The 115,343-nt window shown below is 63.9% G+C and carries 90 protein-coding genes (2 of these 90 cut by a window edge); 36 read left to right on the forward strand and 54 right to left on the reverse strand.

Features of this window, described 5'->3' with window-relative positions:
• Positions 1-1,707 carry the 3' portion of a CocE/NonD family hydrolase gene (locus G513_RS0118075; protein WP_022978274.1) on the forward strand. Its footprint begins 561 nt before the window's first position, so only the last 1,707 of its 2,268 coding nucleotides appear in the window; the start codon falls outside the window, past its left edge; the stop codon is at positions 1,705-1,707.
• Positions 1,708-1,737: 30 nt separating this feature from the next.
• Here G513_RS0118075 and G513_RS25170 read toward each other — a convergent pair whose 3' ends face one another.
• The 14 genes from G513_RS25170 to G513_RS0118140 form a co-directional block, all read right to left on the reverse strand.
• A complete protein-coding gene (locus tag G513_RS25170) occupies positions 1,738-2,760 on the reverse strand; it encodes a LysR family transcriptional regulator (protein WP_022978275.1) in 1,023 nt (340 codons plus the stop codon).
• Between the two features lie 82 nt (positions 2,761-2,842).
• On the reverse strand, positions 2,843-3,157 hold the full coding sequence (locus G513_RS0118085) for a non-heme iron oxygenase ferredoxin subunit (RefSeq protein ID WP_028475724.1): 315 nt from the start codon (positions 3,155-3,157) through the stop codon (positions 2,843-2,845).
• 34 nt (positions 3,158-3,191) lie between these two features.
• The gene (gene hcaB / locus G513_RS0118090; RefSeq protein WP_022978277.1) at positions 3,192-4,007 is read right to left on the reverse strand and encodes a 3-(cis-5,6-dihydroxycyclohexa-1,3-dien-1-yl)propanoate dehydrogenase; all 816 of its coding nucleotides are present in this window, start codon (positions 4,005-4,007) and stop codon (positions 3,192-3,194) included.
• 11 nt (positions 4,008-4,018) lie between these two features.
• Positions 4,019-4,615 (reverse strand): aromatic-ring-hydroxylating dioxygenase subunit beta, encoded by a 597-nt coding sequence (locus G513_RS23960; RefSeq protein ID WP_022978278.1) that lies wholly within the window; start codon positions 4,613-4,615, stop codon positions 4,019-4,021.
• A 13-nt stretch (positions 4,616-4,628) separates the two neighbouring features.
• The gene (locus G513_RS0118100) at positions 4,629-5,987 is read right to left on the reverse strand and encodes an aromatic ring-hydroxylating oxygenase subunit alpha (protein ID WP_022978279.1); all 1,359 of its coding nucleotides are present in this window, start codon (positions 5,985-5,987) and stop codon (positions 4,629-4,631) included.
• A complete protein-coding gene (locus G513_RS0118105) occupies positions 5,984-6,610 on the reverse strand; it encodes a 2-hydroxychromene-2-carboxylate isomerase (RefSeq protein ID WP_022978280.1) in 627 nt (208 codons plus the stop codon). Before G513_RS0118105 ends, G513_RS0118100 begins: the two co-directional genes overlap by 4 nt.
• A 2-nt stretch (positions 6,611-6,612) precedes the next feature.
• Entirely contained in the window at positions 6,613-7,443 is an 831-nt protein-coding gene (locus tag G513_RS0118110) for a DODA-type extradiol aromatic ring-opening family dioxygenase (RefSeq protein ID WP_022978281.1), read from the reverse strand.
• A gap of 25 nt (positions 7,444-7,468) precedes the next feature.
• Positions 7,469-7,726 carry a hypothetical protein gene (locus G513_RS25985; RefSeq protein WP_022978282.1) on the reverse strand — a complete coding sequence of 86 codons (258 nt, stop codon included), beginning with the start codon at positions 7,724-7,726 and terminating at the stop codon, positions 7,469-7,471.
• Between the two features lie 47 nt (positions 7,727-7,773).
• Positions 7,774-8,709 (reverse strand): dihydrodipicolinate synthase family protein, encoded by a 936-nt coding sequence (locus G513_RS0118120; RefSeq protein ID WP_084711626.1) that lies wholly within the window; start codon positions 8,707-8,709, stop codon positions 7,774-7,776.
• Positions 8,710-8,809: 100 nt separating this feature from the next.
• Positions 8,810-10,261 carry an aldehyde dehydrogenase gene (locus G513_RS0118125; RefSeq protein WP_022978284.1) on the reverse strand — a complete coding sequence of 484 codons (1,452 nt, stop codon included), beginning with the start codon at positions 10,259-10,261 and terminating at the stop codon, positions 8,810-8,812.
• 340 nt (positions 10,262-10,601) lie between these two features.
• Positions 10,602-11,105, reverse strand: a complete 504-nt coding sequence (locus G513_RS25560) for a DUF2199 domain-containing protein (protein WP_211219709.1) — start codon at positions 11,103-11,105, stop codon at positions 10,602-10,604.
• A 471-nt stretch (positions 11,106-11,576) separates the two neighbouring features.
• Positions 11,577-11,843, reverse strand: coding sequence for a cupin domain-containing protein (locus tag G513_RS0118130; protein WP_022978285.1), 267 nt, complete (start codon positions 11,841-11,843; stop codon positions 11,577-11,579).
• Between the two features lie 107 nt (positions 11,844-11,950).
• Positions 11,951-13,720 (reverse strand): acyclic terpene utilization AtuA family protein, encoded by a 1,770-nt coding sequence (locus tag G513_RS0118135; RefSeq protein ID WP_022978286.1) that lies wholly within the window; start codon positions 13,718-13,720, stop codon positions 11,951-11,953.
• Positions 13,721-13,722: 2 nt separating this feature from the next.
• Complete coding sequence (locus G513_RS0118140) at positions 13,723-14,505, reverse strand: enoyl-CoA hydratase-related protein (RefSeq protein ID WP_022978287.1); 783 nt, start codon at positions 14,503-14,505, stop codon at positions 13,723-13,725.
• A 249-nt stretch (positions 14,506-14,754) separates the two neighbouring features.
• On the opposite strand from G513_RS0118140, the gene G513_RS0118145 reads away from it, so the two are divergent.
• Positions 14,755-15,609, forward strand: coding sequence for an SDR family oxidoreductase (locus G513_RS0118145; RefSeq protein ID WP_022978288.1), 855 nt, complete (start codon positions 14,755-14,757; stop codon positions 15,607-15,609).
• 80 nt (positions 15,610-15,689) lie between these two features.
• On the forward strand, positions 15,690-17,342 hold the full coding sequence (locus G513_RS0118150) for a class I adenylate-forming enzyme family protein (protein ID WP_022978289.1): 1,653 nt from the start codon (positions 15,690-15,692) through the stop codon (positions 17,340-17,342).
• 44 nt (positions 17,343-17,386) lie between these two features.
• On the opposite strand, the gene G513_RS0118155 is transcribed toward G513_RS0118150, so the two are convergent.
• The gene (locus G513_RS0118155; protein ID WP_022978290.1) at positions 17,387-18,142 is read right to left on the reverse strand and encodes an enoyl-CoA hydratase/isomerase family protein; all 756 of its coding nucleotides are present in this window, start codon (positions 18,140-18,142) and stop codon (positions 17,387-17,389) included.
• Between the two features lie 125 nt (positions 18,143-18,267).
• Between G513_RS0118155 and G513_RS0118160 the strand changes: the two genes are divergently transcribed.
• A complete protein-coding gene (locus G513_RS0118160; protein WP_022978291.1) occupies positions 18,268-18,741 on the forward strand; it encodes a carbon-nitrogen hydrolase family protein in 474 nt (157 codons plus the stop codon).
• 324 nt (positions 18,742-19,065) lie between these two features.
• On the opposite strand, the gene G513_RS0118170 is transcribed toward G513_RS0118160, so the two are convergent.
• The 3 genes from G513_RS0118170 to G513_RS0118185 form a co-directional block, all read right to left on the reverse strand.
• Positions 19,066-19,410, reverse strand: coding sequence for a hypothetical protein (locus tag G513_RS0118170; RefSeq protein ID WP_022978293.1), 345 nt, complete (start codon positions 19,408-19,410; stop codon positions 19,066-19,068).
• Complete coding sequence (locus tag G513_RS0118175) at positions 19,398-26,537, reverse strand: FG-GAP-like repeat-containing protein (RefSeq protein ID WP_084711616.1); 7,140 nt, start codon at positions 26,535-26,537, stop codon at positions 19,398-19,400. The genes G513_RS0118170 and G513_RS0118175 overlap by 13 nt, the downstream gene beginning before the upstream one ends.
• A 266-nt stretch (positions 26,538-26,803) precedes the next feature.
• Positions 26,804-27,130 carry a hypothetical protein gene (locus G513_RS0118185; RefSeq protein WP_156891796.1) on the reverse strand — a complete coding sequence of 109 codons (327 nt, stop codon included), beginning with the start codon at positions 27,128-27,130 and terminating at the stop codon, positions 26,804-26,806.
• Between the two features lie 3,089 nt (positions 27,131-30,219).
• Between G513_RS0118185 and G513_RS25175 the strand changes: the two genes are divergently transcribed.
• Entirely contained in the window at positions 30,220-30,588 is a 369-nt protein-coding gene (locus G513_RS25175; protein ID WP_051144495.1) for a hypothetical protein, read from the forward strand.
• Positions 30,589-31,372: 784 nt separating this feature from the next.
• Here the strand turns inward: G513_RS25175 and G513_RS0118200 are convergent.
• The 3 genes from G513_RS0118200 to G513_RS0118210 all read right to left on the reverse strand — a co-directional run bounded on the left by G513_RS0118200 (position 31,373) and on the right by G513_RS0118210 (position 35,520).
• Entirely contained in the window at positions 31,373-31,711 is a 339-nt protein-coding gene (locus tag G513_RS0118200; protein ID WP_022978297.1) for a hypothetical protein, read from the reverse strand.
• 23 nt (positions 31,712-31,734) lie between these two features.
• Positions 31,735-34,293, reverse strand: a complete 2,559-nt coding sequence (locus G513_RS0118205; RefSeq protein ID WP_169560693.1) for an MBL fold metallo-hydrolase — start codon at positions 34,291-34,293, stop codon at positions 31,735-31,737.
• A gap of 669 nt (positions 34,294-34,962) precedes the next feature.
• Positions 34,963-35,520, reverse strand: coding sequence for an HNH endonuclease (locus G513_RS0118210; protein ID WP_022978299.1), 558 nt, complete (start codon positions 35,518-35,520; stop codon positions 34,963-34,965).
• Between the two features lie 279 nt (positions 35,521-35,799).
• Here G513_RS0118210 and gloA point away from each other — a divergent pair, with 279 nt between their 5' ends.
• From gloA to G513_RS0118230, 4 genes are all read left to right on the forward strand, one after another.
• Positions 35,800-36,240, forward strand: a complete 441-nt coding sequence (gene gloA, locus G513_RS0118215; RefSeq protein ID WP_022978300.1) for a lactoylglutathione lyase — start codon at positions 35,800-35,802, stop codon at positions 36,238-36,240.
• 169 nt (positions 36,241-36,409) lie between these two features.
• Entirely contained in the window at positions 36,410-37,039 is a 630-nt protein-coding gene (gene msrA / locus G513_RS0118220; RefSeq protein ID WP_022978301.1) for a peptide-methionine (S)-S-oxide reductase MsrA, read from the forward strand.
• A 19-nt stretch (positions 37,040-37,058) separates the two neighbouring features.
• On the forward strand, positions 37,059-37,550 hold the full coding sequence (msrB, locus tag G513_RS0118225; protein WP_022978302.1) for a peptide-methionine (R)-S-oxide reductase MsrB: 492 nt from the start codon (positions 37,059-37,061) through the stop codon (positions 37,548-37,550).
• A 40-nt stretch (positions 37,551-37,590) separates the two neighbouring features.
• Positions 37,591-38,190, forward strand: coding sequence for a cysteine hydrolase family protein (locus G513_RS0118230; protein ID WP_022978303.1), 600 nt, complete (start codon positions 37,591-37,593; stop codon positions 38,188-38,190).
• Positions 38,191-38,257: 67 nt separating this feature from the next.
• Here G513_RS0118230 and G513_RS0118235 read toward each other — a convergent pair whose 3' ends face one another.
• The 6 genes from G513_RS0118235 to G513_RS23975 all read right to left on the reverse strand — a co-directional run bounded on the left by G513_RS0118235 (position 38,258) and on the right by G513_RS23975 (position 47,349).
• Entirely contained in the window at positions 38,258-39,010 is a 753-nt protein-coding gene (locus G513_RS0118235) for a 2OG-Fe dioxygenase family protein (protein WP_022978304.1), read from the reverse strand.
• A gap of 62 nt (positions 39,011-39,072) precedes the next feature.
• Complete coding sequence (locus G513_RS0118240) at positions 39,073-41,487, reverse strand: efflux RND transporter permease subunit (RefSeq protein WP_022978305.1); 2,415 nt, start codon at positions 41,485-41,487, stop codon at positions 39,073-39,075.
• Positions 41,484-42,482 (reverse strand): WD40/YVTN/BNR-like repeat-containing protein, encoded by a 999-nt coding sequence (locus G513_RS23970; protein WP_022978306.1) that lies wholly within the window; start codon positions 42,480-42,482, stop codon positions 41,484-41,486. The genes G513_RS0118240 and G513_RS23970 overlap by 4 nt, the downstream gene beginning before the upstream one ends.
• A 99-nt stretch (positions 42,483-42,581) precedes the next feature.
• On the reverse strand, positions 42,582-43,913 hold the full coding sequence (locus G513_RS0118250; protein ID WP_022978307.1) for a DUF1329 domain-containing protein: 1,332 nt from the start codon (positions 43,911-43,913) through the stop codon (positions 42,582-42,584).
• Between the two features lie 29 nt (positions 43,914-43,942).
• The gene (locus G513_RS0118255) at positions 43,943-45,814 is read right to left on the reverse strand and encodes a DUF1302 domain-containing protein (protein ID WP_051144496.1); all 1,872 of its coding nucleotides are present in this window, start codon (positions 45,812-45,814) and stop codon (positions 43,943-43,945) included.
• A 377-nt stretch (positions 45,815-46,191) separates the two neighbouring features.
• Positions 46,192-47,349: an SMP-30/gluconolactonase/LRE family protein gene (locus G513_RS23975; protein ID WP_022978309.1), complete on the reverse strand. Its 1,158-nt coding sequence runs from the start codon at positions 47,347-47,349 to the stop codon at positions 46,192-46,194.
• A 171-nt stretch (positions 47,350-47,520) separates the two neighbouring features.
• Here G513_RS23975 and G513_RS0118265 point away from each other — a divergent pair, with 171 nt between their 5' ends.
• A complete protein-coding gene (locus G513_RS0118265; RefSeq protein WP_022978310.1) occupies positions 47,521-49,179 on the forward strand; it encodes an AMP-binding protein in 1,659 nt (552 codons plus the stop codon).
• Positions 49,180-49,236: 57 nt separating this feature from the next.
• Here the strand turns inward: G513_RS0118265 and G513_RS0118270 are convergent, their stop codons facing one another.
• The 6 genes from G513_RS0118270 to G513_RS0118295 all read right to left on the reverse strand — a co-directional run bounded on the left by G513_RS0118270 (position 49,237) and on the right by G513_RS0118295 (position 54,708).
• Positions 49,237-49,710, reverse strand: coding sequence for a DUF4442 domain-containing protein (locus tag G513_RS0118270; protein WP_028475735.1), 474 nt, complete (start codon positions 49,708-49,710; stop codon positions 49,237-49,239).
• A 44-nt stretch (positions 49,711-49,754) separates the two neighbouring features.
• Positions 49,755-50,621 (reverse strand): formyltetrahydrofolate deformylase, encoded by an 867-nt coding sequence (purU, locus tag G513_RS0118275; RefSeq protein WP_022978312.1) that lies wholly within the window; start codon positions 50,619-50,621, stop codon positions 49,755-49,757.
• 71 nt (positions 50,622-50,692) lie between these two features.
• Positions 50,693-51,982 (reverse strand): thioredoxin fold domain-containing protein, encoded by a 1,290-nt coding sequence (locus tag G513_RS0118280; protein WP_022978313.1) that lies wholly within the window; start codon positions 51,980-51,982, stop codon positions 50,693-50,695.
• A 16-nt stretch (positions 51,983-51,998) separates the two neighbouring features.
• The gene (locus tag G513_RS0118285; protein ID WP_022978314.1) at positions 51,999-52,742 is read right to left on the reverse strand and encodes a hypothetical protein; all 744 of its coding nucleotides are present in this window, start codon (positions 52,740-52,742) and stop codon (positions 51,999-52,001) included.
• 82 nt (positions 52,743-52,824) lie between these two features.
• A complete protein-coding gene (locus G513_RS0118290) occupies positions 52,825-53,886 on the reverse strand; it encodes an SAM-dependent methyltransferase (protein ID WP_022978315.1) in 1,062 nt (353 codons plus the stop codon).
• Positions 53,887-53,931: 45 nt separating this feature from the next.
• Entirely contained in the window at positions 53,932-54,708 is a 777-nt protein-coding gene (locus tag G513_RS0118295; RefSeq protein WP_022978316.1) for a DUF1295 domain-containing protein, read from the reverse strand.
• A 119-nt stretch (positions 54,709-54,827) separates the two neighbouring features.
• Between G513_RS0118295 and G513_RS0118300 the strand changes: the two genes are divergently transcribed.
• Together G513_RS0118300 and G513_RS0118305 are read left to right on the forward strand one after the other, a co-directional pair.
• Positions 54,828-55,223 carry a DUF4398 domain-containing protein gene (locus G513_RS0118300; RefSeq protein WP_084711619.1) on the forward strand — a complete coding sequence of 132 codons (396 nt, stop codon included), beginning with the start codon at positions 54,828-54,830 and terminating at the stop codon, positions 55,221-55,223.
• Positions 55,220-55,633, forward strand: coding sequence for a DUF4398 domain-containing protein (locus G513_RS0118305; RefSeq protein ID WP_022978318.1), 414 nt, complete (start codon positions 55,220-55,222; stop codon positions 55,631-55,633). Before G513_RS0118300 ends, G513_RS0118305 begins: the two co-directional genes overlap by 4 nt.
• A gap of 64 nt (positions 55,634-55,697) precedes the next feature.
• On the opposite strand, the gene G513_RS25180 is transcribed toward G513_RS0118305, so the two are convergent.
• Complete coding sequence (locus tag G513_RS25180; protein WP_022978319.1) at positions 55,698-58,478, reverse strand: protein kinase domain-containing protein; 2,781 nt, start codon at positions 58,476-58,478, stop codon at positions 55,698-55,700.
• Between the two features lie 248 nt (positions 58,479-58,726).
• Here G513_RS25180 and G513_RS25185 point away from each other — a divergent pair, with 248 nt between their 5' ends.
• Together G513_RS25185 and G513_RS23990 are read left to right on the forward strand one after the other, a co-directional pair.
• Positions 58,727-61,975: a S8 family serine peptidase gene (locus G513_RS25185; RefSeq protein ID WP_022978320.1), complete on the forward strand. Its 3,249-nt coding sequence runs from the start codon at positions 58,727-58,729 to the stop codon at positions 61,973-61,975.
• A 340-nt stretch (positions 61,976-62,315) separates the two neighbouring features.
• Positions 62,316-65,717 carry a choice-of-anchor D domain-containing protein gene (locus tag G513_RS23990; protein ID WP_084711620.1) on the forward strand — a complete coding sequence of 1,134 codons (3,402 nt, stop codon included), beginning with the start codon at positions 62,316-62,318 and terminating at the stop codon, positions 65,715-65,717.
• Between the two features lie 168 nt (positions 65,718-65,885).
• On the opposite strand, the gene G513_RS0118325 is transcribed toward G513_RS23990, so the two are convergent.
• A complete protein-coding gene (locus tag G513_RS0118325) occupies positions 65,886-68,639 on the reverse strand; it encodes a protein kinase domain-containing protein (protein WP_022978322.1) in 2,754 nt (917 codons plus the stop codon).
• Between the two features lie 182 nt (positions 68,640-68,821).
• On the opposite strand from G513_RS0118325, the gene G513_RS25190 reads away from it, so the two are divergent.
• Positions 68,822-72,478: a beta strand repeat-containing protein gene (locus G513_RS25190; protein WP_156891797.1), complete on the forward strand. Its 3,657-nt coding sequence runs from the start codon at positions 68,822-68,824 to the stop codon at positions 72,476-72,478.
• 362 nt (positions 72,479-72,840) lie between these two features.
• Here G513_RS25190 and G513_RS0118335 read toward each other — a convergent pair whose 3' ends face one another.
• The 5 genes from G513_RS0118335 to gatC all read right to left on the reverse strand — a co-directional run bounded on the left by G513_RS0118335 (position 72,841) and on the right by gatC (position 77,486).
• Positions 72,841-73,308, reverse strand: coding sequence for an SET domain-containing protein-lysine N-methyltransferase (locus G513_RS0118335; protein WP_022978324.1), 468 nt, complete (start codon positions 73,306-73,308; stop codon positions 72,841-72,843).
• Positions 73,308-74,186, reverse strand: coding sequence for an Hsp33 family molecular chaperone HslO (hslO, locus tag G513_RS0118340; RefSeq protein WP_022978325.1), 879 nt, complete (start codon positions 74,184-74,186; stop codon positions 73,308-73,310). The genes G513_RS0118335 and hslO overlap by 1 nt, the downstream gene beginning before the upstream one ends.
• A 1-nt stretch (position 74,187) precedes the next feature.
• A complete protein-coding gene (gene gatB / locus G513_RS0118345) occupies positions 74,188-75,636 on the reverse strand; it encodes an Asp-tRNA(Asn)/Glu-tRNA(Gln) amidotransferase subunit GatB (protein WP_022978326.1) in 1,449 nt (482 codons plus the stop codon).
• Positions 75,633-77,093: an Asp-tRNA(Asn)/Glu-tRNA(Gln) amidotransferase subunit GatA gene (gatA, locus tag G513_RS0118350; protein ID WP_022978327.1), complete on the reverse strand. Its 1,461-nt coding sequence runs from the start codon at positions 77,091-77,093 to the stop codon at positions 75,633-75,635. Before gatA ends, gatB begins: the two co-directional genes overlap by 4 nt.
• A 105-nt stretch (positions 77,094-77,198) precedes the next feature.
• Complete coding sequence (gene gatC, locus G513_RS0118355) at positions 77,199-77,486, reverse strand: Asp-tRNA(Asn)/Glu-tRNA(Gln) amidotransferase subunit GatC (RefSeq protein WP_022978328.1); 288 nt, start codon at positions 77,484-77,486, stop codon at positions 77,199-77,201.
• A 333-nt stretch (positions 77,487-77,819) separates the two neighbouring features.
• On the opposite strand from gatC, the gene G513_RS0118360 reads away from it, so the two are divergent.
• The 16 genes from G513_RS0118360 (at position 77,820) to G513_RS24040 (ending at position 92,452) form a co-directional block, all read left to right on the forward strand.
• Complete coding sequence (locus tag G513_RS0118360) at positions 77,820-78,857, forward strand: rod shape-determining protein (protein WP_022978329.1); 1,038 nt, start codon at positions 77,820-77,822, stop codon at positions 78,855-78,857.
• A 255-nt stretch (positions 78,858-79,112) separates the two neighbouring features.
• Positions 79,113-80,003, forward strand: a complete 891-nt coding sequence (gene mreC / locus G513_RS24485) for a rod shape-determining protein MreC (protein ID WP_022978330.1) — start codon at positions 79,113-79,115, stop codon at positions 80,001-80,003.
• Entirely contained in the window at positions 80,000-80,491 is a 492-nt protein-coding gene (mreD, locus tag G513_RS24005) for a rod shape-determining protein MreD (protein WP_022978331.1), read from the forward strand. Before mreC ends, mreD begins: the two co-directional genes overlap by 4 nt.
• A gap of 10 nt (positions 80,492-80,501) precedes the next feature.
• The gene (gene mrdA, locus G513_RS24010; protein ID WP_022978332.1) at positions 80,502-82,514 is read left to right on the forward strand and encodes a penicillin-binding protein 2; all 2,013 of its coding nucleotides are present in this window, start codon (positions 80,502-80,504) and stop codon (positions 82,512-82,514) included.
• On the forward strand, positions 82,511-83,641 hold the full coding sequence (rodA, locus tag G513_RS0118380) for a rod shape-determining protein RodA (RefSeq protein ID WP_022978333.1): 1,131 nt from the start codon (positions 82,511-82,513) through the stop codon (positions 83,639-83,641). The genes mrdA and rodA overlap by 4 nt, the downstream gene beginning before the upstream one ends.
• 279 nt (positions 83,642-83,920) lie before the next feature.
• Positions 83,921-84,979 carry a lytic murein transglycosylase B gene (gene mltB, locus G513_RS24015; protein ID WP_022978334.1) on the forward strand — a complete coding sequence of 353 codons (1,059 nt, stop codon included), beginning with the start codon at positions 83,921-83,923 and terminating at the stop codon, positions 84,977-84,979.
• A 208-nt stretch (positions 84,980-85,187) separates the two neighbouring features.
• Positions 85,188-86,186: a septal ring lytic transglycosylase RlpA family protein gene (locus G513_RS24020; RefSeq protein WP_022978335.1), complete on the forward strand. Its 999-nt coding sequence runs from the start codon at positions 85,188-85,190 to the stop codon at positions 86,184-86,186.
• A gap of 121 nt (positions 86,187-86,307) precedes the next feature.
• Positions 86,308-87,477 (forward strand): D-alanyl-D-alanine carboxypeptidase family protein, encoded by a 1,170-nt coding sequence (locus G513_RS0118395; protein WP_022978336.1) that lies wholly within the window; start codon positions 86,308-86,310, stop codon positions 87,475-87,477.
• A 32-nt stretch (positions 87,478-87,509) separates the two neighbouring features.
• Positions 87,510-87,791, forward strand: coding sequence for a YbeD family protein (locus G513_RS24025; RefSeq protein WP_022978337.1), 282 nt, complete (start codon positions 87,510-87,512; stop codon positions 87,789-87,791).
• Entirely contained in the window at positions 87,788-88,429 is a 642-nt protein-coding gene (gene lipB, locus G513_RS24030; protein ID WP_022978338.1) for a lipoyl(octanoyl) transferase LipB, read from the forward strand. The genes G513_RS24025 and lipB overlap by 4 nt, the downstream gene beginning before the upstream one ends.
• A 122-nt stretch (positions 88,430-88,551) precedes the next feature.
• Positions 88,552-89,370, forward strand: a complete 819-nt coding sequence (locus G513_RS0118410; RefSeq protein ID WP_022978339.1) for an ABC transporter ATP-binding protein — start codon at positions 88,552-88,554, stop codon at positions 89,368-89,370.
• Positions 89,367-90,131: a lipid asymmetry maintenance ABC transporter permease subunit MlaE gene (gene mlaE, locus G513_RS0118415; RefSeq protein ID WP_022978340.1), complete on the forward strand. Its 765-nt coding sequence runs from the start codon at positions 89,367-89,369 to the stop codon at positions 90,129-90,131. The genes G513_RS0118410 and mlaE overlap by 4 nt, the downstream gene beginning before the upstream one ends.
• Before the next feature lie 29 nt (positions 90,132-90,160).
• On the forward strand, positions 90,161-90,691 hold the full coding sequence (gene mlaD, locus G513_RS24035) for an outer membrane lipid asymmetry maintenance protein MlaD (RefSeq protein WP_022978341.1): 531 nt from the start codon (positions 90,161-90,163) through the stop codon (positions 90,689-90,691).
• A gap of 31 nt (positions 90,692-90,722) precedes the next feature.
• Positions 90,723-91,358, forward strand: a complete 636-nt coding sequence (locus G513_RS0118425; protein WP_022978342.1) for an MlaC/ttg2D family ABC transporter substrate-binding protein — start codon at positions 90,723-90,725, stop codon at positions 91,356-91,358.
• Positions 91,359-91,365: 7 nt separating this feature from the next.
• Complete coding sequence (locus tag G513_RS0118430; RefSeq protein WP_022978343.1) at positions 91,366-91,635, forward strand: STAS domain-containing protein; 270 nt, start codon at positions 91,366-91,368, stop codon at positions 91,633-91,635.
• A gap of 25 nt (positions 91,636-91,660) precedes the next feature.
• On the forward strand, positions 91,661-92,452 hold the full coding sequence (locus G513_RS24040; RefSeq protein WP_022978344.1) for an MlaA family lipoprotein: 792 nt from the start codon (positions 91,661-91,663) through the stop codon (positions 92,450-92,452).
• Between the two features lie 103 nt (positions 92,453-92,555).
• Here G513_RS24040 and purL read toward each other — a convergent pair whose 3' ends face one another.
• From purL to G513_RS0118485, 10 genes are all read right to left on the reverse strand, one after another.
• Positions 92,556-96,419 (reverse strand): phosphoribosylformylglycinamidine synthase, encoded by a 3,864-nt coding sequence (gene purL, locus G513_RS0118440; protein ID WP_022978345.1) that lies wholly within the window; start codon positions 96,417-96,419, stop codon positions 92,556-92,558.
• Between the two features lie 17 nt (positions 96,420-96,436).
• The gene (locus G513_RS0118445) at positions 96,437-97,198 is read right to left on the reverse strand and encodes an MBL fold metallo-hydrolase (protein ID WP_022978346.1); all 762 of its coding nucleotides are present in this window, start codon (positions 97,196-97,198) and stop codon (positions 96,437-96,439) included.
• 24 nt (positions 97,199-97,222) lie between these two features.
• On the reverse strand, positions 97,223-97,558 hold the full coding sequence (locus G513_RS0118450; protein WP_022978347.1) for a DUF1820 family protein: 336 nt from the start codon (positions 97,556-97,558) through the stop codon (positions 97,223-97,225).
• Positions 97,559-97,659: 101 nt separating this feature from the next.
• Entirely contained in the window at positions 97,660-98,820 is a 1,161-nt protein-coding gene (locus G513_RS0118455; RefSeq protein ID WP_436197945.1) for an epoxide hydrolase family protein, read from the reverse strand.
• A gap of 3 nt (positions 98,821-98,823) precedes the next feature.
• Complete coding sequence (locus tag G513_RS0118460; protein ID WP_022978349.1) at positions 98,824-99,981, reverse strand: Fic family protein; 1,158 nt, start codon at positions 99,979-99,981, stop codon at positions 98,824-98,826.
• A 108-nt stretch (positions 99,982-100,089) separates the two neighbouring features.
• Entirely contained in the window at positions 100,090-102,012 is a 1,923-nt protein-coding gene (gene thiC, locus G513_RS0118465; protein ID WP_022978350.1) for a phosphomethylpyrimidine synthase ThiC, read from the reverse strand.
• A gap of 234 nt (positions 102,013-102,246) precedes the next feature.
• A complete protein-coding gene (locus G513_RS0118470; protein ID WP_022978351.1) occupies positions 102,247-102,663 on the reverse strand; it encodes a glycine zipper family protein in 417 nt (138 codons plus the stop codon).
• A 55-nt stretch (positions 102,664-102,718) separates the two neighbouring features.
• Positions 102,719-103,243, reverse strand: a complete 525-nt coding sequence (locus G513_RS0118475) for an NUDIX hydrolase (RefSeq protein WP_022978352.1) — start codon at positions 103,241-103,243, stop codon at positions 102,719-102,721.
• Between the two features lie 34 nt (positions 103,244-103,277).
• Positions 103,278-104,318, reverse strand: coding sequence for a CE1 family esterase (locus tag G513_RS0118480; protein WP_022978353.1), 1,041 nt, complete (start codon positions 104,316-104,318; stop codon positions 103,278-103,280).
• 60 nt (positions 104,319-104,378) lie between these two features.
• Positions 104,379-105,593 (reverse strand): iron-containing alcohol dehydrogenase, encoded by a 1,215-nt coding sequence (locus G513_RS0118485; RefSeq protein WP_022978354.1) that lies wholly within the window; start codon positions 105,591-105,593, stop codon positions 104,379-104,381.
• Positions 105,594-105,854: 261 nt separating this feature from the next.
• Here G513_RS0118485 and G513_RS0118490 point away from each other — a divergent pair, with 261 nt between their 5' ends.
• Positions 105,855-108,317: an esterase-like activity of phytase family protein gene (locus G513_RS0118490; protein WP_051144504.1), complete on the forward strand. Its 2,463-nt coding sequence runs from the start codon at positions 105,855-105,857 to the stop codon at positions 108,315-108,317.
• A gap of 243 nt (positions 108,318-108,560) precedes the next feature.
• Here G513_RS0118490 and G513_RS0118495 read toward each other — a convergent pair whose 3' ends face one another.
• Positions 108,561-109,313, reverse strand: coding sequence for an alpha/beta fold hydrolase (locus G513_RS0118495; RefSeq protein ID WP_022978356.1), 753 nt, complete (start codon positions 109,311-109,313; stop codon positions 108,561-108,563).
• Complete coding sequence (locus G513_RS24045; RefSeq protein WP_022978357.1) at positions 109,310-110,335, reverse strand: M14 family zinc carboxypeptidase; 1,026 nt, start codon at positions 110,333-110,335, stop codon at positions 109,310-109,312. Before G513_RS24045 ends, G513_RS0118495 begins: the two co-directional genes overlap by 4 nt.
• Positions 110,336-110,434: 99 nt before the next feature.
• Between G513_RS24045 and G513_RS25990 the strand changes: the two genes are divergently transcribed.
• The 3 genes from G513_RS25990 to G513_RS0118515 are packed head-to-tail and all read left to right on the forward strand — an operon-like array spanning position 110,435 to position 113,115.
• Positions 110,435-110,677 carry a hypothetical protein gene (locus G513_RS25990; RefSeq protein ID WP_022978358.1) on the forward strand — a complete coding sequence of 81 codons (243 nt, stop codon included), beginning with the start codon at positions 110,435-110,437 and terminating at the stop codon, positions 110,675-110,677.
• A 60-nt stretch (positions 110,678-110,737) separates the two neighbouring features.
• Positions 110,738-111,262: an NYN domain-containing protein gene (locus G513_RS0118510; protein ID WP_022978359.1), complete on the forward strand. Its 525-nt coding sequence runs from the start codon at positions 110,738-110,740 to the stop codon at positions 111,260-111,262.
• Between the two features lie 20 nt (positions 111,263-111,282).
• Positions 111,283-113,115, forward strand: a complete 1,833-nt coding sequence (locus G513_RS0118515) for a phage tail sheath subtilisin-like domain-containing protein (RefSeq protein ID WP_022978360.1) — start codon at positions 111,283-111,285, stop codon at positions 113,113-113,115.
• A gap of 12 nt (positions 113,116-113,127) precedes the next feature.
• On the opposite strand, the gene G513_RS0118520 is transcribed toward G513_RS0118515, so the two are convergent.
• Positions 113,128-114,111 carry a DMT family transporter gene (locus G513_RS0118520; RefSeq protein WP_022978361.1) on the reverse strand — a complete coding sequence of 328 codons (984 nt, stop codon included), beginning with the start codon at positions 114,109-114,111 and terminating at the stop codon, positions 113,128-113,130.
• 262 nt (positions 114,112-114,373) lie between these two features.
• Here G513_RS0118520 and G513_RS0118525 point away from each other — a divergent pair, with 262 nt between their 5' ends.
• Positions 114,374-114,793: a DUF1801 domain-containing protein gene (locus tag G513_RS0118525; protein WP_022978362.1), complete on the forward strand. Its 420-nt coding sequence runs from the start codon at positions 114,374-114,376 to the stop codon at positions 114,791-114,793.
• Between the two features lie 27 nt (positions 114,794-114,820).
• On the opposite strand, the gene G513_RS0118530 is transcribed toward G513_RS0118525, so the two are convergent.
• A protein-coding gene (locus G513_RS0118530) for an AMP-binding protein (RefSeq protein ID WP_022978363.1) crosses the window boundary here: on the reverse strand, positions 114,821-115,343 show its final stretch. 1,130 nt of this gene lie beyond the right edge of the window; 523 of the gene's 1,653 nt are visible here — the last part of the coding sequence; its start codon lies off the right edge, out of view — the gene reads right to left on this strand; the stop codon is at positions 114,821-114,823.

Below are 115,343 nucleotides of genomic sequence, written 5' to 3' on the forward strand. Positions count from 1 at the left end.
TATCTGTCCTTCGACGCCTATCGCAGCTTCAGCCCGCTGATCGAAGCGCTCGACAGTGAAGACGGTGGCCGCCGCTACATCGCCGACGAGCAGGTGACCATCAAGACCTCAGGCGGGCGGAAGATCCAGGCGGTGGTGATCCGCCCCAAGGACACCTCGATTCCGCTGCCGACGCTGCTCGAGTTCACCATTCACGTCAATCAGGATTCGGTGCGCGAAGCGGCGGCCCATGGCTATGTCGGCGTGGTGGCGTACACGCGCGGCAAGCGAAGCAACAACCCGAATGCCGTCACCCCGTTCACCCACGACGGCGAAGATGCGCGCGCGGTGATCAACTGGATCACCAGGCAAAGCTGGAGCGACGGCAGAGTCGGCATGGTCGGCAGCACCGATAGCGGCTCGGCCGCCTGGGCCGTCGCCAAGCGTCCGCCGAAGGCACTCAAGGCCATCGCCACCAGCTTCGCGTCCGCGCCGGGCATCGACTTCCCGATGAGCGGCAACATCGTCCGCAACTCGGCGTATCGCTGGGCGCAGTTCAATACCTCGCCACCACTGAAACCCGGCGTCGCGCCGCCGAGCACGGACGACATGGTCTGGCGGCTGCTCGATCAGACCTGGTTCACCAGCGGCAAGCGCTACCGCGATCTGGATCGCCGTTTCGCACCGCCGAACCGCGCCTTCGACGAATGGCTGGATCACCCGAGCTACGATGGCTACTGGCAGAAACTGATCCCGTTCCGCAAGCAGTTCGCCCGAGTCGACATCCCGGTGTTGACCCTGGCCGGCTACTACGGCGGCGATGCTGGCGCGCTCTACTATTTCAGCGAACACACGCGCTACAACGCCAAGGCCAATCACACTTTGCTGATCGGCCCCTACGACGACAACGTCGCCCGGGACGCACCGGCGCCGGAGTTGAACGGCTACGCGCTGGATGCCGTCGCGCGGACCAATCTGCGGGAACTGCGCTATCAATGGCTCGATTCCATTTTCAGAAACGCGCCCAAGCCGGCGCTGCTGAAAGACCGGGTCAACTATCAGGTGATGGGCGCCAACCAGTGGAGTCACGCGCCCTCGATCGCCGCGATGGCCAATGCTTCGCAGCGATATTTTCTGGATGCCGGTGCGCCCAACGAGCCCAGAAGGCTGGCTGCGCAAGCTAAGTCGGCGGACAGCTACGCCGAACAGACCGTCGACTTCACCGAGCGCAAGGAACTGACGATTCCGTCGTCGGACGTGATGAGCAAGTCCCTGGCGACACCGAACGCCGTGGTCTACTCCAGCGAACCGCTGCAGCAGCCGCTGGAAATCAGCGGCCAGCTGACCGGCAAGCTGGATCTGCTGATCAACAAGCAGGACGTCGATCTGAAGATCGCGGTCTACGAACTGATGGCCAGCGGCACTTACGTGCAGCTGTTCGATCCCTACGAGTTCCGCGCCAGTTATGCGAAGGATCGCACCCGCCGCCGTCTGCTGGTCGCCGGCAAACGCCAGCAGCTGCCGTTCACCATCGAACGCCTGACCAGCCGCAAGCTCGCGGCCGGCAGCCGGATCGTGCTGGTGCTCGGCGTCAACAAGCGGCCGGACCAGCAGTTCAATCTCGGCTCTGGCAAGGACGTCAAGGAAGAGAGCGTTCGCGATGCCAGGAAGCCGTTGATGATTCGCTGGTATAGCGGCAGCAGCATTGATCTGCCGGTTCGGAAATAGCGCTGACAGTTGCCTGGACCCGCGCGGCGCTCAGATCGGCACTTTCCGTTTCACCGGGATGTCGGCGCGCGTCGACGCAGACTCTGCAGCGCGAACCTCGGTGGGGTCGCTCATCAGGTCCCTGAGGATAGCTCTCAACCAGCTCAGGTCCTGATGATCGGATCGGTTCTTGTGCCAGATCATGGCGACATCCATCGGCGGGATGTAATACGGAATCTCGAAGATCTCGATGTCGAACCAGGCCTGATGATGCTCGGCAAGGCGTCTGGGCACGACCCCCAGCAGATTGGAGCCCTGGACGATTTCCGGAATCAGCGTGAAGTACGGAATGAAGTACTTGGTCTTCTGTGTCAGCCGGTGCTGCGCGAGGGCCTCTTGCTCGATGGTCTGAGTGCCGTCCGTTCGGCAATACATCACATGCGAGCAGGAAAGATACTCCTCGAGTCCGATCGTGCCCTTGGCCGATCGCCCGCCACTCTGTCGCGCCCGGATGCCGACCAGATGATCCTGCATCAGCGGCTCGAAGCAGAATTCGGGATCCAGCTGATCGATTCCGCAAGCCAGCAGGTTGGCTTGCCGGGTGGGACAGATGATGAGGTCGACGGACCCGGAACGCAGTTCCTTCCCCGACGCCCCGGGCGTGGGCAGCATCGAGACGCTCACGGAAGGTGCGAGCCGCGATAGTTTTCTCGACAGCTTGTTGGCCACCATTGCGGCGATGTAGTCCGCTGTCGCGATCCGGAACTGGTTCTCGGCCTTGTGCGGATCGAAGGCATTGCCACTGACCATCTGATCCGTGAGCCTGACGATCTGCGCCACCTCTGCAGTCAGCCGATGGGCTTTCTCGGTCAGCACCATCGTCCGGCCATCGCGGACGAGGAGCTCATCATTGAACAGGACGCGCAGTTGCCGCAGCGATCCGCTGACGGCGGATTGCGTCAGGTGCAGCCGCCGCGCGGCCTCCGACACGCTCGCGCAATGAAGGAGCTCGTAGAGGATCGGGATCAGGTTCAGATTCAGCGAGCGCAGCGTCTGCAAGGCATCTGCCGTCATCGGTCACACCGTTCTTGAGGGTCGCTCCCGTCTCGTGGGCATCCGTATCCTAGAACAGCTGATCGGCAGCCTCCCGCTCAAGTCATTCGACTTCGATGTACAGATCCTCACCGATCGCCGTGACGGGATAGGTCCTGATGGGTGTTTCGCAAGGGAAATTCAGCGCAGCGCCGGTGCGAACGCTGAAGCAGCCACCGTGCAGAGGGCACTCGATCTCATCACCGTCCAGGAAGCCGTCGGTGAGCAGGGCGAAATTGTGCGTGCACAGATTGCTGGTGCAGTAGACCTCGTCTTCCACGTTGAAAGCGGCCAGCGGCGGCAGGCCGGGGATATCGAGCCTCAGCATCTGGCCGGGTCTCACTTCACCTTTTCCACACAAGCGGACGCGTCTGCTCATCGGAGGAACTCCAGGACTCGGCAGAGGAAGGACGTCAAAGCCCTTCTCCGCCGCGGATATTGACGATTCCGCGCACGCCAAGGCCGCCGTCCGTGTGAATGATGGCGCCGGTGATCGGGCCTGCATCGGCAGCGGAGGCCAGCAGCACATACGGCCCGCAATAGTCGGCAGGCACAGGGGCGATCTGCAGCGGCGTGATGTCGCGCAGCATCTGGTCGAGGCCTTCGATGCCGGCCAGTGATTGCGCTGCCGTGCCGGTCGATTGCAGGCCGCTCAGATTGGTTTTCATGCCACCCGGCGCAACCCCGTTGACCCGCACCTTGGGTGCCAGTTCGTGCGCGAGCTGCTTCACCACGCCGACCAGGGCGTGCTTGGACGCGGTGTAGATCGGACCGCCGCCACCGGGATAGAAGGCCGCGTTGGAGAGCGTGAAGATGATGCTGCCGCGACTCTTCACGAGCTCGGGGAGCGCAGCACGGGCACCGAGCACGCCGCCCTTGACGTTGACCGCGAACAGTTCGTCGAAGGCCTCGTCCAGCCGCTCGCCCTCGTACTGGGCCAGGGGCTGGAAGAAGTCGAAGATGCCCGCGTTGGCGATGAACGTATCCAGGCGTCCGAAGCGGGCCACGGTTCGCTCGACCGCACGAGCGTTGTCCGCATAGACCGAGACATCACCGACGATCACTTCAACCGCCTGGCTGAAGTCGGCGCGCAGGGCCTCGGCTCGCGATTCGCTGGATTCGAGAACCGCGACGCTTGCGCCTTCCCGCAGAAAGCGCTCGACCAGCGCACGGCCCAGGCCGGAACCGCCACCGGTGATCAGGACCACGGCATCCTTCGATCCGTTCATCGTTCGCGCCTTCAGAGGAACAACAACAGGTTGCGACCCGCGATCGACCGCTCGTCGAAATCGATGCGCCGCTGTACCAGGCGCAAGCCACCCGCAGGGCCTCGGCGCACGAGGTCTTCGCGGCAGCAGATGAACTGGTCCACTTCGTAGGCGCGGCGGCTGCGCTGCGCGAGCACGTTGGAGCGCACCACGCGTTCGCCATCTGTTCCGGTGAGAAAAACCTCGACGTTGCTCACCAGCCGGCGATAGCGTTCCGGCGGATCGGTACGCCACTGCATGCCGGAATTGAACTGGTCGACTCTTGCCTTCAGGAACGTGAGGTCGTCGTTGAACAGGAACATCTCGGTCGGCGCGTCGTAGCGACGTTCCTTGCGATAGCGCAGTTCCCGGCTGATCACGACATAGCGGATGCCTGGATCCAGAACCTGTTCCATCCATTCGGAGAACTGCTCGGTATCGAGCAGGCGCGCCTCGAGATGCAGCAGGCGCTCTACTTCACGGCAGCTCGAATCATCGACACAGCGTTCGAGCCGGTTGAAATCGAAAGGCGCTGGAACGTTGCGCGCGGTGGGCGCAGGTAGCGTCGATGCAGCGATGTGCTTGCCCATGTGGTGGCCCTCCTCAGGCGACGGTGGCTTCGGCAGGCAGCCCGGAGCCGGCCTTGGTCAGTTCCTGCTTCCAGGTGCTGTCGCCGGGATCCATGTCGGCCCAGGTCGCGGCATTCATCGTCTCCTGGTAGAAGCGGAAATAGCCGCGGTAAGACGTCTCGCCGATCGCCGATTCGCCGACCACGCCCGGCAGCTCCGGATCCTCGCGGTCACCACCGATGCCCATCTGGGCGTTCATGAAGCCCTGCCGGGTCATGTAGCCGCGCGACAGTTGCGACTCGGATTCCATGTTGTCGTTGTCATCGGCCTCCCAGTAGCCTGCGACTCCAAAGGTGCGGTGCATGGAGTCTGCGATGCGTTGCTTGAGATCCTGCGGCATGTCCTTTTCGACGATCGCCCAGGTGAAGCATTCGGTGCGATCGGGGCCGTGCGGTTGCCAGACCTTGAACAGATTGGAGCCCCAGAGATAGGTGTTGTTCGGAAACACCGAGCCGTTGATGTGAGAGCCGTAGTAGCGGGCTCGCAAGGCACCGTAGGCTTTCTCGATCGCGGGCCGCTTCTTCGCCTGCCAGGCGACGATGTCCTGCGCCAGCGGCATGTCGTGCGAGCCGGGGTTGGTGTCGTAGAGAACGCCGAGTCCGTGGCCATAGCGCGTGGTCACCTGGACACCGGCGCCTTCGGGCGGCAGACCCGCGTTGCCGGACATCGGGGCCAGGAAGCCGCCACCGGCCTTGAGGGCCGCCGCATGCGTCCATCCCACATGGTAGGCATCGCCGACGAAATTCTCGCTCGGCGCTTTCCAGTTGCAATGCACCATCGAACGACTCGGCGGGCCGATCAGTTCGACGCCGCCGTTGGCCTCCATCCAGATGTCCAGATACCAGCGCGACTCGCCGAGATAATCGGTCAGGCTCGGCGCGGCGGCGTCGAAACAGCCATAGACGAAGCCGTGATACGAGGACACGCCTGCGACCTCGCGCAGTCCGTGCGCCGACTTGTCGAGCCTGCCCTTGTACAGCTCCTTCTCGAACGGGACCGAGTTCAGTGCGCCGTCGGCGCCATAGGACCAGCCGTGATAGTTGCAGACGAAGCTGCGGGCATTGCCGGCCTCGACCGGGCAGACCCGCGCGCCGCGGTGGCGACAGGCGTTCAGGAACGCCTTGATGCTGCGGTCCTTCTGACGCACCACGATCACTTCATCCTGGCCCATGCGCGCAGTGACGAAGTCACCGGGATTGGGGATGGCGCTCTCGTGGGTGAGGAACAGCCAGCAGCGGGCAAAGATGCGCTCCATCTCGGTCTCGAACACGTCGCGGTCGTGATAGATGCGTGCGCTTTGCAAACCACGTTGAACGTCGATCAGCGGTTTCATCGTTCTCCTCCATCTTGCCTGGTTGCCGCCAGGTGTTCCTCAAGGAACCCCAGCCGGTCATTGCCCCACCACATCTCCTCGCCGATCATCATCGTCGGCGCGCCGAAGACTCCGCGTGCCTGCGAGTCGCGGTTATCGAGTGCATAGCGTTCGCGCGCTTCCGGCGACGCTGTGAATTGAAGAAACTCGGCAGCGTCCCAGCCCATCGACTGCGCAACCTCGGAGATCAGCCCCTCGCTGCCCATGTCACCGCCCTGGCCCCAGGTCGGCAACCAGGCGGCGCGCAGGTAGTCCTCCGCGCGTCCGCGATCCGCGGCGAAGTACAGACCCAGATTGAGCCGCTCGGAATTCAGGGTCTTCGGAAATGCGAGCGGAACACCGTAGCGGCGCGCCCAGCGCTGCATGTCGGCCACCAGATAACGCAGCTTCACCGGAATGCTCACGTTCGGCGGTGCGGTGTTGCCAGCGGCCCGCTTGGCCGCCGGCAGATCGATGGCGTGGTAGGCGATCCGGAAATCGTATCGGCTCGCCAATGCCGGCAGCTGCGTGTGCGCGAGATACGCAAACGGGCTCATGAAGTCGAAGTAGAAATCGATGACATCCGGCAATGGCGCGCGCTCCATGGTCAGTGCGTCCGCTTGAGTTCCATGAAGCCGAGCCCGCTGACCCACTCAGGGACCGCCTCGTAGGCGATCGTCTCGCCCCGGACATCTCGCATCGCACCGATGGCGCAGAGAAAATTCTTGATCTCGAGGCCTCCGTTGCCACCGTCGCGGAGAATGTCCTCGTCGCTGAGGGCAAGAAGCGCGTCGACATCGCCGCTTTCGACGAGCCCCATCACCATCCGGTCCCAGTCTTCGTTGATCCTTCCCATCTGCGCCGTCCCCGGCCAGTGGCTGATGCCGCCGGTGCCATAGATCGCGACCCGTTCGCTGCCCGGCCATGCCGCTACCGCGTCGCCGATGAGACGGCCGATGTCGTACGCGCGGCGACTGGGAATGACCGGGTCCATGCCGGAGTTGATGTAGACCGGAATGGTCCTGAGGCCTTCGACCGGCCGTACCGCGTAATGGACGGGAATCATGATCGAGTGATCAGCCAGCAGCGTCTTCGACACGCTCCAGTCGACGCCGCCCTTGAGTCCGAAGTCCAGGATGTGCCGCGCCAGCGCCTCGTTGTTTTCGACCCTGGCTCTCGGCATGCCGAGCCAGGTCTCCTTGGGGCCGACGATGTCGCCGACCGCGATCATCGCGGTGGGCATGCAGGACGGTCCGTTGACGGTCGCGTGGTCGTCGCCGATCACGATCACGGTATCGACCTCGGCGGCACGAATTCTCCGGGTGATCTCCTCGAACGCACCGAGGCAGGCGTCCCGTTTCGACGGCGGCGCGGCCATCGTGATCGCACTGATCAGGGGATCGTGCGGCATCAGGAATCCACAGACGAGTTCAGCCATGACTACTCCTTGATCGTGGAAGTTTCTAAACGCTTGCCGGGGGTGGCGTGTTCATCCGCCGCATGTATTCGCCCACCTGGTCGAAGCCGCTCAGGGCGATCCAGCTGGTGAAGAGCAGCATCTGGTCCGCGCCCAGGTCCGCCATCGCCCGAACATCGAGCGCCTTCACCAGCTCAAGCTCCCGGGGCGTCAGCGGATAGTCCTTCAGCAGCTGGTCCGGATCGCTGTGAAAGCGTTCGACGCGCGCCGGATCGTGGTGCATGTCCCACAAGGCGCTTTCCATTGCGTGAGTGCTCATCGGGTTCGCGCTCCTTCGAAGTTCGGAATGGCTCAGGACTGCTTGCTGTACTTCACATGAAGGTCTGCCCAAGCCTGTCCCGAAACCACGGCGCCTTCCAGATAGGCGGGCGGCATCAGATGGTAGGGAGGACGGCAAGGACCGGCGCGCAGCCATCCCGCGTGATTCATACGCGCCTTTTCGATGCCGATGTTGTACTTCGAGAACTCGGAGAAATCCCCACGCGGAAAGAGCGTCGAATCGGCGCGACGCATGTCGTCGGAAATCCGCTTGGCCAGCGACCAGTCGCCGGAGCGCTTCGCGGCCGACACGGCATCGCGCAGCGCGAGCGGCGTTGCCGGCCCGCACATGGCGCCGCTCGACCAGAACGCGGTCATCCGCTCCGGCGCGATCCGCGCGGCGGCGTAGTAGTCGTCTTCGTGCGGCAGGAAGCGGATCGATGGCGCGAGCGCCAGATCCAGATCGAGCATGCCGATGCCGAGATATTTCGCCGTCACCACCTGCGGGATCTGACACACCTGGGCCCAGAAAGGACGCGGGAAGTCGAACTTGAATGCCTCGGGATTGGCGTACACCGCGATCGCGACGTCAGGGCAGGCTTCGGCGACGTCCTTGTAGAACTGCACGGCGCCGGGTGTCTCCATGCGGCACCACATGGGCACGCCGAGCATGGTTCCCGAGACGCCGATGTCGGCAGCCACCCGGGTCTGCCGGACGACCTCGCGGGTGTTCAGCGCCGTGGTGCCGCAGAAGTAAGGCACACGGCCTCTGGCGACCTCGACGATGGTCGCGATGAAGGCACGCTTCTCCTCCCAGGTCAGCGTGGCGCATTCGCCGAAGGTGCCGTTGCTGAGAATGCCGTTGACGCCGGCCTGAATCAGGTTCTCGACGATACGCGCGGTCTCGTCGAGATCGACCGTGCTCTGGACGCGCCAGTCATGGGCATCGGATGTGGCGGGGGTTGGCATGATCACCCATGCGCCCTGGATGTCGTCGGCCTGGATTCGGGTTTTCAAGTGGATTCGTCCGAGGAAAGGGAACTGCTGCGGGACCTGCGGTGCGCGTGATCTAGAACGGATACGGCTGGTTCGAGGGTTCGATCGTCAGCCACTTCAACTCGGTGAACTCGTCGATCACCGCCCGCCCGTCGAAGCGGCCGTAGCCGCTGTCCTTCACGCCGCCGAACGGCGCCTGCGCCTCGTTCTGCACGGTGGCGCCATTGATGTGGCAACTGCCGCTTTGCAGTTGCATCGCCACGGCGATGGCGCCGGACAGGTCGCGGCTGAACACCGACGCCGCCAGGCCATAGGCCGTGTCGTTGGCGATCCGGACCGCGTCGGCGGTATCGCCTGCCCGAATCATCACGGTGATCGGGCCGAAGGTCTCGGCATCGTAGATCGCCATTTCGGAGGTCACGTGATCGAGCACGGTCGCCGGCATCGTCGCGCCCTCGGCGCGCCCGCCCACAAGCAGCGTGGCGCCTTTGCCAAGGGCGTCTTCGATCAGCGCGTTGATGCGCGCGCCGCTCTCGCGGAAGGCCATCGGGCCGATGACGCAGGATGGGTTCTCGGTCGGATCGCCGGCCGGCAGCGTCCGCACCTGATCGGCGATCTTGCTTGCTACCTGATCCGCCACCGAGGCATCGACGATCAGGCGTTCCGTCGACATGCAGATCTGCCCCTGGTAGAGAAACGATCCGAACACGGCGGCACGAACGGCGTCGTCGATATTGGCGTCCTTCAGGATGATCAGCGGCGACTTGCCGCCGAGTTCCAGCAGACAGCGCTTCAAGTGGGACGCAGCCTTCTGGGCAATGATTCGTCCGACCCGCGTCGAGCCGGTGAAGTTGATCCGTCGAACGGCAGGGTGGGCGATCAGCTCATCGATGACGGCGGGTGCATCGGCCGGCGCCGTGGTGAGCAGATTCAGTGCGCCTGCCGGCAGACCGGCCGCATGCAGAATCTCGACCAGCAGCGCGTGAGTCCGCGGACTGGTCTCGGAAGCTCGGAACACCACCGTGTTCCCGCACACCAGCGGATAGGCAAGCGCGCGAGCCGCCAGTACTACCGGCCCGTTCCACGGCGCGATGCTGAGAATGACGCCGACCGGCTGGCGGATGGTCATCGACAGCGTGCCGGGCTTGTCGGTGGGAATGGTCTCGCCCTGAATCTGCGTCGCCAGGCTCGCGGCTTCCCGGAACAGGCTCGCCGTCAGGCCGACGTTGAAACGCGACCAGAGTTCGGACGCACCGACCTCCAGCGCCATCGTGGTCACGAACTCGTCGACCTTCTCCTCGACCAGATCCGCCGCCCGAAGCAGGACGCGCCGACGCTCGGTGGGCCCGGTCTGAGACCACGTCGCATAGGCACGGCCGGCAGACTCGGCAGCCACTCGGGCATCAGCGATGGACGCCGCCGCCACGGTGGTGATCAGCCGATCATCCGTCGGGTGGCGTCTTGCGAAGGTCTTGCCTTCAGCCGCAGCCCGCGGCGTGTTGTCGATGAGTAGAGAAGTTTCCACGAGCGCGTCTCGGAGCAAGGGCCGGTCTGTGCTGGATCATATTCATGCCGGACTCGCACGAATAACAGTTCCTTCTGATAGCACCCATCGGCGACAGCAATACACCGCGATGTGCTCTGCAACCTGCGGCTGATCTTGCTCTACGGCATCGAAGCTACCGACACGATGATTGGCACGTTGCAGCAGCGCCTTCGCGGCCCAGAGGCATCGTCGGAATCGCTCTCTCGATCAGTGATCGCGACGCTAGGAAGCAGTTGATGATTCGCAGGTATAGCGGCAGCAGATTCATTTACTGGTTCGTAGGTAGCGCGGCTTGGAGGCTTCCAAGCGTTGATCAAGCCTAGAAGTAGTTGCTGTATTCATTCGCACGATGGGATGAGATGCCCAGGCACTGCTCGCGATGCAACGGATGTTCGCTCTCAGGAAGTAGAACGTCGGGACGACTCTTCGGCCCCGTCAGTTTGAGCACAGCGGGAAGGCCGATTGTCGAAGGAAAAGACGGAATGTCATTAGCGAGTGTTGCTGCGAAAGCAGGCTCCTGATCTTGGTCTTCGGCGTCCCATAGAACTCGAACTCGATCAAAAGCGGTGCGGTTCACTTCAACCCACACACCAATGCGGTAAGGCGCGTTCCATTCCAAAACCTGAAAAGGCATCACGCCTCGAATGAAGAAGCGATCTGGCCAAATAGCGCAAAGATCATCGGTCTCTTTAGCGCCAGATTTTCTCTGTTCCTCCGTAAGTGCAACGACGGCATCCGGCCTCTTGAACGAAAGCTCCATCGCAGAACGAGGATGCCGCTTGCCGCAGCAAGGGCATTCAACTTCCTCAGTCATCAGAGTCATTTCCGTAAACTCCAACGCCGAAGCCCAGCTGCGGATTTTCCGTAGCAAAGCGGGGCAAATTCGTCGGCTGGAGCCTGTTGTTAGATGACGAGCGAATTTTCATGGATGGTCTGGATAGGTTAAAAGACAATAGGCTGGCGGCGCGTTCAAGTCTCTAAGAAAACCGCAACCGCGCTTTATCTCCGAAACGATTAATTCACAGGAATTTTGTGAATTGCACGGAGGATGCGTGGCCGAACTGGCATCAATGCACCACGCAACCAGTTTTTTGGATTCCTCCTCCCCTACCTGCTCTACGCACGTCTTTTCCCTAGCGCTGGCGGCCAAAGTGCTGAAGGACATGACCGCACCTAGCAGTGCGTGACGAAACGTAAGTCCCTCAGACATTGCTTTCCCTTTAAGCCAAACACCAATTAGGCCTCACCGCGCGACCCAACATCAACCGAGGTAGGGAGTATTTGTGCCGGCAATCTACCGACTGCCATACAGATAGCTGCAACCCTCAACGCCCACTTCCTCGCGATGCGTTTCGCCAAGATGCATGACGAAGACATCGCCCGGGCCGCAACGCTGAATCTGGCCGCCGCCGGAAATGGTCATCGCGCCCGAGAGCACGAGCCCGCGCACTTCGAAGGGATGCGTGTGTTCCAGGTTGATTAGTCCCGGGGCGTATTCGCCAGCGGTGGCTGAGGTGAAGCCGTCGCGCTCGAGCGCGATCTGGAATTGCTGTGCGTCCATTAGGTCTCCTCCTGCGCCGGGCGTTGAGCCGTGCTTCCTATGCGATCGTGATCCCAGCTTAGATCAGCGGTGCCATCGGCAAAAGCTGAACCGGGCCACACCTCGTTTCACGCGTGCGATTCGAGCAGGGCTTCGGGAACTTCGAGGGGGAAGTCCATCAGAATCTGCGCAAACATCTTTCCCTGCGGATCGTGGCGCAGCGAGGCGATGCCACCGCCACCGAGCGCGCCTTGCATCAGGAAGTTGAAGCCCTGCAGGCCGGGCCACTCGTAGCGCTCGACGGGCCCGACGACGAAATGGGCGAACCAGTCCTTCACCGCTGCGGCGGTCAACTGCTCGCGCAGGACCGGGACGAACTCGGGCCGGCGCGCGAGCACGCCGATGTTGGCGGCGTCGCCCTTGTCGCCGGAACGGCCGTAGGCGAGGTCGATCAGGCGGACTCTCCGCACAGGGCCTGTCGGCATCGGCTCGTTCATCACGGGCGCGGCTTGCACGGGCAGATCGTTGGCGACTTCGATGGGTGGCGACGACCAGGGCTGAGCATCGATCTGGATCGGCACCGCCACCTTCGGCACGAGGCAGGACCAGAGGCGCACCAGCGGTGACGGCGTCGGGCGTCCGCCGGCGAAGCCGGTCAGGCCCTGGGCCATCGCGGTTGCCGCAGGGATGCACTCGCGGCTGAAGATTTCCAGCGCGCGCTTGTCCGCATGCTGCACGGCGATCTTGAGGATCACTTCGCGCGTGTCGCTGCGGCGCGCATGGGCGCCCCAATTGGACTCGGCGCCCAGTACCTCGATGTTGGTGCGCCGGTAGTCGCCCAGGTTCTGCGCCGCGAACATCCGCCGCGTGCGCGCCAGCACGGCGCCGCCGACCGCCTCTGCCTTCCGCACCGCATCCAGACCGCCGACCATCATCGTCGTGGCGCAGCGGAAGCCTTCCTGCGCGGTGACGGAGCACTTGTAGTACGGCGACGGTGCTCGTCCGCGCGCGCCCGATACCCGCACCCGATCCGGGCCAGCGGCTTCGACCCGCAGGTCGCGCCAGTCGCAGCTGACATCGGGCAGCAGATAAGCGGCCGGATCGCCGACCTCGTAGACGATCTGTTCGGCGACGGTCTCCGGCACCACGCGTCCGCCGGTGCCCGCCGGCTTGGTCAGCACGAAGCTGCCATCGGGCTCGCAGATGGCGATCGGGAAGCCCATGCGGTCCCAGTCCGCCACCACGGCCTCCCAGTCCGTGGCGATCCCGCCGGTGGCCTGCACGCCACACTCGATGACATGGCCGGCCAGGCTGCCGGCGGAAAGGCGGTCGTAATCGGTCGGCTTCCAGCCGAAGGCGTGGATCAGCGGGCCCAGCGCCAGGGCGCTGTCGACGCAGCGGCCGGTGATCACGATGTCGGCACCGTCGCCGAGCGCCGCAGCAATCGGGAAGGCACCGAGATAGGCGTTGAAGCTCCACGGGCTGGCCGGCAGCGGCTCGCCGCTGAACATCTCGCGCAGCTGCGCGAACTCCGCTGCGCGCGGCAGCAGGTCGTCGCCGGTGACGATGGCGATCTTCAGCACGATGCCTTGGGCGGCGAGCTTTTCCTCCAGCGCGGCCTTGCAGGCCTGCGGGTTGACGCCGCCGGCGTTGGTGACCACGCGGATGCCACGCGCCTTGAGGTCTTCGGCCAGCGCGGCCAGCACGCCGGGCAGATCGGTGGCATAGCCTGCCGCGGGGTCCTTGGCTCGGGCCCGTGCCAGCAGGGACATGGTGATCTCCGCCAGGTAGTCGAGCACCAGCACGTCGATCTCGCCGGAGCGCACCAGCTGGCGCGGACCTTCCGCGGAATCGCCCCAGAAACCGGCTCCGCAGCCGATGCGCAGACGAGGCCTCACGTTCAGCGACCGGTGTAGTGCGGCGCGCGCTTGTCGACGAACGAAGCGCGTCCTTCCTGCGCGTCCGCCGTCGACGCCATCGCCGCGAACATGGCCTGCGAGTACTCCAGCGCATCGCGCAGGCTCAGGTCGCGGATGGCGTTGAAGGTCTGCTTGCCCAGGCGCACCGCGGTCGGCGAAGCGCTGGTCACGCGGGCGAGCAGCCAGTCCAGTTTCTCGTCGAGCTGCGCACGCGGAACGATGTAGTTGACGATGCCCCAGTCCAGCGCTTCCTGGGCGGTGAACTGTTCGCCGGTGATGCAGATTTCCTGCAGGCGCCGCGCCGGGATCACCCGCAGCATGTGCGGCAGGATGGTCATCGGTGTCATGCCGATCCGGGACTCCGGCGCGCCGATGCGGATGTCGTCCGCGGCCACCGCCATGTCGCAGGCGCACAGCAGTCCGAAGCCGCCGGCCAGGGCATGGCCGTTGACACGCGCGATGATCGGCAGCGTGCAATCCTGGATGCGCTTGAACAACTCCACCATGTAGTGCTGCGGGCGCGAATAGTCGACGCCGAAGGGATTGCCGTCCGCGTTCTTCTGCAGATCGCCACCCGCGCAGAACGCCTTGTCGCCGGCACCGGTGAGCACGATGGCGCGGCAGGCGCGGTCGGCCACGGCGTTACCGATGCCCTCGCCGAGCAGCCGGATGACTTCCTCGTTGATGGCGTTGCGTCGCTCGGCGCGATTGAGGGTGATCCACTGCACGCTGTCACGGCGTTCGACGAGAACGAGGGAGGTCATCGGGGCTCCGGATAAGGCGGCCGCCGGGATGGCGCGTCCGCAGACGGGATGCATTACTCATTGGAAAACTTCTTGTTGTCAATGCTTTGGCAACGATCCAGCGCCATCGATACTGAAAAGAATGGAGCTTGATGTTCCTCGTCGTTCCTGCGAGATTTCCCTTGGTGAGTTCAACTCAATTTCGAGGACGATGGCGATGCCCGAGGGTTTCTGCAGCTGCTTCATCCTGGCCTGCACCGGGCGGCAGTCATGAGTGATGCCGACCTGCTGCTCGATGAGCTCTGGCAGCACCCGAGCGCCTTTCGGGCGGACCTGTTCGCCGGCCAGGTGGCGCTGGTCTGCGGCGGTGGCAGCGGCATCGGTCGCGCCGTGGCGCTGCTCATGGCACGCCTGGGTGCCACGGTGGTGGTCACCGGCCGCAAGCAGGACAAGCTCGACCGGGTGGTCGACTACGCCCGGGCGCAGGGCGCGAAGATGCACGGCTACGCCGCGCAGCTGCGCGAGCACGACCAGGTGCTGGCGCTGTACGAGCGCATCGAAACCGAGGTCGGCATGCCGGACGTGGTGATCAACAGCGCCGGCGGCCAGTTCCCGCAGAACGCCATCGACATCAGCCCCGGCGGCTGGAACGCGGTGATCACCAACAATCTCAACAACACCTGGTTCGTGATGCAGCGCGCGGCGCAGCGCTGGCGCGACCTGAAGCGCGGTGGTTCGATCGTCAACGTGATCGTGGTGCTGGAGCGCGGCATGCCGGGCGTGGCGCACACGCAGGCCGCACGTGCGGGCATCGTCGGCGCCATGCGCACGGTGGCGGTGGAATGGGCGCCGCTGGGCATCCGCGTCAACTGCGTGGCGCCAGGGCTCACCGCGAGCGAAGGTCTGGACGTCTATCCGGCCGAGGCAGTGGCCGAGTTTCCGCTGGCCAATCCGCTCAAGCGTCCGGGTTCGACGATGGAGATCGCCGAGTCCTGCGTGTTCCTGTCCTCGCCCAGCGCCAGCTTCATCACCGGCGAGACGCTGACCGTCGACGGCGGCGGCAAGCTATGGGGCGAACTGTGGCTGGCCGGACGTCCCGCGTGGTACCGGTCGCCGGCTTGCTAGGCACTGGCTCTTTTCCAGCGAACGCAGGTGGCCGCTACGCACTCACGCCGGTCCAAGTAAAAATCCTTGGGAGAGCATCGATGAAGCTGGATGTGGAGAACCTGTACGACCGCCGCGCGGACCACCGCTGGGAGCGCGTCTGCGTTGGCGACATCTTCGAGCGCATGACCTGGAGTCGGCCGGACAAGCTGGCGCTGGTGGCGGCGCCCTGCGCGGTGCGCGATCCGCGATTCACGCGGGTCACCTACCGGCAGGCGGACGAGGCAGCAAACGCGATCGCCCACGGTCTGCTGGCGCACGGCCTGGTGCGCGGCGCGCGCGTGGCACTGTTCTGCGACAACTCCATCGAAGCCTTCCTGACCAAGATCGCCTGCGCCAAGGCCGGCCTGGTGGCGATGCCGCTCAACACCATGATGGCCGCCGACATGCTCGAGCACTCGCTGCGGCAGGTGGGCGCGGCGGCCGCGATCATCGATGCCGAAGCCTGGCCCCGGGCGAAAGGCCCGCTGACGGCAGTCGGCCTTCCGGTTCTTGCGGCGATCGTCACCCGAGACGGCGACAGCGCCGGGCTGCCATCTCTGGCGCAGCTGATGCACGGCCAGCCGGTGACCGAGCCCGAGGTCCGCATCCACGGCGACGACATCTGGGAAATCCTGATGACTTCAGGCACCACCGCGATGCCGAAGGCGGTGATGATCTCCCACACCTGCACCTATCTCGCAGGCCTCAACCAGGCCTCGGCATATTCGCGCGGCGTGCCGTTCGAGTCCGACTACCGCATCTGCTCGTTCCTGCCGATGATCTATCACGTCGGCGACCAGATCTTTCCGATGTCGGCCCTGCTCTCTGGCGGCAGCGTGGTGCTGGGTCGCACGCCGACGCCGGCCAATCTCTGCGCCGCCATCGAACGCGAACGCCCGTCGACCTATTTCGTCGGATCGCCACAGTTCCTGGCCGACCTGGTCCGCACCGCCGAGGCCTCCGATCCGGTGCCGGATCTGAGCAGCCTGCGCATCGTGGTCTACGGCTGGGGCGCGGTTGATCCGGCCGTACGCGAGCGGCTCAGGCGGCTGAGCCCGCAGGCCAACCTCGTCGGCATCTTCGGCCAGACCGAATGCATCGCGCTGCACCGCTTTCCGGTCGAGCAGTATTCCGAGGTGTATCAGCAGACCGCGCCGGCAACCAACGTCGTCGGCCTGCCGACGCCACTGCTCGCATCGACGGTGATGGACGAAGACGGCCACTCGCTGCACGACCAGCCCGGGGTGCGCGGCGAGGTGGTGTATCGCTCGCCGGTCATCACCGCAGGCTACTTCCGCGACGAGCCGGCGACGCGCGCCGCCTTTCGTCACGGCTGGTTCCATAGCGGTGACCTGTGCGAATTCCGTGACGATGGACTGCGGGTGATGGTGGATCGCTACAAGGACGTGGTGAAGTCCGGAGGCGAGAACGTGTCCAGCCTCCGAGTGGAATCCATCGTCGCGCAGTTTCCCGGCGTCGCCCGCGTCGCCGTTGTCGGCCTGCCGGACCCGCGCTGGGGCGAGACGGTCACCGCGGTCGTCGTGCCGCGGCCGAACGAAGCGATCGATGAAACGGCGCTGATCGCGTTCTGTCGTGCACGTCTTGCCGGCTTCGAAACACCCAAGCGCGTGGTGCTGATGGACGATCTGCCGGCGACCGTCGGCGGCAAGGTGCTCAAGTACAAGCTGCGCGAAATGCTCACGCCACGCTGAGCCCTCGTTGTGTTCCGGGGCGCGCTTTGTCAGCCCGCCTGCTTCTACTTCGCCGGCTTGAACGTCTTCTCGACGTAGGCCCGAATGCCTGCGGCCGTATCGGGGCTCGCCCAGTGCGCCAGTGCCTGCTGGTCGTAGGCCGGACCCTCGGCACGAATCCGGGCGATTGATGCCGCGCGCAGCGCCTGCTTGGTCAGGGCAAAGGCTTGCAAGGGAACCGTGGCCAGCGATTCCGCCAGCGCGATGGCGCGTTCGAGCACCTGCCCGGATGCCAGCACTTCATCGGCCAGTCCCCGTTGCAAGGCGTCCTCGCCGGCAAAGGTGTCGGCGCCGTACAACACGCTCTGCAGATACCGGTGGGTGACTGCGAAACGCATGATCTCCAGAGCGCTCATGGGCAGCGGAACACCGACCTTGAGTTCGGGCACGCCCGTTCGTGCGCCTTCGGCGAGCACCCGCTGATCGGCCGCGCAGGCCAGCACGCAACCACCCGCGATGGCCGCGCCATTGATCGCTGCGACCACCGGCTTCGGGCATTCGAACACCGCGTTGAACATCTCGCTGAGTGCTGGCAGGAAGCGTTCGACATAGGCCATCCCGCCGTCGACGATGCGCAGCAGGTCCACCCCGGCCGAGAAGATGCGGCCCTGGCCGACCATGACGACCGCCCGGCATGGGTCCGACGCCAAGGCGCGGAACTGGTCGGCCAGCGCCGCACAGAACTCCACATCCATGGTGTTGGCCTTGCCATGGCTCAGGGTCAGCACCGCAATGTCGTTCTTGCGAGCGATCTCGAACACTGCGTTTCTCCTCAAGGATTTAGCGGGTCGCGAAGCAGGCGCAGCGCCCCATCGGTACTAGCAGACGTGGACTTGCTCAACGCTCAATTTCCAGCCTAAACAAAATGTAGTTACGCAATTAAGTTTTGAACCGTCGGATCAGCGAAAACAACACGTTATTCGCTCAAATTCATTTTGAAGAATTGAACTGTGCGTTTCGCCCATTTTGCGCCTCCTACCTCACATACGACGCACTGGCGACGTGCGCGGTGGTGTCGCCGGAGATGCATGCTGCGTTGTGCACGGATGATCTGCAGCGCCAGCTGCTGAAGCCCGGTGGCGGTTACGCACGGATCTATGGCCCCGATGACGGTGAACTCGACGCGGCGCTGGCGCCCGATGAAGAGCGCCAGGTTGTCGCCGACCTCGACCTCAGAATGATCTCGCTGGACAAGCAAACCGCCGACCCGGTAAACAATTACACGCGGCCCGACGTTACCCGCCTGCTACTCAACCGCAGGCCGGGTGACCGCGTGGTGTCCTGGGGTGCGGGCGAACGGGGCAGCGATGCCGAAGAAAATCTGTATCTGACCCTAATTACCCATAGTTACCTCTCATAAAGAGGGCCAGGTTGTCGCCGGCATCGACCTCGGAATGACCTCACTGGCCAAGCATACCGCCGACCCGGTGAGCCATTACGGGCAGCCCGACGTTACCCGCCTTCTGCTCAACCGGACGCCGGACGACCGCGTGGTGTCCTGGGCTGCGGGCAAGCGGAGCAGCGATGCCGAAGAGAAACTTGTATCCGACCCTAATTACCCCTAATTTCCCGCGTCGCCGATTAACTCGCCAGCGTTTAGAGCGACGAAAAAGCGCGCTAGGCAAGGGCCGCGCTCGCGCGCTACCAGCAGAGTGTCAGAAAGGCGGCGTAGTCTCTGCTCGGTCTATGTCTTCCGCTCTATTGCCATGTAGCGGTTGTCGAAGATAACGAACCCCTCTTTGCTATCGGGGCCAGCGGACTTAGCAACTCGATAAACAAGGAAGTCCTTCCGCGAATAGACTCCGCGTACCTCGTATCGTTCGCCCGGCAGAAGCTGCCCTTGTGGAGCCCCGTCCGAACCATCGATGCTCTCGGGCGCGAACGAGTACAGCGGGGCGCCGCCGTTCGTCACAACGAGGTCCTCCTTCCGCCCGCACCCGCTGAACAACAGCATGACCAAGGTCGCCCCTGCGAACTTCGAAAGAAACTGTCGAGCCGTCTCGGCCTTTTCCACATTCATCGTGTCCATGGCGCGTTATCGGATGGGTAGTACCACGGCGAAGTCTTCTGTGTCGTCGCGGGATAAACGTTCGTACGACTCACAAGGCCTGAATTCAGCAGCGTGTTGCCCAAGTTGACCGGCAAGATGTTGACTCCGATCGGATGACCGATCGACGCCAGTCCGATCGTCAGTGGCGCCCCGCAGTTCTGGATGTAGTTGTAGCTGTCGCTGTACGAAGATACGTAGCTCTCAAGGCGAGACGCCTCACCGGCCGACAAACTAAGTTCGCTGCCGACAGTTGAGCGGAAGCTGTTCTTCGCCATGTATTCATCAAAGGGCAATTCATGCATCCCGCCCGGCCCCAAGGTGTAAACGGTATCGCCGATCCGGGTAGCCACATGGCCGAACGACGATGCTCCCCATCCCGTCGGCTCGTGAATGAGCGCTTCTACACGCCTCGCCTGCATCTCTTGCGACGCCTGATTCAACGCATAGCTAAACGCCGAGGTCACGGCCCCGTTGGCAAACTTCCCTCCGCCGATTTCGGAGACGGTTCCGCCGAGTGCGGCCGATAGTATCGTTCCAGTTGCGTTGTTCGAAGCGAATTCTGCGATACCGGGAGCGAAAAAGGCACTCACCCCGGTGCTGGCGAAGCCCGTTCCAAACTTTCCGCCCTGCGCGACGCTGACGGTACCTCCGACAAGGCCATGCGCCACGGCTTTCTCCAGCATGCGATCCCATTGCCCCCATGCCACATCCTTGCCTAGTGTCTGGCCGATGCCTGCGAACGCGGCACCCACCACAGCACCAACCAAAGCAGCCTTCAGGTCGCCTCCGCTAGTGATGAGCCCCCCTGTAAACCCGCCGATGGCTCCTGCGATCGCTGCCTGTCCGGCAGTGAGTGCTGCGGCGGATCCTAGACCAAGGTAGGCAGCAGCCGCATAGGGAGCGGCGACCGCAATGGCAATCGCGGTCAGCGTCTTCCAGTTGTCACCAATGAAATTCCCGATGCTTTTGAAGATACTGCCGATCGAGAAATAGCCGGTCGGGTCGGTTGCCGATAAGGGGTTGTTCCAGGCGTAGCTATAGCGGTTGTAGGACTGGAGATTGTTGGGGTCCTGGATGAACGGGTCGGGGGACAGGAAGCGGCCGATCTCGGGATCGTAGACCCGGCCGCCCATGTGGATCAGGTTCACCGTGTCGAGCATCTCGTGCCCGGTGTAGCCCTTGGCGATCGGAAACTTGAGGCTCGACGGGTTGCCGTAACCGTCGTCATCGCGCCGTTTGCCCCAGCGGTCGTAGCCGAAGCCCGGGCTGCTGCTCATCAGCGCCAGATTCTGCCCCGTCGGGTTGGTCATTGCCTCGATGCTGCCCAGCCGGTCACTGTGCACATACAGCAGGTTGCGCGCGCCACTGCTCGGATAGCTGCTGAGCTGGGCGACAATCCCGCTGGGGGCGACGATCAGCTCCCGGTAATAACTGCCTTCGCTCGAAGTGCTGTGCAGTTCGGAGATCGCACTCAGATACAGGATCGTGCGGCTCACCTGGCCCGGCGCGCTGGCCACTTGGCGTCGCTTTTCCCGGTCCGGTCCATACATGAATTGCGACTTGGCCGTGCCCTGGGTGACCTGCGTCGGCAGGTTGTAGCTGGCCCAGGTGTAGCTGCGTCGTCCGTTGGCGGCGTCGCCAAAGGCCATGTTGCCGTTGGCGTCGTAATCGTAGGATTTGCCGCTGGTGCCGGTGACCGCGTGGGGCCGTCCCGACGCGTAGTCATAGGTGCCTGTGTCGTTCTGCGACTGGATATTGGCGAGCCGGTCGTAACGGGTATTGCTTGTCACGGTGGCCTCGGCGGCGGCGACCGTGTTGTCGTACAGGCGGTTCAGGACGTCGTAGCTCGTGGTCTCGGTGTAAGCCAGTGCCGAGACGAAGTTCTGACGCTTCGTGGAATTGCCGTTGGCGTCCCACTCGTAGCGCCAGTTCTGCAACGTGGCCGAGCCGCCAGGGCCGCTCTGGATCATCTCGGTCTGGCCCACCGCCTGATCGCGGTAGACCGCGGTGACGATACCGTTGCCTAAGCTGTACTCCGATACCTTGCCCCATTCGTCCCAGGCTTCGGCACGCCAGTAGCGCTCGCCGTCGGCACTGTTGCGGCGCAGTTCATTGAGTGCGCCTTGCGGGTTGTACAAATGCTTGAGCACCAGACCGGAAGGGTACGTCAGCAGGTCGACGCGGTTCTTCTCGTCATACGAATACGAAGTGACCGGTTGCACAGCACCGCCGAGCGTCAAGGCTTCGCGCCGCAGATTGCCGACGCTGTCGTACTCAACCAGCTTCTTGAACAGCTCGTTACCGGATGGTTGGGTCATGCGGACGCTGCTCAGCGCACCCTTGCGTAGCGTGTCGAAGGTCCAGACCGTTTTTCCCTCCGGCTCGTCGCGCTGGATCATCCGGCCCAAGCTGTCGTAACTGAGCTTGACCGTCTGCGCTTTGGCGTCGGTCTGTGAAACCAGTTCGCCGTAGCCGTTGTAAACATAGGTCCAAGCACCCATGTCTGGATCGTTCATCGCGATCTTGCGGCCGCGGCGGTCATAATCGATGACGACGGCGTTGTTGGCGGGGTCAGTGGTGCGTTCGAGGTTGTCGTAGGCGTCGTAGTCGTAGCTCAGCACTTCATTGAGATGGTTGGTGACCGAAACCACCTTGCCCATCGCGTTGACGACACGCAGCGTCCGCGCAGCGCGCGGGTCGACCATTTCGCTGCTCAGACCGCGATAGCTCGTCTTGACTACCCGGCCGGCAGGGTCGCTTTCCCTGGCTGGCGACCGGACCTCGATCGGTCGGCCGATGGTGTCGTAGATCGTCGTGTTCCAGAAGGTCTGGCCACTGGTGTCGTAGCGCGGCATCGACACCTGGGAGACCCGGCCCTTGGCGTCGTACTGGGTCTGCGCGTACAGCCATCTTCCGTTCGGCCCGAGCGAAGCGCGACGAATCTCACGCTCATAACGGTCGTAGATGCTGATTGATGCCGAGCCGTTCGAGGCGGTGCTCTGTACCGCATAAAGGCCGGTGAGTTCGCCGAAACATCCATCCACGCGCTCAGAACACCACTCGCGACTAGTCTGACTGACGATGTACTTGCCGCTCTGGATGAAGCTACTGCCGCTGCCACGGCCGAAAGGGTCGTAGCTGAAACTGGTGAACAGGCCATTGGCATCGGTCGCAGTCAGGACGTTGCCGGTCGCGGGGTCGAGTTCGCGGGAAGCACAATGATTGAGCGCGTTGCAGTCGCTGGTTCCGAAGCGCCGAAAATAAGGGGAGGCGCTGGAAAAGCCACTGCTCGATTGCCGCGATGAAAGCACCGGTGCGGAAGCGCCCGGCACGTAGGCGGAGACGGTCGTGTTGGTAATGTTCCCGACAGCATCACGGACATAGGTGGTTTTCGCGTAATCGTAGGTCCCGGTGCGGTCCGGCTCGACGTACTCCGCGGCTAGTAGGCCGCTGCTTGCGTTGTAATCGAAAGCAGATACCCGCGATTCGCTATCGCCTTCTGGGTTGGTTCGCGTGACTTCGACGCGCCGCAAGCGGCCAAGGCGCCAGTTGTTGGTGTCGTTCTCGAAGGTGTTGACGGAGGTCGTGCGAAACGCAGTGCCCCCTACTTCGGAGCCTTCGTAGACGCTGACTGTGGACGTCCGCAGATTGCCGTAAGTAGCGTAATCGCCGTAGACATAGTCATACGTGGAAACGGTCGTCGTAACCAGGCTCACGTAGCCCAGCGTGGTCTCGTATGCCTTGGCGACGCTGCGCTCTGCGAAAACGAAACGGCTGCCCTGTGCGCCCGTCAGAACCTTATAAGTGTTCTCAGCTGCCGAGATCAGCAAGTTAGGACTCAGGATTTTCCGCTCCACTTTGGACGCCATGCCGGTGAACGGGAAATCCTGTCGAAAGCTCGTGGATTCACCGATGCCGGTCTGCTCATCCTGAATGTCGAAGCGGGCGAAGCCGAGCGGACCTCTTCCCTGCAGGTTCAAGCGGGAAGCGCTGTATCGATAAATCGAGAAGCGCGGGGACAAATCCTCCGCCTGCGTGCGATGGCGCGAAACGACGTACTGCGGAACATTCAGCCGCCGCAGCGGGAAAGCGGCTGAGACATTCGGATCGTCTGAGTAGACCGACGCGGCTGTCAGTGGAAGGTATTCGATTGCGACCTGTGCACCGAAACCGTTGGTGATCGTGCCGACCCGAAGATTGGGCGCACCTTGGAACTTGGCGAGACGCATCGCGCCGTTCTTGTTGCCATCTTTGGAGAAGACCAGCAGATCGGCTTTTCCGTCACCGTCGTAGTCGCCCGGGTTCAGGGCGTAATCCGAGGGCACGCCGGAGAAAGCGGCGGCGATAGTTTCCGAACTCGTGAAGTTGCCGGTGCCAGTTCCCGCTGCCAGAAGTAGGTCGTGTGGCGAGCTTTGTTTGAACCAGGCAACGTCGACGACGCCATCTCCGTCATAGTCGGACGCCGCGGGTCGCCAGGTTCCGGAGCTTGGCAAGGTGACGGTAGAGAAGGTTGCCGCGTTAAACGCTCCTGTGCCTTTCGACAGAAAAGCATAGTGATAGGCGTTGACCCCGCTGGTCCTTACGAAAACCAGATCGGCATAGCCATCGCCGTTCGTGTCGCCGACGATCGGGGCGTTCTGGCTGACATCCGTTGTCATGAGGCTCGTCGCGCCGGTGCAGGCGGTCAGTTCCAGGCAGACGTAGGTGGATACGCCGTTGCCGTCGAGACGCAGCATCACCAGATCGGCTTTGCCGTTTGCATTCAAATCGGCGAGGTATGCACGATAGGCGCTCAGATTGGCCGCCCCCAACGGATTGGACCACGTCGAGCCCGATTGCCAGCCAGTACTGGTTGAATAAATGATGCGAAGCCGTAACTCGCCACTACTGCCAACGAGCACGATATCGTCCCGGCCGTCACCATCGACGTCGCCGGATAGCATCTGCGTGATATCGCTTGGTGCGGATACGTTGCTGGTCAGGTTCGGCGGTTGCGTGCGGCAGTATGGACAAGACGGAGGTTGATCCGAGCATGCAGCGCCAGACGGAATATCGAGCGCCCCGCCCTGGAACCCTGCAAATGTGTAGTTAGTCTGTCCGAAGATGAAGTAAAGAGGATTGCCACAGCCTGACTCTTTGTAGAAAACGGCGACGTCGGCGTTACCATCCGCATTGAAATCTCCTGCCACCCAGCGAGATTGAGTAGTATTAGGAAGCTCCGGTCGACTGTAGCCCCCGACTTTTGTAGCGCCAGCTTTCGGAAACACCGAGATGCTGAGATTCCCTCCGCTCAGGCTGACATCAATGAAATCCGCATAACCATCACCATTGACATCCGCTGGAGTTCGGCCCGAATTTCCGTTGTCTTCGAACCTTCCGACGTTCGTGCTCACGATCGAACTCGAAGCCATGCCGACTGCCGGTGCCCAGGCGAACGTCGTGGAGGGGAGACATCTCGTTGCTGCCGCGCCTGCGCACTCCTGTACGCTGGTTAGTGCATAGCGGTTCAGTGAAGCGGTTTTTGCCGCGACCACCGCTGCCTTGGCCGGCGGGGCATTAGTCTTCGCGATACTGTTGGGGAGAACGTTGCATGGCCTTCTGGGCACGCAGGGCGGAGGTGTGGTTCCTGGCGGGTTCGTGGAGCTCGCTTCGGATGGGCCGTGGTAGGTAAAACTCCAGGAGCGAACAATCGTTGCGCCGTCGTTGATCGAGGACTCGACGCTATTCAGAATGTAATTGCGCGAAAACCACGCGCCATGCATGAAGCCGCCTGGAATGTAGCCGTTACGAGTGGCGTACTTGAAGGTCACCCTCAGGTTCGCTGGAGAGCCTACGGCCGAATTGCCGCCGTACCGGATTTCGCGGATGCGATAACTGCTGGCGTCGACCGTGTAGAGGTAATCAATGGAATTGCCGAGGGAATCCTCGGTGCGGCTCAGCAGCCAGGCATGTGTGCCGTTTGCGCTGGTCCATTGCGCACCGGTACCGCCATAAGTCATCTTCAATCCCGACTTGGTCTCGACCGTCCAGGTTCCGGGATTCAAAGCTGTGCCGCCGCTGGATCTGATGCGGCTGAACGATTCAATCTCCGTGGCATAGGTGGCGCCGACCGCGCCGTAGGACTGCGTGGTGACCAGCCTCTGGCCGTCCAGGCAGTAGCGATCGAGCGAGTCGAAATCGATGCCGTCAGCGTTGCCGGCGCCATCCTGCGCGATAGTGGAAGGACAGCGGCCGATCTGCGACAGGCCGGACATCCCGAATCCCAAACCCATCGTCGCGTCCGGCGCCGCCGAGCCGTATTCGATCGCGAGTTGCGGCGTCATGCCCCCCAGTCCCGGTGGCAAGGACAGCGGCATGCGGTAACTCGAAGCGCCTGCGGGGGAGACTTGGAAGGAGCCGGCCGAGGAGCCCACGAGGATCGGTCCCGACGATCCTCCGCCATTGCTGGACGAATCGAAGCTACCGCTCGCGCTCGCGAACAAAGTGCTTTCTAACACCCCGCCCATTGATGTCATCAGGTCGGCGCGGCCATCGTTGTTCGCTTGGACCAATGCCACGATCAAGCCCGCGCGGCCAAGATCGATCCCGATGTCCGCGTAATTGAGGCGCTGACGAATCGTGGGTGATCCATTGCTGGCGCTAGTGGTCAACAGCAGGCTGAGACCGCCAGGTGTCAGCGCCCGGACCAGCAGTTCCACTGAACCGTCTGCGTCCGTGTCCCCGAAAATCAGCTGATGAGTTCCACTTCTCCAGACCGGACTTCCGACCATCGCTGACGAGGGGTCGGTTACGATTGAATAAGCGCCACTAGCGTTCGAAAGTACGACGAAGGTGTTGCGCCAGCGCATCAAAACGGGAATCAACACGTCGTAATCGATCAGGACGATGTTGCTTTTCGCCTTCAACAAGAGATCCGGGTAACCGTCCGAGTTGACATCACCGCTGAAAACCTCGTATGCCGCATCGCGCAGCGCGTCTTCATACGGAGGGGGTATGGTCGCGACAGCCGGCACGCTGACCGATGACACGAACACGGCGAGCAAAAAACATCCGACACGTCGCCAAAGTGGCAGACGTTGAATCGCGACCAGATTTTCGACTCCCATCTGCAGTTTCTCCCCTGCGACGTACTGCGCGTCCAGTGCTTCGTTACTCTTGGGATTTTATGTAGGACAATGTCAACGTGATGTTCACGAAAATTGACGTAATCGCTGCCTTTTCATTGGTGTGTGAAGTGCGTCACAAATGCCATCTTCAGCAATCGATCATCTCGCCCGTGACACCCGCAGAACAGACACAGCGTTGCTGGCAGTTAATCCGACACTGCACCGGTAAAAGGTCGCCTCAACGCATCGGCCATCGATGCTGACAACTAACCTTGCATGCCGAAACTATCGATGTTGCAGCTGACGTTGTCGTAGCGAACAAAGACCATCCTTGCCGAGATCTTCGCAGCGAGAATCAGAGCAAAATAGCGATTGACTTCATCTGTCGACGTCTGGCTCGGGAGGTTCAATTTTCCATCGGGGCAGGTGGCTCCGGTGTACCAAGTCGTCACGACCCCGCCAACGTAGTTTTCGAGCTTCCAGGCCGTTGGAACCTCATAGAGATGCACAACGGCCGCTTGAGACGGCGCACCGATCGATAAAGCACTACTCAAAAACGTTGCCGAAAATATCTTAGTGGCAGTCTTATTCATGCATGGCCTTCTGTTTAACTACTATACGAGAGCGTTGTTTTTTCTCTTTCAAGCCACAGATCTCTTATATCCGGTAGAGCGAGGCCACTTATCTTCGCAATCATAGTAAGTTGCGAAGATGAATATCGGCTAGATATCTACCGACTTCATCACCGGACATTAAGAAATGCAAATGTCGGATACGCAGTCAAGTGCGGATAGCAGGTTTCCGCTATATACAATTGAACTGGTCTACCCGCTGTAAACGCCACCGTTAGTACGGAAAGTGTACTTTTCCCGTTCGTGACCTCCGTACTCCATCGAACCGAGACGCTGTTGCAGGATGGTGGTCCGACATCTTCACCCGATATGGTTATGTCGCAACTGGGTCCTCCGACATCGCATCCGACACTCAAGATGTTTCTAGGTGTTGAGTAAACTTGTGCATCCGATTGATTAGATAGAAAAAATAGACGGCCCCAAATGTCCAAGCAATAAATGCCTCATTGCCATGTCCGCAAATTTCGAAGTTCAGCTGTTACGCTTTCGAAAATCTCTGTCAATCTTCATAGAACATAGAGCGGCTGCCTTTTTGCTTGGCTATTTCAAATCGATCCCTAGAAGACTTTCGCTTTGTCCTGGTGATTAAAAGGAGCCAGTCGAGCAGACCCCGTTTCCCACGGCATAGATCAAGCTTCCAGTAGTTTTTGCAGTAATCGCCATCGCATCTGCGATTGGCTTAGTGGCGTTGACGGATCAATAGAAAAAGCCATACCCGTGCCGGTCGGACAACTACTTGACGTACCGCCGGCGAAGCCGCCGTTTGCGACGATCAGGTAGACGGCTCCGTTGTACGCGCTGACATTGGTCACAACGCCTTGGTATGACGATCCCACCGCCAAGAAAGGGACTGCCTCCCCAAAGGGCAAGCACAACGACAAGTAGCGGCGACACCCCTTGATCAAGCTCCTTCCCCAAGGTAGAAATTCACTTTTTACTGACAATACTTATATTTTCTTATAATTTTCGTCTGTGTAATCGGATGCTGTTGCTAGCCTCACTGACTTCCTTGGCGTTTCCAAGGCCGATGTTTTCCCTTTTGTGAACTACGTCACAGTTTGAACATCCAGGTGCTTAAAAACCGGTCGCTTAAATTATTTAGATGATGTGATTATTTGACGAGTGCCAAAGACGCCGTAATGTCGGCGTATGTATTCCTCGTGTCGATGTTGGTGAGCAGGCCCGCGCATGGCAGCAATCTAGTGAGCTTCGTAATGCGGAAAAGCACAGCAGATCAATTTATTACAATGCCATCTTCATGATGAGGCCCGCCAATGAAATACATTTCAGCGCTGTGTCTGGCTTCATACCTGATATCCAACTCCGCTACTGCTGCAGTCTCATGCACGGAAACCATATTAAGTGTGGTTAATCATTCAAATGGAAACGTGTATTTTTCTACAGACGTTACTTGTGGCGTAGGCTGGTGTCAGTTGGCGGGTAGCGCTGAATTCGTTCAGAAGGGCTACGCGATGCTGATGGCAGCACAGATAGCAGGGAAGAAGATTGCTTTCGAATGGCCAGGGTTATCCACTTGCACTCAGAACGCACCGTACTCTTCACCGGCGTATATGCTCATGTATAACCAGTAATGACTGGAAATTTTACGGTTTTGTGGAATTTTTCAATAAAATTTATTTGATGCTGTCGTGTGCCCGGTTATCGTTTTCTTTCGTTTTTATACAAACCGGAGATTTTAGCAATGATTAAGAGATTGACGCTTTCTTTTTTTCGTCTCATCTTCAATTAGTTCATCTGCAGACGAGTGAACTTCAGATTTCAAGATTGCAGATCTTTATGTCTCAGCACCGCAAAACTATCATTATAGGGTTTACGGCATGGCTCCAATATCAGCATGCGTTAATAGTCCAAATTGGGCTTATGTTAACGAAGATGACCCGGGAGCCAAGGATTCCATCGCGGCGCTTTTATCAGCTCGCGCGGTCGGAAAGACAATTAGAATACTCGTCAGCCCCGTCAATGGCTTTTTTCACATCGTGGAATTGCATCTCCGTTAAAGCTGATTTTCGATAATTTTATCATCGTAAATCGCCTTGCACTTTCTAAATTTGTTCTGCGATCTGGTTGATCGCGGTCCAGAGAGCCACGCGTTCTTCAGCCTATAGAGCGTTTTGGAACACTAATGAGAACGTTAATCGCACTATTTGTTCTCGCTTTTCACGTGTGTGCAGTAGCGGGAAACGGGACTGGAAAAGTAGGGAAGATCCTTGTGGGTCTTCAGGGAACGCGAATTTTTATTGAGCTACTTGATCCAATCGTTCTGAACTGGCCATGCGGCAGTGTGCGCGCAGACGGCTTCCGCTACGAATTTACTCTTACACAGGGTGCTAGTAAGGAAATGCTTGCTGCAACTTTAGCGGCCCAAGCTTCCGGGAAATCTGTGCAGGTCGTTGGCACGGGCACCTGCACCGGCGACACTATGGAAGAATTGCAGTATGTCGTTGTCTCACCTTAGCGTTATTCTGCGTCGCCTCCATCCGTCGTACGCGCGATCATCGAGGTGGTAGCCATGCGTAGGAATTGGACATATTGCTTACTTCTTGCTTTTAGCGTTGCGCCATTAACAGCCCATGCTGAAGGTTGCGCTAAAGTTGTCTCTATTGGCGTGTGTTGGAGTGGTTTTAACGCCGTAGTCGCTCAAATGGACAACGGCGACAAACTGTATCTCGGCAATCTAAGCGATGAGCTCGGTAGAGCAAGACTAAGTATTGGATTGTCTGCCCAAGCAAGCCAAGAGAACGTGTGCTATCAAATTCAAAGCACGAGCACGTACTGCGCAGCGCCACGTGGGGTCGCAGAATGGTGGGTGCAGGGTCGACCCCTTTTCTAGAACCGCCTAGCATCGCCGTCAATGCATTGTATGGGCTGCATTCAAAAAAATACGGTGCGCCAGTTGTGGTCATCGACTAGTAAAGCGCTCCGTTAATTCTCGGTGCTGACGTTCGGCGACTGTATGTGAATTCAGGCTTAACCCTCGCCCCAGCGCCGCCTCAGAAGTAATTTTCTACTCTTCCGAAGATTTACTATCCATGAAAAGAAAGTTGCGTCAGAAGGTCATCATTTTTATTAAGTTATCTAAATACCTTTCTCTTATTTTTCTCTTTTTGTGGGTAATTCCGTCTGATGCTGGTGAAGCTATCGGGTACAGAAGCATTATCGGCATGGGCTGCCATCGGACGGATCCCACGTGTTGGGCGGTCGTTGAAGGCGCAACCTTCGGACCCGCCGGTTGCCCAAACAATATTCAAGTTCGCTGGGACTCCAGCACAGACGGCGGGAAGTCCGACCTGGCGCTGATCATGATGACTTATGCCTCAGGCAAGAAGGTCAATTTCACGGTAAGTAGTACTTGCTGGAATGGCTTTCCTACCTTTGATTGGCTGGAGGTTGGTTATTGATATAGATGAATGCCGTTAGTCTCTTCGAATCTGCGTGGCGTAACCGTGCTGCAGCTTGCGTCGAGCATTGCGACGGGCAAGGTGATGCCTCCGAAAAGGAGCTCTGGCCTCGCTTCTAGAACGGCAAGTAGCTGGTCAATGAAGACGTGCTTTCTTCTACCGTCTAGCGATGATTCAGAAAATGGGTATAGCCGTTGCTAGTCGGCAGGTAGCCGATTTCGTCGATGCTCAACCGAGTCGTCTATGAAATTGCGGCTGACGAAGTCGGGGAATTGGTCTTGTTGCTGTGTGTCGACGAGGAAAACCTGAGATTCAAGGTGCACACGAAGCGGGCTTCCGTGCTGGCTTGGATCGCGATATAGGGAGGCGCCAGACGTGTCCCGCCGATGCCGAAAGGCCGGCAGCACACCGTTCTCTGAGTCCTCGGAGAAAGAGAATCGGATAACTCCTGCGTCGTCTTCTGGATCTTGCCGAGGGCGAACGGGCAATCGAATTCTTCTAGTGTCTCGATGAGGGGGAAACCGACGAGATTCTCCGGGATGCTGCAGGTCCAGCTGCCGCGCCTACATTTCGAGCTTGAGCAGGCCTTACAGAAATTCGGAGAAGGTCCGCTGATTCGGGACCGCCTTGGCGACGAGCTGGGGATAGACACCCCCACATGGAACCGTTCAAGCACTAGTCGGGGTATCGACCATCGGCATCTCATAACCATTGATACAAAACATCAGGCTGTGCTCATTCGACCCTTTTGCAAATCAACTCGCAAAATGACTTCGGGCTTGAATTAGCCCTGGATGATGCGAATGTGCCCGTCGACGAATTCGGCGACCTTGGCGCTGCCGCCCTTTTTGGGTTGCACCAAGACTGTTTTGTGATCCTTCGACTGCTTTTTGAACTTCACCGGGGCAATCGCGTCGACCACGCCTGATTTCGGGCGAAAGTATTTTTTGCGCAGGGTCGTCAGTTCGACCCCCTTTTTTACGTGTGGCATGGCAGAACTCCCCATATCGACCAAAGGCTGCGATTTCGTTACTACCTTCCAGCCCTTGAGATCGCGCGCGACGGCCTTTGCGACGGTCGTCTCCGCGGTCTTGCGCGCAATTTGCGTAGTCTTCCTAAGCATTGTCGAGGCTCCTATTAATTCTGCTACCAGCCCAACCCGAGGCAAGTGAATTGCGCTCGGTTCTTCAGACGGTAGGCCAACGCGGAGGGTTCAAGCCTCCCCATATTCTGCGCGATCAGCTTGCCATAATCCTGCCTAGCGGCGAATAGTGCGGCCGCCGGCCCCTTCTGGGCTGCAAGGTGTTGCCAGAACGCCAGATGCAAAGGCAGGGCGGGATTCACAGTTGGCGAGGCGTTTTCGCCCGAGTAGTGTGAGCCGGTGCAGCCGACAAAAGCGTTGGCGCCGGCTTTGAGATAACTCAAGGCGATGGAGCGTCCGGCGAGGCGGGGCGTCGGCAAGTCCTTGTGCTCGGCCTCGCTGGCTTTCTCGCTAACGGTCAGTGCGCCCCAGCAGCAGCCGGCGAAAGCAACTCCCTCGAACGACCGGGGCACGCTGTCAATCGTGAAGGCAATCGTGCCATTGCCGTTCTGGCGCTCGCCAGTAAAGCGCGTGGCATCATCCTCGGCACCGTGCAGCATCAGGTAATGGCAGTTGGCGGCGAGATCGAGAGGGAGAATCTCGCCAGCGAGAAACATCTCGCTGACCTTGAGCTTCGCCGAGCCGCTCAGGGCCTTCCAGACCTTATCGGCGAACGGCCGTTTGACATTGCGGATACCGAAACGGCTACTGGGATCGACCGGCCGGGCTGTCAGTGCGGTCAGGAACAGGGCGGAATCGTGTGCATCGGGGATGCGCGAAACCGGCAGCTCCGGTAGCCGATCGCCATCGAGGTCGGCATAGCCGTCATCGCTCCAAACAACGTAGTTGTCAAGATCATCAGCGGCACTGTCCAAGGCCTGCCGTACCTCGCTGGGCAGCACGTCTATGATCGACGACGGCACGACATCGTACCCGCCGGCAATCACAACTCCTTTGATAATAGGGTCTTGCTGCAGCATTTTAATTGCAGCGGCCTCCGGATCCCCGGATACACGCGCCAAGTCGCAGAGTTGCTGGCCAGCGACGCGGATGGCGTCCAGTGCGAGCTTCGCTTCCTCGCGGCCGATATTGGCGGCTAGGCGCTCAGAATGGGTCACGAATAACAGCTTCGGCAGCTTGCGCGACAAAACAATGTTGCCATGCGACGGCTCGGAATTGCGCTGAACAGGACGTCGTTCGGAGGGCTCGTCCCCAGGTCGTGGGCGCGCCACCACCTTACCGGCGCTGGGGCCGCCGTGGGAGATGATCTCGATGCCGGCGATGGTCAGGTGAATCGGCGTCTGCGGCAGATTGACGATGATGATCTGCGCTCCCTGCCCAACTTCGGTCGGCAGCGCTGCCGCGACTTGGATCGGCGCTACGACTGGCGTCGTTATCTCGATAGGTTCGTCGTCGAGCACGTTCGGGTCGAAGTTGTTGACCTTACCGCGACTGACTTCGACGGCAGTTTGGTCCTTGCGGTGCGGCCTCACGACGATGCGTCCATTGCGATCTGTACGCGCAAAGGTGATCAAATCCTTGCGCTGCTTGAGCATGTCCAGGGTTTCGGCATCGGGATGGCTGCTGTCACGACTGCCACCACTGTGCACGATGATCTCGGGATCGCCCAGATCAGCCAGAAACATCTCATCCTGGCCATTCCAACTGGTGTGGTGGGTCGTCTTGAACACCTTGTATGGCCCGGCCTTTTTGACCCGCTCGCGCAGGTCGGCAATCTCGCTATCAAGTCCTCGGACGTCCGGCGCCGCGAATTGCATGTCACCGGCCAGTAGGACGCGGGCGCTTGTGGGGCCGAAGGCCAGTGTGATGCTCTGGCAGTTCATGCCACTACCACGTGGATTGCGCGGGTCGGAGAAGCGCGACTGCTGCACAATCTTGCGATAGAGCCGTACTGAATCCAAACTCGAATCGGCAGCGAGTTCGGACCGCACCGCGTCGACCGCATCCTCATTGGTGTTTGAGATCTGATCGGCGGCCAACACCAGTTGGTCCAGGCTCGGGCCAAGCAGTTCCATCTTGGTCGGCTTGAGCTCGGCCACGAGCGCCGCCGGCAGTGGATCGCCAGCGTACTCGATCACCTGCACGCCGGTGCTGACAAGGTCTTCGATCATCTTTGCGTAGCGTGGCTCGACCGTGCTCGCATCCTGTATGAAGTCGGCGAGTTCTCGGTTGCTCAAATCCGACGCGTCTTCCTCGCGTAGCACGGCGGCCAAGGCTTGCGTCGCGGCATCAGCAAGGTCGGAGGTATTGGCGTTTTCTATACTGCGGCCGAAGCCGGCGCGATGATCGGTGATGAGCGCCCAACGCGGCCGGATCACGCCCTCAGTTACGAGCTCCGGCAAACAGCCGATGTGGTCCGCATGGCAGTGCGTCACCACCAGCAACGCGATGTCGTACGGCGGCGGTCGGTTGAAGATGGCCTTGAGCTGGTCAGGAATTGATTCGGTGCCTTTCTGCCCTTTGAAATCGCCGGAATGACTGCCATCGATGAGCACGCTGGTGTCGCCAAAGCGCACCAAAATACATTCACCATACTTGGTACGCCCGACGTCTAGGAAGTGGTACTCGCCCGTTGCCGACGCATCTTCTTCAATCGCCGCCAATGCTCGCTTTCGTGCCTTCGCCATATTCTCCCCCGGCTTCCTACTCTGGCTCTATCTCCTTCACTTCCCGATATGAAAGGCCTGCTTACAAGATCATCCCATCGCGAAGTCAACTAAAAATCGACAAGGAGCGCGCGGCTACGGTGTCGCCTATCGGCCGCATGCCTATCCCGGCAGGTACCGGCTCGCCAAGATTAAGTAGATAAGTCCCCAGCGCCTGTTGCCGCCAAGACGTTGTTCCATTGTCGTTGCCCCCGAGGCTCCCGAACGAGACTGCCACCTCAAGCTCAATGTATACCGACACTTTTTAGGAGTTCAATGGCGGTCAAGACGGCCAGCCGACGCTTGTGCGACGCGGTTCACGATTGGCGATCGTCGAGGGAAGGACTGCATTTGTGCAGGATGATGCAAGCCCGAGTGAGCTTGACCCATGAACAGGGTCTATCTGCGTACGCGTGCTCATCATTCATCGACGGTTATGGCATCCGGCATGGCAGGTGGCTGTCGGGGATGGTCAAGCCGGTGGCCAATGCTGATGAGTGATGCGCTTCGGTCGATGTTTTGGCCATCGCCCCTCCGCAGCCAAGCGATTGATTTTCTTGCCAGCGTCTTTGCAAACCAATTAGCTCAATGATGCAGCCAATTCGCAATGACGGACCTAATTAGCAGCTAACAAGGAACCTTCTTGCGCGCGTAGGCCAGCAGGAACTCCATCTGATCGGCCAGGATCCTGCGGTTCGACAGGATCAGGTACTGGGCCAGGTTCGGGATGTACGGCACGGCCAGCAGCTTCATGCCGGCTTCTTCGGGCGTGCGGTCGTCCTTGTACTGGTTGCAGTTGCGGCAGGCGGTGACGCAGTTTTCCCAGATGCTGCCACCACCTCGGGAAGCCGGAATGATGTGGTCGCGGGTCAGATCGTTCGGCGAGAATTGCCGGCCGCAATACAGGCAGAGATTGCGATCGCGCTGGAACAGGGTGCGGTTGGTCAGCAGCGGCGCGTTGCCGCCACTGAAGCGGCGCGAGCGATCGGCCACCGCGATGATCGAGCCGATCCGCAGTTCCGACGGCAGCCCGGTGCGGCCATTGGTGCCACCGCGAATGATGAATTGCTCGGCACCCGCTTCCCAGCGCACGCAATCGCGTGCGTACAGCGTCGCGGCAGTCTGCCAACGGATCCAGCTGACCGGCATCCCACCAATATCCAGCTTGAGGATCGAGGGCATCATGGTCTTGACTTTAGCCGGTTTCCAAAGGCGTGTGTTCAAGCAAGAACCATGCGCCCGTGATGTTGCAGCAAGGCGTCTGCGCCTCATCCGCAATGACCGGACCTCCGTAAGCAAGCCGGTGGCAACGACGGAACGTCCTTGGCGGAATCCGGTCAGACGAAGCTCCACTGCTTCGTACCGAACGGTAACATCCAGCTTCGGCCCGCAGGCTCCGCTGCCTTGCATTCACCTGCGGCTGCCCCACCTTGCCCTCATCTGGCAGTCATCCGGGAGTGACCCATGAAAATCCTGCACACGATGCTCCGAGTCGGCGATCTCGACCGCTCGATCCAGTTCTATCAGGACGTGCTCGGCCTGAAGCTGATCTCGCGTCGCGACTATCCGGAAGGCCGTTTCACCCTGGCGTTTCTCGGCGCTGAAGATCGCGTCGACGGCGTGCAGCTGGGCGCCGAGCTGGAGCTGACCCACAACTGGGATACCAAGAGTTACGAGCTGGGCAACGCCTATGGCCACGTCGCGCTCGAAGTGGCGGATGCCTATCAGGCCTGCGACATGGTCAAGGCGCGCGGCGGCAAGGTGGTGCGCGAAGCCGGGCCGATGAAGCACGGCACCACGGTGATCGCCTTCGTCGAAGACCCGGATGGTTACAAGATCGAATTCATCCAGCGCAAGTCCGGCCAGGATGCAGCCGCACCTGCTGGCGTGGCTCGCGCTGCGTGAACGATCAGCCATGAATCCGGAACGGCTCGGTGCAGACGCGGCACCGGCTGTTCCGCGACGATTGGCGCATGATTCGCAGCCTCGCTACCTGGCTGCCCTTCGGCCCGGCCGTGTCGCCTTGCGACGACTGCCGATCAGGCCCTGATTCAGCCCTCATGGAGAGCCCCTGATGAACATCGTCTGTGATCTTCCTGCTGCCGCACGACGCGCCGACCACTCCGGCTTCCCCGACCCTGCCCGCGACCTGGGCCCGACCACCGACGGCGCGCAGGAAGCAGTCTTCGCGGCCGGTTGCTTCTGGTGCGTGGAAGCGGTGTTCGAGCGCCTCGATGGCGTTTCCGAAGTGATTTCCGGCTATGCCGGCGGCAATGCCGACAGCGCCAACTACGAAGCGGTCTGCACCGGCCGCACCGACCATGCCGAAGTCGTCAAGATCGTCTACGACCCGGCCGTGATCAGCTACGGCGCGCTGCTCAAGGTGCTGTTCGCGGTGGCCCACGATCCGACCACGCTCGACCGCCAGGGCAATGACCGCGGCCGTCAGTACCGCTCGGCGATCTTCTTCCACGATGAGGCCGAGCGTGACGTGGCCGCCGCCTACATCGCCCAGCTCGAAGCCGCGAAAGTGTTCCGCAGCCCTATCGTCACCGCGCTGGTGCCGCTGGAGAAGTTCTTCACCGCCGAGGTCTATCACCAGAATTACGCGGTGCGAAATCCTGGCCAACCGTACATCGCCGGCGTGGCGCTGCCGAAGGTCGACAAGCTCGAACACAAGTTCGCCGACTACGTCCGCAAATAATCCTCTTTGGAAATCAATCATGGCCAAACCAGAACCCGTCATCGTCAATCCGCCGGTCCCGCCATCCGCCAGCGGCTATGACCTGCGTCCGATCAGCCCGGCGCTGAAGACCGAGCTGGCGCAATCGCTGACTGCCGAAGAGCATCGCGTGCTGCTTGAGCACGGCACCGAGCGCGCCTTCTGCGGCCAGTTCACCGACAACAAGAAGGCCGGCACCTACGCCTGCCGCCTGTGCGGCCTGCCGCTGTTCCGCTCGAACACCAAGTTCGATTCCGGCACCGGCTGGCCGAGCTTCTTCGAGCCCTTCGATCCGGCGCACATCCGCAGCATCACCGATCGCAGCTACGGCATGATCCGCACCGAAGTGCGCTGCCAGCGCTGCGACGGCCACCTCGGCCACGTGTTCAACGACGGCCCCAAGCCGAGCGGCCAGCGCTACTGCCTGAACTCGGTATCGATGGCGTTCTTCGATGAAGGTCAGCCGGTGCCGCAGCACACTGATCTGGTCTGAACGCAGTCTCGCTGTTCAAACAATAACGAGGAGATGAGACATGGCTGAACCGCGCACCCTCACCCAGATTGCCGGTGCCCCGCTGACGCCGTCACCGCTGGCCAGTTCCGCGTTGCTGGTGATCGATCTGCAGAACGAATACCAGAGCGGCGCGCTGCCGCTCGATCAGCTCGACCGCGCGTTGACCGAGACGAAGAAGCTGCTGAGCCTCGCGCGCGCCAACGGCGTGCCGGTGTTCCACTTCCAGCACAAGACCGGCCCCGGCGCGCCGATCTTCGATCCCACCGGCCCCTACTTCGGCCTGATCGATTCGGTGAAGCCGATCACCGGCGAAGCGGTGATCGAGAAGAACTACCCGAACTGCTTCACCGCCACCGGCCTCGACGATCAGCTGAAAGCCAGCGGCCGCACCGAAGTGATCATCGCCGGCGCGATGACCCACATGTGCATCTCCGCCACCGCCCGCTCGGCGTTCGATCACGGCTATCGCGCGACAGTCGTTGCCGATGCCTGCGCGACGCGGTCTTTGCCGGGCGCGCTCGGCGGCAGCATTCCGGCCTCGCAGGTGCACGACACGGCGCTGGCCGAGATTGCCGATGGCTTCAATGTCGTCGTGAAAGATGCGAGTGCCTGGAAGTAACGGCATCCCGTTGAAACAAGCCCGCTGCCCGCAAGGCCAGCGGGCTTTTTCTTGACCCGCGACCGCCTCAGCGCCGCTTGAACGTCACCACCAGCACGTCACGATAAGCCGGCTGGCTCGGGTCCAGCGCTTCGACCGGCGTCACGCCGTGGCGTACGCGGGCGTCGTCGACGAGCGCGGCGTCGAAGGCATCGGTCAGGGTGAAGCTGCCGAGCGTGTTGCCGCCGGCATCGATGATCGTCGTGGTGCCTTCGGCGATGTTCTGGCGACGGATCATCAGCACCAGCACGTGATCGACGCCATCACGGTGCGCGCCTTCCGGTGTTGGCTGGCCGGCGATGCCGGGGCCGGCTTCGATGCGGAACTGGTGGACTTCGACTTTCCAGTTCGCGACCTCTGGCGACAGCCGTCCGAACAGGCCAGCGCACCAGCGCAGGAGGGTGCCCAGACTGGCACCCGCGCCGATCGCATCGGTGACCGGCTCGAACCAGCGCGCGATGCCGCCGTTCAGCGGGTTGTATTCCAGACCCTGCCAGTGCGGTTGATGCGCCTCGCGCACTAGCGTGCCGCCGGCTTCGATCGCGTAAACCGCATGACGGCGCCTGCGATAACGGCCGCCATCGGCCATGAACGCATCGAGCGCGAGATCATTCCAGCTGCCGCTGAACTCGGCCCAGTCGGCCAGCGAACCGGCGGACAGCAGCGCGCCCTGCATCGCCGCACCGGCGACGAAGGCATAGCCCTCGGTCGCAATCGCTGACCGCAGCCTGGCCGGCGACGGCAAGGCGATGACGGCAGGACGGTTCGGGGCGAGGCTCATGGCGGACGCGGATTATCCGCGAACGCGCGCCGCTGTGAATGGAACGTCGAAGGCAGGGTCGATCAAGCCTTCTTCGCCTTGACGAAAAAGGCCAGCAAGGACGGCAGCAAGATCAGCGCGCCGAGCATGTTGACCAGGAACATGAAGCTCAGCAGCAAGCCCATGTCGGCCTGGAACTTCAGCGCCGAGAACGCCCAGGTTGCGACACCCAGGCTCATCGTCACCGCGGTGAACGCCGCCGCCGCGCCGCGTTCCTTGAGCGCGATGAAGAAGGCTTCGGTAAGCCGCTTGCCATGGTGCAGGTGCACTTCGATGCGGTCGTAAAGGTAGATGCCGTAGTCGACACCGACACCGACGCCGAGCGCGACCACCGGCAGGGTCGATACCTTCAGGCCGATGCCGAGCGCCGCCATCAACGCGTTGTTCAGCAGCGATACCAGCGCCAGCGGGAGGATGATGCACAAGGTTGCGCCGAACGAGCGGAAGGTCAGCAGGCACATCAGGGTGATGGCGCCGAAGATCGCGGCCAGTTCGTGCTTGTCCGCTTCCTCGACCGCTTCATTGGTCGCCGCCATGACGCCGGCATTGCCGGAAGCCAGCTTGAACTCGACCAGCGGCGCGATTGCCTTGAACTCGCTGGCCGGCGAATGAAACTCGAGGTTCCAGTCCTTCACCGACTGCACGATGTGGGCCAGCGTTTCGCCCTGGTGATCGCTGGTGAAGAACAGCATCTGCATTGCCGAACAGTCCGAGTTCAGCAGGCCGGTGCCGGTATCGATCGGTGTCACCGCTTGGGCAAGCACATCGCGATTACGCGCCAGCACGCGCCAGCGCAAGGAGCCTTCGTTGAAGCCGGCGTTGACGATCTTGGCCATGCCCGGCAGCGAAATCGCGCTGGCGATGCCGGCCACGTTCTTCATCTTCCACTCGAACGCGTCCATCGCATCCATCACCCGGTGATCGGTGCAGGCGCCATCGATGTCGTGGGTCTGGACAACGATCGAGATGACGTCGACGCCGATCTTGAAGTTGTTGGTGATCGCCGCGTTGTCGCGGTTGTAGCGGGAATCCTCACGCAACTCCGGCAGGCCCGAGCCGAGATCGCCAACCTTCTGCCCGCGCGCCAGCGCGAAGCCGACGACCAGCAGCACGACGCTGCCGGCAATCGCCCAGACCGCGGTGCGGCGTTCGGCGAAATGCGAGCAGGCGCGCCAGATCGGCTCGAAGCTTTTCTCCTGCGCCTGCTTGGCATCGAGCGTCTTCTGATCGATGCGCAGATAGGTCAGCAGGATCGGCAGCACCATCTTGTTGGTGACGATCATCAAGCTGACGCCAAGCGTGGCGGTGATGCCCAGCTCGCGAACGATGTCGATCTCGATCAGCATGATCACCAGGAAGCCGAGCGCGTTGGTAACCAGCGCCAGCGTCCCCGGAATGAACAGCTGCGAGAACGCAAAGCGCGAGGCATCGGTGGAATCGAAGCCGTCGGCGATCGCGTCCTTCCAGGCATTGGTCATCTGCACGGCGTGACTGCAGCCGATCGAGAAGATCAGGAACGGCACCAGGATCGACAGCGGATCGATGCCGTAACCGGCCAGCGGCAAGCTGCCCAGCAGCCACAGCACCGGCAGCAGCGCGCAGACCAATGCCACACCGGTCAGCTTGGCGGACTTGGTGTACCAGAGCAGCAAGAGTGCAGTGATCACGAAGGCGATCAGGAAGAAGGCGATGACGCCCTTCGCACCATCGGTGATGTCACCCACGGCTTTCGCGAAGCCGATGATGTGCACCGTGATGCCGTCCTTCTGATACTTCGCGCGCAGCGTTTCAAGCTCGGCGGCGATGCGCGGATAGTTCAGCTTCTCGCCGGTTTCCGGATCGACATCGAGCAGATCGGCTCGGATCAGCGCGCCATGCAGATCGTTGGAAACCAGACGGCCGACGAGCCCAGCCTTCTGCACGTTGCGACGCACGGTTTCGAGATCTTCCGGCTCACCCTGGAAAGTGGCCGGGATGACGTTGCCGCCGGCGAAGCCGCCTTCGACAATCTCGATGAAACGCACGTTCGGCGTGAACAGCGATTGCACGGTCGGGCGATCGACACCCTTGATATAGAACAGGTCGTCGGTCGCGGCCTTGAGATCGGCCATGAAGGCCTTGTCGAAGATCGTCGTGGTCTGGCCTTCCACCGGCTCGCGGATCAGCGCGACGATGATGCGATTGGCACCGCCGAAGGTCTGCTCGTAGTCCGTGAACGTCTTCATGTACGGATGTTCGAGCGGGATCATCTTCTTGAAGCCGGCATCCACCTTCAGCCCGCTCGCCGACCAGGCGAGGAACACGGTGAGGGCCGCAAAGATGGCGAGCATCAGGCCGCGATGGTTGAACAGCAGGTTCGACAGGCCCTGGATCAGGCTGCCGAGCGGCCCTTCGATGCGCGGCAGATCGGCCGTGGTCTTGCGCGGCGTCGGCGTCATTTGGCAGCTCCTGCAAGTTCGAGGACGCTGGTGCCGGCTTCACCGAACAGCAGCGCGTGCGTGGCATCGAGCGGCAGCGCCGTCGAGTACGCGGCGACCTTGGCGGGTGCCAGCGGCACGAAGCTCTTGCCGGCATCGCGGCTGATGCGCGCCGTTCCGGCGGAGCCGACCAAGGTCACGCTGCCATCGACACCAACGCCGCCACCGAGCAAGGTCACCGGGCCGGAGCCTTCGGCGGCAGTCCAGCTGGCGCCGGCATCGCTGCTGACGAAGGCCTGGCCACGCAGGCCGAAGATCATCAAGCCTTCGCTGCCGATCGCCAGCGCGCCGAAGTAGGAGCCTTCGTACGGCGGCTTCGCGGCGGTCCAGGTGGCACCGGCATCGGTGGAGATCAGCAGGCTGCCGGATTCGCCGACGATCGCCAGCTTGCCGTTGCCGAACGCGGTGATTGCGTTGAGGTGGCGATCGTCTTCTCCTTCCGTGATCTTGCGGTCGGTCCAGGTGGCGCCGCCGTCCCTGGTTTCCAGATAAAGCCCATAGGCACCGACCGCAATCGCATTCGACGCATCGCGCGCGTAGACGCCGAGCAGCGGTTCTTCTTCCGCAGGCGCGAAGCGCTGTTCCTTCCAGTTCGCGCCACCGTCGGTGGTCGCAGCAATCAGGCCGTCGTGACCGATGACCCAGCCGGTCTTGTCGTCGGCGAAGCGGACACCGGTCAGCATGGTCCGGCGCAGGCCGGCGCCGCGCTGCCAGCTCGCGCCTTCGTCATCCGAGGTGATCGCATAGCCATGTTCGCCGACGGCGACGATGCGCTTGCCGGCGCGCGTCGCGTCGTTCAGCAGCAGTCTTTCCACCGTGGTTTTGGCGACCGGGCCGGCCATCGACAGCACTGCAGGTACAGCTGTGGCCGATTCCTGCGCCGTCACTTGCAGGACTGCGATCAGCGCGCTGGCGCCAAGCAGTCCGGCCAGGATCAATCGTTGCGGCTTGCGCATCGACGTTCTCTCTTGTTCATTGAAGGTTGAAACGAACAGGGCCGGCGGGATGCCCGTCGGCCCTGGTCATCAATGCAGCGAGGGCTTGTTCAAAGCCGATCAGCGGACGCCCGATTCGCGCAACGATGCCGGCGTGAAATCGGCAGCGGTGAGCTTCGATGGCGCGTACATCTTGTCGTCGCCGGTGCGCACGCCAAGCGCCAGGTAGCGGCCCGACTGCAGATCGCTGTGCACTTCGACGGTGCCGAAGGTCATCGGCACGTCCCAGAGCTGGATCGAGTGGTATTCGCCGGTGCGGAACAGCTCGCCGCGGCCGTCGTACTTGTCGACCAGCACCGGCGTCCAGGTGTCTTCGTCGAGATAGAAGGTGCGCCGCGCATAAAGATGAGAGGTGCCTTTCTTCAGCTTGGAATCGACCACCCAGACGCGGTGCAGCTCGTTGCGCACCAGATCGGGATTGAGATGGCCCGGGCGGGTGATGTCGTCCAGCTTGGCGCCGCTCGACAGCTTGTAGCTGTTGTACGGAATGTAGATTTCCTTCTTGCCGACCAGCTCGAAATCGTAGCGATCGGTCGCACCATTGAAGATGTTGAAATCATCATTGGTACGCAGGCCATCGGCCGCCGTGCCCGGGTTGTCGTAAGCGACGTTCGGCGCCTGACGCACGCGGCGCTGGCCCGGGTTGTAGGTCCAGGCCGAGCGGAACACCTTGGTCTGATCCAGCGGCTCATGCACCAGCAGCACCGAACCGGCGAGACGCGCCGGCGCCACGATGCGCTGCAGGAAGTAGAACAGCAGATTGTCGGTACGCTCGGACGGCTTCTTGTTCAGCGAACCGAACTGGAAGTCCAGCTGGTACTGGAAACGCACCGGCGTGTAATCGCCGCCACGGGTCACGGCCAGCTGGACGTTGTCGGTCTCGTAGGTTTCGCCGCGATAGCGGGTCAGCGCATTCCAGATCGCTTCGTTGCCGTTTTTCGGTGTCGGGAACGGCAGGCCGCCGTTGGTGCCGAGCACGCCGTTGCCGGAGTCGGACAGCTTCGACTTGCCGGCATTGCCTTTGGTCTCGTCGTAGTAGCCCTTCGGATAGACGCCGGTGCGATGCGTCGGATAGACGTTGATCTTGTAGGTCGGGTACTTCTTGAACGTCGCCAGCTGGCCGGGGGTCAGGTTGGCCTTGTGCTCTTCGGCGTTGGCGGGAGTGATGACCAGGGTCGGCTTTTCCGAAGCAAACGGATCCGGATAGAGGATGCCCGGCTTGAAGCCGGCCGGTGCCTTGAGGACTTCGCCGGTCCAGGCCGGAATGGTGCCAGCCGGGTTGGCGCCTTCATCGGCGCCCATCACGGTCAGCTGCTGGGCCGAGGCCGAAAACGCGGTCGTCGCAGCGAATGCGATAGCGACGAAAGGCGTGGTGATACGAGTCAGTTTCATGGTTCTTTTCATGTCGGGGCTCCTGGTCTTCAGAACGCGTAGGTCATCGTCAGGGCGATGAAATCGCGATCCTTCAGAGGATTGGCTGCCGTGCAGTAATCGGCCCGCTGACCCGCGGCGGCACCGTTGCTGCCGGCCAGCGCCGGGTTGGTCTGATCGTCGGCGCCGCAGTAATTGCGGCCGCCGAAGAACGAGGTGTACGAGACGTCCACCGTGTAGACCTGCTGGTAGTTGAAGTTGACGCCGACCGTGGCCGCCTGCGCGCCTTCGTTGAAGGTCGGGCTGACACCCTTGACGTCATGCGAGAACACCGCGCGCGGCGACACGTTGATGGCACCGATCAGGCTCAGGTAATCCAGGCGGGCCACGGCGCGATAACCCCAGGAACTCTGGGTTGCATAGCCGCCCTGCTGGATCGAACCGCCGGCCGCCGCATTGGCTGAGGCCTGCAGCGCCGGCAGCGCCGTGCCCGGGCCATCGAACAAAACGCCGCTGGGCAGATCGAGGAAGGTGTAGCCCACCTCGCCGACCAGCGCGAGTTGCTGCGCGCCGAGGACGGTCGGCACCACTTGCGTCGCGGTGGTCTGGATCTGGTGCGCCTTGACGCGCTGCCAGCCGCGGATCTCGGCACCGGCGGCGATATCGGCCGGATTGGGCGCGAAATTCGACGGCAGGTTGAGTGCGGCGATCAGCAGTTCGGTGGCACCGCGCTGCAAGGGCAGATTCGGGCGATAGGTGTACTCGCCCTGCAGCGCCATGCCGTTCGGCAACTGGGTGTTGAACGACAGCCCGAACAGATCGATGTTTTTCGGGTACTCGAGGAAGTATGCGGCGCTGCCATTCTGACCAGTGGCAGCGCCGAGCGGCGTCGGCGTCAGGATCGAGGTGGTACCGCTGCCAGGATTGGGGTGCGTCGACTTCAGCGCCGAAACCAGCGGCACCCGCGAGTGATAGCGCAGGTAGTAGGCACCGAACTCGGTGGAGCCGAGCCAGTCGGCCAGGTAGCGCGTGGCGACACCGAACTGGCCGAAGCCGTTCGGACGATCGCGGACACCGGTGCGGCCCACCCAGACACTGGCCGCCGGATCGAACGGCCCGAGGCCAAGCTGCTGGGTGGTCGGATAGGCCGGACTGTTCGGCGGGATCGGGTTGCCGCTGAAATCGTCATCGCGACGGCCGAAGGTCACCACGGCGCGATTGCCATCATCGCTGGCGATGTCGGTGGTCGAGAAGTAGGAGCCGCGCGGGTCGAGCAGGAAGTTGTCGAAACGGGCCTGGACGTAGGCTTCCAGCGTCACCGCGTCGGTCAGCTCCTGCGAGAACGACAGCATCGGCGTCGGTCGCAGCGCTTCGCGCAGTTCCGCACCCGGTGCGCGCAGGCGCAGGATGTCGAGCGGGTTGGTGGCGTTGATGCCGTTCTGGATGAACGTCGACTCGCCCCAGTTGATCACCTGGTTGCCGATGCGGATGTTGGTGCTGCGATTGCCGAACGGCTTGCTGCTGAAGCTGAGGAAGGCGTCGAGAAGTTCGTACTGCATCTGCAGGCGGTCACGACCGCGGCCACCGAAATTGTCGAGATCCTGGGCGACCTGAAGATCGAAGAACTCGGAGCCGCGAACGAACAGGCTGAGGTCGCTGCCGTACTTCAACTCCAATTCGTGAGTAGCACGGAAAACCTGGTTGACGATGTCGCCAGCGTCGTAATTCAGATCGCCATCATCACCGTTCACCGAACGTGCAGAGCCGCCGTTGGCGATGCCGACGAGACTGTCGGAGCGTCCCTGCGCGCGCCACAGCGCGCCGTAGGAAATGGTGTTGTCGAGATTGCCCTGGATCGGGCCGAGCTCGAATTGGAATGCGGAAGCCGGGAGCGCTGCCAGTAGCGTCATGGCAGCTGCCATGACTACTACTGGAGTCTTCGGCCTGAACGACGCACGCGGGCACGCCACCACGTTCACGGGATCGTGAGTCATCGCTGTCATCTCCTCTCGCTTGCGGCGCTGCTCGCGGGGCAGCGTCGTCCGGCATTAGCCGTTAGTTGTCGACCGCCTGTTCCGGGCTTTCACCGTGTTGACAGGCGATACCAACCGCCTCTGTTCCGAACTGGAATCAGACTTGGTCGACTACGTATACGAGTGAAAAAGACCAATTGCAACAACGCAATCCGTGGGCCAGCGAGGTGCAGAAAAATGCTTTGTGAAGGTCTTGTGAAAGGCTACACAAGCTGTTTAACGAAGGCTCGACATGTCATCCGGAAGCGGTCGACATGGCGTCCATTTCAGCGCTCGTCGGAAAGCGTCGGTTGGGTCGGCGTCTGCTCCCAACCTGGCGGTGGTGCATCGCTGCCGGGGACTGCGAATTGGAGCGGCAGGCGTGCGATCGAAGACTCTGATAGCGAGCCGAAGTAGAGCCACGGCCCGTGTTCTTCGACACTCATGATCGGCGCGTAGGCATCGTCGGCCTGGTACTGCAGATTGGCGATCAGCTTGCCGTCGAGATCGAAGCCGAGCACGAACGCATGCGGGGTGCCGTGAATGCCGAGCAGGTTCTGGATCGGCACCGGCAGATTGGCCAGCATCCTGCGAACGGCCGGCCATTGGCTCAAGCCATCGAGCGCCGGATCACGAACGCTGGGCAACGCGACCCAGACGCGATCACGGCCGTTGAAGCTGAGGTTGTCCGGGAAGCCCGGCAGGTTGTCGGCGAACACTTCGCGAGTGCCGGCCTTCGGTCCCTTCAACCAGAAGCGGGTGATCCGATAGGCGCCGGTCTCGGCCACCAGCAGCCACTCGCCATCAGGGCCGACGGCGATGCCGTTGGCGAAGTACAGGTCTTCGAACAACACCGCGGACTGCTGCTTGGCGAGGTCTTGCACGATCACCCGGCCGTGCGGGCGATGTTCGAACATGTCGAGCAGGTAATACGGGTTCGGGAACTTGGTCGACGCGTCGGTGAAGAACGCCAGCGTGTCGCCGGCAAGGTGATCGACGTCATCGGTGAAGCCCAGCGGCACACCGCCGGCGCTCTTGCTCAGCGGAATGATCACGCCATTCGGATCGATGCTCAGCAGGCCCCTCCCCGAGTCGGCCACCAGCAGGCTGCCATCGGCCTCGGCAACGATGCCCAGCGGCCGACCGCCCGTGTTGGCGACTTCGCGATAGCGCTCGCCTTCCGGCGCCAGGCGCACGATGCGGCCGTCTTCGTAGCCGACATAGACCGCGCCACTGGCATCGACGGCGACACCTTCCGGACCACGGCCGACATCGACCAGCAAGCGCTGCGCATCTTTCAGGATCGTGTTAGGCGCATACGGGCCTTCGAGCTTCGGCGCGACCGGCGCCATCCAGGCCACCGGATCGACGTTGGTCGGCTTGAGCCACAGAAACAGCAGCGCGAGCGCAACGCTCAGCAGCACGGCGAGCAACAGCTTTTTCATCAGGACTTCCAGAGTCGGGCAGGCAGGTCGAGCCACATGGTTTCATGGATCACCTGCTCGTCACAGCCAGCGCCCGGAGTCGGCCCGCGCTGGCGATTTGTGCCCGAAACGTCAGCTTGATCCGTTTGTTAGCATCTGCGCGCACAACTGTACCCAACCGCGAGAAACCTCATGTCCCAGCTGCCGAACCCGGTGCAACAGCTCCTCAAGCGTGCTGCCGAAACGCCGAACGAGCCCTATCTGCATCAGCCGGTGAACGGCGTCTGGCGCAGCTACACCTGGGGCGAAGTGGCCGAGCAGGCCCGGCGCATGGCCTCGGCCTTGATCGCGATGGGCCTGAAGCCGGGCGATGCCGTCGGCCTCACCGGCATGAACAACGCGCACTGGTTCATGGCCGATTTCGCCTGCGGCCTCGCCGGCCTGATCGGCGTTGGCCTGTATCCGAAGCAGAGCGAAGACGCCGTCCGCTTCATCGCCGGCCATGCCGGCATCAAGGCCGCGTTCATCGGCCCGATGCCCGATGCCGCCGGCTTTCTCGGCGCCCTGCCGGCCGAGGTCGTCCGCATCGCGCTGCCCTATCCCGGCGTTGCCGAGTGCGCGCAGAACTGGGATCAGCTGATCGCGGCCAACAAGCCCCTGGCGACGCCGGTGGAGCGCGGAGCGGATGAGGTCTGGAGCCTGATCTATACCTCCGGCACCACCGGCAATCCGAAGGGCGTGATCATCACCGCGGCCAATCTGGCGTTCACCGTTGCCGGTGTGCTGCGTGATCAGCCGCCGGTCGCCAGTGGCGAGCACTTCCTGTCCTATCTGCCGCTGGCCCATGCCTTCGAGCGTGGCGCGGTCGAGACCGCCAGCCTCTATCTGCCTGCGCAGGTGCATTTCCTCGAAGAACTGGAAAAGCTGCCGCAGACCCTGGCGATGGTCCGCCCGACCCGCTTCTACGGCGTGCCGCTGGTCTACAGCCGCGTCCAGGGCGGCATCCTGAAGAAGCTGCCGCAGGCCAAGATCAATCGGCTGCTGTCGATTCCGATCGTCTCCGGCTTCATCCGCCGCAAGATCCGCAAGGGCTTGGGGCTCGATCGCGCCTGGCTGGTGATCTCCGGCGCAGCGCCGTTGCCGCGGCCGATCATCGAATGGTTCGCCAAGCTCGGCATCGACGTGCTGCAGGGCTACGGCATGACCGAGAACTCGATCTACGCCAGTCTCAATCTGCCCGGCCAGAACAAGGTCGGCTCGATCGGCAAGCCCTATGTCGACGCCGGCCTGCGCATCGCCGAAGACGGCGAGATCCAGTGCAAGCATCCGGGCAACACGCCGGGCTACTACAAGGATCCGGAGAAGACCGCCGAACTGTTCACCGCCGATGGCTGGCTGCGCACCGGCGACAAGGGCCACATCGACAGCGACGGCTATCTGTTCATCACCGGCCGCGTCAAGGAAATCTTCAAGACGCTGAAGGGCAAGTACGTCAGCCCGGCACCGATCGAGGGCAAGTTCGGCACCAATACGGCGGTCGAGCAGATGTGTCTGGTCGGCACCGGCCTGTACCAGCCGATGCTGGTGCTGTCGCTGAACGCCGATGCCCGCAAGCTGCCGCGTGAGCAGATCGAGGCCGGGCTGGTCGCGACGATGAAATCGGTCAACGCGACCCTGGAGCCGCACGAGGAAATCTGCAAGATCGTCGTCACCAAGGATGCCTGGACGATCGACAACAGCCTGATGACGCCGACCATGAAAGTGCGGCGCAACGAGATCGAGAAGCGCTATCTGGAACTGCTCGGCAAGCTCGAAGCGGATCGCAAGACCAAGGTCTACTGGGAAGATTAAGCTTGAGCTGAACCAGCAAAAAAGCCCTGGAAACAGGGCTTTTTTCGTGCAGCTTCGTCAGGCAGCAGGCTTGGCCTTCCGCTCCGGCTTGCGGCGTATGTACAGCTCTTTCTCGACTTTGGCGACCAGCTCGCCCTTGGCATCGAGCACTTCGACCTGGAACAGCGGCAGATACTTGGCACCGCTTGCGGTCGCTTCCCTGGCAGCCGCGATATCGGCCTCGCTCAAGCGGAATTTCGCACTGACCGTGCCCTTGCCCGGCCGTACGAACTCGATGCGCGCCGCCTTGTCCCAGACCAGGTAGCCCTCCCCGAGTACGGCGACGAACATCAGCACATAGAACGGGTCGACCATCGCGTACAGGCTGCCGCCGAAGTGCGTGCCGAAGGCATTGCCGTTGCCCGGCAGCTTCTTCAGCACCACGTCGATCTCGCGGAAATCCTTCGAGACATGGCTGATCTGGATGCCGGCGCCGAGGAATGGCCGGTACAGGTTCATTGCGCGGCGGAACACGGTCGCGTTGCTGTACATCAGCTTCGAGAAAAGGTCCGCGGCTTTTGCCGCCACGCTGGCCACTAGTTGAACACCACGGTCTTGTTGCCATCGACGATGATCCGGTCCTCGACATGCCAGCGCACCGCGCGCGCCAGCACCTGACGTTCGAGATCGCGGCCGAGGCGGCGCAGTTCGTCGATGCCTTCGGAGTGCGACACGCGGGCCACGTCCTGCTCGATGATCGGGCCCTGATCGAGATCGGCGGTGACGTAATGGGCCGTCGCACCGATGATCTTGACGCCGCGCTCGTAGGCTTGGCGATACGGATCGGCGCCGACAAACGCCGGCAGGAACGAGTGGTGGATGTTGATGATCTTCGACGGCCAGGCGGCTGCGAAGTCGCCGCTCAAGATTCGCATGTAGCGCGCCAGCACGATGAAATCGGCCTTGGCCTCGACCAGCAGCTTCTGCATTGCCGCTTCGCTCTCGGCGCGCGTCGCCGTCTCGAACGGCACGTGATGGAACGGCACGCCGAAACCTTCCACGGCCTTGCGCAGTGCTTCGTGATTGGAGATCACGCAGGGAATGTCGACACGCAGCTCGCCGCGCTGCCAGCGCCACAGCAGTTCCATCGCCGCGTGATCGTGCGCGGACACCAGGATCGCCAGGCGCGGCTTGTCGGCCGCGTAGCTCATCCGCCAATTCATCTGGTACTGGGCAGCGACGGTGTCGGCGAAGGCCCGCTCGAGCGCTGCGCGCGGCAGGTCGATCGCCGGCGTCTGGAACTCCAGACGCATGAACAGCTGGCCATCGGACGGGCTGGTCGAGTGCTGATCCAGTTCGGTGATGTTGGCGCCGTGGTGGTACAGGAAAGTGGTCGCAGCGGCGACGATGCCGGGCTTGTCGTCGCAGCGGATCAGCAGGCGGGCAATGGTTTCAGGGTTCATGAAGATCAGCGATGAAGAGGTATCGATGGCTGCTGCGCAGAAACGCGCAGTCTTGAGGGAAAAGCGAGCGCTCAGCCAACCGCGGCCTTGAGCTTGGCGACCTGCTCGGGGAAGAACGGGCCGTTGGCTTTCAGCGCTTCGGCGACGACGACCTTGGCTTCATCGCGACGGCCGAGCTTGATCAGCGCGTCGGCGCGGTACTGCGCAACGGTCAGCCGGTTGAGGCCATAAGCCTTCGGTGCCGCCTGTGCGAGCCAGGGCAGCGCCTTCTCCGGCTCGCCGCGCTCGATCAGGTTGCGGCCGTAGCGGAAAGAGTAGACGTAGTCGTCCGGGTAAGCGGCAATGAGCTTCGGGAACAGCGCATCCAGCGCTTCGTAGCGCTTGGCGAGATCGAGGTACAGGCGCAGGTTGTCGGCGAGATTGCGGTCGCGCTTGAGATCGAGTTTCTTCGCGCCCCCGAGGCGACGCTCGGCGTCGGCGATCGCCTGATCGAGCACGGCCGCCTCGCGCTGCTTGTCGCCAAGCGTGGCGGCAAGATCGGCGGTCGTGGTGATCAGGCTGCGGGCATCGGCACAGCTTGGCGTGGCGATGAACACTCGCTTGGCGAGCAAGGCGTTCATCACCGGCTGCTGCGCGGCGTAGAGCTTCTGCTGCTCGCCGGCCGGCAGGCTGGCGGTGCATTGCAGCGCGCGGTCGAGTTCGTACGCGCGCTCGCAGCCCAGCTCGCCCGCCAGCACGGCGGGCGCCGCGGCAGCACAGGCAGCGGCGTCCTTCGCAACGGACGCCTTGCGCAAAGCCAGTCGTGATTGCCACAGCGCAGCGTCGGCATCCTGATCGACCGCCTTGCGCGCAGCAGCCGGCAAGCCGTTCAACCAGTCATTGGCGCCGTCGACATCAGCCCGCGCGGCATAGGCCTGCAGCACGCTGCGCGCGGCGACCAGCGAAGCCTTGCCGTCGTCCTTGACCTGGCGCTTGCGCTGATCGAGATCGCTGCCGCGCGCGATGATCGCGGCGATCTCGGGATAGAACTGGGCGCGCGTGCGTTCCAGCGGAATGCGGCCGAGTTCCTGGCCCGTGGCGTCGAGCACGATGTAGCTGGGCAGGCCCTTGACCGTCCACTGCTGCATCCAGCGCGCGCCTGCCGGCGAGTCGGCGTCCAGTTCGACGATCACGGCCTTCTTTTCCAGAGCCGTCCACTCCGGGCCGGTCTTCACGTGCTTGGCCATGAAGTAGCAGGAGTAGCACCAGGGCGCGTAGAAATCGACGATCACCGGCGCCTGGCGCGAGGCGGCCAGCTTCAGGGCGTCCTCGACGGCGGTATCGCTATCGCCGGCGCGCGAGGCACCAGCGACCAGCAGCAAGAAGACTAGAAGGGCTTTATTCCAGCGGCGGAAGATTGGCAGGCGCATCTTTCGGCGGCGTGTCCGTGTAAACGATGCGGACATTGTAGGCCTTGCCTGTCGCCGGATCGTGCATGTTCGAGACGCCGCGATACTCGAGCAGATACCGTGTTTTCACTTCGTAAGTCAGATCGAGTCTGTCGACGAACAGCCGCAGCAGCGAATCCGGCTCCACCAGCAGCTTGATCGCCGGCTTGCCTTCGAAGCTGGTGTCGCCGACTTTCCTGCAGCGGAAACTGTAGGTATCGAGCTGGCCGGCGACGCCGAACTGGAACTTCATCGTCTCGCCTGCCTGCAGCTTGTCGAAGCTGGCGACGATGGCGCTGTGGAAGCCGGAATCCGCGCCCATGCCCGGGGTCTTGGTGATGACCTTGGTCTGGGTCTTGCCGTCCGAGGTCTTCAGCATCGTGTAGCGATCGGCCTCGACATCGGTGATCGCTTCGACGTAGTGCTCCTTGAAGATTTCCAGCTTGAAGACCGGGATCAGCGGGTCCTTGGTCAGGTCCAGCGTCTTGGCGGCGATCTTGTTGCCGGCCGGATCGAAGTAATTGATCGTGCCATCGATCCAGCGCGTGCCGTCGAGCTTCTGACGATGCACTTCGGTGTACAGGTACTTGTCGGTTTTCAGATCGTAGGCATAGCCCCGAAAACGATGATCGACCGGCGCAGCGGCAGCCGTAGCCACGACCGCGAGGAGCAACAAGGCAGCGACGGTTTTCATGACAGGCAGGGTTTCCGGGTAAGTGCTGGTGGGACCACGCGGGCGACGCCGAATTCCGCTGCCATGAAGTTATTGGTCACGCTCAGCGCTTGGTGAACAGGTAGTGGCCGACGCCCCATTCGTTGCCCTCTGCATAGCCGAACAGTTCGGCCACGGCCATGTAGAACATCCGCCAGCGCTGCACCCAGATCGGCGCCTGCTGCTTGCCGTAGCCGGCCTCGAAGATTTTCAGGATCTCGTCCTTGTGGGCGTCCATGCCGGCCAGCCACTGGTTCGAGGTCTTCTCGTAGTGCCGGCCGTCGACCCACCACTGGCGCTGCAGCGCCACGTGATCCTGGAAGTTCAGAAGCAGGTTTTCGCTCGGCATGGTGCCGCCAGTGAAGAAGTACTTGGACATCCAGTCGTCCTCGCCCTTCACCTCGAAGTGATAGGCGAGCAGCTTGTGGACGAAGATGTGCACGAACAGCTTGGCGTCCGGCTTCATCCAGCGGCTGATCTTTTCCAGCAGCAGACCGTAGTTCTTCATGTGCTCGAACATCTCGATCGACATCACTCGATCGAAGCCCGAGTCGATCAGCGCGCCGGAGGTCTGCGCCGTCGCCGGAAACTCGTGGCTGACGATGTTGCCGGTGATGATGGTCAGGTTGGCGAAGCCGCGCTCCTTGGCACGCGCTTCAATGTATTCGCGCTGGCCGTGCGAATTCGACAGGCCGACGATCTGCGCATTCGGATACTTCTCGGCCAGCCACAGGCTCAACGATCCCCAGCCGCAACCGAGATCGAGGATGCGCATGCCATCGCGCAGTTCGGCGCGCTCGGCGTACAGCGCCAGCATCGCGTCGCTGGCTTCGCCGAGCGTCTCGTTGCCGGTGGGATACAGGCAGCACGAATACTTCAGCCGCGGCCCCAGATGGGCGTGGAAGAACGCCGCCGGCACTTCGTAGTGCTGCTCGTTGGCAGCGCCGGTTTCGACCGCGATCGGGCTGGCGCGCAGCTCGTCGAGAAATGCGTTGTAGCGCTGGCTGCGCACCTCGCCGTCCTGGTTCGCCTCGTCGACCAGCCGCCGCTTCATCAGTTGCCGCATGCCCCAGCGCGACAGGGAATCGGGAATCAGGCCTTTCTCGCAGAGATCGATGACGTTCATGCTGGAATCAGTGGGGGAGTGAAGTACGGCAGCGGTAACGCAGGTTCAGGACTTCGGCGGCCAGGGAATGAACATGCTGGTGGTGCGCATGTAGTCGGCATAAGCGGGACGCGACTGGACCATGTGCGCTTCGAGGATCGGCACGCCGGACATCTTCAGCAGCAGCCAGGCCATGATCGCGGCGGGGATGATCGCCACCCACCACAGGCCGGTGCCGATCGCCAGCGGCACATAGGCGAGCCAGTGCATCGATTCGAAGAAATAGTTCGGGTGTCGCGAGTAGCGCCACAGGCCGCGCTGGCAGACCTGGCCCTTGGTTGCGGGATCGGCCTTGAAGCGTTCCATCTGCCAGTCGGCGATGCCTTCACCGGCGACCGCGATGACCCAGATCGCCACGCCCAGTGCCATCAAGGGGACACTGGCGTTGCCATCGCGAAACGCGACGACCAGAAAGCCGACCGACAGCAGCCAGGCGATCAGCGCCTGAAACTGGAAGAAGCCGAACATCTTCAGGTTCACCGAATCGCCCCATTCGCGGCGAAACTTCGCGTAACGGGCGTCTTCAGGCTTGCCGGCGTTGCGGAAATAGAGATGGGTGCCGAGGCGAAAGCCCCAGAGCCCGCCGAGCACGCCGAGCAGCAAACGGGTCTCGACCGGGGCGGTCCCGAAACTTGCGTACCAGACGGCCAGGAAGCCCAGGCTCCACGACCACACCGGGTCGACCATGCCTGCATTGCGGGTTTTCAGCTGAATCGCCCAGACTAGGGTGAGTACCAAGGCGACGATGGCGAGGCCGGAGATTGCAGCGAATGCTGGAGTCATCAGATCGAGTGATCGAAATACACGGGTCAGTGCAATGCATGCGAGTTTACGGCGCAGAGGCTGATTCGGATGACCCAGGCAACAACGGCGCAACCTAGAACCACAACAAGAACCGAACGATGATCGATAACGCTCAACTTCATTCCCGCCGCCTCGGTGTCGCCTCGGCGATGCTGCTGGTGGTGCTGAGTCTGGCCGCCTGCAGCGGCCGCAACGCCAAGCCCGGCGAATCGCTGGCCGATGCCGAAACCGCCGTCGCCCGCGCCGAACGCGCCCGCATCAGCGACTACGACTCGGTGTCCTGGAAGGCTGCCCGCGACAATCTGGCCCGTGCCCGCGCCGCCAGCGGCAACAAGGAAACCGAGATCACCTCGCGCTGGTATGCCGCCCAGGCCAAGGCCGATGCCGAACTGGGCATCGCCCGCGCCGAGCGCTCCCGCCTGGCCGCACTGAACATGTCGCTAAAGCGCGACATCGAAGCGCTGCAATCGCCGAACTCGGGAGGCACGCCATGAAGCCGGCCCGCTATCAGCTGCCCCTGATCGTGCTGGGCAGCCTGCTCGGGCTGTCGGCCTGCGGCTTGAGGCTGGCATCGAATGGCCTGCCCACGTTCTCGCCAGCGGCGGAAGCGCCGGCGCAGGGCGTCGAGCCTTCGACCGCCGCCGTCGCCCGCATCCGCGCCAGCCTGCTGACCCTGCGCAGCGATCCGGCGCTGGCGGCACGGGTGCCGGACGAACTCGCCGCAGCCGAAGCGGCACTGCAGAAAGCCGACAGCAGCCAGCACGACAAGATCAACGGACCCGGCCTGCTCTATGTCGCCGAACGCAAGGCCGAATACGCGACGACGGTGGCCGAACAGCGGGCACTGGAAGCCGAGTACGAAGTGCTGCGCAAGCAGCGAGATGCGCTGAAGGGCGGCCGCTAGCAGCAGACTTCCGGCCCCGACACAGGGGCCGGACGAGGCACCGACAAGCGCGTTCGCTTGCCGCTCAGCCCGCCTTGCCCAGGCGCGTTTCGCGTTCGTTGACCCGGCGCATGCAGCGGCCTTCCGGTCCCTGCAGGTCGGTGCACAGCTGGCGTGCGCGGGCTAGCGCCGTTCGGGCGAGATCGAACTTCTGCTCGGCGAACGCGATGTCGACTTCCGTGGTCTGCGCCAGAAACCGGTGCTCGTTCGATACCGGGTTGGTCGCGTCGCCGATGCCTGCACGCACCTCGGCCAGCAGCGTCCGCGCCTCGGCGATGTGGCCGGCGCGTGCCAGCGGCTCGATGCGGCTGATCCGCAGCAGGCGCACGTCCGGGTTGCCGCCGCCCAGGAGCTGCGTCGCCCGGTCGATGATCTCGCCGAGCAGGCGCGACGCATCTTCGTAGCGCCCGGCGCCGGCATAGGCGTAGCCGAGGGCCGCGCGGAACTGCAGCAGGTCCAGGGTCATCGCGCCCTTGAGGGAAGCGAACAGCGGCTCGTTCTCTTCGAGGATCGCCACCGCCTCGGCGTGGCGCCCCTGCCGTTCGCGCAGCACGCTGATCGCCTGCCGCACGGCAATCAGATCCTTGGAGCGATCGCCGGTCAGTCCCGCATAGATCGCCTTGGCCTGCAGCAGCTCGCGCTCTCCCTCGTCGTAGCGCTGCTGCTGGGCCAGCACGGTGCCGAGCAGATTGCGCATCGCCGCCTCGGAACGGCGGGTCGGCGGCGGATGCGCGGCGAGGTCTGCCAGGGCGTCGCGCAGGCTCTGCTCCGCTTCGCCCAGCCGGTTGCCCTGCGGACCGAAGGTCAGCATCCAGGCGAGGAACCAGCGGTAGTTCGCGCGCCGGCCGACATCCGGCTCGAAGTGGACAGCGTCACGAACCACCGTCTCTTCGAGTGCCAGACCGCGCTGGGCATCGCCGAAATCGAATTCGAGATTGGCTTCGACATTGCGCAGCATCAGCTGGCCCTGATCGCCGGTGGGCAGCTGGGTCTTTGCCAGCGTCGCCAGCGTCTTCCACGGGCCGATGTGCTCGCCGGAAATCGCCGGCAGCACCTGATCGGAAGCTCGCAGCAGCAGCACCGCCACTCTCACCGCCCTTGGCGGGTCGATCGGCAGCAGATCCTCGACCAGCTTCAGCGCCCGCTGCTGGGTGTCGTGCAGACCGGCGGTGATCCCGGTATCGGAAAACGCCGTGATCAATGACGAGTACACCTCGGCGGCGGCTTCCGGCTGGGCCGCGAGCCGGGTCGCCACCTGATTGCTGGCCTGGGTGAAGACCTTGCCGAGATCGACCTCGTGCACCGATCCCTCACCGGCACTGAAGCTGCTGAGCAGATCGCGATTCAGGAAATCGCTGACTGCCAGCGCGGTATCGGCGGCCCGCTCGGCACGGAGCCTTGCTGCGCGCGAGTCGATGTACAGCCACAGGCTGGTGCCGAGGCCGAACAGCAGCACCGTCACCGTCGCCCGCAGCCAGAAGCGCCGCGCCTTCAGCCGCTGGTTTTCCACGCGCTGCTCTTCGGCGACAACCCGGCGTACCTCGTCGTCCTGCCACTGCGTACGACGGGCATCGAGGCTGCGCAGGCGATGCGCGAATTCGGTGGCATCGGCCAGGCGCAGCGCCGGATTGCCGGCCGCGGCCTGGGCGATGTCGGCGCGCAGCACCGGATCGTCGATATCGGCTTCCCAGCCGACCGCCATCGGCCGGGCGAAATCGCCGACCGCGCATTGATAGAGCATGACGCCGAGCGCGTGGATATCCGCCCGCGCGGTCGCCAGCTGGCCGGCGAGCAGTTCCGGCGCGCGATAGGCCAGGGTGCCGCCGTCGCTGCTGCTGATCAGTGACTGGGTCAGGCCGACGCGGGTGATCGCGTAACGATCGAGCGCCGCCGGTTCGACCAGGCCACCGCTGCCGAGATCGGCCAGGCGCACCTGCGGCGCTGCCGGATCGCTGTCGTCGATCAGCAGGTTTGCCGGCTTCAGATCCCGATGCAGTACGCCGACACTGTGCGCGGCGGCCAGCGCTTCGGCGGCCTGGGCGAGCAGTTCCAGACGCACGGCCAGCGGCACCGCCGCCAGCCCGCCGCGGGCGGCGGCCCAGTCGATGAAGCTGCCGCCGCCGATGTGTTCGGATTCGGTGAAGAACGGCTCGGTTTCCAGATTCCAGTCGATCAGCCGCACGCAGCGCGCCGCCGGCCCGACCGCCTCGCGCAGCAGCCGGTACAAGGTGATCTCGCGCTTCAGCGCCAGCAGGCCGCTGGCATCGACGGCGAACTTCAGCACCCGGCGTTCGCCACTCTTCGGCTGCTCGGCAAGCCAAACCTCGCCCTGCCCGCCGCTGGCCAGGTGTTCGCGCAGCTGCCATAGCGGCCGCTCGGGAACGGCCATGCCGGGATGAAGGTTGAAGCGGGGCGGCAGGGTCCGTTCGCGGTCCACCTCCGGGCGCTCGATCCGCACGTCGGCGACCAGCCGGTAGCCGTAACCGTGGATGGTGCGGATCAGCGTCTGCTCGCTGTCGCCGAGTTCCTGACGCACCCGGCTGACGGCCTTGGCCAGCGAGGCCTCGGTCGCGATCCGGCCCGGCCAGACCGCTTCGAGCAGTTCATCGCGGGTCACCACTTCGCCGGCGTGGCGCAGCAAATGGCGGAGCAACTCGGTCGGCTTGCGCTCCAGCTCGGCCAGACGGCCGGCAACACGCAGCTCCTGGCTGCGCTCGTCGAACACCGCCGTGGCGAAGTGCCAGATGCGGAAATCGGGACTGCCGGCCGGTTCCGGCGTGGCTGCGGAGTGGGTCGGCTCGGTCATCGCGCAGCTTGGAAACGGGAATTGGGCAGGCCAGAAACAGCCGGGCCGAAAGCTTGCCGGATCGCCGTGCGGCCGTCACGTCCGGGATCGCCCGCCCGCGGAATTCGTGACCGGCTGCGCAGCGGACGACGGTAAGCCGCCGATTTCAGGAATCTTTCAGGAATTCTTCAGGCTTTCCCGCCCCTGCCGCGACACCGTGCAGCCGGCCCGTCAGGAACGGGCACGTCCGTCATCCGGAGACCAGCAGCATGATCAAGCATCACAACCATCGGTCCGGCCGTTCGGCCAGGGTCGCGTTCATTCCCCGCCTCGGCCGCTGGCTGATCGGAGCCGCCATCGCCACGCTCAGCGTCACCGCGGGGGCGGTGATCGACGGGCCGGTAGGCGACGCCGGCAAGTCCGCGCTCGAACAGCGCGGTTACCGGCTGATCGGCGACCGGGGCGAACTGATCCTGCCGGACAGCCTGCGCAATCTGCGCGGCACCGAGCCGGACCTGAAGGGCACCGCCATCGTCCAGCCGTCGGGTGCACGGCCCGATGCCTGGCCGCTGAGCGCCGCCCAGCTGGCCACCGACAAGCTGCTCGCCGCCACCGATTTCCGCAGCCGCGCACCGGATGCCGCCGCGCTGTCGCAGCTGCAGGCGAGCGCCCGGCGCGATGGCAAGGTGCCGGTGATCATCACGCTGAAAATGCTGCTGACGCCGGAAGGCATGCTCGGCGCAGCGCTGGCGCAGCGCCAGCAGGGCGAGATCGCCGCGCTGCAGGCGCGGGTGCTCGATGCATTGCGGGCCCACAAGATCGAGATCCGCCAGCAGTATCGCGTGGTGCCGATGCTGGCCTTCGATGCCTCGCCGGCGGTGCTCGACCTGCTGGCCCGGCTGCCGGAAGTCGCAGTGATCCAGGAAGACCTGCTGTCCAGCCCGGCGCTGGCCGATTCGGTGCCGCTGATCGGCGCTGCCGACATCCAGGATCTCGGCATCAAGGGCGGCAATGGCGACTACTCCGGCGTCGTCGCGGTGCTCGATACCGGCATCGATCGCGCCCATACGTTCCTGCGTGGCTTCGTCGCCGAGGCCTGCTTCTCCAGCAAGAGCAATTGCCCGAACGGGCAGACCACGCAGACCGGTGACGGCGCTGCCAGCAAGTGCACCTACTCCAGCGGCCCCTACGCCGACGCCTGCGATCACGGCACTCATGTGTCGGGCATCGCCATCGGCGCCGCGCGGCTCGGTTCGACCGCGATGGATGGCGTCGCACCGGACACCCGGCTGATGCCGATCCAGGTGTTCTCGCGTTACCCGGTGACCGGTGGTGCCGACGCGCGTTCGTACTCCAGCGACCAGATCGCGGCGCTGCAGTACGTCTACGACCAGCGCAACAACTACCGCATCGCGGCGGCCAACATGAGCCTCGGCAGCGGCTACTCGACCGAGCCCTGCGACAACAACAGCCTGAAGCCGATCATCGACACGCTGCGTTCGGTCAACATCGCCACGGTGATTTCGGCCGGCAACGATGGCAACACCGACGGCCTGTCGATGCCGGGCTGCATCTCCACCGCGATCAGCGTTGCCGCCACCAACAAGGACGACACCATCGCCTTCTACTCGAACCGCTCGAAGGACGTGAAGCTGTTCGCGCCGGGTTCCAACATCGTCTCGTCCTGCCCGGGCCTGGTGTACTGCGCGAAGTCCGGCACCTCGATGGCGGCGCCGCATGTCGCCGGTGCCTTTTCGCTGTTGCGGGATGCCAAGCCCGGCAACACCGTCAGCCAGAATCTGGCGGCCTTGCAGAAAACCGGACCGGTGATCGGCACTGTCGCCTTGCCATCCGGTGGCTTGCGGCTCTACCAGCGCATCTTCCTGCCGCCGGCGGCCGGGCTCGATGTGGTGCGGCTGGAATCCGGCGTGCCGCGCAATCGCCGCGAGCCGTCGCCGAATCGTCATGCCTATGAGTACGTGAGCACGCGGCGCTACTGGTCGGCCGTCGCTGCGCGGCCGGTCGCGGTGGCCACCAATCTCGGCCTGAAGCTGTACGAGGATCAGGGCACCGTTGTCGGTGGCAGCACGGTGACGCCGCTGGCCAGCAGCAGCACGGCGGCCGGCGATATCCAGATCATCGCCCAGGATCACAACAACAGCCGGCGGCCGATCGGCACCGACAGAGTCGAAGCCAACCTGCTCGGCGGCCTCGCCAGCCGCTATGTCATCGAGTACGCGAAGAACGACAACGGCGTGCTCGGCAACAGCGTCTTCGCGCTGTTCCCGGCCGATTCGGTGGTGCAGATCCATGACCTGCAGGTGCAGGCCGGACAGCGGCAGTACGTCCGCGTGCAGGCCTCGGGCGATGAAGACTACGAGCTGCTCGCATTCACTTCGACGAGCGATGCCTCGACCTGGCAGCGCGGCCGCCAGTCCGCCACCGCAGTCAGCAGCGTCTCCGGCGCGGGTGGCGATGAAGCGCTGAGCTTCACGGCCGATGTCGATGGCTACGCCGGCATCGTCCTGACCCGGAAATCCGGCAGCGGCAACTTCTACACGATCTACCGCGACGTCAGCGCGCCAGTCGGCAGCTTGACGATCAACAACGATGCCGCGAGCACCGACAGCCGGGACGTGACCTTGAACCTGAACGCCAGCGACGCCGAGACCGGCATCGAAAGCTTCCGGGTCGCTGCCGATGGCGTGAACTTCGGTGCCTGGCAGCCCTACACCACGTCCAGCGTCAGCACGCCGCTGACGCTCCCGGTCAGCAGTGGTGTAGCGACCGTTGCCGTGCAGTACCGCAATCGCGCCTTCCAGCCGTCACCGATCTACGTCGACAGCATCACCGTCAATGCCCCGCTGTCGATCTCGATCGACAACGTGCGGATCACCGAAGGCAACAGCGGCGCCACGGTGGCGCTGTTCACGGTCAGCCTGGACCGGGTGGCGAGCAGCGAGGTGTCGATCGACTACGCAACCGCCAACGGTACCGCCACCGTGGCCGATGGCGATTACCTCGCCGCCAGCGGCACATTGACGATCGCCGCCGGCCGCAGCACGCGCACCTTTGGCGTGACCATCAACGGCGACACCCGCAGCGAGCCGGACGAAACCTTCTTCGTCAATCTGAGCAAGCCACGCGGCGGCGTGCTCGGCAAGGCGCAGGGCGTTGCCACCATCGTCAACGATGACAGCGCCGCCGGCTCACCTGGCATCAGCGTGCAGACGCGCAGCTTCAACTTCGGCAGCGTCAGGGTCGGGCAATCGAGCGTGCAGCGTTCGCTGGTCATCACCAGTACCGGCACGGCGCCGCTGGCGATCACCTCGATCCGTCTGAGCGGCGACTACACCGGCAGCAGCAACTGCCCGAAATCGCTGGCGCCCGGCGCCACCTGCGCCCTGACCGGCAGCTTCAAGCCGACTGCGGTCGGCCCTCGCCCCGGCTCGGTGACGATCCTCTCGAATGCGCCGGACAGCCCGACGGTGATCCAGTTGTCCGGTACCGGCATCTGATTTCGCCGGGCAGCAATGCTTCGGTGAGGTTTTCGGACAACCGACGGAAATAGTCGGAAATCCGTCAGGACTTCATTGCCGGCCCGCGGGATGCTCCGCCGGCCGGCAATGCAGTTCACCGGCCAACGGGATCGATCCAATAGTGTGAACAGGCCCCATGCGCGACCAATCGGCCCGCAGCGCATTAGGATCGGACCATCTGTCGAAGGAATTCGCTTGCTGGCGGGGAATGGGACCCCGTCCGGCCAGCGTTGCAATCACTGCATCCGAAAAGTTCTGAACCTTGCATGCCAAGCGTGCTTGACCGCCGCGCGGCAACAATTGATACGGGGAGTCACTCATGACACAACAGAAAGATCGGGCCGGGCCTGCGCCCCGCCTGCTGGGCGCAACATTGCTGGCGGCCGGGCTGCTGTCCGGCGCGGCACAGGCGCAACAGGCGCCGATGACGATGCAGGCCAGCGCGCAGTCGCAGATCGCGGTGCTGCAGCAGATCAAGAGCGCGAAATCGCTGATCGAGGACAAGCTCGATTCCGCGCTGTTCATGGCCACGCTCAAGCAGCGCGGTGATGCGCGACTGTCGCAGCTGCCGGAATACCAGTATCTGAAGGCCGGCACCGATGGCCGCATCAGTGTCGACATCGGCATCACCGATCGCGAGGACGCGGCCGTGGTGCTGAACAAGCTGTCGGACATCGGCGCCGTGCTGGTGTCGCCGAAGTCCACCGCCATCGAATACAAGACCGTCCGCGCCAAGCTCCGGCTCAGTGATCTGATGACCGTGGCCGGGCTGAAGCAGGTCACGCGGGTGCAGCAAGCGGTGGAAGCGCTGACCAACGTGGTCAATGTTTCGGAAGGCGACAAGGCGCACGCGGCCGATCAGGCGCGCGGCTCGTTCGGCGCCACCGGTGCCGGCGTCAAGGTCTGTGCGCTGTCCGATGGCGTCAACTCGCTGGCGGCCTCGCAGGCCAGTGGCGATCTGCCGGCAGTCGCAGTGCTACCCGGCCAGGCCGGCAGCGGCGACGAAGGCACGGCGATGCTGGAAATCATCCATGACCTCGCGCCGAGCGCGACGCTCGGCTTTGCCACGGCGTTCAACAGCGAAGCGAGCTTCGCCCAGAACATCCGAGATCTCGGCAACCCGGCCAAGGGTGCCTGCAACATCATCGTCGACGACGTGCTGTATTTCGACGAAAACGTCTTCCAGGACGGCGTCGTTGCCCAGGCCGTCAACGATGTCACCGCGAACGGCGTGCTGTATTTCTCGTCGGCCGGCAACTCCGGCAACAAGACCGACAACACGTCCGGCACCTGGGAAGGCGATTTCCTGGCCAGCACGCTGGCCAATCCGACGCCGCTGGCCAGCGTTGGCCCGCTGCACAATTTCGGCGATGGCGGCCAGTCGCTGCAGGTCACAGGCGCCTCGACCTCCGGCGCCCTCATCATCTGGGCCGAAAACTACGATCTGACCGGCGGCACGGCATCCACCGATTACGACCTGTATCTGCTGAACAGCACGATGACCAGCGTCGTTCAATCGAGCACCGATCGCCAGAACGGCGCCGGCGGCAACGACCGCGCCTATGAGCGGGTGAGCCCGATCAGCGCCGGCCAGCGTCTGGTCGTCAATCGCTTCGCGGCCGGCAACACCAGCAGCCCGCCGATGTTCCATCTCAGCACCCTGCGCGGCACCGTGACTCAAGCTCTGTCGACCTCCGGCGTGACCCGCGGTCACAGCGCCACCGCCAACGGTTACGGCGTCGCCGCGACACCCGCCGGCCCGATCCGCTTCGACAACGTGCCGCCGGTCGGCCCGTTCCCGAACGCGTTCACCGCCAGCAACGCCTCGGAAAGCTTCAGCTCCGATGGTCCGCGCCGCATCATCCTCGGCCCGACCGGCACGGAACTGACGCCGGGCAATCGCACCGCCACCGGCGGTGTTGTCCGCCAGCAACCGGTGATCACCGCAGCCGACGGCGTCTCCACCTCGGCACCCGGCTTCAACCCGTTCTTCGGCACCTCGGCCGCCGCTCCGCATGCCGCGGCGATTGCCGCCCTGCTGAAGTCCGGCGTGCCGTCGCTGACGCCGGTGCAGGTCCGCAACTTCCTGACCAGCACGGCGATCGACATCGAAGCCCCGGGTGTCGATCGCACCACCGGCTACGGCATCGTCATGCCGCTACCCGCGCTGCAAGCCGCCGGTGCCACGCCGCAGCCGTTCCTGTCGGCTGGCACGGCGGTCTATACCCAGATCGTCGGTGACGGCGACAACGTCATCGAGCCGAACGAAACCTGGTCGATCAGCCTGCCGCTGACCAACATCGGCGCCGCATCCGCGGCGTCGATCAACAGCACGCTGAGCAGCAGCACGACCGGCGTAACCATCCTCAGCGCCAATTCGACGTATCCGAATCTGGCGCCCTCGGCCTCGGCCGGCAATGCCACGGCCTACCGGTTCCGCGTCGAGTCCGCGTTCCCCTGCGGCAGCCCGATCAACTTCTCGCAGAACCTGACGTATGTCGGCGCCAACAGCCCGCAGACGGTCGCCTTCGCCAGCGGCACCGGCGGGCTGGGCAGCCCCTCGACGTTCACTTACGCCGGCTCACCGGTGGCGATTCCCGACAATGGCGCGGCGATCAATGTGCCGCTGTCGGTATCGGGCATTGCAGGCGCGATCGGCGACGTCAATCTGAAGATCAATGGCACCAGCTGCAGCGCTGACATTGGCTCGACGACGGTCGGCATCGACCACACCTATGTCGCCGATCTGGCGATCAGCCTGGTGTCGCCGGATGGCACCGTGGTGCCGGTGGTCAGCAATGCCGGCGGCAGCGGCAACAACTTCTGCCAGACCGCACTCGATGACCAGAGCGCCGGCCCGAGCATCCAGACCGTGGCCGCGGCGCAGGCGCCATTCACCGGCAGCTTCAAGCCGTCCGGTCCGCTGTCGAGCTTCGCTGGCCGTACTGCCAATGGCAGCTGGCAGCTGCGGGCACAGGACTCGGGACCTGCCGATACCGGCAGCGTCCGTGCGTTCTCGCTGAGCGTCACGCCGGTGGTCTGCAATGCGCCGCCCGTTGGCGGCACGCCGGTGGTGTCGATCAACGACGTGAGCGTGACCGAAGGCAATAGCGGCACGGTGAACGCGACGTTCACACTGTCATTGTCGGCCGCATCAACAGCCTCGACCACGGTGCGCTTCGCGACCGCCGCCGGTACGGCCACCGAAGGCGTCGATTACGTGCGCCGCTCCGGCACTATCACGTTCTCGCCGGGCCAGACCAGCCGCACGACAAGCATCGTGGTCAACGGCGACACCACGTTCGAGCCGAACGAGACGTTCTTCGTCAACCTGACGACGCCGGTGGGTCTGACCATCGGCGACGCCCAGGGTGTAGGCACCATCGTCAATGACGACGCCTCACCGAACGCACCGGCGATCAGCACCAATGTCAGCAGCTTCAACTTCGGCAATGTGGCAGTCGGCGCAACCAGCCCGGACCGCGGCTTGATCATCACCAGCAGCGGTACTGCACCGCTGTCGATCTTGTCGATCCGGCTGACCGGTAGCGAGTTCACCGGCACCAGCAACTGCCCGAGCAGTCTCGCCCCGGGCGCAAGCTGCACGCTCACCGGGCGCTTCAAACCCACCGTGACGGGCCCACGCCAAGGCAGCGTCACCATCACCACCAATGCACCGACCAGCCCGACGGTCGTGCAGCTGAGCGGTACCGGCGTCTGAGAAAACGGCCGTGCAGCCGAGCAGCGATCGCTCGGCTGCATGGCTTGAACCGGGCAGGTAAGCGTTCGCAGCACCCAGGCTCGCCGAGAAATCGGCGGGCCTTTTTCATGCCCGGTCACCTTCACCGTGTCGAGAGCAAATGGCACGGCGACCTCCGGATAGGCCCGGCTACAGGCCAGCGATCGCTTCGCGCGCCTTGCGGGTGTTGTCGTTGTCCGGGCCGAGGGTGCGGCTGAAGATCGCCAGGCTTTCGTCGAGCAGCTGCCGGGCTTCGGCCTTGCGGCCATGTGCGGCCATCAGGCCGCCAGCCTTCAGGGTGAACCACCCGATGTCCCATTCGTCGTGCTGGTACTGCTTGCGGGCACCGGCCAGGGCCGCGTCGGACAGTGCTTCCGCTTCAGATCGGCGGCCGGCGGCGTCGGCGATCAGCGCCAGATTCATCGTGTGCACCAGGGTGTCCGGATGCCCCGGGCCGACGCTGCGCTGGTCGATCGCCAGTGCTTCGCGCGCTAGCGGCAGCGCTTCCGGCGCGCGCTTCAGATGCAGCAGGGTCATGGCGACGTTGTTCAGGCTGCGGGTCAGTTTCGGCGTGTCGGACGGCGCACCGTTCTGGCGCTGGAAATCGAGATAGAGCTGGAACAGCGGCAGCGCCTCGGCATTGCGGCCGGACGCGAAGTAGGCGTACGCCAGCCCATTGGCGGCGGTCACGCTGTACTGGGTCTCGCGCCCGCCGCTGATCGCGAGCGCCGCCTCGCGGGCGGCGCGCTGCTCGGGAATCGCGTCGTCCAGCCGTCCGGCCATGTTCAGAACGGTGCCGAGGCTGCGATGCCGCGACAGGCTCAGGATGTGCTGCTCGCCGTGCAACCGCACGGTCCTCGCGAGTACCGCCCGAGCCAGGGTCAACGCTTCGTCGAAGCGTTGGGCGTCGGCGAGATAGAACGCCAAGGTGTCCTCGGTCTGCACCGTCAGTTCGTGATCCGGCCCCAGCCGCTGGCGCATTTCATCGACGATCTTCAGCTCCGGTTCCAGACAGGCGTCCTGGCCACCGCGCAGCCCGCAGTCGACGGCGATCAGCGCCTGCCGAGCGGTCAGTTCGGTGGCCGCATCGAGGCGGCCGGCGGCGCGGCCGATATCGAGCACGGCCTGGGCCAGCGTGCGCTCAGGTTCCAGGGCGTTGGCGTTCTCGTAGGCGTTGAGCAGGACCAGCCGAGTCGCCTGGGTTTCGGCGGCGGCATCGCCGAGCAGCCGGCGGCGCTGCTCGACGGCCGATTCCAGCAGCGGAATCGCATGCTGCGGATCGTCGAAACCGTTGTAGGCCTGGCCGATGGCGTCGGCGATCGCGGCGGCCGGGAGCGAATCGGCGGGAAAGCTGCGCTTGAGCTCCTCGGCTGCCGGGCCGATCAGCTCGCGCAGGCGGACGTCGGGATCGGCACTGATCAGCGGATTGGCCGCCGACAGCAGATTGCGGGTCAGGAAATCGGTGACCGTCTGCGCCGCCTGCGCCTGCGCCTCGGCGCGGCGGCTTTCGCCTTCGGCACGGAAATACAGCGCGGTGCTCGCTGCGAAGCCGAGCAGCAAGGTCGCCGCCAGGGCCCGCAGCAGGCCGCGCCGCGCCTGGGCGCGGGCGAGTCGCCGTTCGAGGTCGCGGGAATGGGCTTGCACTTCAAGTTCGCGAGCCCGTTCAAGCCGGCGCAGATCGAGGCTGCGCAGGCGCAAAGCCAGTTGCGCGGCCTCGCCGAGGCGGGTTTCGGGATTGCCAGCGGCGGCAGCGGCGATGTCTTCCCTGAGCAGTTCGTCGGCGACATTCGCCTCCCAGCCCGGCGCCAGCGGCCGGCGGAAATCGCCGACCACCATCTGGTACAGCATCACGCCGAGCGCATAGACATCGGCGCGCGTCGACGGCGGCTGGCCGGCCAGCAGTTCCGGGGCCAGGTACAGCGGCGTGCCGCTGGCGCTGCCATCGATGACCACGGTCTGGGTGAAGCCCATGCGGGTGATGCCGAGCGCGTCGAGCTGCTGCGCATCGAGCACCCGGCCGCTGCCGAAATCGCTGAGCCGCACATGCGGCAAGCCCTCGCCGTCGAGCCGGATCAGCACATTGCCGGGCTTCAGGTCCTTGTGCAGCACGCCAGCGCTGTGGATCGCCGCCAGCGCATCGGCGATCTCCGCAACCAGACGGATGCGGGTGGCCGGCGACAGCTCGGCCAGCCCGCCCTTCGCCTCCGTCCATTGCTGGAGGCTGCCTTCGGAGCTGTACTCAAGCTCGATGAAATGCGGCGCGGCATCGAGTTGCCAGTCGAGGATGCGGGCAATGTCGTCGCGCGCGCCGAGGGTGTCGTTAAGCAGCCGGAACAGCGTGATCTCGCGCTTCAAGGCGGTGGTCGCGGCGCCTTCGGCCGCGAACTTGAACACCCGCTGCTCGTGGGTCTTGGCGTGCTCGCCGAGCCAGACCTCGCCGAAGCCGCCACCGCCAAGCCGCTGGCGGAACTGCCAGTGCGGGCGCGACGGAATCGCATCGCCGGCCGCAAAGCCGAAGCCGTTTGCGGCCGATGGCGTGCTCACCTCGCCGCGGCCGGTCACCTGGCTGCTGACCTCGGCAGCCAGGCGATAACCATAGCCGTAGACCGTTCGGATCAGCAGTTGCTCGCTGTCGCCGATCGCCTGGCGCAGGCGGCCGACGCACTTGGTCAACGATGCCTCGGTGACGATCCGGCCCGGCCACAGTGCATCAAGGATCTCGTCCTTGGTAACCACGTCGCCGGCATGGGCGAGCAGCAGGCGCAGCAGTTCCTGCGGCCGGTATTCGAGCGGCACGACGACGCCGTCGACCGTCAGGGTCAGGCTGGCTTCGTCGAACTGCACGCGCCCGAAGCGCCACAGGATCGGGTTGCCGGGAGCGGGCTTGTCGAGCGACTGGGTCATTGCCGGGCGTCTCCATGATGCCGGCCGACAAACACAAGGCCTTGATGTGATTCGAGTTCCCGAGAATTCCGAACAATTCCGAATTTGGTCAGGATTGCCGGCCCCGCAATTTCCATCATTCGCCCCGATCGCTGCAAGCCGGCGATGAAAGACCTCGCGGCAGAACTCCTGGGAGAGCGGACATGAAACGAATGGCAGGCGACGAATACCGGGCAGCGGCGCTCCGGCCTAGACGGGAGGCCCGGCACCGGCTGGCGACGATGGTCGGCTGGCTGATGCTGGCCGCTGCGGTGTTCGCCGCGGTGCCGGCCCAGGCGGCCGCCCGCGTCGTCTACTCGCTCGGTCTGCATTCCAATGATGCCCGCCAGGGCGGAAGCTTCTATGGCTCCGGCAACAGTTCGAACAGCAATGGCGCGGTCCGCGGGCCGGATGGCAGCGTCTACGTCGCGACCAGCGGCCAGCTCAACGACGGCACCGTGCTCGCCCGCTATGCCGCCGATGGCAGCTACACCGCGCTGCACTGGTTCAACGGCGGCCGGGCGCTGGACCTCGCCGGCACCACGATCAACGATCTTTCCGGGGCCCGCGGCACGCCGATCATTGCCAGCGACGGCGCGTTGTACGGCGTCGCCGCGGCCGGCGGCGCCAATGGCAACGGCGGCGTCTATCGCGTGATCCTGTCCGGTGCCGATGCCGGCCAGTATCGGATCGTCTACAGCTTCAGCTGCGATACCGGCTGCGGCCCGTCCGGCAGCCTGGTCGAGAATGCCGATGGCCTGTTCTACGGCACCACCCGCACCGGGCGCGGCAGCAACGATGTCGGCAGCGTCTACAGCCTGAGCAAGACCGGCACTCACGTGCTGCTGCACGGCTTTTCCAGCGCCAACCCGGCTGGCGGCAACGATCCGCAGTCGTCACTGACGCTCGGCGCCGATGGCGCCTACTACGGCAGCACCGTGTTCGGCGGCACCGGCGGCGGCGATGGCTGCAATGCCTGCGGCACGGTGTTCCGGATCACCACCGGCGGCGTCTTCACCACGCTGCACAGCATGACGGCCGGCGAAGGCAATCGGCCGATCGGCCGGCTGGCGCTCGGGGCCGACGGCAATCTCTACGGCACCAACGCCGCCGGCGGCGGCACCTCGACGTCCGGCAGCGTCTACAACGGCAGCGCCTTCCGGATCACTCCGGCCGGCACCTTCACCGTGCTGTTCCGCTTCATCGCCGACACCAGCATCGACGCCGCCAACACCGGCATCTATCCGGCCTCGGGCCTGATCACCGGCCCGGACGGCAACTTCTACGGCACCACCGAAAGCGCGGTGGCGACCAATGCCGTGCCGGGCTGCGCCGGTGCCGTGATCAATCTGACTTCGCTCGGCCCGGCCGGCACCGTCTACCGGCTGACGCCGGCCGGCGCGCTGACCACGCTGTCCTGCTTCACCTACGACAGCGCCGGCCGCTATGCCGACGGCACTGGCCCGGATGCGGCCTTGACGCTCGGGGCCGATGGCGCTTTCTACGGCACCACGATCAGCGCAGGCCTGGTGCCGGCGGGCACCACGCCGACCAATCCGTCGGCGCCGTCGCAGGGCAGCGGCACCGTGTTCCGCGTCACCAGCAGCGGCAGCATTCGCCGCATCGCCACCTTCTCGGCACCGCCGAGCGAAGGCCGCACGGTCAGCGGCGCCTTGCTGCAGGCGGCGGATGGCACGTTCTACGGCGTCACCGCCTCGGGCACGCCGAAAGGCTACGGCGGCTCGATCTTCCGGCTGACCGCCAGCGGCACGCTGAGCACGCTGTACCAGTTCAGCGGCGGCGGCCAGCCCGAATCGGGCTTGAGCCTCGGTCCGGACGGCGCGTACTACGGCGTGGCGGAACTGGGTGGCGCGAATGGCCTGGGCTCGGTGTTCCGGATCACCGCGGCCGGCGAGTTCTCCACCGTCTACAGCTTCACCGGCGGCGGAAACGGGCTGCGTCCGAAAACCGCACTGACCCTGGGCAGCGACGGCTTGTTCTACGGCACTACCAGCGAGGGCGGCAGCGGCTCCGGAAGCGGCACGATCTTCCGGGTCTCCCCGACCGGCAGCTACACGCCGTTGCACAGCTTCGATCTGGCCACCAGCGGCAACCAGCCGCTGGGCAAGCTGCTGCTGGCCAGCGACGGCAATTTCTACGGCACCACCACCAGTTTCGGCGCCAACAGTTTCGGCACGCTGTACCGGCTGACCCCGGCCGGCGTGGTCACCGTGCTGCATGCCTTCCGGGGCGATACGACTGAGGGCGGCGGCCCGGCAGCCGGCGTCATCCAGGGTGCGGACGGTGCGCTGTACGGCACCACGGCCGGCGGCGGTTCCAACGCCGGTGGCACGGTGTATCGCGTGACGCTGGATGGCGCGTATTCGACGCTGTACAACTTCCGCAGCGGCGCGCCGGGCGAAAACCCGCGCAGTCCGCTGCTGCTCGGCCGCGACGGAAACTTCTACGGCACCGCGTCGAACATCAGCTTCGGTGACAGCCGCGGCGTCGTCTACCGGCTGACGCCGCAAGGCCAGTACGCGGTCGTCTACCAATCTGCCAGCCTTGCCAACGAAGACGGCCTGGAGGACGAGCCGATCCAGGCCGCCGACGGTGATCTCTATGTGCCGACCCGCAGCGACGGCAGCTTCAACTTCGGCAGCGTGATCGCGATCAGCGGGCCAGCCGACCGCATCGGCGGCTTGACGGCGGCTGCCGGCACCGGCAGCGCCACGTTGAACTGGCCGGTCGCCCCGCGTGCCGTGACTTACAACGTCTACCAGGCGACCACCTCGGGAGCCCAGGGCAACACGCCGATCGCGACTGGCATCACCGCCGCCGGCCTGACCGGCAGCTATACCGTCACCGGCTTGACCGCCGGCACGTCCTATTACTTCACGATCATCGCGGTCAACGCGCTCGGCGAAACACAGTTCTCCAATGAAGCCAGCGCGACACCGACCGCCGCCGCCCCCACCGTCACGATCGCGGCGAACCCGGCGAGCCTGGTGCTCGGGGCCGCATCGACCCTGAGCTGGTCATCGGCCGATGCCACCGCCTGCACCGCCAGCGGCAGCTGGACCGGCGCACGCGCCACCAGCGGCACAGCCAGCGTCACCCCGTCCGCCACGGGTACTGCGAGCTACACGCTGAGCTGCACCGGTGCCGGCGGCAGTGCCGACGCAACGGCCACGGTCACCGTCAGCGCCCCCGCCCCCACCGTGACGATCAGCGCCGCGCCGACCACGATCATGCTCGGCGACACCTCGACGATCAGCTGGACCACCACCAACGCCACGAACTGCACGGCCAGCGGGGCCTGGAGCGACGCAAGGGCGACCACGGGCAATCAGCTGGTGGCGCCGACGACGAGCGGCAGCCTCGACTACACGCTCAACTGCACCGGCGACGGCGGCACCGCGAGCGCCACGACCACGGTCGCCGTCAACGACCCTCCGTTGCTGCCGGTGCCGACGGTCACCCTGTCCGCAGCACCCGCTACGGTGACCCTGGGTAGTGCCTCGCGGCTGACCTGGTCGAGCACCGACGCGACCAGCTGCACCGCTAGCGGCGACTGGACCGGCGCGCGCGCCACCGGCGGCAACGTCGATGTCACACCGACTGCCACCGGTACCGCCCGCTACACGCTGAGCTGCACCGGCGGCGGTGGCACGGCGAACGCCACGGCCACGGTCACCGTCAACCCGGTGCCGTCGACCCCGCCGACGAAGAAAGGCGGCGGCGCATTCGGCTGGCTGTTCCTGATGTTCGGCAGCGCAGCAGCCGGCTGGCGTCATCGCCGTTCCCGGCCACGCGGCTGATCGGGTAGCGGCGTCCGGTTCTCGACCGGACGCCGCTGACTCGCCACGGAATCAGCAGAGGAGCATCAGACCATGACGCCATCCAATGTCACGGCATGCGAAGCGCCGCATCGCCGCGCAAGGGGACAAGGCCCGCCGGATCGCCGGGAGCCCCAGAGTGAGCCGCGCCACGACGGCAGTCGACCGATCCGTGTCGGCTTCGGCGCTTGTGCCAAGTCCGGATGCGGCTGCCGTCACTACGAAGGTTGGGCGGGTACCTGCGAGAACGCAGGCTGCCGACACACCATCGGCGATCACTGGTAAAAGCCGCAAGGGCAGGACCGATCAGGTCTTGCAGCGCATTGGCTTCAGACGAACCGGATTCAGCGCGCGTCGAGCAGGCCGAGCAGCGCCGTGGCGCTGTGGCGCAGGTTATCGACCCAGGGCAGGCCGATGATCTCGCGGCCGGTGATCGAATCCCTGAACGGCATCACTTCACCGCTGCCGATCACCAGCTGGTAGTCGACGGTGATTTCGGTGCCAGCCGGCAAGTCACTGCCAGCGAAGATGAAGCCGAGATGCCAGAGCGCGGTCGGCGCGAAGCTGTGGTTGACGTAGCACTCGTCCGACCATTCCGGCGTCAGCGAATACCAGTCCTCGAACCAGCGCACGCTCGACTCGGCTTCGATCGAATCGGCCGGGTACTGGCGCAGCTTCGCTTCCGGCCACACCGTGTGGATGTTGTCCGGCGCGATGATTACCCGGCCTTTCGCCACATCTTCGGCGAGGAACAGGCCCTTGCCGGCGAGCGGGATGGCGGAGGCGTCGACGCGGTACTGCGGGACGATCATCAGTGCTTAAGCTGCGACTGCTCGCTGCCTTCGGCGACGAATAGAGTCGCCGCATCGCTGCGCGAATAGACGTAATCGCGGCCGCAGAACTCGCAGATGATCTCGACCTTGCCCTGCTCGGCAACGATCTTGTCGACCTCGTCGCGACCCAGCGACAGCAGCAGCAGCGAAATGCCTTCGCGCGAGCAGCGGCAGGCGATGTTGACTGGCTGCGCTTCGTGCAGCTGCCAGTCCTCGTTGGCGAACAGGCGGCGCATCAGCGTTTCCGGCTCGGCAGTCAGCAGTTCGTTGGTGCTCAAGGTGCCGGCGAGGATAGCCAGATGCTCCCAGACTTCTTCGGTCGCCTTGGTGTGTTCCAGCGGCAGACGCTGGAGCATGAAGCCAGCGATGCGATCGCCGTCCGCGGCCAGCCGCACCAAGGTCGGCAGCTGTTCGCTCTGGGCGAAGTAGCCTTCCAGCGATTCGCTGAGACTGTCGCCGTCGATCGGCACCATCGCCTGACGGCTCGGCTGGGCGTCATCGGCCGGCTCCAGCATCAGGGCCAGCACGCCGTCGCTGAGCAGTTCGGCATAGCTGCCGTCGATCTGCGGCGCCGCCTTGGCCATCGCGCGGACGGTCAGCGGCGCGCCTTCACGCTGCACCACCTGGGCGACCAGCAACTTGATCGCCCGCTCGCCCTGGAACTGCAGATTGATCCGCCCTTCGAAACGGGTATGCGTCGCCAGCAACGGCATCGCCGCCATCGTCTGGGCAACGAGGCCGCGCACCGCCGGATCGTAGGCGCGCATGTCGAGCATCTCGGCAGCGCCGGTATCGATGACCACGAACGCGCCGTGCGCGATGTGGTTGTCGAACTTGAACGGAATCAGCAGGTTCATGTCAGCCCGCCAGGCGTTCCTTGAGCAGGCGGTTCAGCGCATCCGGATTGGCCTTGCCCTGTGTCGCCTTCATCGCCTGGCCGACGAAGAAGCCGTACAGCTTGTCCTTGCCGCCCCGGTAGTCGGCGAGCTGCTGCGGATTCTTGGCGATCACGTCGTCGATCGCGGCGATGATCGCCGACTCGTCGGTGACCTGAACCAGACCCTTGGCCTTGATGATTTCGTCGGCCGTGCCTTCGCCGGACACCATCGCCTCGAACACGTCCTTGGCGATCTTGCCGTTGATGGTCTTGTCGGCGATGCGCTTGAGCAGCGCAGCAAAGGCTTCCGCCGAGATCGGCGATTCCTCGATGCCCTTGCTCATCTTGTTCAGCGCGCCGAGCAGATCGGTGGCCACCCAGTTCGCGCACAGCTTAGGCTCAGCACCGCTTGCCGCAACCACCGCTTCGTAATACGCCGCCAGTTCGCGCGAGCTGGTCAGCGTCTTGGCGTCGTAGTCGGACAAACCGAACTCGGCGACGAAGCGCGCACGCTTGGCTTCCGGCAACTCGGGCAGAGATTTGCGGATCGCGTCGATGTAGTCCTGCGTGCAGATCACTGGCAGCAAATCCGGGTCCGGGAAATAGCGGTAGTCGTTGGCGTCTTCCTTCGAGCGCATCGCCTTGGTTTCACCGGTGTCCGGATTGAACAGACGGGTTTCCTGGCGAATGGTGCCGCCGGCCTCGATCACCTCGATCTGGCGTTCGATCTCGTACTCGATCGCTTTCTCGACATAGCGGAACGAGTTGACGTTCTTGGTCTCGGTGCGGGTACCGAACTTCGGCGCACCGATCTTGCGGACCGAGACGTTGGCATCGCAGCGGAACGAACCTTCCTGCATGTTGCCGTCGCAGATGCCGAGATAGACCACCAGCTGGTGCAGCTTCTTCAGGTAGGCAACCGCTTCCGCCGCAGTACGGATATCCGGCTCGGAAACGATCTCGATCAGCGGAGTACCGGCGCGGTTGAGATCGATGCCGGACGACTTCTGGAAGCCTTCATGCACCGACTTGCCGGCGTCTTCTTCCAGATGCGCACGAGTGATGCCGATGCGCTTGGTCGAACCGTCTTCCATCTCGATATCGAGATGGCCTTCGAACACGATCGGCAGCTCGTACTGCGAGATCTGATAGCCCTTCGGCAGATCGGGATAGAAGTAGTGCTTGCGCGCAAACACGCTGCGATCGGCGATCTTGGCGCCGACCGACAGGCCGAACGTCACCGCCTTCTTCACAGCATCAATATTCAGCACCGGCAGCATGCCCGGCATGCCGAGGTCGATCGGCGAAGCCTGGCTGTTCGGCTCCGCCCCGTAGGCGATTGCAGAACCGGAGAAAATCTTCGACTGCGTCGACAGCTGGCAGTGCACTTCTAGACCGATGACGGCTTCCCAACCGGCTGGAATGATCATGACGCGTACTCCGTCGGCCACTTCGTGTGGAAGTCGGTGGCCTGCTGGTACTGATGCGCGACGTTCAGCATGCGCGCTTCGGCGAAGAAGTTGCCCATCAACTGAAAGCCGGTCGGCAAGCCATCGACGAAACCGCAGGGCAGGCTCATCGCCGGGATGCCGGCCAGGTTGGCGGCGATCGTGTAGATGTCGTTGAGATACATCGCCACCGGGTCATCGCTGTTCTCGCCGAATTTGAAGGCGACGTCGGTCGCGGTCGGGCTCAGCACCAGGTCGATGCCATCGGCGAAGGCGCGCTTGAAGTCGTCGTAGATCAGCCGGCGGACTTTCTGGGCCTGCAGGTAGTAGGCGTCGTAGTAGCCGTGGCTCAGCACATAGGTGCCGATCATGATGCGGCGCTGCACTTCGGCGCCGAAGCCTTCGCCGCGGCTGCGCTTGTAGAGTTCTTCGAGCGACTTCGCACCGTCGGCGCGATGGCCGTAGCGCACGCCGTCGAAACGGGCGAGGTTCGAGCTGGCTTCGGCCGGGGCGACGACGTAATAGGTCGGCACGCTGAGCGGCGAATTCGGCAGCGAAATTTCCTTGAAGTTGGCGCCGAGCTGGGTCAGCGTGGCAATCGCCTGCTCGATCCGCTCGCGGACGCCGGCCGACATGCCGTCAGCGAAATACTCCTTCGGCAAGCCGATGGTCAGGCCGCGGATGCTGGTGTTCAGGCCGCTCACCAGGTCATCGACCGGGCGCTCCACACTCGTGGAATCCTTGGGATCGAAGCCGGACATCGCCTGCAGTACGTAGGCCGCATCTTCGGCCGAGCGGGCGACGACGCCAGCCTGATCGAGGCTCGATGCGAACGCGATCATGCCGTAGCGGGAGACCCGGCCGTAGGTCGGCTTGATGCCGGTCAGGTTGGTCAGCGCGGCAGGCTGGCGGATCGATCCGCCGGTGTCGGTGGCGGTGGCGACCGGCGCCAAACCGGCCGCGACGCAGGCGACCGAACCACCGGAGGAACCGCCCGGCACGCGGGTCTTGTCCCAGGGATTGCAGACCGGGCCATAGAACGAGGTTTCGTTCGACGAGCCCATCGCGAACTCGTCCATGTTCAGCTTGCCGAGCATGACCATGCCGGCGGCGTCGAGCTTCTCGACGATGGTGGCGTCGTACGGCGCGATGAAGGTATCGAGCATCTTCGAGCCGCAGGCGGTGCGCACGCCTTTCGTGCAGAAGATGTCCTTCTGGCCGATCGGGATGCCGGTCAGCAGGCCGGCGTTGCCGGCGGCGAGCACGGCATCGGCCGCATCGGCCTGCTTCAGCGCGCGCTCGGCGGTGATCGTCACGTACGAGTTCAGCGCGCCGTCATGGGCGTCGATGCGCTTGAGGAAGTGCTGGGTCAGCTCGCGGGACGAGAATTTCTTCCCGCGCAGGCCGGCAGCGAGTTCGGCGATGGAATGTTTATGCATGGGTTCTTGGTGATTCCGGGTTTCCCGGCAGGTTGAGCGACGCGACAGCATTCGCTCGAACCCGCCGACTTATTGCGACGCAGCTACACCGCGTTGCAATAAGGCTTACTCGATGACTTTCGGGACCAGATACAGGCCGTCCCGGGTTTCCGGGGCGATCGCCTGATAGTCGTCGCGGCGATCGGTTTCGCTGATCGTGTCCGGACGCAGCCGCTGCACCATGTCCAGCGGGTGCGCCATCGGCGAGACGTTGGCGGTGTCGACCGACGACAGGCGATCGACCATTTCCAGAATGTTCGATAGTTGTCGTGCGTACGGCTCAACCTGCTCGGGATTCAGCTCCAGGCGCGCCAACTGGGCGACCTGGCGGATTTGTTCGGGGCTCAGACTCATGCGGGACTCGTGCGGATGGGGAGCGCATCGGCGCTGAAGTTTTCCGCAGCGACGTTGCGGAAGAACCGGAAAACCCCAGGAAACCTCCAGCAAACTGGTAGTCGCGACGGGGGTTTCAAGGCTGGCGCGATGATAAACGATCACGGGCCGACCTCCCCGGCAAAAAATTCGCGGCTCAGCGCTGCGGCGACCGCCCGGGGCCGCAGCGCAACATGCGCGGCAGGGCTTCAGGTATATTTCTGCCCAAATCAGCGTCGGTCGCCTCTCTTTGCGACTGCCGTTTCCCGCCGGTTCAGCTAGCGCCCCCTCAAGCCCAGCCCTTCGATAATCGCGATGTTCGACGCCGTCCGCCGCCTGTTTGTCAACGACCTTTCCATCGATCTCGGCACCGCCAACACGCTGATCTATGTGCGTGACGAGGGCATCGTTCTGAACGAGCCTTCCGTCGTCGCAATCCGCCTCGATTCCCGCGGCGCGAAAAAGATCGAAGCAGTCGGCATCGATGCCAAGCGCATGCTTGGCCGCACGCCGACCAATATCTCGACCATCCGCCCGCTGCGCGATGGCGTGATCGCCGACTACACGGTGACGGAGAAGATGCTGCAGCACTTCATCCGCAAGGTGCAGAAGGGCCGCGTGATGCGCCCGATGACCCGTGTCGTGGTCTGCGTGCCCTACGGCTCGACCCAGGTCGAGCGCCGGGCGATCAAGGAATCGGTCGAGAACGCCGGTGCCCGCAAGGTCTACGTGATCGAGGAACCGATTGCCGCAGCGCTCGGCGCCGGCATCCCGATTTCCGAAGCGCGCGGCTCGATGGTCGTCGACATCGGTGGCGGCACGTCGGAAGTGGCGGTGATCTCGCTGAACGGCATCGTCTATGCCGAATCGGTACGTATCGGCGGTGACCGCTTCGACGAAGCGATCGTTTCCTACGTGCGCCGTCAATACAACATGCTGATCGGCGAAGCCACGGCCGAGCGTATCAAGCAGGAAATCGGCACCGCGTTCCCGGGCACCGAAGTGCAGGAAATCGACATCGTCGGCCGCCATCTGGCCGCCGGTGTGCCGCGCAACTTCACGATGAATTCCAACGAAATCCTCGACGCGCTTCAGGAGCCGCTGGCCGGCATCGTCAAGGCGGTCAAGCAGGCGCTGGAGCGCACGCCGCCGGAACTGGGTTCCGACGTCGCCGAGCGCGGCATCGTGCTGACTGGTGGTGGCGCGCTGCTGCGCGATCTCGACAAGCTGATCTCGGAAGAAACCGGCCTGCCGGTGATCATCGCCGACGACCCGCTGACCTGCGTGGCCCGTGGCGGCGGCATGCTGCTCGACATGCTCGATCAGAAGGGCGACATCTACCTGATCGACTGAGCCTGGCTGGACGGCACGCTGATCGGAAAGCCCCGGCCCCGTCCGGGGCTTTTTCGTCGGGGCAGCCAATCGCAGGACCGAAAGCCTCGTTTTCTGAGTAAAGACAGTGAAAAGCGGTTGTCGCCCCGGCGCTTGCACCCTATTCTTCCGCGATTCCCGCACCCGGTGCGGACGACGCCCCGCTGAACCTGCGCCCGGCCCTTGAATACCACGCTTAGCGACTCCTCGCGCAACTCACAAGCTTCGCGCGGCTCCATGCTGGGGCTGAAGGCGGCGCTGTTCGTGACGCTGTCGATCACCTTGATGGTGGCCGAGAATCGTGGCGCCAAAGTCGAACCGCTGCGCCAATGGCTGTCCTGGGCGCTGACGCCGGTGATGTGGCTGGCCGCGTCGCCGGCCAATGTCTCGAACAGCGTCGATTATTTTCATACCCGCGAAACGCTGCGCGACGAAAACCGCGAGCTGCGGGATCGCCTGCTGCAGCAGGATGCGCGGCTGCTGCGTCTGGCTTCCCTGGAAGCCGAGAACGTCCGCATCCGCGAGTTGCTGGCCTCATCCAGCGCGCTGCAGGACCGGGTGCTGATCGCCGAAATTCTCGCCACCAGCCAGGATCCGTACCGGCACCAGATCGTGCTCAACAAGGGCACCAATGACAGCGTCTATCGCGGCCAGGCCGTGCTCGATGCGTACGGGATCATGGGTCAGGTGGTGCAGGTCAATCAGGGTTCGTCGGTGGCGCTGCTGATCTCCGATCCCGATCACGGCATTCCGGTCGAGATCAACCGCACCGGCCTGCAGACGATCGCGCTCGGCCGCGGCGATGGTCACGGCTTGTCACTGCCCTATCTGCCCGGCAATGCCGATGTGAAGGTCGGCGATCTACTGGTCTCATCCGGGCTCGGTGGCCGCTTTCCGGCCGGTTATCCGGTTGGTGAAATCCACGAACTGCGCCACGCCGGCGGTGAAAGCTTCATGGAAGCGATCGCCTACCCGAAAGCCCATCTGAACCAGGGCCGCCAGGCGCTGCTGGTCTGGAGCGAGCGGGCGCTGCCGGCCTCGGCACCGGGAGAAACACCGGTGCAGGTGCCGATCGATCTTCCTGCCAAACCGCCGGCGAAGGCGCCGAAACAAGCGGTGGTGCCATGAACGGCACGCTGGTGTTCCTCGGCAGCCTGCTGCTGGCGCTGATGCTGCAGATCGTCCAGCTGCCGGAGTGGGCGGCGATCGCGCGGCCTGCCTGGCCGTTGCTGGTGATCGGCTTCTGGGCGCTGTACGCGCCGACTTCGCCGGCCATCGCTGCCGCCTGGGTGCTGGGCCTGTGCTGCGATGTGCTGCTCAATGCCGCACTCGGCCAGCACGCGCTGGGGCTGGTGGTGGTGGCGTTCCTGATCCGCCGGCTGCGCGGCACCCTGATCCTGTTTTCATCCTGGCAGGTGGCGCTGGCGCTGGCGCCGGTCTGGGCCTTGTACATCTTCCTGATGTTCTGGATCGACGGTCTGGCCCGGCACGCAGCCGACGTCAACCTGCGCTGGCTGCCGATCCTGTCGACAACCCTGGTCTGGCCGCTGTCCGCCGGCCTGCTTGATTCGATCCTCAGCCGCCGCGCGCGACGCAACCGCATGCGGCTGCCATGAGCGCCCCGCTGTGAACTCGCCGGGCTCATCGCGCAGCGGTTTCGACGCGATCAAGAACCTCTACGAAGAAAAACGCACTTTCACCGGTCGCGTCGTATTCGCTGCGGTGCTCTGCCTGCTGATGATCGGCATGCTCGCCGCGCGCCTGATCGACCTGCAGCTGGTCCGCCACGATTACTACTCGACGCGCGCCGACGACAACCGCATGCGGCTGACGCCGATCGCGCCGGTCAGAGGCCTGATCTACGACCGCAACGGCGCCCTGCTGGCGCAGAACCTGCCGAGCTTCGTGCTCGACATCACGCCCGAGCGGGTCCGCAATCTCAACGACACGCTCGAGCGCCTGAAGGCCTATGTGCGCCTCACCGATCAGGACATCGCCCGCTTCCGCGAGCGCATGCGCAAGGGGCCGCGCTATCGCAGCGTCACCCTGCGATCGAACCTGACCGCCGAGGAAGTGGCGCGCTACCAGCTCAATCGCTTCGACTTCGAAGGCGTGGAAGTCAACGCCGGCCTGGTCCGCGATTACCCGCTCGGCGAAAGCGCCGCGCACATCATCGGTTACGTCGGCGGCATCAGCGAAGCCGATTACGCCAGGCTCGAAGCCGCCGATTACGAAGGTCTTTCGCAGATCGGCAAGTCCGGCGTCGAGCGCAGCCACGAGGATCTGTTGCGCGGCGCGCCGGGCACCAAGATCGTCGAGGCCAATGCCGCCGGCCGGCCGCTGCGCGAACTCGAATCGCGGCCCGGCAGCTCCGGCCAGAACCTGTACATGAGCCTCGATGCCCAGCTGCAGCTGGTCGCTGAGAAAGCGCTCGGCGATCTCGATGGCGCGGTGGTGGCGATCGACCCGCGCAATGGCGAAATCTTGGCGCTGGTGTCGAAGCCGGGCTACGACCCGAAGCTGTTCGTAGAAGGTATCGACGCTGCCAGCTATCGCGGCCTGCTCGAGGACAAGAGCCGGCCGCTGTACAACCGTGCGCTGCTCGGCACCTATCCGCCGGGTTCGACGATCAAGCCGTTCATGGCCACCGCGGCGCTGAACTTCAAGACCGTGACGCCGGATACCGGCATCTACTGCTCGGGCTCGATGACCCTGCCCGGCAGCTCGCGCAAGTACCGCTGCCACAAGCGCCAGGGCCACGGCACGGTCAATCTCGACAGCGCTATCGCCAAGTCCTGCGACATCTATTTCTATCAGGCGGCGATGAATCTCGGCATCGACCGCATCGACGAAATTCTCGGCCAGTTCGGTTTCGGCAAGCCCACCGGCATCGACGTGCCGAACGAAAAAGGCGGCCTGCTGCCATCGAAGGAATGGAAACGCCGCGTCTACAAGCAGGTCTGGTTTCCGGGTGAAACGCTGAGCCTCGGTATCGGCCAGGGCTATCTGACCACCACGCCGTTGCAGCTGGCGCAGGGCACCGCCCGCCTGGCAATGCGCGGCCTCGGCTTCAAGCCGCACGTACTGCATGCGATCGCCGATCCGGCCACCGGTGCCATTGCCGGCGTGGCGCCCGAACCACTGCCGCCGTTGACTGGTCAGAGTGCCGAACTTCAGGAGCGGGTGATTCATGCGATGCAGCTGGTGACCATGTTCCCGGGCGGCACCGCCTACCGCGCGTTCAAGGACGCGCCGTACAGTTCGGCCGGCAAGACCGGCACCGCGCAGGTGGTCGGCCTCAAGCAGGAAGAGACGGTGGCGCCGACCTTCGACTCGACGCCCAAGCACCTGCGCGATCACGCGCTGTTCATCGCCTTCGCGCCGGTCGATGCGCCGCGCATCGCCATTGCCGTGATCGCCGAGCACGCTGGTCACGGCGGTTCGGTGGCAGCACCGGTCGCCCGCCAGATCATGGATCAGTACCTGCTCGGCAAGGTGCTGTACAACGAGGACCCGGCCGGAGCGGCAGCAGCGGCAGCTGCGGCGGCCGACCCGGCGCTGGAAGCCGAGGAAGGCGTGCCGACCGAAGATGAAGAGCCGCCTCCTGCCACCCCACCGCCGGCGGCGACACCGCGATGAATACTTCTGTCATCAGCCGCGCCCCGAACCAGTCGGTCAGCCTCGCCGATCGCCTGATCCGCGTGCACATCGACCTGTGGCTGATGCTGCTGCTGCTGGTGCTCGGCGTGGTCGGCCTGCTGGTGCAGTACTCGGCCAGCGGTCATTCGATGGCGGTGGTGCTCAATCAGGCGGAACGACTCGGCATCGGCTTCGCGGTGATGATCGTCGCGGCCCAGGCGCCGCCGGAGTTCTATCGTGCAGCCGCACCCTGGCTGTACGGCTTCGGCGTGGTGATGCTGGTGGCGGTGCTGGTGCTCGGCGATCACGCCAAGGGCGCGCAGCGCTGGCTTGATCTCGGCGTGCTGCGCTTCCAGCCGTCGGAAATCCTCAAGCTGGCGATGCCGATGGCGGTCGCCGCCTGGCTGCACACCCGGACGCTGCCGCCGAAGATTTCGACCATCCTGATCACCCTGGCGATCATCGGCGGCCCGACTGTGCTGATCGCCATGCAGCCCGATCTCGGCACCGCGATGCTGGTGCTGGCCGCCGGCGTGCTGGCACTGTATTTCGGCGGCCTCGGCATTCGCTGGATCCTGATGGTGATCGCCGCGATGGCCGCCGCCGCGCCGCTGCTGTGGCTGAAGCTGCACGACTACCAGAAGAATCGCGTGCTGACCTTTCTCGATCCGGAACGCGATCCGCTCGGTACCGGCTATCACATCACCCAGTCGAAGATCGCCATCGGCTCCGGCGGCCTGTTCGGCAAGGGCTGGCTGGCCGGCACCCAGGCGAAGCTCGATTTCCTGCCGGAATCGCATACCGATTTCATCTTCGCGGTCTATTCCGAAGAACTCGGCCTGCTCGGCGAAGCGGTGCTGATGGCGCTCTACGCAGCGATCGTCGGCCGCGGCCTGTACATCGCCCTGCGTGGCCAGGACAGTTTCCAGCGCCTGCTCGCCGGCTCATTGGCGATGACCTTCTTCATCTACGTATTCATCAACATGGGCATGGTCATCGGCCTGCTGCCGGTGGTCGGTGTACCGCTGCCGCTGGTGAGCTTCGGCGGCACTTCGGCGGTCACCCTGCTGGCCGGCTTCGGCATGCTGATGTCGGTCTACACGCACCGCAAACTGCTATCCAACTAGGGCCTGTTAACAATTACTTTGATCGCTGCGGCGGAGGTCATTTCTGCGCAGTGCAACGAACGAGGAGCGGCCAATGGCCGACCCATTGGCGCGACGAGAGAGGCAGCAATGCGCAGAAATGGCCCCGCCCCTTCGGGTTGCGGCCGAAAAACCGCCGGGACTTCGGTGCGAACCTTGACCATAGGTAGGCTATGGCCTGCGGTTCGCACCTCGCCCGGCGGCTTTTTGACCTGCAACGCAGCGACCAAAGCAATTGTTAGCAGGCCCAAGGAGCCCTTGATGCTGACTCGACTCCTCCCGTGCGCACCGCTGATCCTGGTGCTGTTCGCTGGCGCCGCCAGTTCGCCAGCCATGGCCGACTACGCGCATCACCCGAAAACACCGCTGCTGCTGAAGACGCTGCACGACGATTACGGGTTTTCCGCCGAAGATCTCGACGTGGTCAAGGCCGCGCTCGATGAAGCCAAGAAGCTGCCGAAGCTGATCGAGAAAGAGGTCAACAACAAGGAAGCCGGCGGCCCGAAACCCGAGGATCAGCCTAACTATCTACCGGACTGGAACGCCTACCAGCCGATCCACGTCAACGCCCGCAACATCACCAACGGCGTCCGCTACCTGCGCGACAACGCCGAGTGGTTCGCCCGCGCCGAAGCCGAATTCGGCGTGCCGCCGACGGTGGTCGCCGCGATCATGGGCGTGGAAACCAAGTACGGGACCTATTCCGGCAAGTACCGGGTACTCGATGCGCTGGCGACCCAGGGCTTCGATCATCCCCGCCGCGCGCCGTTCTTCTTTTCCGAGCTGACCGAGTTCTTCGCTTTCGCCCGCGACGCCAGCCGCAAGCCGGCCGAGCTGCTCGGCTCCTACGCCGGGGCAATGGGCTACGCGCAGTTCATGCCGAGCAACTACCGCTGGCTGGCGCTGGACTACGACAATGACGGCAAGCGCGACCTCTGGAGCGGCCCCGACGCGATCGGCAGCATCGCCCACTACCTGACCCGCTACGACCCGAAGCGTGCCTGGCGTCGCGGCGAACCGCTGGTGGTTCCGGCCACCGCGGACAGCGCGCCGGCCGAAGGCTTTCCGCGTAACGGAAAATTCGCCGATCAGACCATCGCTACGCTGCGTGCCGCTGGCGTGCAGGCGGCGATCGCCCTGCCGGACGAAACGCCGGTCGGCCTGGTGCAGCTGCGCCGTGGCCAGATCACCGAGTACTGGGTGGCGCTGCCGAATTTCTACGCGATCCAGACCTATAACCCGCGCATCTTTTATGCGATGGCCGTCACCCAGCTCGCCAATGCGCTGGCCGAGGCACAGTCCGAGAGTGCCGCCCGATGATCCGATGCGCTGACTCACGCCTGCCATCCTTGGCGCAGCCTCGTGCCCTCATCGGACCCCGGCCCGGCCATCCTTGGCCGGGCGTTCGGACGCGCAGCGGGCAGTGCCCGCAAAGCGCGCGTCCTCACCCGCGCATCTTCTACGCCATGGCCGTGACCCAGCTCGCCAATGCGCTGGCCGACGCGCAAGCCGCCGAGCACGCGGCGCGATGAGGGTCTGGAAGGCGCTGGTCGGCGCATCTGTCCTGCTGCTGGCTGCCTGCGCCACCGAAGCTCCGCGCCGTTATCCGGCTCCCGCACCCGCACCCAGCCCCGGTTCCAGCCGCGTGCCGCGAACCACGACGCCGGCCCAGAAGACGCCGGGCCGGACAACAACGGCATTGCCTCCGGCACCGGCTGGCGAGAAGGATCGCCCGCCGTCCGCAAACGAGATTCCGGCCAACGTCGGCGATATTCCCGATGCCGTGCCGGAGTCGGTGGAGAAGAGCCGCTACGGCAACCCCGAGTCCTACGAGGTGTTCGGCGTCCACTACGACGTGCTGCAGGACGCCGCCGGCTTCAAGGAACGCGGCCACGCCTCCTGGTACGGCAAGAAATTCCACGGCCGGCGCACGTCCAGCGGCGAGACCTACGATATGTTCGCGATGAGCGGCGCGCACAAGACGCTGCCGATTCCGACCTATGCCCGGATCACCAATCTGTCGAACGGCAAGAGCGTGGTCGTCCGCATCAATGATCGTGGACCGTTCCACTCCGGCCGCATCGTCGATCTGAGCTACTCCGCCGCGCACCGCATCGGCATCATCGGCGACGGTTCCGCCGAGGTGGAACTGGAAGTGGTCGACGCCACCGGCCGCACGCTGGTTGCGGCCAATCCGCCGGCCGCGTCGGTGCCGGCAGCGAAGCCGGCCGTGGTCGCCGAAATGAAGCCGCTGCCGCCCGGCCCGCCGATAGCCTTGCAGGTCGCCCGCAAGATCCAGCCGCGTTTCCTGCAGGCCGGTTCGTTCAGCGATTCCCGCAATGCGGCGACGTTCCGCGAGCATCTGGCGATCGCCGGCATCAAGCCGCTGCTGATGAAAAGCGAGACCCGCAACGGCCAATGGCTGTATCGCGTGCTGGTCGGCCCGTTCGCCGATGCGGCAGCGTTGGAAGCCATGCGCCGCAAGCTCGCCGACGGCGAGACCCGCACCATCCCGGTCAGCGAATGAACCGATCACCGATGCTGCGCTGCGTCATCGAATCTGCTGCGCTACCATTTCGCCGCTCGGGCAGCCCTCGTCCGAGCCCGTTTCTCCTGTTGTATTGCCTAAGTCAGCTCGAATTCCCCGGATGAACCTCCCGTTCCGCTTTGCCCGCAATCTGCTTCTGGTCGCCACGACCGTCATCGTCGCTGCAGCGCCCGCGCGCGCGGTCACCATCCCGGAAGCTCCGGCGATCGAGGCGAAGGCCTACGCGCTGCTCGATTTCGACAGCGGCGAGCTGCTGGCCGGCAATAATCCGGATGCCAGGGTCGAGCCGGCGTCGATCACCAAGGTGCTGACCACCTACGTCGCCTTCGACGAAATCCGCAAGGGCCGCCTGAAACTCGACGACACCGCGCTGATCAGCGAGAAGGCCTGGCGCCAGGGCAAGGATTCCAGCGAATCGCGGATGTTCCTGACCCTGGGCAGCCGGGTGAAGATCGAGGATCTGCTCCGCGGCATCATCATCGTCTCTGGCAATGATGCGTCGATCGCGCTCGCCGAACATCTGGCCGGCAGCGAAGAAGCCTTCGCCGATCTGATGAACGCCGCCGCCAAGAAGCTCGGCATGACCAACAGCCATTTCGTCGACGCCAGCGGCCTGCCGGACCCGGAGCACTACACCACCGCCCGCGACCTGGCGATCCTCGGCCGCGCGCTCATCAAAGAGTTTCCCGAGTACTACAAGATGTACTCGGAGCGCTCGTTCAAGTACGGCATCGATCACGCTCAGGAAAACCGCAACGGTCTGTTGATCAAGGACCCGAGCGTCGACGGCATCAAGACCGGCCATACCAGTGCCGCCGGCTACTGCCTGCTGACCTCGGCGAGCCGCGACGGCCGCCGCCTGATTTCCGCCGTCATGGGCGCCCAGACCTGGGCCTATCGCGAACAGGCCAGCCTCGAACTGCTGAACTGGGGTTTCCGCTTCTATGAAACCGCCAGCCTGTTCGGCCCGGCCGCCGCCGTCGGCACGATCAAGGTCTACAAGGGCGCCGCCAGCGAAGTGCAGGTCGGCACCCTGGAACCGGTGCGCCTGACCTTCCCGCGCGGCTCGAAGGAAACGATGCAGGTGCAGAACGAACTGTCACCGCGGGCGATCGCGCCGATCGCGCCGGGCGCAGTACTCGGCAAGGCCACGATCAGCGTCGACGGCAAGGTGCTGAAGACCGTCGACCTGGTCGCCCTGACCGAGGTTCAGAGCGGCGGTTTCTGGCGTCGCCTGATCGACCAGATCAAGCTCTGGATCGGCTTCTGAGCCCCGCCCGCCTCTCAGCCTGACCGACACCCATGAGCGACGACGAAGCCACCAAGACGCCCGCAGGACTCACTTATCCCTGCGAGTTTCCGCTGAAGATCTTCATTCGCCCGGATGAGGAAACGGCGACGCGGATCACGCAGGTGGTGCAGGCGCTGCTGGCGCCCGGCGCCGAGATCACCACCGCGCGCCGGCTGTCCAGCGGCGGCAAGTATCTGGGCCTGACCCTGAACTTCACCGCCGAAGACGCCGAACAGCTCGACCGCGTGATCAAGGCGGTGACCAGCGACCCGGGCGTGATCCTGGCGCTGTGAACACGATCGCCGTCCGGGAACTCGGCCGGCGCGACTACAGCTCGGTTTACGACGAGATGCGCGCCTTCACCGCGGCGCGCACTCCGGAAACGCGGGACGAACTCTGGCGGGTCGAGCATCCGCCGGTATTCACCCAGGGCCAGGCCGGCAAGCCGGAGCATCTGCTGAACCCCGGCGACATTCCGGTCGTGCAGAGCAACCGTGGCGGCCAGGTCACCTATCACGGCCCCGGCCAGGTGGTGATCTATGTACTGGTCGACATCGCCCGGCGCGGTTACGGCATCCGTTCGCTGGTGACCCGGCTGGAGGACGCGATGATCGCCACGCTGGCCAGCTACGGCATCACGGCGGCGGCGCGAACCGATGCGCCCGGTGTCTATGTCAGCGGCGTTTTCGATGACGGCCTGGGCCCTCGCCCCGGCAGCCGCAAGATCGGCAGCCTCGGGCTGCGCATCAGCCGCGGCTGCAGCTATCACGGCCTGTCGCTGAACGTGGCGATGGATCTGGCGCCGTTCTCACGCATCAATCCCTGCGGTCTGCTCGACATGCGCATGACCCAGGTTGCCGACCTTGGCGGACCGGCCGATTGCTCGTGCGTCGAAACCGATCTGATTGCTGCACTTCGCACCAAGCTCTGAACCCTGCAGCAATAGCGGGCGGACGCTTCACGGGGAACCAATCGCGGTGCGGGGCCTCCAATGCGGGAGTCATCGCGTATAGTTTCAAGTCTGTTTCAATCCTCCTTCGATAGCCCGTTTCGATGAATCCGGACACTTCCGACACGCTGGTTCGCGTTCGATCACTGCGTTTCGCATTCGGTCCGCGCGTGATCTACGACGGCATCGATATCGACATCGTGCGTGGCAAGGTCACGGCCATCCTCGGCCCGAGCGGTACCGGCAAGACCACTTTGCTGCGCCTGATCGGCGGTCAGTGGAAGCCGGATGCCGGCAGCATCGAATTCGACGGCATCAACGTTCACCGGCAATCGCGCAGCGAGCTGTTCGAGCTGCGCAAGCGCATGGGCCTGCTGTTCCAGAGCGGTGCGCTGCTGACCGATCTCAGCGTCTTCGAGAACGTCGCCTTCCCGCTGCGCGAACACACCCAGCTGCCGGAATCTATGATTCGCGATCTGGTGCTGATGAAGCTCGAAGCGGTCGGCCTCCGCGGCGCTGCGGCGCTGTATCCCGAACAGATTTCCGGCGGCATGGCGCGCCGGGTGGCACTGGCCCGCGCGATCGCGCTGGAGCCGGACATGGTCATGTACGACGAACCGTTCACCGGCCAGGACCCGATCTCGATGGGCGTGCTGATCCGGCTGATCCGGGGCCTGAACCAGGCGCTGGGGCTGACTTCGGTGATCGTCTCTCATGACGTCGACGAAGTGCTGTCGATTTCCGACTACGTCTACGTGGTCTCCGGCGGCAAGGTGCTCGATCACGGCACGGCGGACGCGATCCGGGCCTCGAAATCAGCACTGGTGCAGCAATTCCTGAAGGGTGAGTCCGATGGCCCGGTGGCCTTCCACTACAAGTCGTCGACCACCTATGCGGACGATCTGATGGCGGGGCGCGCATGAAATTCCTCAGCCCGGTCACCGATGCGGTCAGCGGCCTTGGCCGCGCCACGTTGTTCCTGCTGACCATTCTCGCCAGCATTCCCGGCGCGCTGCTGCGGCCGCGCCTGATCATTCAGCAGATCTACTCGGTAGGCGTGCTGAGCCTGATCATCATCGTCGTCTCCGGCAGCTTCATCGGCATGGTGCTGGCGCTGCAGGGCTATCGAACGCTGGTGAATTTTGGCGCTGCATCGAGCCTGGGCGTGCTAGTGGCGCTGTCGATCATTCGCGAACTGGGCCCCGTGGTCACCGGCCTGCTGTTCGCCGGCCGCGCTGGCTCGGCGCTGGCGGCCGAAATCGGCTTGATGAAAGCCACCGACCAGCTGTCCGGCATGGAAATGATGGCGGTCGACCCGATCAAGCGCGTGATCGCGCCGCGCTTCATCGCCGGCCTGATCGCGATGCCGTTGCTGGTGTCGATCTTTTCGATGATGGCCATCGGCATCGCCGGCGGTCACGCGATCGGCGTCGAGCTGCTCGGCGTCGACGACGGCTCCTATTGGTCGCAGATCAATCAGGCGATGCACGGCGGCGATATCCGCGACATGCTGATCAAGTCGGCTGTCTTCGGCCTCGCGATCAGCTGGATCGCCGTCTACCAGGGCTATCACGCAGCGCCGACTTCCGAAGGCGTTTCACGCGCCACGACCTCCACCGTGGTGGTGTCGTCGCTGGCGATCCTGGCGCTGGATTTCGTGCTCACCGCCTTCATGTTCCGTTAAGCGACCCAAGACCAGACTGGACCCTCATCATGCAATCAAGAAGCCTTGAACTCCTGGTCGGATTTTTCGTGTGCCTCGGCATCTCGGCGGTGTTCGTGCTGACGTTCCGCGTTGCCAGCCTCGATTCGGTTGGTGACAGCGGCAGCAGCTACAAGATCACCGCGAAATTCGAGAACACCGGCAGCCTCGCGCGCGGCGCTTCGGTGAAACTGTCCGGCGTGCGGATCGGCCGGGTTCGCGACATCGGCATCGACCCGGAAACTTTCCAGGCCGTGGTCACCATGGAAATCGACGGCAGCCGCAACAATATTCCGAGTGATTCGAATCTGAAGATCCTGACCGCCGGCCTGCTCGGCGAGCAATACGTCGGCCTGGAACCGGGCGGCGATCCCGAGCCGTTGAAGAACGGCAGCGAGATCACCTTCACCCAGTCCGCGCTGGTGCTGGAAAACCTGATCGGCCAGTTCCTGACCTCGTTCACGCAGAAGGAACCGGCCGCCGCAAAGAAGTCCGAAGAGCCCGTCGAACCCAAGGCCGAAGCCCCCGCTCCGGCAAAGTGAACTCACAGCAGCCTATCCGTTGGAGCACCCCATGTTGAAGAAATTCCTGACCCTGATCCTCGGCTTCGGCCTTGCTGCGCAAGTGGCGGCGGCGCCTGCGGCAACCACGCCGGATACCGCGCTGAAGGGCACCACCGAGCAGCTGCAGAAGCTGATCCAGGCGAACTACAAGGCTTACCGCGCCGATCTGCCGAAGTTCTACAAGGCCGTCGACGAAGTCGTGGTGCCGCGCTTCGATGTTCCCTACATCGCCCAGTTGGTGCTGGCCTCCAACTACAAGGCGGCGACCGCGGATCAGCGCAGCCGTTTCGCAGCCGCGTTCAAGAACATGATGGTTCGCGCCTACGCGAACGCCATGCTCGACAACTACAACTCGATCCAGATCGACTGGCTGCCGGTGCGCCTCGGCGAGAACGACAAGACCGCGCTGGTCAACACGACGATGAAGTCGGACAGCGGCAAGGCCTATGCAATCGGCTTCCGCGTGCGCAATGTCGATAACGACTGGAAGGTGTTCGACATCGCCGTCGAGAACATTTCGCTGATCACCAATTTCCGCACGCAGCTCAATGCCGAGATCAAGAAGAACGGTCTTGATTCGGTGATCGAGCGCATGGAGAAGGGCGACTTCATCGAAGCTGCGAAGAAGAACGGCGGAGCCAGCTGATCCTGCCGTGACTGCCAGCATGCAAGTGAACGGTGCGCTTGATTTCAAGCATGTGCCGCAGTGGCTGGACAAGGCCAAGGAACTCGCTGCTGCCGGTGAGCTTGACCTTGCAGGCGTCACCCGAGCCGATTCCGCGGGCCTGGCGCTGCTGCTCGAGCTGACCCGCCGGGCTCAGGCGTTAGGCAAGCCGCTGCAACTGCGCAACCCGCCGGCGCAGTTGGTCGAGCTGTCGCGCTTCTTCGGACTGGACACCCTGCTACGCTTCACTGACAGATAACAATACGTACACCGGGGGCGGCTTCATGAGGTATGCAGGCATTTCGTTGGCACTTGCGGCGCTGCTGGTCAGCGGTTGTGCCCATCACCCGGCCGACAACCCGTCTGACCCGCTGGAACCGGTCAACCGCGTCGTCTTCAAGATCAACGAAACCGCCGACAAGTACGCGCTGCGGCCGATCGCCAAGGGTTACGTGTACATCACGCCGGCGCCGATCCGTACCGGTATCGGCAACTTCTTCGATAACCTCGACGAGCCGCGCAACATCATCAACGCGCTGCTGCAGGGCAAGCCGCTGCAGGCCTCGAAGAACCTCGGCCGCCTGGTGCTGAACAGCACGGCTGGCCTGGTCGGTTTCATCGACGTGGCCAGCGAAGTGGGCCTGGCACGTCACGAGGAAGGCTTTGGCCAGACGCTCGGCTACTGGGGTGTCGGCGAAGGCTGGTATCTGATGCTGCCGCTGCTCGGGCCGAGCACCAACCGTGACCTGGTCGGTTTCGTCGTCGATATCCCGACCAAGCCGCTTTGGTACCTCAGCGGCAGCGAGGACGTCTACGCGCTCAGCGCGACCGGCATCAATCTCGTCAACACCCGCGCCAACTATCTCTCAGCCGATTCGATCCTGGAACAGCAGTTCGATCGCTACCTGTTCGTGCGCACCGCCTACCTGCAGCAGCGCTGGAACCTGATCCACGACGGCAATCCGCCGCTGGATGATTTCGAACTGCCGGATGATGAATCCGATGCGCCAGCCGCCGCTGCGCCGGATGCGGATGCACCGGCTGCCAAGAAGCCGGCCGCCACCAAGAAGAAGTAGCGGCCGCTTCAAAGAAAAAGGACGGCGCGGAAACCGCGCCGTCCTTTTTTGTTTCCGGGCCAAGTAGCGCCGGATCGCAGGTACGAGATCCGATCGGGTGTTTTCAGCGCGCAAATGCGCGCGCGTTCTGAAACATCCGGAACCACGGCGTCTTGCCGTCCCACTGCTGCGGCCACCAGCTACCGACGGTGCCGGCGATGGTGCGTTCGGGATGCGGCATCAGGATCGTCACCCGGCCATCGGCGTTGGTGACCGAGGCGATGCCGGCTGGCGAGCCGTTCGGATTCGCCGGATAGCGCGTTGCCACTCGGCCGCGGTTATCGATGTAGCGCATCGCGACACCACCGGCAGCTTCCAGCGCCGCCTGATCGGCCGCGTTGCCGAACTCGGCACGGCCTTCGCCGTGGGCGATGGCGATCGGCATCCGCGTACCCGCCATGCCCTGGAAGAACATCGACTTGCTCTCGGTCAGCTCGACCATCGACCAGCGCGCTTCGAACTGCTCCGAACGATTGCGCCGGAACGCCGGCCAGGCTTCCGCGCCGGGGACGATGCCCTTCAGTGCCGCCATCATCTGGCAGCCGTTGCAGACGCCTAGCGCGAAGCGATCATCCTTGGCCAGGAAGCGCTGGAACTCGTCGCGGGCGCGTTCGTTGAAGAGGATCGAGCGCGCCCAGCCGAGACCGGCGCCGAGCACGTCGCCATAGCTGAAGCCGCCCGCCGCCGCGAAACCGACGAAGCCATCGAGCTGCACGCGGCCTTCGAGGATGTCGCTCATGTGCACGTCGACGGCGTCGAAGCCGGCGGCGTGGAAACCGTAGGCCATCTCGACCTGGCCGTTGACGCCCTGCTCGCGCAGCACGGCAACCTTGGGACGCTTGCCGATCTTTGGAGCAACGGAAGGCTCGAAGGTCAGACGCACGCTCAAGCCCGGATCGGCCATGTCGCCGGCGGCGTCGAACTCTTCGCGCGTGCAATCCGGGTTGTCGCGCAAGGATGCGATGCGATGACTGGTCTCGGCCCAGTTGCGATACAGCGTCTGGACTTCGTTGCTGAACACGGTCTTGCCGCCGTGGTGAATCGTGATCTTTTCATCGGCGCTGGCTTCGCCGATCAGCCCGGCGTGCAGGCCGGCAGCGCGCGCGCTGGCGACAGCGGCGTCGACATCGGCGAGCTTCAGCTGGACGACAAAACCAAGCTCCTCGCAGAACAAGGCTGCGACCGGATCGGGGCCGAGGGCATCAAGTGCGACATCGATGCCGCTGCGGCCGGCAAACGCCATTTCGCACAGCGTGGCGAACAGGCCGCCGTCGGAACGGTCGTGATAGGCCAGCAATTTGCCCTGCGCGTTCATCGTCTGCAGCCAGTCGAACGCTGCCTTCAGCCGCGCGGGATCGTCGAGATCCGGCGCCGTGTCGCCAACCGCGCCGAACACCTGCGCGAGTGCGGAACCGCCCAGGCGGTTCTTGCCGGCGCCGAGGTCGACCAGCATCAGCCGGCTGGCGGCTTCGGCCTTGAGCTGCGGCGTCAGCGTCTTGCGCACATCGGCGACCGGCGCGAATGCGGTGATCACCAGGCTCAGCGGCGAGGTCTGAGTCTTCGTCTCACCGCCGTCCTGCCAGACCGACTTCATCGACAACGAATCCTTGCCGACCGGAATCGCGATGCCGAGCGCCGGGCACAGCTCACGGCCGATCGCTTCGACAGCGTCGAACAGGCGCGCGTCCTCGTCGCCTTGCCCGCAGGCGGCCATCCAGTTCGCCGACAGGCGAATGTCGGACAGCTTGCCGATATGGGCAGCGGCGATGTTCAGCACCGATTCGGCGACGGCCATGCGGCCGCTGGCAGCGGCATCGAGCAGCGCGATCGTCGGGCGTTCGCCCATCGCCATCGCTTCGCCCGTCATCGCTTCGAAACCGGTCGCGGTCACGGCGACGTCGGCAACCGGCGTCTGCCAGGGGCCGACCATCTGGTCGCGCACGGTGAGACCACCGACGGTGCGATCGCCGATGGTGATCAGGAACTGCTTCGAGGCCACGGTGGGGAGTTTCAGCACCCGCTCGGCGGCGTCCTTGATGAAAGCCTTCTGCGCCGCATCGCCAGCCGGCGGATAAGCCAGCGGCGCGCTGACCGGATGCTTGCGCGAGGTCACTCGCTGCATCTTCGGCGGCTTGCCGAGCAGCACCGGCATCGGCATGTCGACCGGCAAGCTGCCGTCGCTGTCTTCGACGATCAACTGCTGCACGGCCGTCGCGGTGCCGACCACGGCGAACGGGCAGCGCTCGCGTTCGCACATCGCCTGGATCACCGCGACCGATTCCGGGGCGATCGCGAGGACGTAACGCTCCTGCGATTCGTTGCACCAGATTTCCATCGGGCTCAGCGCCGGATCGGCGCTCTGCACGTCGCGCAGCTTGAAATGGCCGCCGCGATCGTCGGCATGCACCAGTTCCGGCAGCGCGTTGGAAATGCCGCCGGCACCGACATCGTGGATCGACAGGATCGGGTTCCGTTCGCCGAGCGCCCAGCACTGGTCGGCCACTTCCTGACAGCGCCGCTCCAGTTCCGGGTTGGCGCGCTGCACCGAGGCGAAGTCCAGTTCGGCGCTCGAAGCGCCGGTTGCCATCGACGATGCGGCACCGCCGCCCAGGCCGATCAGCATCGCCGGGCCACCGAGCACGACCAGCTTCGCGCCCTCGACCACCGCCAGCTTTTCGACATGCTGACCGCGGATGTTGCCGTAGCCGCCGGCGATCATGATCGGCTTGTGATAGCCGCGCATGCTGCCGTCTGGCAGCTTCTGCTCGTAGGTGCGGAAGTAGCCGTTCAGCACCGGGCGGCCGAATTCGTTGCTGTACGCAGCGGCGCCGATCGGGCCGTCGAGCATGATCTGCAGCGCGCTGGCGATGCGGGAAGGCTTCCCTAAATCCTGCTCCCAGGGCTGGACGAAACCGGGAATCCGCAGGTTCGACACCGTGAAGCCGGACAGGCCGGCCTTCGGGCGACCACCGCGGCCAGTGGCCGCTTCGTCGCGAATCTCGCCACCGGAGCCGGTTGCCGCGCCTGCGGCCGGCGAGATGCCGGTCGGATGGTTGTGGGTCTCGACCTTCATCAGGATGTGCACCGGCTCGTCGTGCTCGCGCCAGGCGCGATCGCTGTCCGGGAAGAAGCGCATCGCTTGGTGGCCTTCGATCACCGAGGCGTTGTCCTTGTACGCGGACAAGACGCCTTCGGGCGAAGCTTTGTAGGTCAGCTTGATCATGCCGAAAAGCGAGTCCGGCTGGACGGCGCCATCGACGGTGAATTCGGCGTTGAAGATCTTGTGCCGGCAATGCTCGCTGTTGACCTGCGCGAACATCATCAGCTCGGCATCGGTCGGGTTCTTGGCTGCACCCGTGTAGTGAGCGACGAGGTAATCGATCTCGTCCGCCGACAGCGCCAGGCCCCAGTCGCGATTGGCATTGACCAAGGCCTCGCGGCCGCCACTCAACACATCGACCTTGCGCAGGCTGCGGCGCGTGCCGCTGGCGAACACGTGCTGCAGATCGGCAGCTGTAGTCAGCACCGATTCGGTCATCGGGTCATGCAGCTCGGCGAGCGCCGCGGTCGGAAGGCTCGTCACACCATCGAGCAGATAGAGGCGTCCGCGTTCGACGCGCTTGACGCCCTTCAGCCCGCAGACCTTGGCGATGTCGGTGGCCTTGCTCGCCCAGGGGCTCAGCGTGCCGAGGCGCGGCACGATGTAGAGCATCGCGTCGGCAGTGGGGAGCTGAGCGGTCGATGCATCAAGCAGCTTGCACAGCGCAGCTTCATCGACGCCCTCATCATCGTCTTGGGCATCGACCATGAAGAACTCGACGGCGCGCACACCGCTGACCGCTGGCGAATGGCTTGCCAGGCTGGCGCGCAGGCGCTCGATGCGGAACGCGGACAGCGCGGTACCACCGGACAGGATGTGCAGGCTCATTCCAGAAATTCTCTATTTCAGTTGACGTGACGCCAGTCGAGGCCGGCGTCCTGGTGGGCGCAGACCAGCCAGTCAGGCTGCGCGCCAAGCACTTCGGAAGCCGCAGCCAGCGCGTGCTCCGGGGTGTTGTTGGTTTCGGAAAGATGGGTCAGCACCAGGTGCTGAAGCCGGGAAATATCGAGACTGCCGAGCAGCTCGGCGGCCTGGGCGTTGCTCAGATGACCCTTCGGTCCGGCCACGCGCTGCTTCAGGAATGACGGGTAAGGGCCGTTCAGCAGCATCTGCCGATCGTGGTTGAACTCGAGCAGCAAGGCGTCCAGCCCGGTCAGCGATTCGCGCATGTACGGCGTGACGCTGCCGGCATCGGTGAGCACCCCCACACGGCGACCCTGATGGCCGAACACGTACTGGCAGGGCTCGCGGGCATCGTGCGGCACCGGGTACGGAACGATCTCGAATGCGCCGAGGGTGATCGGCCGATGCGGGCTCAAGGTACGCACCCATTCCTCCGGCGCCGCTTTCCATGCCGCGCGGGTGCCGGCGGTCAGCCAGACCGGCAGCTGGTTGCGACGCGCGAGTTTCGCCACGCCGCCGATGTGATCGCCATGCTCGTGGGTGACGATGATCGCGGTCAGATCGCTGGCCATGAGGCCGAGCCGGGCGAGCCTCGCATCGACCTCGACTAGCGGCAGGCCGCAGTCGAGCAGCACGCGGGTATCGCCGGCTTCGACGATCAGCGCGTTGCCCTTGCTGCCGCTGCCGAGATAGGCAAAGCGCATCACGCAACCCCGAACGTGGAAGGCCTAGGACTTATGGTCGCCACCGCCGGTGAACACAGGGAACGGCATGACCTTGCCGGATTCCCCACCGGCCATGATCCGCGCGGCACCGGCCTTGTCGACCTGGTCGATGCGGACGATGGCATGCACCGGCACGAAGGTGCGCGAAACATTGGCAAATTCCGCCTTCAGCTTTTCCTCGCCCGGATCGACGAGGATCGAGCTGCGTTCACCGAAGACGATCTTCTCGATCTCGACGAAACCCATCATCGAACCATGGCTGACCGAGCGCGCGTAGATTTCGTAAACGCTGCCCTGGTTGAGGAAAGTGACGCGGTACAGGCGCTGGGGGGTGCTCATGCTTTACGCGGAACTCGCAGCCCGGAGCAATGGACGGCCGGGACGGGCGCGATTTTCCCATACATCGCGGCCCGCGATCAGCGCCGCGGCCAAATACCGCGCTAGCGCACCAGCCGGAAACAGTTGCGCAGTTCATTGACGAACAACCCCGGCTGCTCGAACGCCGCGAAGTGGCCGCCCTTCGGAACCTCGTTCCAGTAGATCAGGCTCGACATGCAGCGCTCGGCCCAGCTGCGCGGCGCGCGGTAGATCTCCCTGGCGAAGATGCTGCAGCCCACCGGCAGCGCGAGCTGCACGGCGATGAAACCGTCGTGATAGCTCTCCCAGTACAGGCGGGCCGACGATGCGGCGCTATTGCTCAGCCAGTACAACATGACGTTGTCGAGGATCTCGTCGGCCGCCAGCACGCTCAGCGGATCGCCGTTGCAATCCATCCACTTCCAGAACTTCTCGTAGATCCACATCGCCTGGCCGGACGGCGAATCGGCCAGTCCGTAGCCCACCGTCTGCGGCCGCGTCGACTGCTGCTTCGAGTAGCCGGAATCCCAGCGATCGTAGTGCTGCAGCGCGCCGAGCATCGCTGCTTCCTCGGTGCTGAATTTGTTGCCGAGATCGGCCGGCAACACCACCGGCATATTGACGTGGATCGCCGCCAGCCCCTCGGGCCGCAGCGCGCCGAGATTGGTGGTCACCAGCGAGCCCCAGTCACCGCCCTGGGCGACATAGCGGCTGTAACCGAGCCGGCTCATCAGCTCGGCCCAGACGCTGGCGATCTTCTGCACTCCCCAGCCCGCTTTCGGCGGCTTGCCGGAAAAGCCGTAGCCGGGCAACGAGGGAATGACCAGATGGAACGCATCCTCGGCCTTGCCGCCGTGGGCGGTCGGATCGGTCAGCGGGCCGATCACCTTGTGGAACTCGATCACCGAACCCGGCCAGCCGTGAGTCATGATCATCGGCATCGCGTTCTCGTGCTTCGAGCGCACATGCAGGAAGTGGATCGCCACGCCATCGATCTCGGTGGTGAACTGGCCAAGCCCGTTCAGCATCGCTTCGCAGCGCCGCCAGTCGTACTTCGTCAGCCAGTGCTCGACCAGCGCCTTCGCCTGCTCCAGCGGCACGCCCTGCGACCAGTCGCCGACCGTCTCCGGATCAGGCCAGCGCGTCAGCTCCAGACGGCGGCGCAGGTCGACGAGTTGGGATTCGGAGATGGACAGGTGGAAGGGCTGGATGCTGGTGGTCACGAAAGGGCTCCTGGGACGGATGAATTAGTGGGGCAGCGGTTCGGTATCGCGCGTCAGCAGGCGCAGATAGGCGTCGTAGGCGAATACGCGATTGCGGCGGTAGCCGGTCATTTCGCGGACCAGGCCGAGTTCGGTCAGCCGGGCGAAAGCGGTCAGCACGCTGGACCGGGCGATACCGATGGCCGCCGTCGCGTGCACGGCGTTGGTGACCGGCCGGGTGCGGAGATGCCGGTGCAGTGCCAGCGCGGTAGCGGACATCCGTCCCAACGCCGGCAGGCGGGCGCGATCGGCATCGAACAGGGCAACGATCTGGCGGGCGGTATCGCAGGCTTCGGCGGCGGTGTTGACGACGCCGCGCAGGAAAAAGCGCAGCCAGCCCTCCCAGTCGCCATGCGTCCGCACGCGGCTGAGTCGGTCGTAATACTCGCTGCGATTGGTCTTGAAGTGCAGGCTCAGGTACAGCAGCGGGTACTGCAGCACTCTGGCTTCAACCAGCAGCAGGGCGATCAGCAGACGACCGAGACGACCATTGCCATCCAGGAACGGGTGAATGGTCTCGAACTGCACGTGTGCGAGCGCGGCCTTGATCAGCGGCGGGGTCTGCGGGTCATGCAGGAAGGTCTCGAACGAGCCGAGACAGTCCATCAGCTGTTCGGGCGGCGGCGGCACGAACACCGCATTGCCGGGCCGGGTTCCACCCAGCCAGTTCTGGCTGCGTCGGAATTCTCCCGGCTGCTTCGTCGCTCCGCGACCGCTGGCCAGCAGCACCGCGTGCATTTCCCGTAGCAGGCGCAAGGACAACGGCAGCGTGTTGAGACGATCCAGCCCGTGATTCAGCGCCCGGACATAGCAGGACACTTCCTCGACGTCGTCTTCTGGCACGCCTGGCGCTTCGTCCAGTTCGTGGATCAGCAGATCGGAGAGCGATGACTGCGTGCCTTCGATCTGCGACGACAGCACGGCTTCCTTGCGCACGTACTGGTAGAGCAGCAGTTGCGGATCCGGCAGCGCGCTGGCCAGGCCATCCAGCCGGCCGAGCAGGCGATTGGCCTCTTCGAGCAGCGCCAGCAGTTCGGTATCGAAAGCGAGTGAGGGTTGCGGCGGCAACGGCGGCGGGATGAAAGCGCGATAGCTTTCTCCCGTCGTGTTGCATAGCTGATAGCGCCCAAGCCGGGAGTCCATCGCGATCGCTCAAGTCATCACATGAGCTCACATGGTGAATTCTTGTGACGACTTTTTCAATAAAGTCGTCACAAGACAATCAAAATGCCGCTCTTGCGATGTCTTGCCTCACTCCCGCCGATAAACCTCCGCCCCCGCCGCCTTGAACTCGGCGGCCTTGTCGGCCATGCCATGTGCCAGGGCGTCGGCGGCGTCGAGCTTCTGCTGGGCCGCGTAGTCACGCACGTCCTGGGTGATCTTCATCGAACAGAAGTGCGGGCCGCACATCGAGCAGAAATGAGCGAGCTTGGCCCCTTCCTGCGGCAGGGTTTCATCGTGGAATTCCTTGGCTTTCTCGGGATCGAGGCCGAGATTGAACTGGTCTTCCCAGCGGAATTCGAAGCGCGCCTTGCTCAAGGCGTTGTCGCGCACCTGCGCCGCCGGATGGCCCTTGGCGAGGTCGGCGGCGTGAGCGGCGATCTTGTAGGTGACGATGCCGACGCGGACATCGTTCTTGTCCGGCAGGCCCAGATGCTCCTTCGGCGTGACGTAGCAGAGCATCGCGGTGCCGAACCAGCCGATCATCGCCGCGCCGATGCCCGAGGTGATGTGGTCATAGCCCGGAGCGATGTCGGTGGTCAGCGGCCCGAGTGTGTAGAACGGCGCTTCGTCGCAGTCTTTCAACTGCTTCTCCATGTTCTCCTTGATCAGGTGCATCGGCACGTGGCCGGGGCCTTCGATCATCACCTGCACGTCGTGCTTCCAGGCGATCTGGGTCAGCTCGCCGAGCGTTTCCAGTTCGCCGAACTGGGCCGCGTCATTGGCATCGGCGATCGAGCCAGGACGCAGGCCGTCGCCGAGGCTGAACGACACGTCGTAGGCCTTCATGATTTCGCAGATGTCTTCGAAATGCGTGTACAGGAAGTTTTCCTGGTGATGCGCGAGGCACCACTTGGCGAGGATCGAACCTCCGCGGCTGACGATGCCGGTGACCCGCTCGGCGGTCAGCGGGATGTACTGCAGGCGCACACCGGCGTGGATCGTGAAGTAGTCGACGCCCTGCTCGGCTTGTTCGATCAAGGTGTCGCGGAAGATTTCCCAGGTCAGGTCTTCGGCCTTGCCATTGACCTTCTCCAGCGCCTGGTAGATCGGCACCGTGCCGATCGGCACTGGCGAGTTGCGGATGATCCACTCGCGGGTTTCGTGGATGTTCTTGCCGGTGGACAGATCCATCACCGTGTCGCCGCCCCAGCGCGTCGACCAGACCATCTTCTCGACTTCCTCGGAGATCGACGAGGTGACCGCCGAGTTGCCGATGTTGGCGTTGATCTTCACCAGGAAGTTGCGGCCGATGATCATCGGCTCCAGTTCCGGGTGGTTGATGTTGGCCGGGATGATGGCGCGGCCGCGGGCGATTTCGCTGCGGACGAATTCCGGCGTGATCACTTCCGGAATGCTGGCGCCGAAGCTCTGGCCGGCGTGGCGCTTCAGGTAACCGGCGGCCTGGTAGCTGTCGTGCAGCTCCTGCACGCGGATGTTCTCGCGGATGGCGACGAACTCCATTTCCGGCGTGATGATGCCCTGACGCGCGTAGTGCATCTGGCTGACGTTGGCACCCTTCTTCGCGCGCAACGGCTTGCGGATATGACTGAAGCGCAAGGCTGCGGTCTTGTCGTCGGCGGCGCGGATGCGGCCGAAGATCGAGGTCGGACCTTTCAGTTCCTCGGTGTCGTTGCGCTCGGCAATCCAGTTCGCGCGCAGCGGCTCCAGGCCCTTCATCAGATCGATGCGGACCTCCGGATCGGTGTACGGACCGGCGGTGTCGTAGACGGTGAGCGGCGGATTGGCGACTTCGCCCGCATCGCCTTCCTTGCTGTTGTGCAGCCTAGTCGGCGTCTGGATGATTTCGCGCATCGGCACCCGGATGTCCGGACGTGAGCCTTCGACATAGACCTTGCGGCTCTTGGCGAACGGCTCGCGAACCTCGGCGCTCAGTTCATCGGCGCGGGTCTGGGTCAGCGCATCGACTGCGGATTTCGGGACGGCACTCATGAGTCTTCCTCGGTCATATCGACGGGAAGACGCGGCAGCACGCGCAAATGCGCGGCAGGCCGCAAGCCTTCCCTACGCCGGGCTCCGATAACGTCAGGAGGCCGCGGCCAGGTTCCAAGGGTTTGCTCTCAGCCCGCCGCGTCGATCAGATGATCGCCACCGCCGGCACCCCCAGCTTGTTGGCGCGACGATAGGCCAGCGAGCGCGCTGCGGCAAGCTGGATGGACGGCTTGGCTATTTCCAGCCTAGAACTTCATAGCCCTGATCGCGCAAGCAACGGTCGACATAGGACTTGTACAGCGGGCTTGGCCCGGACGAGCTGAACATGCCGCTGATCAGACCCTGCGCGCCACCACCGGCCGCACCGGCTGCCGCACCGCGTCCGGCATTGCCGAGCACCGCACCCACAGCCGCACCGGTCGCGGCACCGACGGCAGCGCCGACGCCGGTCGATTTCGCCACCGCACCCGCCTGCGGATCATCGACATTCGCCGCATCCGCCTTGCGCCGGCAATCCTGGATCGCGGCGTCGCCGGCGGCCTTGCCGCTCTGGTTCAGGGTCTGGTTCGGGTACAGCACCGGCCGCGACGCGGCGCAGCCGCCGAGACCGGCGAGCAGCAAGCAGGCAACAGACATCCGGAACGTGTTCATCGGCGGGCACCGTATCGATTTGACGTGAATGATGCCCTTCGCCGGATCCACATGATCAAGCCGGCGTCTGGGCCAGGAACCACAGGCCGACATAAACCCGCGGATCGATGCGCTTGCCGGCTGCCGCCTGGGCAGCGAGCCAGGGCTGGATCGAAACGATCGGCACCCGATGCACGGTGATGTTCTCGCCTTCCACACCGCCGCCGTCATGGATGCGCTCGAGCCGCGTCGCAACGTAGAAATGCAGCAGCTCGGAGGACATGCCGGGCGCGGTCGGGCCGGTCAGGATGTGCTGGATCTTTCCGGCGCGGTAGCCGGTTTCCTCCTCCAGTTCACGCAGTGCGGCGGCTTCGAAATCCTCGTCGGCGAACGCGGCTTCGTCGCCGACGATACCGGCCGGCAGTTCGATGCAGGCCGACTGCAAGGGCACCCGGTACTGCTCGACCAGCACCAGTTCACCGTCATCGGTCCGCGCAGCGATGAACGCGGCACCGCGCGCATGCGGCCGTGACACGTACTCCCAGGTGTCATTGCGGAGCAGGCGCAGGAAGCGGCCTTCGTGCAGGGTTTCGATGGTCATTTCTTCGGGCTTTCCTGCGGGCTTTCCTGCGGGCTCAGCGACGGTAGCCGTTGACGAAGCGCCAGATCAGGCCGGTGGCGGCGATGTCCTGGGAAGTGACGCCGAAGATGGTCGACTCACCCCCCGGCCAGGCGTGACCGCCGCCGGTCAGGGTGTAGAGCTGCAGCTGGGTGCCGGCCGTGCAGCCGGTCCGTTCCTGCAGTTCGACGGTGGTGCCGTCGCGCTCGGCATCCGGAATCGGGGTGGTCAGCACTTCGCCGTTGCAGTGCTGCTGCGCGGTCCAGAAATCGAGGGTGCTGGCGGCCGATCTCACCCCGTTGTCGAACTGACCGAGCAGCCCGTTGTACGGGACGATCAGATCGGCGGTGCCGAGGAAATAGACTTTCGCGCGCTGCTTCGCCGGGAAGCAGACCGCCGCCTGGCTGGACCGCAGCGCCGCTGAAACGATGCCGAACGCGGCGATCTTGTCGGACAGATCGCAGGCCAGGCGCTCGGCCATGAAACCGCCGCTAGAAAAGCCGGCCGCGTAGAAACGGCGAGCATCGACGCCGCCATCGGCCACCAGCTTGTCGATCAGCGCCGAGATGAACGGCACGTCCTGATCACCCAGGCCGGATGGATCGTCCTGCCAGCTGCCGCCGATCGCTTCCGGCATCACGGCCCAGAAACCCTGGGTCAGCACGTATTCGGAGACCCGGGTCAGATTCGCCATCGATTCCGGCGCAGTTAGCGAGGGATGCAGCAGGATCAGCACCGGCGCATTGCTGGAGGACACCGTCGGTCGCATCACCACGTAGCGCCGCTGGCGGCCATTGACGTCGAGGCTCATCGAGGTCGCCGTGGTGCCGTCAGCCACCCGGATCACGCCGACGCCGTCACTGACCGTGCTGCTGCCGATCGGCGCGTCGGTAATCAGGTAGCCGCTGACCGGATCGATGCTGCCGCTCGGTACCGATGGCGTTTCGCCGCCGCCATCGCCATCGCCATCGCCGACTACGGGTTCACTGCTTCCTGTACAGGCCGTCAATGCACCGATCAGCAGAATCGCGGCCCACTTGAACTGAAAAGATCTCACAACGCTCCCCGATGGATGACGCCTTCTTGATTTTTCTGGGGCTGCGCGGACCGGTTCAGATCACGGCAGCATCTGGCGGATGAAGGCCTGACAATCGCTATTGTCCATGTATCGCGGCACGGCGTACGTCCAGTGCGCTTCGCTGAGTGCCTTGCCAGTGATCGCGGGGATATCCGAAGCCTTCAATTTCTCGACCTGAGTCGGGATGCCAAAGTCGGCGTTGAGCTTGCGGACATGGGCGATGAAGGCATCGGCAAGCTGCGTCTCGCTTTCGCCGCCGTGCTTCAGGCCGCTGACCTCGGCCAGTTTGGCGAGGCGTGGAATGCATTCCGGCTTCGAGAAATCGAGCACCCGCGGCAGCACCACGGCGTTCGCGAGGCCGTGGGGCATGTGGTAGTAGGCACCGAAGTTGTGGGCGATCGCGTGCACGTAGCCGACACCGGCGGTGGTGAACGCGACACCGGCCTTGAACGAGGCCACGGCCATGTTCTGGCGCGCTTCGATGTTGCCGCCGTCGGTCACCGCGGTCGGCAGGTTCTGCATGATCAGCCGCGTCGCATCGAGCGCTTCGGCGTCGGTCATCGGCGTGTGGTTGCGCGAGATATAGGCCTCCACCGCGTGGGTCAGCGCATCCATGCCGGTGGCGGCAGTGATGTGCGCCGGCAGGCCGGTCATCAGCGCGCCATCGAGCGCGGCGCCGATCGGCACCAGCTTCGGGTCCATGATCGCGAACTTGCGGGTGGTCGATGGATCCGACACCACGGCGGCGATCGTCACTTCCGAACCGGTGCCGGCGGTGGTCGGCACCGCGTACAGCGGCATCGGCTTGAAGAACACCCGCATCAGGCCGGCCATGTGGACGATCTTGTGCGGATTGCGCGCGCGCGCCGCGATCACTTTCGCGGCATCGATCGAGGAACCGCCGCCGATCGCCAGGATCGCCGTGCAGCCTTCGCGCTTGAGCATCGCCAGGCCGGTTTCGATCTGATCGATCGTCGGGTTCGGCAGCACGCCGTCATAGACGACGTAACGCACACCCAGCTCGGTCAAGCGGTCCTGCATGGCTTTAAGCAGGCCGAGCTTGACCAGCATGCCGTCGGTGACGATCAGCAGGTTCTTGACGCCGGTGCGCTTGGCGATGTGATCGCAGAGCTGCAGCGAGGAACCGGGGCCGCTGAACAGTTCCGGCGTGCGGAAGGTCAGCAGCTTGGTCGACCACTTCAGCAGGAACTGAAAGATCTTGAAGACGAAAACCTGGATCGAGAAAGGAATCATGCGGCTTCTCCGAGTACGGCAATCTGAATTGTTTCTGGCGATGCGGGCTGATCGCGCGGGCGCAAAGGTGACACGTCAAGCCTGACTTCGGCCACAGGTCGCTGAAAACAATGTTGCTTACTGTTGTGCCACTCCTGCGCGATGGCGTGATTTCGAGCCATCCACCTTCACAGTCGCGTTATCTGCCCGCCACGGCAACGACACCTCCGCTGGCCACCATGCCCCCTCATTCGATCCTGCTTGGGGAGTCAGAACATGGTCATGAACATCGATAAGGGATTCAGGCTGGCGGCGATTGCCGCCGTGTTGGTCAGCACCCACGCGGCTGCGGCGACGACGCTCGAAGGCCGCGCCGTATTGCCCGCCCTCACCTTCTCCGCCGGGCCGACCTCCGGCCAGTACATCGGCAGCGCGCCGATCAACGGCATCACGCCGCCGTTCTTGAACCGCCAGCCAGTGCAGGGTTTCTCGGCGGTGCTGCGCAATGCCGACGGCACGTTCAACGTGATGCCGGACAACGGCTACGGCAGCTTGCAGACCTCGGCGGACTTCAACCTGCGCGTCTATACCGTGCGAACCAACCTCGAAACCGCCAAGGGCGGCGCCGGCACCATCGACGTGCTCGGCAACATCGAACTGCGCGATCCGGATCGCCGCATCCCGTTCGCGATCGTCAACCACTTCTCCGAAGCGCGCGTGCTGACTGGTGCCGATTTCGACATCGAATCGATGCAGCGCGCGCCGGATGGTTCGCTGTGGTTCGGCGACGAATTCGGCCCGTTCCTGCTCCACACCGACGCGACCGGCAAGGTGCTCGAAGCACCGATCGCACTGCCGGATTTCGACAACCCCGGCCGCGAAGTGCGCGCGCCGCAGAATCCGTACAACGAGGAAACCGCCGCCGTCCGCATCATGAACGCGGTGCGCGCCAATGCCTTTGCGCATGGCGGGACCAAGACGCCGGTGTTCTCGCCGTACTTTCCGGAACTGAAATTCCCGGGCTCCAACCCGAATGCCAGCTATGCCCGCGGCAGCAACTCGCCGGCCGATCTGGCACCGGCGGCCAGCGATATCCACGACATCGCCCTGCTGCGCGCCGCCGGCTTTCCGGTGGTGCCATACACGGTCGACGACAAGGCGACGATGCTGTCGCTGATGGCCAAGAACGTCAGCGGCCTGATCTCCGATCGCCCCGATCTGCTGCTGCAGGCGGTACGCGAATTCGACGCCAATGGCGACGGCACGCCGGGCGACTACCTCGGTGCCGATGGCCTGCCGGACGTTGCCAAGTTCGACATCCAGGGCCATCGCGGCGGCCGCGATCTGCGTCCGGAAAACACGCTGCCGGCGATGGAAGTGGCGCTCGACAACCTGATGACCACGCTGGAGACCGACACCGGCGTCAGCCTCGACAAGGTCGCCGTGCTGTTCCACGACCCGTACATCGAAGCCGGCAAGTGCCGCCGTGCCGATGGCGCGCCGTACACCACCGCCAACGAAGTGCTGATCCGCAGCCTGAACGTCGCCGACATCCAGTCCCAGTTCATCTGCGACAAGCTGTTCCGCGGCCCGACCCAGCAGAACGATCGCGCGCTGTCGCCGGTCGCCACCGCCTTCGCCGCCAGCCGCCGGCTGCTCGATCCGTACATCGTGCCGACCGTCAATCAGCTCTATGACTTCGTCGATTTCTACGCGCAGTACTACAGCGTCGGCCCCGGCCGCTTCCTGACCGGCGCCGCGCAGAAACTGGCGACCGCGCGCAAGGTTCGCTTCAACATCGAGACCAAGCTCAACCCGCGCTCGGATCGTGATGCGCTCGGCAACGTCTACAAGGACCGCACCTTCGCGCCGGAAGTGATGGCCCGCTCGCTGGCCGAGGTGGTGGTGCGTCGCAGGATGCAGGCGCGCACCGATATCCAGAGCTTCGACTTCCGCACCCTGCTGCTGGTGCAGGAGGCGGTGCCGGAAATCCGCACGGTGTTCCTGTTCGGCGATTTCCCGGTGATCACCGATCAGACGCGCCTCGGCGATTCCGATGACGGCACCAACCTGCAACCGGAAGCGAACGGCAGCAACACGCCCTGGATGGCCGGCCTGTACTGGCCGTATCGCTCGACGATCGCCACCGCGCCGTTCCGTGCGGCCGGCAGCGGCGGCTTCGAAGGCATGGCGATCAACACGGCGGGCACTGTGCTGTACCCGATGCTGGAACGGCCGCTGGTGGGTGCCGATCAGCGTCGCCTGCAGATCAGCGAATTCAACCTGGCCGCCAAGCGCTATACCGGCCGGCGCAACTACTACCCGCTTGACGCCCGCGGCACCAACATCGGCGACTTCGTGCTGTTCAATGCGCTGGGCGAAGGTCTGGTCATCGAACGCGATGGCAGCCAGGGCAATACGGCCGGTTACAAGGCGATCAACCGTATCCGCCTGAGCACTGTCGACGGTGCCGACGTGATCAAGGCGCCGCTGGTCGATCTGCAGAACATCGCCGATCCGGCCGGCATCTCGCTGCCAGGACAGCCGGGCGATATCGGCCTCGGCAACCCGTTCTCGTTCCCGTTCACGACCATCGAAGACGTGGTGGTGATCGACCAGAACCGGATCGGCGTGATCAACGACAACAACTTCCCGTTCAGCGTCGGCCGCCATGTCGGCAGCAGCCAGGCGGACGATTCGGAATTCATCCTGCTCAAGCTCGATCAGCCGCTGAACCTGCGCTGATCAACAGCGACTGACACAGAAAAAGCAGTCGCTGCAATCTTCAGAAGCCGGCCTCAGGGCCGGCTTCTTTTTTGGGCGCGTTGCGAGGGCAGCTTCCTTCAATTTCTATACTTGCTTGTCATTCCCGCGTAGGCGGGAATCCAGTCTTGATGCGGTACGCTACGGCCAGAACTGGATGCCCGCCTGCGCGGGCATGACGGGAATTTAGGTGTCTCGTTGATTTGGAAACGCTCCGAAGCCTGCTTAAATCCAGCGACGAATCTGCTCGATCACCCAGGCACCATCATCAAGCGGCAGATCATGCCCGGCACGCGGATGAACCGCGATCTCGCAGTCCCAGCGCTGGGCCAGGCGCTGCGAGCAACGGCTGTCGACCAGCGCATCGCATGCGCTGTTGAGGATCAACAGTCGCGTCGCCGGCGCCTGCAGCGGTGCACGATATTTCGCGGCGGCCAGCAACTGCCGCAGCGCGTTGGCGCGGGACACTGGATGGCTCAGGCGCCACTGGGTCCAGTCGTCCAGCAAGGATTCCGGATCGCGCACCAGACGGCTGGTGAGGCGCAGGATCGTCCGCTCGATCGCTCGCACCGACGGCGGCCGCAGAGCCAGACGCAAGACATCCGGCCAGACCGTCGGGCGCAGCCGCCAGTGCGGCGGGCTGAACGGCCGCAGGCTGGTATTGATCAGTACGCAGGCATCCAGCTCCTGCGGATGGCGGCTCGCCCATGAGCTGGCGGCCATCGCGCCCAGCGACATCGCCAGCAACCGATACGGCGGCTTGAGGCCGCGGCGCTGCAGTTCAGCGCGGCAGTAGTCGGCCATCGCGTCGACGCTGCTGGCGCTGGTCTGTTCGTTGAGTGCGCCATTGCCGGGGAAGTCCAGCAGCTCGATGCGGGCACCGGGCATCTCGCGGGCAAAGGCCTGCGGGAAATCGCCCCAGTGACGGCTATCGCGCATCAGGCCGCGCAGCAAGACCCAGGTGCTTGCGTCGCTCATGGCATGCCGCGATACCAGCGGGTCATCGCGGCACTCAAATGATGTTCGCGCGCCGCATCGGTCGCCGGCAGCCAGCGCTGACAGCCGCTACCGGCGCGAGCCAGAAAATCGAGCAGCGCGATGTGCCGGCGCATGACCCGCTGTTGGCGATGATTGATCAGCGGATTGAAGATGCCGAGGCGCGAGAACGCCTGCCGCGGGTTCTTCTTGATCCACAGCCAGGAGCCCATCTCCAGAGTCAGCGGCAGGAAGACTTTCTCGCCTTGCGTTTGAGCACGCAGATAGAGGTAATCCCAAAGATCGCCATGGGTCAGGTACTGCTGGCTCTGCGGCTCGAAGACGTAGCGGTGATAGGCGTGGGTCTGCTCGAAGATGGTCTGCAGCGCGTGGATTTCCGGCAGATGCTGGATCGGCCGAGTGGTGTGCGCGTAGGGAAACCAGATGCGGTCATCGCTGCCGAAGCCGGAATGGCAGTCCACTGCCAGGCTGAAGCGTCGGCTCAGCAGTTCCTCTTCGACGAACGCGCACAGCGCCGCACCTTCGGCTTCCATCGGCACACCGGGCTCGCCGCGATACCAGGGAAGACCACGGCTGTAACGTTGGCCGCCGATCATGAACGGCACCGGCTCGACCGCGTCCACCGGCGCATTGCGCATCAGATCGATCCCATTCGGATTGGCGCGCGTACCCAGCGACAAACCGCCGGGATTGACCAGCGGCATGAAGATCAGACGCACGCCCTGCAACTGCTCGTGCAGCACGCTATCCCAATGCAGACGCTTCACCAGGCTGCGCAGATAGGCGATCACCACATCGGCGCCGATCCGCTCCAGACCATGCACGCCGCCGAAGAAACCGACCGCCGGTACGTCCGGAGACGGATTGCCCAGGGTCAGCGCATGAATCGGAAACCGGCGCTGCCCGGCCTGCACTTCGCAGACGATGCGCGCCTGAAGCTGCGGGTGGCCTTCCTCGATCAGGCTCTGCAGCTCGACGAGCTGCGGTATTTCGGCGAAGGTCACTGAAGGGCTGTGGACTGGGCGTACGGATGGATGATTCCGGCACGATACGTCGCAAATGTGTCATTGCTTAGACATCTACGATCTACATTCGCGATTGTCATGGCGCTGCAATACCAGCGTCACCGTCAGCGACTACGGTCCGCCCTTGAACTGGCTCTCTCATCAACGAGAAGCCGCATTCACGGCAAGGAGGACACTCACATGACTGGCATGGTTAGAAAACTGAGCACCCATCCTTCGGTCATCCTCGGCGGCATGATGGTGCTGGGGATGCTGGAGTTCGTTGCGCTGCAGCGCTCGCAGCGGCAGGCGCGGCACAGCAAGGAAGCACTTCAGTCGTAAGCGGCCATCGCTTCACGCAGTAACCGCTGCATCTGCGGCGGGCGGGCACAATGCTGATCCATGCCCGTCGACATCCCGCTGCTGCCTTCCGGTCCTGAAACCGTTCCGCCTGACGATGGCGGCCAGCGACCGCTGTTCGTCGATGCGCTGAACGTCGCCTACTGGTGCGGCCAGCCACCCTCGCTGCGGCTGCCGATCACGCTGATCGCGGGCCTGCTCGCCGCGGGCCATGACGCGTTGCTGTGCTTCGATGCCAGCGCGCGTTATCAGCTGAAGGTCGATGCCGCGGCTTACGCAAAACTGATCCAGCTCGATGGGCTCGCCTTCGAAGTGCCATCCGGCATCCCGGCGGATCGAGTGCTGCTGAAGCAAGCGAATGCCGCCAATGGCGCGATCCTCAGCCGCGACCACTTCCGCAACCACCGTCGCCGCTATCGTCGCCTGATCGATGATCCGGCCCGAGTCATCGCGGGCTATGTCCGCAACGATCGCCTGCTGCTGCCGGCGTTGGCGCTGGACCTGCCGCTGCCGGCAACCACCGAGCAGGCCTGGGCCCTGCTGCCGATCACTGATACTGCGCGCTGAACCGAAGCAGGGGACAGGCAATGCCCGAATACAAGGCGCCCGGCGTCTACGTTGAGGAAACCAGCTTTCGCGCCAAGGCGATCGAGGGCGTGCCGACCAGCACCGCCGGCTTTGCTGGCCTCACTCGCTTCGGGCCCGTCGCCTATCCGAATGGACCCGGCAAGACGCAGCCGCGGCTAGTCACGTCCTGGGCCGAATTCGAGCGTGTCTACGGCGGCGTGGCTCCGCTGGACCTTGCCGGCGCTGTGCGTATCGCCTATCTCGCCCACGCAGTGCGCGCGTTCTTCGGCAACGGCGGCAGTCGGCTTTACGTGTCGCGCGTCTACGCACCGGCGGCTGGCAGGACGGTCAAGGAATGCATCGCGAGCCTGGCCGTAGCCACTACCGCTGGCAGTGCAACGTGGCGCGCGCGATGGCCCGGTGCGGATGGCAACGTTCTGGTCGAGGTGCAAGCGGTGCGCGGTAAGAACATCGCGTTCGAATATCCCTACGATGGCCTTGGCAAACAGGCCTGGGGCGTTCAGGCGAAGAACGTGCTCGCCGGTGCGGTGCTCGAAGTCACCGCTTCCGGCAGCGCGTTTCCCATCGGCAATATGCCGCTGGTGGCGAGCACGCTGCGCGTTGTCGAGATGGATTCGAACGGCAAGCAGAGCTTCGTCGCCAGCAGCGGTGCACCTGTGCCGATAGCCGCAGGCTCGCAGCTGTCGCTGGTGGAACTGCGCGTGATCGTGACCGCGCCCGATGGCCGCGTCGACACTTACGATCAACTCGCCACGCATCCGGACCAGCGCCGTTACATCGGCAAACTGCTGGCGGCCGACGATCCCGAAGACGACAACGCCACGGTCAGTCTGGAGTGCTCACCTGGCAGCGACCGTTTTGCGGCAGCCGCACTCGCGATCGGATTGCAGTCGGCCGGCAAGCGGCTCGCTGGCGGGATCGATGGTGCATTGCCCAGCCCCGATGAATTCCATGGCGTGGCAGGCGATCAGGCTACCGGCCTCGAAGCACTGGCCGCAGTCGACGACATCGCCATCGTCGCGATGCCCGATGGCGGCGCCATGCCGACACCGGAAGACGTGCAGGCCGTTGCCCGACATCTCGTCAGCCACGCAGAGCAACATCGCTACCGCATCGCTGTGGTCGACGCCGCACTGCATAGCTCGTTGTCCGAGGTGCGCAGCTTTCGCAGCAAGTTCGACAGCAGTTACGCCGCGCTCTATCACCCCTGGGTCGAGATCGTCGATCCGTTGTCTCGGCCGGCACCGGGCCTGCCGCCGCCCAAGCTGCTGCTGCCGCCGTCAGGTTTCATAGCCGGCATCTATGCGCGCAGCGACATCGAGCGTGGTGTGCACAAGGCACCGGCCAACGAAGTGGTGCGCGGCATCACCCGCTTCGAGGTCGACATCAACAAGGCGCAGCAGGACGTGCTTAACCCCGAGGGCGTGAACTGCCTGCGCTTCTTCGAAGGCCGCGGCTACCGTGTATGGGGCGCCCGCAGCTTGAGCTCGGACCCCGAATGGAAGTACGTGAACCTGCGCCGTCTGTTCATCTACCTCGAACACTCGATCGACAAGTCCACGCAGTGGGCGGTGTTCGAGCCGAATGGCGAGCGCCTGTGGGCCAACATCAGGAGCACGATCCAGGACTTTCTCTTCGGGCAGTGGCGCGACGGCGCCCTGCTCGGCACCAAGCCCGAGGAAGCGTTTTTCGTGCGATGCGACCGCTCGACGATGACCCAGAACGATCTCGACAACGGCCGCATGGTTTGCCTGATCGGTGTCGCGGCAAGCCGCCCTGCGGAGTTCGTGATCTTCCGCATCAGCCAGAGAACCGCTGACTCCAGAGCGTGATTCCCGCTCTCGTCAGGACGGGTCCGCAGGTGTCGTGACAACGGCCGGTACGACTCGCGTCGAACGGGAATGCAGCGCAACCGCTGCACCTGATACAGCGACCACGCACATGCCGATGATGCTGATCTGCGCAGGCACGTGACTGAACACCAGCCAGCCAAGCAGGGACGCCCACATCAGCTGGACATACATCACCGGAGCGAGCACCGACGCGGGTGCATGACGATGAGCCGCCGTGAACAGGAAGTGTCCCAGGCCGCCGGTGATGCCGGTGCTGACCAGCAGCAGAGCCTGCATGAGGCTCGGCATCCGGCCTTCCCAGAACCAGGGGAACACCAGCCCATAGATCGCCATGCCCAACAGCGCCGTATAGAACAGCATGGCCACCGTGCCCTCGGTTCGCGCCAGCACGCGGGACAGGAGCTGATAAGTCGCAATCAGGACCGCTCCGCACAAGGCGCACAGGACGCCCAGGGAATCGAGCCCGCTGCCCGGACGTGCGATCAGCACCACGCCGATGAAACCCCCGATCGCAGCGGCAATCCCCACGCTGCCAACGCGCTCCCCCAAAGTGAACCCGGAGAGCAGCACCACCAGCAGGGGTGACAGGAACACGATCGCCGTGGCCTCGGCGATCGGCAGGCGATTGAAGGCGACTGCCATCGCCAGCGAGGCCAGCGCCAGACAGGCTCCCCGCAGAATCACCAGACCGGTTCTCCGGGTCTGGACGAGACGGCGGCCGTGGCTGGGCGTCAGCAGCAGCACCATCAGCAGGCATTGCACGGTGTAGCGCACGGCGATGACGATCGGCGGCGCGAAGTCTGCCGTCAGGTACTTGGTCGTCGTGTCCATGCATGCGAACAGCAGCACGGCGGCAGCTACCAGCATCACGCCACGGAACGGATGAAGGATCAGCGGAGCATGGTCAGCAGGCGCCGGCGCCTTGCGCAACTGCACTGCGCGCGAGATTCCCGCGCCTTCATTCGCGCCATCCATTGCCACGGTTCTGTCCCTTTATCGCTGCAGAATCCGATCCCTGTCGGACCGCTCGGCAGTCTGACAGCGATCTGGCGCTGGCGTCGAAAGGCGGCTCGCGGCCGCGCTTGGCAATGGTCGCAAGCATGGCCCGCGAGAAGCGCAGCTTCACGGGCGAAAGCGAGCCAAGTCAGTGCCGAATCGGCTACGGTTATGCCGAGCAATACGACGTTCTTCGGCGTCGTTCTGATTGCTTGACCGCTCTGTCTTTCAGGATACGCACATGAAAACTTCGGACGCGAGCCAGGGCCCGACGGCATCGGAACTCATTTCGAAACGGATCGCCGAACTCGGTGACTGGCGCGGGGTAACACTCGGCACCATCCGCAAGCTCATTCAGGAAGCGGACCCGGAAGTCGTCGAGGAGTGGAAGTGGATGGGCACTCCGGTCTGGTCGCATGACGGCATCATCTGCACCGGCGAGTCCTACAAGGACAAGGTGAAGCTCACCTTCGCCAAGGGCGCGTCCCTGAAGGACCCGAACCAGCTCTTCAATTCGAGTCTCGACGGCAACGTGCGCCGTGCGATCGACATCCACGAAAGAGAGGAAGTGGACGCGTCCGCCTTCAGGGCGCTCATCCTCGAGGCAGTGGCCCTCAATCGTTCAAGCAAATCGAAGACTTCGAAGAAAGCGAAGTCCTGAGCGCTCCACTCCAGCCCGGCAAGGGCTTCAAGCGGTCTGAACAGCAGCCGCCTTTTCGAGACCCAGCTTCTGCACCGCCTGCGCTCGCATCTCCACCTTGCGCACCTTGCCGCTGACGGTCATCGGGTATTCGCGGACCACGTCCAGGTAGCGCGGGATCTTGTAGTGCGCCAGCCGGTCCTTGCAGAACGCTCGGAGCGCATCGAGCATGAGCGGTGGACGGCCAGCTTTCATGATCACGCTGGCCATCACTTCCTCGCCATACTTCTCGTCCGGCACGCCGATGATCTGCACGTCGAGAATGTCCGGGTGCGAGTAGAGGAATTCTTCGATCTCCCTCGGATACACGTTCTCGCCACCGCGAATGATCATGTCCTTGGTGCGGCCGACAATGTTCACATAGCCCTGCTCATCCATCGTCGCGAGATCGCCGGTGCGCATCCAGCCTTCCGGCGTGATGGCTTCGCGGGTTCGCTTGTCGTCATTCCAGTAACCGAGCATCACCGAGTAGCCGCGGGTCTGGAACTCGCCGGTTTCCCCATAGCCGCAG

The sequence above is a fragment of the Nevskia ramosa DSM 11499 genome (assembly GCF_000420645.1).
In the GTDB taxonomy this organism is placed as follows: domain Bacteria; phylum Pseudomonadota; class Gammaproteobacteria; order Nevskiales; family Nevskiaceae; genus Nevskia; species Nevskia ramosa.

Excerpts from the sequence above, each read along its gene's own strand:
- G513_RS25170 (WP_022978275.1), bottom strand. The coding sequence starts at position 2,760 with ATGACGGCAGATGCCTTGCAGACGCTGCGCTCGCTGAATCTGAACCTG.
- G513_RS0118085 (WP_028475724.1), bottom strand. The coding sequence starts at position 3,157 with ATGAGCAGACGCGTCCGCTTGTGTGGAAAAGGTGAAGTGAGACCCGGC.
- hcaB (WP_022978277.1), bottom strand. The coding sequence starts at position 4,007 with ATGAACGGATCGAAGGATGCCGTGGTCCTGATCACCGGTGGCGGTTCC.
- G513_RS23960 (WP_022978278.1), bottom strand. The coding sequence starts at position 4,615 with ATGGGCAAGCACATCGCTGCATCGACGCTACCTGCGCCCACCGCGCGC.
- G513_RS0118100 (WP_022978279.1), bottom strand. The coding sequence starts at position 5,987 with ATGAAACCGCTGATCGACGTTCAACGTGGTTTGCAAAGCGCACGCATC.
- G513_RS0118105 (WP_022978280.1), bottom strand. The coding sequence starts at position 6,610 with ATGGAGCGCGCGCCATTGCCGGATGTCATCGATTTCTACTTCGACTTC.
- G513_RS0118110 (WP_022978281.1), bottom strand. The coding sequence starts at position 7,443 with ATGGCTGAACTCGTCTGTGGATTCCTGATGCCGCACGATCCCCTGATC.
- G513_RS25985 (WP_022978282.1), bottom strand. The coding sequence starts at position 7,726 with ATGGAAAGCGCCTTGTGGGACATGCACCACGATCCGGCGCGCGTCGAA.
- G513_RS0118120 (WP_084711626.1), bottom strand. The coding sequence starts at position 8,709 with ATGCCAACCCCCGCCACATCCGATGCCCATGACTGGCGCGTCCAGAGC.
- G513_RS25560 (WP_211219709.1), bottom strand. The coding sequence starts at position 11,105 with ATGACTCTGATGACTGAGGAAGTTGAATGCCCTTGCTGCGGCAAGCGG.
- G513_RS0118130 (WP_022978285.1), bottom strand. The coding sequence starts at position 11,843 with ATGGACGCACAGCAATTCCAGATCGCGCTCGAGCGCGACGGCTTCACC.
- G513_RS0118140 (WP_022978287.1), bottom strand. The coding sequence starts at position 14,505 with ATGACCTCCCTCGTTCTCGTCGAACGCCGTGACAGCGTGCAGTGGATC.
- G513_RS0118145 (WP_022978288.1), top strand. The coding sequence starts at position 14,755 with ATGAGTGATGCCGACCTGCTGCTCGATGAGCTCTGGCAGCACCCGAGC.
- G513_RS0118150 (WP_022978289.1), top strand. The coding sequence starts at position 15,690 with ATGAAGCTGGATGTGGAGAACCTGTACGACCGCCGCGCGGACCACCGC.
- G513_RS0118170 (WP_022978293.1), bottom strand. The coding sequence starts at position 19,410 with ATGGACACGATGAATGTGGAAAAGGCCGAGACGGCTCGACAGTTTCTT.
- G513_RS0118175 (WP_084711616.1), bottom strand. The coding sequence starts at position 26,537 with ATGGGAGTCGAAAATCTGGTCGCGATTCAACGTCTGCCACTTTGGCGA.
- G513_RS0118185 (WP_156891796.1), bottom strand. The coding sequence starts at position 27,130 with ATGAATAAGACTGCCACTAAGATATTTTCGGCAACGTTTTTGAGTAGT.
- G513_RS25175 (WP_051144495.1), top strand. The coding sequence starts at position 30,220 with ATGAAAAGAAAGTTGCGTCAGAAGGTCATCATTTTTATTAAGTTATCT.
- G513_RS0118200 (WP_022978297.1), bottom strand. The coding sequence starts at position 31,711 with ATGCTTAGGAAGACTACGCAAATTGCGCGCAAGACCGCGGAGACGACC.
- G513_RS0118210 (WP_022978299.1), bottom strand. The coding sequence starts at position 35,520 with ATGATGCCCTCGATCCTCAAGCTGGATATTGGTGGGATGCCGGTCAGC.
- gloA (WP_022978300.1), top strand. The coding sequence starts at position 35,800 with ATGAAAATCCTGCACACGATGCTCCGAGTCGGCGATCTCGACCGCTCG.
- msrA (WP_022978301.1), top strand. The coding sequence starts at position 36,410 with ATGAACATCGTCTGTGATCTTCCTGCTGCCGCACGACGCGCCGACCAC.
- msrB (WP_022978302.1), top strand. The coding sequence starts at position 37,059 with ATGGCCAAACCAGAACCCGTCATCGTCAATCCGCCGGTCCCGCCATCC.
- G513_RS0118230 (WP_022978303.1), top strand. The coding sequence starts at position 37,591 with ATGGCTGAACCGCGCACCCTCACCCAGATTGCCGGTGCCCCGCTGACG.
- G513_RS0118235 (WP_022978304.1), bottom strand. The coding sequence starts at position 39,010 with ATGAGCCTCGCCCCGAACCGTCCTGCCGTCATCGCCTTGCCGTCGCCG.
- G513_RS0118240 (WP_022978305.1), bottom strand. The coding sequence starts at position 41,487 with ATGACGCCGACGCCGCGCAAGACCACGGCCGATCTGCCGCGCATCGAA.
- G513_RS23970 (WP_022978306.1), bottom strand. The coding sequence starts at position 42,482 with ATGCGCAAGCCGCAACGATTGATCCTGGCCGGACTGCTTGGCGCCAGC.
- G513_RS0118250 (WP_022978307.1), bottom strand. The coding sequence starts at position 43,913 with ATGAAACTGACTCGTATCACCACGCCTTTCGTCGCTATCGCATTCGCT.
- G513_RS0118255 (WP_051144496.1), bottom strand. The coding sequence starts at position 45,814 with ATGGCAGCTGCCATGACGCTACTGGCAGCGCTCCCGGCTTCCGCATTC.
- G513_RS23975 (WP_022978309.1), bottom strand. The coding sequence starts at position 47,349 with ATGAAAAAGCTGTTGCTCGCCGTGCTGCTGAGCGTTGCGCTCGCGCTG.
- G513_RS0118265 (WP_022978310.1), top strand. The coding sequence starts at position 47,521 with ATGTCCCAGCTGCCGAACCCGGTGCAACAGCTCCTCAAGCGTGCTGCC.
- G513_RS0118270 (WP_028475735.1), bottom strand. The coding sequence starts at position 49,710 with ATGTACAGCAACGCGACCGTGTTCCGCCGCGCAATGAACCTGTACCGG.
- purU (WP_022978312.1), bottom strand. The coding sequence starts at position 50,621 with ATGAACCCTGAAACCATTGCCCGCCTGCTGATCCGCTGCGACGACAAG.
- G513_RS0118285 (WP_022978314.1), bottom strand. The coding sequence starts at position 52,742 with ATGAAAACCGTCGCTGCCTTGTTGCTCCTCGCGGTCGTGGCTACGGCT.
- G513_RS0118290 (WP_022978315.1), bottom strand. The coding sequence starts at position 53,886 with ATGAACGTCATCGATCTCTGCGAGAAAGGCCTGATTCCCGATTCCCTG.
- G513_RS0118295 (WP_022978316.1), bottom strand. The coding sequence starts at position 54,708 with ATGACTCCAGCATTCGCTGCAATCTCCGGCCTCGCCATCGTCGCCTTG.
- G513_RS0118300 (WP_084711619.1), top strand. The coding sequence starts at position 54,828 with ATGATCGATAACGCTCAACTTCATTCCCGCCGCCTCGGTGTCGCCTCG.
- G513_RS0118305 (WP_022978318.1), top strand. The coding sequence starts at position 55,220 with ATGAAGCCGGCCCGCTATCAGCTGCCCCTGATCGTGCTGGGCAGCCTG.
- G513_RS25180 (WP_022978319.1), bottom strand. The coding sequence starts at position 58,478 with ATGACCGAGCCGACCCACTCCGCAGCCACGCCGGAACCGGCCGGCAGT.
- G513_RS25185 (WP_022978320.1), top strand. The coding sequence starts at position 58,727 with ATGATCAAGCATCACAACCATCGGTCCGGCCGTTCGGCCAGGGTCGCG.
- G513_RS23990 (WP_084711620.1), top strand. The coding sequence starts at position 62,316 with ATGACACAACAGAAAGATCGGGCCGGGCCTGCGCCCCGCCTGCTGGGC.
- G513_RS0118325 (WP_022978322.1), bottom strand. The coding sequence starts at position 68,639 with ATGACCCAGTCGCTCGACAAGCCCGCTCCCGGCAACCCGATCCTGTGG.
- G513_RS25190 (WP_156891797.1), top strand. The coding sequence starts at position 68,822 with ATGAAACGAATGGCAGGCGACGAATACCGGGCAGCGGCGCTCCGGCCT.
- G513_RS0118335 (WP_022978324.1), bottom strand. The coding sequence starts at position 73,308 with ATGATCGTCCCGCAGTACCGCGTCGACGCCTCCGCCATCCCGCTCGCC.
- hslO (WP_022978325.1), bottom strand. The coding sequence starts at position 74,186 with ATGAACCTGCTGATTCCGTTCAAGTTCGACAACCACATCGCGCACGGC.
- gatB (WP_022978326.1), bottom strand. The coding sequence starts at position 75,636 with ATGATCATTCCAGCCGGTTGGGAAGCCGTCATCGGTCTAGAAGTGCAC.
- gatA (WP_022978327.1), bottom strand. The coding sequence starts at position 77,093 with ATGCATAAACATTCCATCGCCGAACTCGCTGCCGGCCTGCGCGGGAAG.
- gatC (WP_022978328.1), bottom strand. The coding sequence starts at position 77,486 with ATGAGTCTGAGCCCCGAACAAATCCGCCAGGTCGCCCAGTTGGCGCGC.
- G513_RS0118360 (WP_022978329.1), top strand. The coding sequence starts at position 77,820 with ATGTTCGACGCCGTCCGCCGCCTGTTTGTCAACGACCTTTCCATCGAT.
- mreC (WP_022978330.1), top strand. The coding sequence starts at position 79,113 with ATGCTGGGGCTGAAGGCGGCGCTGTTCGTGACGCTGTCGATCACCTTG.
- mreD (WP_022978331.1), top strand. The coding sequence starts at position 80,000 with ATGAACGGCACGCTGGTGTTCCTCGGCAGCCTGCTGCTGGCGCTGATG.
- rodA (WP_022978333.1), top strand. The coding sequence starts at position 82,511 with ATGAATACTTCTGTCATCAGCCGCGCCCCGAACCAGTCGGTCAGCCTC.
- mltB (WP_022978334.1), top strand. The coding sequence starts at position 83,921 with ATGCTGACTCGACTCCTCCCGTGCGCACCGCTGATCCTGGTGCTGTTC.
- G513_RS24020 (WP_022978335.1), top strand. The coding sequence starts at position 85,188 with ATGAGGGTCTGGAAGGCGCTGGTCGGCGCATCTGTCCTGCTGCTGGCT.
- G513_RS0118395 (WP_022978336.1), top strand. The coding sequence starts at position 86,308 with ATGAACCTCCCGTTCCGCTTTGCCCGCAATCTGCTTCTGGTCGCCACG.
- G513_RS24025 (WP_022978337.1), top strand. The coding sequence starts at position 87,510 with ATGAGCGACGACGAAGCCACCAAGACGCCCGCAGGACTCACTTATCCC.
- G513_RS0118410 (WP_022978339.1), top strand. The coding sequence starts at position 88,552 with ATGAATCCGGACACTTCCGACACGCTGGTTCGCGTTCGATCACTGCGT.
- mlaE (WP_022978340.1), top strand. The coding sequence starts at position 89,367 with ATGAAATTCCTCAGCCCGGTCACCGATGCGGTCAGCGGCCTTGGCCGC.
- mlaD (WP_022978341.1), top strand. The coding sequence starts at position 90,161 with ATGCAATCAAGAAGCCTTGAACTCCTGGTCGGATTTTTCGTGTGCCTC.
- G513_RS0118425 (WP_022978342.1), top strand. The coding sequence starts at position 90,723 with ATGTTGAAGAAATTCCTGACCCTGATCCTCGGCTTCGGCCTTGCTGCG.
- G513_RS24040 (WP_022978344.1), top strand. The coding sequence starts at position 91,661 with ATGAGGTATGCAGGCATTTCGTTGGCACTTGCGGCGCTGCTGGTCAGC.
- purL (WP_022978345.1), bottom strand. The coding sequence starts at position 96,419 with ATGAGCCTGCACATCCTGTCCGGTGGTACCGCGCTGTCCGCGTTCCGC.
- G513_RS0118445 (WP_022978346.1), bottom strand. The coding sequence starts at position 97,198 with ATGCGCTTTGCCTATCTCGGCAGCGGCAGCAAGGGCAACGCGCTGATC.
- G513_RS0118450 (WP_022978347.1), bottom strand. The coding sequence starts at position 97,558 with ATGAGCACCCCCCAGCGCCTGTACCGCGTCACTTTCCTCAACCAGGGC.
- G513_RS0118460 (WP_022978349.1), bottom strand. The coding sequence starts at position 99,981 with ATGGACTCCCGGCTTGGGCGCTATCAGCTATGCAACACGACGGGAGAA.
- thiC (WP_022978350.1), bottom strand. The coding sequence starts at position 102,012 with ATGAGTGCCGTCCCGAAATCCGCAGTCGATGCGCTGACCCAGACCCGC.
- G513_RS0118470 (WP_022978351.1), bottom strand. The coding sequence starts at position 102,663 with ATGAACACGTTCCGGATGTCTGTTGCCTGCTTGCTGCTCGCCGGTCTC.
- G513_RS0118475 (WP_022978352.1), bottom strand. The coding sequence starts at position 103,243 with ATGACCATCGAAACCCTGCACGAAGGCCGCTTCCTGCGCCTGCTCCGC.
- G513_RS0118485 (WP_022978354.1), bottom strand. The coding sequence starts at position 105,593 with ATGATTCCTTTCTCGATCCAGGTTTTCGTCTTCAAGATCTTTCAGTTC.
- G513_RS0118490 (WP_051144504.1), top strand. The coding sequence starts at position 105,855 with ATGAACATCGATAAGGGATTCAGGCTGGCGGCGATTGCCGCCGTGTTG.
- G513_RS0118495 (WP_022978356.1), bottom strand. The coding sequence starts at position 109,313 with ATGAGCGACGCAAGCACCTGGGTCTTGCTGCGCGGCCTGATGCGCGAT.
- G513_RS25990 (WP_022978358.1), top strand. The coding sequence starts at position 110,435 with ATGGCGCTGCAATACCAGCGTCACCGTCAGCGACTACGGTCCGCCCTT.
- G513_RS0118510 (WP_022978359.1), top strand. The coding sequence starts at position 110,738 with ATGCCCGTCGACATCCCGCTGCTGCCTTCCGGTCCTGAAACCGTTCCG.
- G513_RS0118515 (WP_022978360.1), top strand. The coding sequence starts at position 111,283 with ATGCCCGAATACAAGGCGCCCGGCGTCTACGTTGAGGAAACCAGCTTT.
- G513_RS0118520 (WP_022978361.1), bottom strand. The coding sequence starts at position 114,111 with ATGGATGGCGCGAATGAAGGCGCGGGAATCTCGCGCGCAGTGCAGTTG.
- G513_RS0118525 (WP_022978362.1), top strand. The coding sequence starts at position 114,374 with ATGAAAACTTCGGACGCGAGCCAGGGCCCGACGGCATCGGAACTCATT.